Below are 115,343 nucleotides of genomic sequence, written 5' to 3' on the forward strand. Positions count from 1 at the left end.
CGCCGGGTCGGCGGCCCGAGGAGCTCTATCGGTTTTTGGATCAAGGGCCGGGTTTTTTCCGTCCAGAACCCGATGGGTGACTGGTGCAGCAGCAAAACCGCTGACACATAAGAACGGATACATCCCAGGCGAATCAAGAGTCCGGGCGGTTATGCAACTCCGGAGGGCAAGAAAACAGAGTTTCGTTGCCACAGGTAGAGTGTTTTTTCTTGACCTCCGCCTCTAATGGGTGACCCCAATTTTTCAGGGGCAATTAAATGGCTAAAGTTATGCTCAGATCCTATTCTCCTTCCAATGCTTTGTAGTTTCAGGGCTTGCCCTGCTTAGTATGATGATGGATTAAGCGCAGAAGCATCCCGCATGCCGGAAGATGTGCATTTCCTTCAACGCCCTCAGCAAAAAATACGCACTTGCATTTCTTTGGAGAAAGAACTAACGATTTGTGGGAATCAATTTTTTATGCCTCATTAGTTAAGAATTAGCCCTTAAGGGGTGCTGGTACAGGGTTGGGGCCAATGGACGCGAAACGATTATGCAACTGGTTGAAAAATTCAATGGGGGCTCCAGCACCTCCGGGGTGCCTGACCGTATATGCCGATCCACAATCACAGCGCTGGATTCGATGACAGTGGGAATTGTACAGGAGCATCGTTTTGCCTTTTATTACTGGGCTAAACATTCGATGGAGGATGCAGCCCAAACAATCCTCATTTCTTTGGATTCGCATGACGACTCGGGTGTTCCAAACGAAGTCAAACCAGAGGATCTTGATAGCCTAAATTTAAAAAATGACGTTGAGTTAGGACTTTTTGCCCGGCTTCGTCTTAGGAGTTTGAATGACGGTCACATTCTTCCCGCGCTGTACTTAAATTTTTTTTTCGGATGCTTTTATCCTGATGAATAATAGTGATAATACTGATGATTTTAAAAACTTAAATTTAAATGTGTCATTAAAGGATGGGGATGGTTTTGATCATGAAGTGAAATTTTTTCAGAATGCCGAAAGCCTGCTTAATGCTATTCCTACTGAGGCCCCAGTTTTCCTCGATATTGACCTTGATTTTTTTATTACCGAAGAAACGGTGAACCTTGGAGAGGACAAGGCAATACCAAAGGCAGATGAAGAGATTGAGTCAATGCTTGCCCGCAAAGGACCACTTATGGATAAACTGTGGGATAGAACGGTTGGCCTGACAATTGCCCTTGAGCCAACATACTGTGGCGGCTTCCATCGCTCTCTTCATATTTTAGAGATTGTAAATCAGCAGCTTTTTCATGGAGGTTTGTGGGCAGGCGCCTAAAAGGGATGATCTAAAGCATGTTTGCAAATAGGAGTGCTAATACGCAGTCGGATTCTCTTTATCATACGCCCATTTTGCCGGGTTGTTTATGATGTATTCTCTGGCAAGATTCAAAGACCGCTCGTTTCGGATTACGTGCTCATAATAATTCGGCTGCCAGATTGGGCCTGAGCGGTTGAAACGTTTGTTTATCTCTCGTGTGGAAAGGGATTTAAAGGCGCCAACCACCTCTCCCAGGGAGTACTCCTCTTTGGGATTAGTACATGTTTCAGACATTTTGCCGGATTTTTCCGCAGATGAGGTTTTTAAATTTTCCAGGGAAAGGCAAGCCTTCTCCTGGGGCAGGGCAAGCCCTGAACCTACATTGTTTTGGGAAGGGCATTGGGGCTGGGAGCGGGGATTGGATTTGGAATCCCTTTTACGGATATTGGGACTGCTGCCTGCTGACCTGGCTATTGTTCCGGGAAAAATCAAAATGCCGTGGACGTGATTGGGCATGATTATGAAGGCGTCCAGATTCAGACGGGAAAAACGTCCAGGCAGGTTGTTCCAAACATCCAAAACCAGTTGTCCCGCCTGGTTCAGAATCATGGACGTTTCCGTAATGCGTCCGAAAATGCTTTTCCTATCCTGTGCGCAAATCGTTACGAAATACGCCCCCGCACTTGAATAATCGTATCCTCTTAGACGCAACGGTCGAAAAGCCGGCTTGATATTCCTCTTAACCATGTTGCTTGTCCTCAAATGCATCAAATGGACAAATTTGTGTTCAAAACCTATTCTCCTTCCAATGCTGTGTAGCTTCAGGGCTTGCCCTGCTTAGTGAGGCGACGGACTTGCCTTAATGGCATCCAATGATCTGAAAAAGGCGCCGGCGCCCTTAACTCTCCCTCAAAATCACGAACAATTTTTGGGGGCCGTGCATGCCTTTGAAGGGGGTGGCCTGGATGTCGGCCGTCATGCTGGGGCCTGTGATGAATATGGTCTGGGACGGCGGGGCGCCGCCGTTGAACACCTCGCGGACCATATGTTCGTAGGTGGGCTTTAAACGATCCAGAGGCAGAACGGCGATATGGATGATCGGCGCCAGAGATAGGAGCCGGGGCATGTCCTCCGAAGCCAGCAGACAAAGGGTTCCTGTTTCCGAAAATCCGTAATCGGCGCCCGTAATTCCCGCCTGGACGGTTTCAAAGGCGGCTTTTTTGAAGTCATCCCGGGAGGAGTAGTCCTTATGGGTGGTTATTTCCACGCCCTTTCCCTTGCCCCATGCGGGCAGATCCAGGTCAGCCACGGCCTGGTCCGTGGAGGCCAGGGCCTGGGCGACGCCTTCCTCCTTCAGGACTCCGGCCAGGGCTTCCAGGGCCTGATCCTTATCCTTGACTCGATGGAGAACGCCGGTCTGGGCTTCCAGCAGGGTTTTGAACTTCTCCACCATTTGCTCCCGGTCCATATTTTCGTCGGGCATGAACACGGAGCAGGGCTGTCCGGGAGGATAATCCTGAGGCGCTTTTTTGAGCCGGTTCAAAATCTTATCGCGATTGCCTTCGAGCATGGCTTCCTCCCAGTCTATTTTTAATGCTTTTTGTATTCTTTGATCCACTGATTAAAGGTCGGCCTTCCCATGGGCGGCAGGTCGCGGGATGCGAACCAGCCTTCAGGCTTGCCGAACAGTTCCTTGACCATGCCGCCCTGCTTTTTCTGGTTCAAGGCGGTGCGGGCTCCACGAATCATGACGTTCCACACCTTGGGGCGGGAGGCGGCCAGGGCGAAGGCCCGATATCTGGCTTCCAGGGAGGACGGCGCGCCGGCGCCGTGGAATTGGGGATTTTTCTCCCGGTTTCTGGCCCGATGGGTCAACAGGATTTTGGGGTGCTCCACGCCGCCGGGGCATACGGACTGGCAGTGCTTGCACAAGGTGCAGGAGTGGTAAAGGTCCTTGGTTTTATCCAGGCCCAATAGCATGGGGGAGAGCACCTGGCCCATGGGGCCGGAATAAGCCCAGCCGTAGCTGTATCCCCCGACCTTGCGGTAGATGGGGCAGAAATTAAGGCACGCGCCGCAACGGATGCACTGGAGCGCCTGGCGGTAGGCGGGGTCTGCATAAACCTTGGAGCGCCCGTTATCCAGAATAATGATGTGCAACTCCTCGGGGCCGTCCGCCTCATCGGCCTTTTTCGGCCCCGTATCCATGGACACGTAGGCGGAAATCAACTGGCCGGTTGCGCTGCGCGGCAGGTTCCTGAGGACCATCAGGGCTTCTTCCATGGTGGGAAGCACCTTTTCCAAAGTCATGATGGAAACCTGGACCTTGGGCGAGGATTTGCACATGCGGATGTTGCCTTCGTTCTCCACATTGATGATGGTTCCTGTTTCCGCCACGGCCATATTCACGCCTGTGACGCCTATGTCCAGGAAATGGAACCGGTCCCGGAGGTATTTTCTGGCCGCCCTGCCCAATTCCACGGGATCTTCCGTAGGCGCCTCCATCACGCCTTTTTCCAGAAAAATGTCCCGGATTTCCGCCGTGGGCACGTTAAGGGCCGGACCGACAATATGGAAGGGTGGCCGCTCCAAAAGCTGGGCGATGAACTCCCCCAGGTCGGTTTCGTAGGCTGCGATCCCCACGTCTTCCAGGGCCTGGTTAAGGCCCGTCTCCTCCGTCACCATGGACTTGCCCTTGGCCGCATGCCTGGCGCCCAGTTTTTGGGCCAGATCCACAATATAGGCGTTGGCCTGGGCGCTGTCCTCGGCCCAGACCACCTTGGCGCCCGCCCTGACGGCCTGCTCTTCAAATTGCTCCAGCAGCTTGGGCAGCCTGGCCACCGCGTTGGCGCGGATATCCCGGCAGGCCTGGATGGCCGCCTGGGGATCTTCAAAGCTCTGGTACACGGCGTCACGCATGGCGCTTAGGATCACGGGGAAGAAATCCAGCACGGCGCGGGCGTTGGGTTCTTTCAATTGCTCACGGGCGATATCCATATATTCGTGGGTGCGGATCTTCATATAAGCGCCTCTCAGGAATCGGTGGGGCCGGCCAAAAGGTCGGCGATGTGCATGACTTTTCTACCGGGATGGTTGCGGGACACGTATCCGCTGATATTCAAAAGGCAGCCCGGCTCGCCCATGACCAGAACGTCGGCTCCGGAGTTGATGAAATTGGTCACTTTTTCCTGGACCATGGTTTCGGAAATCTCCGAGTATTTATGGGAGAATTCCCCGCCGAATCCGCAGCACACGTCGGCGTTTTGCATGGGGACCAGCTCGGCGCCTTTGACGGAGGCTATGAGCTTTTTAGGCTGTTCGGACACGCCCAAGCCCCGCAAAAGGCTGCACGACTCATGGTACGCCACCTTGCCGGAGAATGTTGCTCCGGTATCTTCAACCCCGAGGACGTCCACCAGGTATTGGGTGAACTCATAGGTCTTGGAAGCCATGTCCCGGGCCCGGGCCTTCCATTCCGGCTCGTCTTCAAACAGGGCCGGATACCGCTGGGTGATCATTTCCACGCAGGACCCGGAAGGCGAAACCACCACGGGGTCGTCTCCGAAAACCTCTAGAAAATGCTTGGCGACCTTGCGGGCTTCCGGCAGAAATCCGGCGTTGGACGCGGGCAGGCCGCAGCAGGTTTGCTCTTCGTGATAGACAAACGGGATGTCCAGCCTTTCCAGCAAGCGGACGACGGATTTGCCCGTCTTTGGCATGAACATATTCATGAGACAGGGGATGTGCAGGGAGATTGGCGTCATAGGCTGTTCCTTATTGAGTAAAGCGCCTAAAGGTCCGCTCCGGTTTGACCGGCGAGGCTTGGCTCCAGGGCGCCGGCTCTGAAAGCCTTTAGGTAGTTCATGCAAAAGCCGTCCTTGCCCACCAAGGTTTCGGCTGCGGCGATAGCGGCCATCATTTCTTTATCCAGAGGATTAATTATGGCGCCGTCCAGCCCTCGCCCTATCGCCAGTATCATGAAGGTCCTGTTGAGCAGTTTGCGAACAGGCAGCCCGTAGCTGATGTTGCTAAGTCCGCACATGGCATGGACCGAGGGAAAGAGGTTCAGGATATCCCCCATGGCCAGGAGAAATTGTTCTCCAAAGCCGGCGTCCGTGGCGACCGGCTGCACAAGGGGGTCCACATAGATATCGTCGGCGTTCATGCCGGCCTGCAACAATCCGCAAACCATCCTTTCTGCAATTTCTACGCGCTGTTCCCTGCTTTTGGGCATGCCTTGGTCAGAGGTGCACAAGGCCACCAGTTTGCATGGATTATTGGCCGCCAGGGGCAATAGCGAGTCCCAGCGCGTCTTTTCCAGACTGATGCTGTTCACCAGGGGCGCGCCCTGGTGCACCTCCATGGCCGCTTTAATGGCTTGGGGGTTGGGGCTGTCCAGGGCGCAGGGCAGGTTCGTCGCCTCCTGCACCACTTTCACAAGCCAGGAAAGGTATTTGGGCTCCTGTTCCGGGAAGACGCCTGCATTGACGTCGATATAGTGAGCGCCCGCTTTTTCCTGGGCTTTGGCAAGGTCCGCCACAAATTTTTCGTCCTGTTTTTCAATGGCGTTTTTTACGGCGGGCCGGCTGGCGTTTAACAATTCGCCTACGATAATCATAATGACCTCTATGGGGTTTTGTGTCAAGCCCGGCATGGCATGCCGGGCTTGGGTGCGTTTCAGTCCAGATCGAGCGGATAAACCCCGAACTCATGAATGGCCTTGACCATGGCCACATAGTTTTCGGGCTTGACCCCGGAATGAATGGAGTTGCTGGACATGCAGACGTATCCGCCGCCTTTGCCGGCTTTGCGGATGCAATCCTTTACTTCCCGAACCACCTCGTCCTGGGGGGCTTCGCAAAGGGTGTAAGCACAGCTGACATTGCCGCACAGGGTGACCTGGTCTCCGTATTTTTTCTTGATTTCCTCCAGGTCAAGCCCCGCCATGGGATCGATGGGATGAAGGCCGTCGATTCCCGTGGCGAGCATGTCGTCAATGATTGGCATGATATTGCCGTCGCTGTGCTTCAGCACCGGCAGTCCGTGGGCGTGACCCAATTCCACGGCGGCTTTTAAAGGAGGCAGCAGAAACTGCCTGGTCATGGCCGGGGAGACCATGGGGGCGGTGGTGGTTGCGAAGTCGCCTGTGATGAACAGGGCGTCCGCCCCCACTTCGATGCAGTTTTTCAGGTACCGGAGATTGTAATCCAGGATGATTTCCTGAACCTGTTGGATATAATCGGGATCCTGAATCATGGCCGTGAAGTAGGGAACGTCTCCAATCAGGCTTTCCCGGGCGATGTCGAACACGTCCGTGGCGTGGGCGATGCACGCCCGCTCGCCCTTCCAGCGCTTGACCCATGCTTGGAGCCAAAGATAGCGTTCCGGCCGGTCCGGGTCCGGCGGGGTGTATGCCTCCAGGTCCTGGGGGCCTGCCAGGGCCGGAGACATGGGGCTGGGCTGATTGGAGGTCAGGCGCTGGAGTCCTCCCCAGATATCGCGTACGATTCCTTTTTCCGGGTCCTGGAGTTCCCAGTTCCATCCGGTGAGTTTGTCGTATCCCACCACGCAGTCGATATCCAGAAGCTCGATAAAGTCCTCATAGGTCCCCCCTTCGGGCGCAATGGCCTGCCAAACAGCGGGGTTATGAAGTTCGCCATGGGGGACCCTGTCCGGCTCCTGGTGCTTCAGGGTGGTGAGCATTCTTTCCAAACCTGTCATAGTTTTCATGGATCGCCTCCTGTTATTGGCCCTGCATCAAGGCTTGGGCCTTGGTAACGGCGTCCCACGCATCAAATCCGATGGCGTCCGCGCCGATTTTGTTGCAGAATTCCTGGGTAAGGGGCGCCCCCCCGATCATGATTTTCGGGGCGGGGTCCAGGCCGGACTCTTTCAGGGCCTTCACGGCCTCCTCCATGGCTCCCATGGTCATGGTAAGGAGTCCGGACAGGCCGATGACATCATAGTGTTTTTCGGCGGCCATGGCGCAAAATGCCTGGGCTTCCACGTCCACTCCCGCGTCATCCACCTCCCATCCGTTAACCTTCAGAATCATGGACACGATGTTTTTTCCGATGTCATGGATATCGCCCCGGACGGTTCCTATGAGAAAGCTGCCTGTGCGTTTTGCGGCGTTGGGGGGGATATGGGGCTCCACCATGTCCACGGCTTCCTGGACTCCCTGGCCGGCCACCAGGAGTTCGGGAAGGAAATAGATTCCCTGGGCGAATTTTTCTCCCACATCCTGGATGCCGGCCACCAGGCCTTCCTGGATAATGCGGCCCGGCTCCGTGTTTTGCTCCAGGGCTTGTTTTGTCAGGGAAAGGACGTCGTCCGTCCGGCATTGGATGACGGCTTGTTTGAGTTCATTGAGGGTGTTCATGGGCGTCTCCTTTGTTGGTGTTGTCGCATATTATACCGACCGCTCGGTATAAGAATGCTTAAGACGTTTCCTCCTGTCAAGCGTTTTTTTGAGAGACGTCCCATGTTGTGTTCTCTTTTTCAATGCTATCAGGATATTATGGGGATCTTTCAAACGCCATGGAAAAAAGGCGTCGGTGGTGTCATGGTGTGAAAAGTGGTCAGGGCGTCCGGCGGAATCGGAAATAGGGGCCCAGCACCCGGCTCCAGGCGTTGCGGAGCCTCTGGTAATGGGCTTCGTCCCCGGACACGATGGATTGGATGGCCATGCCCCGGGACAGGTACAGGCTCAAATCCATGAGCAGGTCGGGAGGGATGCTGTCCGGCCCGGCGGATTCCAGCGTCTCCGCCGTCAATTCGCCCACCGTGTTGAAAAAATCCCGGGTCACGGGCTCTATCAGAGCGCGCAGTTGGGCGTCCGTGCGGGCGGCTACCGTGAATTCCAGCCAGACGTTGCGATGCCAGCCTTGATGAAAAGTGGCCCAGATAAAATCGAACATGGCGTGCAAAGGGTCGGGTTCTTTAGCCAGGCGGGGAGCGTTGGCCCGGGCCAGGCGAGCTGTGCCCTCATACATGGCGCGGGCTGCAGCGGCCACCAGGGCGGTCTTGTTTTTAAAGTGGTGGCGCCACGCGCCCCGGGACACGCCGGCATGGTCAAGAATACGGGATAGGGTGGCGCCGTGGTATCCATGTTCATGCAGGCAGTACAGCGTGGACAGGATCAATTGGCGGCGGGTTTTCTGGGATTTGTCCTCCTGGCCCCGGGAGCGGTTGAGGCCTCGCGCATCATGGATAAAGCTCAGGTCGTGAATGCGCCGCTTTATGCTGGGCATCACGTCATCCGAGACCGGGGCCTCTCCTCCGTTTTCATGGAGGGCCAGGGCTTCCTCCACGGCCGTCCGGGCCTCTTGGAGGGACGGGTCCCTGCCGGCCCTGCGCGACTCAAAGGCTTTCATAAGGTGGCTGACGGCCGAATCCGTGACTCCAAAGGCCCCGGCGATTTCCTGGCTGGTGAATCGCCCTCCCTGAAAAAGAAAGGCGATCAGGGCGTCCCGCAGATCCTTGGCGAAATTGCGTTTTCTGGTCCGGGAAAGCAGCGCCGCCCTGGAAATTCCGCCGTGGGCGCAAACCAGGGCTATGGCCTGATTGATTTGTTGCTGGACCGCGTCGCCGTTCGCTCCGGTTCCCGGGAGAGGGCATCGGCTGTCCTTGGCGCCGCCGGTTTGGTCCAGGAGGTTGCGCGCCCAGGACGGCGATCCGAGAAAGGCTCCATGCAGGCGCCGGTTCAAGGGGTTTTCTCCCTTTTGCGTGAAGCGGTTGAAGTCCGCCGTGTAAGGCTTGTTTTCAAGCAAATCCATAATGGGGGACGGGGTCAGATATCCCGGGTGCGGGGCCATGCCCGCATATGCCCGGAAACTGCTCCATTGATAGGCGGCCGGGTCTGTTCCGGTTAACGCCCGGGGAAGGTTGTGGATGTAGTGGCTCAGGTCAAGGAGGGTTTTAGGGTTTTCAATTAGACTTGCTTTGTACCGCCCTTTGAAAACAGCCCCTTTGCGGCGCCGCAACTCGTTGCATTTGCGTGCGAAGGCGGTGCTGAACCATTGAAAAGCGCGGCTCAGGTTGGGCTGCTCCGTTTTGATCAGTACGTGATACTCCCGGGGCATGATTGCGTAAGCGAAAATCTGCAGGGAGAATCGGTCGGCGGTGCGCGCCAGCAGATCCAAGAGGTTTTGGGGAGTCTGGTCTGGGGCGGCGAGGTCAACCGCGGACCGGGCGTGTACATAATAAAGCGCGTCTTTGTATTCAATGCGTGGTATTCGTCCCATGCTTTGAATTTAAAAGCAAAGCCGGGCAATGTCAAGGGCAAGCCTGCGTCTGGGGAAAAGCCGCGCCCATGGTATGTGCAAATTGAAGAATGCCGATGACCAAAACGGCGTCACACCAGATTGTTTTTAGCGGCCCAGACGGCCGCCTGGGTCCGGTCGTTCACGCCCAGTTTGTTGAAAACGTGAATCACGTGGCTTTTCACGGTGTGGGGGCTGATTTCCAGCATGTCCGAAATTTCCCCGTTGGTGAATCCCTCGGCCATCAAGCGAAGCACCTGGATTTCCCGGGTGGTGAGGGTCTCTCCAAAAGGGGCCTGGACCGGATCCTCCGCCTCAGCCGGTTCTGTGCCGCTCTGGGATGCATGGTCTTGGGGCGGGGTTTCGATTTCCACGGTGGAAACCACTTTTCCTTGCTGGTCAAAGACGGGATACACGACCGTGGAGGCAATGGGCTGGATCAGGTCCGGGCATTGGTCCGGGGTGGTCTTGTGCGTGCTGACTGCTGCGGCGAAAGCCATGCAGGTGGGATAGCCGCATTTTCGGCAATTGGTCCTGGGGAGAATTTTAAAGATGTCCAGCACCGGGATGTGTTTGTACATGCGATGGTTGGGAGTAATGGAATCCTTTCGGGCGTCCAGGTCGTTCAAAAAGTCCACCAACTTCCAAGCAGCGGCCACGGCCTCGTCACGGTCCCTGTACAGGCCCATCACCACCCTGTTGGGGTAAAGGGCGCAGCCTGACTCCCCTTTTTTGGGATACAAGGCGCAATCCGGCTTGTCCCAGTCTTCCTCCCCCCAATGAAAGAGGATGTAGTGGGGCCTTTCAAAATACAGGGCGTCCTCTTTAACCCTGTTGATGTAGGGGAAAAGCCCCGAAACGTCCTGATCCAGGTTAAACATGGCGTTCCAGGCGGACTGGCTCATGCGCCTGGAAGGCGGGAAGAGCTTGAAGTCGCTGAAACCCTGGATGAGCATGTGTTCTCTCCGTAATGCGATAAGGTCTGATGATCAATGCATGCAAACCATACATCCCTTTACGGTTCTTTTTCAAGACGGCGGGAAAAAAACGTTCTCTTTGTCTGTTAAGAAATCTGGAAAAGACCGGTTTAAAACCTGTTTTTTTACAGCGGTCATCCTTGGGGTTTTGCCGTTGCATCGGCGAGATTTTTCCCGCCCCCTTTGGTTTGGGGCGTTTTTTGCAGGGAAAATACGCAGGCGCTTATTCCTTTTGCCAACAAAAATTGTGCCGTATTCTAACCTGGTTATAACCAAAGGGAGATAAAGCCAGCCAAGCCGGCTAAAAGGAAAAAGCGCCATTTTTCCCGCACCGGTAATTTTTTTATTTGACAAAAAACAACAGATGACCCTATATATTCAGTTTCCCCTGCCTATCTGGGCGGGGGTTATCATTTTTACGAACAAGGAAAAACACTCATGAAGCCCGACATTCACAAAACGAGGAACATAGGAATTTCCGCGCACATCGACGCCGGAAAGACCACGCTCACCGAACGCATTCTTTTCTACTGCCAAAGGATTCACTCCATCCATGACGTGAAAGGCAAGGACGGGGTTGGCGCCACCATGGATTTTATGGAACTGGAAAAGGAGCGCGGCATCACCATCGCCAGCGCGGCCACGTACTGCACCTGGAAGAACCACGAAATCAACATCATCGACACCCCAGGCCACGTGGACTTTACCATTGAGGTGGAGCGCTCGCTTCGGGTTCTGGACGGCGGGATTCTGGTTCTGTGCTCTGTCGGCGGCGTGCAAAGCCAGTCCATCACCGTGGACCGGCAAATGGCCCGTTACAAGGTCCCTGCCGTAGCCTTCATCAATAAATGCGACCGCAGCGGCGCCGATCCCTTCCGGGTCATCAGGCAGTTGCGGGAAAAACTGAGCCACAACGCCATCGCCGTGCAGATCCCTATCGGTCTGGAAGCGAATTTTAACGGCGTGGTGGACCTGGTAACCATGAAGGCCCTTTACTTTGACGGCGATTCCGGCGAAAAAATCCGCGAAGAGGAAATCCCCGCCGACCTTATGGACATGGTGGAAGAACGCCGCGAGGAACTGATCGACGCAGCCAGCATGTATTCCGACGATCTTATGGAGCAGGCCCTGGAAGGCGAGGTGACTCCCGAGGTTCTGATGGAAGCCATTCGTCTGGGAACCCTGGAAAGAGGCATCACCCCTGTTTTCATGGGGTCCGCCTATAAGAACAAGGGCGTTCAGCCCCTTCTGGACGGCGTGACCAAATACCTGCCCAATCCCGCTGACGTCGCCAACACGGCCGTGGATCTGGAAAACAACGAAGAGCCCGTGGATCTGGTAACCGACTCCTCCAAGCCTTTGACGGCCCTGGCCTTCAAACTGGAAGACGGGCGTTACGGCCAGCTGACCTACATTCGGGTGTATCAGGGCTCCATCTCCAAGGGCGACACCATTGTGAACGCCCGCACCGGCAAAAAGGTCAAGGTGGGCCGCGTGGCCCGTATGCATGCGGACCAGATGGAAGACCTGGATAAGTTGGCGGCCGGGACCATCGGCGCCCTGTTCGGCGTGGACTGCGCGTCGGGCGACACGTTCTGCAGCCCGGACGTCACCTATTCCCTGACCAGCATGCACGTGCCTGAACCGGTCATCTCCCTGGCCATTGTGCCGGAGGACAACAAAGCCCAGATCAACATGTCCAAGGCTTTGAACCGCTTCACCAAGGAAGACCCCACCTTCCGCACCAAGGTGGACCCGGAAACCAGCGAAACCATTATTTCGGGCATGGGCGAACTGCACCTGGAAGTGTACGTGGAAAGAATGCGCAGGGAATACGGCGCGGCCGTCACCACGGGCAACCCCCAGGTGGCTTACCGCGAAACCATCACCCAGATGTCCGAATTCAACTACACCCATAAAAAGCAGACGGGCGGCTCGGGCCAGTACGGCCGGGTGGCCGGATACGTGGAGCCCGTCCAAGGCGAAGACTTTGTCTTTGAGAGCAAGATTGTGGGCGGCGCCATTCCCACCCAGTACATTCCCGCGGTGGAAAAAGGCTTCCAGTCCTGCATGGAAAAGGGCGCTCTGTTGGGCTTCCCCATCACCGGCGTAAAAATCGTCATCAACGACGGCCAGTCCCACTCCGTGGACTCTTCGGAAATGGCCTTTGCCGCCGCCGCCAGAGGCGCTTTCAGAGAGGTATACAATAAGTGCAAACCCGCCATCCTGGAGCCCATCATGAAGGTGGAAGTGGAAACGCCGCCTGAATTCCAGGGCGCGGTCATGGGTTTGCTGAATCAGCGCCGCGGCATTATCCTGGGCACCCAGGAGCAGGACACCCTGTGCTTTGTGGAAGCCGAGGTTCCCCTGGCGGAAATGTTCGGGTATTCCACGGTGCTTCGCTCCTCCACGCAAGGCAAGGCCCAGTTCACCATGGAATTCGCTTCCTACAGGAAAGCTCCTCAATCCGTGGCGGACGACCTGATTGAAAAGGCCGCCAAGGAAAAAAAGGATAAAGCCAAAGTAGCATGAGCCCTGATACAGAGCCTATACGCCTCGCACGGAAATTTTCGCGCGGGGCTGAACTCCAATCCGGCGCCGGCCGGGTCATATATTTGAGGGAAAGATCCCTTTCCATGCTCAAAAAGGAGATTGTCTTGAAAAATCCTTTGCGTTTGATTGGCGGAGAAGCCGGCCACATCCTGCCGAAAGGCGGTTTCGGGGCCGTGTTGGCAAGGGCCGGGGTGGGTAAAACCGCTGTGCTGGTGCAGATCGCCCTGGACAGCCTGCTGCGGGAAACCAATGTGCTGCACATCAGCCTGGATCAACCCGTCAGCAAGGTTTGCCTCTGGTACGAAGAAGTGTTCAACCACGTGGGCAAACACTATCAGTTGAACAACACGGTGGACCTTTGGGACGCCATTCTGCCCCACCGGTTCATCATGACCTTCAATACCGAAGGCTTTTCCATTCCCCGCCTGGAAGAACGGATCACCGACCTCACCGAACAGGGAATCTTTTACCCCCAGGTGGTGCTGGTGGACGGCCTGTCCTTTGATCAGGAAGTCCGGGAGCTTTTAAATGAAATGAAACTGGTGGCCAGGGAAAACGAACTCAAAGTCTGGTTCGCCGTGCGCATTCATCGCGAGGACATTTCCGAAGAAAAGCCCGTGCCCGACAACTTTATGAACGTGGCCGACCTTTTTGACGCCGCGCTTCAACTCTCGCCTCAGGGCCCCCAGGTCATGGTTAACCCCATCAAGACCCCGGGCGAACTGGACGAATCCATCAGCCTGTACCTGGATCCCGCCTCTCTGCTCATCAAGGACGGCCAGCCGGGCGAGTAATATCAGTTTGAATCAAATCAACCGGGCATTCCCTGCTTTATGGGTTTTGCCCGGTTTTTATTTTTTGGACGGCCGCCAGGGAAACCAGGCTCATCGCAGCCCCTGCAAAAAACGGAATCCGGTAGTCAATCATCCACATCAAGCCCCCCAATACCGGTATGACAACCGCAGCGATATGATTGATGGTGAAACCTACGGCCATGGTGGGGGCGATATCCTGGGGATCCCCGATTTTTTGAAAATACGTTCGTATGGCGATGGAGCAGTTGAAGAATATATGATCCAGGACGTATAAAACCCCCACAACCGCCTTGGACTGCGTGGTTGCGTAGGCAATAAAAACCAGAATCAGGCTGCCGTACTCCACGCTCAACACTTTCCGCTCCCCAAACCGGATAATGGCTTTGCCGATGAAAGGCGCCAAAAAATAGTTGATCAGGTTGTTGAGCATGAACAGGAGCGTGACCTCCTTAATGGCGTAGCCGAAATGCTGAACCATGAGGAATACGGCGAAAGCCATGAAAATCTGCCTCCTGGCCCCCGCCATGAAAGTCAAAAAATAATACAGCCCGTACTCCCGTTTCAGGATCATTTTTTTCTTCTGGAGCGGGACGTCCTTGTTGGTGGGGTTTTGCCCAAAGGCCCATAAACCCGCCATGAACGCGATCCCGCCGAAAACCAAATAAATTTCCCGGTATTCCAGAATATAGGCCAGACCGAAAATGGCGCCTCCCACAAAGATGTTGGCTCCGGAAGCCAGGCTGCGCAGCCGTCCAAATACGCGCGGACTGGTGGTCTGGTCGAAATATTGGAGGGTCAGCGACTGGTTGGTGGTTTCAAAATAATGAAAGCCGAAACTCATGATCAGGGTGGTTATAATCAGGCCTTGAAACGAGGGGAAAAAACCCGTCAGCGCAACCCCGCCGCCCAAGAACAAAATGGACAAGGCGGAAAGCCGATGCTCCTTGATAACCAGCATGACGAAAATGGCCAGCAGAGACAAAAATCCGGGAATCTCCCGAATGGACTGGATCGTCCCCACATGCTGCCCGTCCAGGCCCACGCGCTCCACGGCGAAGTTGTTGAACAGGGTCATCCAGGTCTGCAGGCTCAATGCCGAGGCGATGGTTAAGACCATGAGGAAGACGTACATTTTTTTTGAGGCGGCATGTTCCATGGTTTTCTCCCGGGTTGATATCACCCTAAAACTTCATACCACACAATGGGAGAGGTTCCCCTAACAAAAAAATAACAGAAAGATTTTCTGTGTATATGTTTCATGAAATCAACATATTGCTCCTGTATGGGAGGGAGCTTTATGGGGGCCGCGTCTAGACGGGCGTAATTACACGTTGACAAACATAGTTTTTTTTAATTATTAGACTATCTAAATATTTTTTATTTGTTAATCATTAGAGAATTTAATTTTTTTGAGAGGTATAAATAATTATGCATAGTGAAGAAGTATTGGAGCAGGCCCGGTTTATTTTTTCCAGCGTGGTCATGATGCGGGACCTCATGTTCCGGGCTCAAAGGAAGTCGGCCTGGTTCGCCAAGCGCAGCGGCCTGGAGAGCCTGACCTTGCCGCAGATGCATGCGGTTTTTGCGGTACAGGCGCGCGGGGAGGTGACGATCTCCCAGTTGGCGGAGGCGTTGGACGTCTCTCCGCCTTCGGTGTCGGTCATGGTGGATCGCCTTGTGGAGAAGGGGGTTTTGCAGCGGCGGCATTGTAAAGAGGATCGCAGGCGCGTCATGGTCTGCATGTCGCCGAAAATAGACGGCGCCATGAAGGAATTCGAAGATACGGGGTTATCCGTGTTTGCGGGCATTGTGGAAAAGATAGGTCCGGAAACCAGCCGGAAGTGGGTGGAGGTTTTTGAGGAAATCAGAAAATCGTTGGACGACGGGGATTTGGTCGGATGGGAAAAGATTTTTAAGACGCAAATGGAGCGCCGGGGGTCCAGGCGTTATGCCGGCGGACGCGCGAAATCCGGGGATGCGGACTCCTGACAGGTTTGATGGACGGGGGTCTTTGAGGGAATAATTTCAGACTGGCAGGTGGGAGACATGGAAAAACGAAGTGAGCCCAATCAGAAAGTTATGGTCGTTACCCGCGTGGTGCTGTGCATTTTGATTCTTGCAATCGGCGTGGGGGCGTTTTTATTTTTCAGCGCCATGAAAAAGCCGCCCAAAGAGGCTGAAAACCTGGAAAAAGCCATCAAGGTGGAGTTGCAGACAGCCCGGATGATAGACAAAAGCGTCTCCATTACGGGTACCGGGCCCGCTAAAGTGAAGGACATGGTGAAGATCGCCCCGGAAGTGGGGGGGAAGGTGGTCAGCGTGCATCCCGACCTGGAGTTGGGGCGGCGCATTCCAAAGGGAGAGATTTTGTTTGAAATCGATCCCGTCAATTACCAGGCTGCGTATGACGTGGCGGCCGCCACAGTGGATCAAACCCGGAAGACCATCGAGCGTTTGAAAAAGCAGCAGGCAATCGACACGGAACGCCTTGCCACTATCATCAGAAACCGGGATCTGGCCCGGGCCGAATACGAAAGGGTGCGTACGTTGTTTGAAAAGAACAAGGTGGGGACCCAGTCGGGCGTGGACAAGGCGGAAAGCGCCTACAACCAGGCGGTGGATCAGGCGGACCAGGTGGGTCTGGCCGTGGATTTGTACCCCATACAAATTCAGGAGACGTACAGCGCTCTGGAATCGGCTAAAGCCCGATTGAAAACCGCCAAAGCCGACCTGGAGCGCACCAGGGTCAGGGCGCCCTTTGACGGCAGGGTGGTTTCCAAAAATCTGGAGGCCGGACAGTTTATCCAGCCCGGCGCAGCGATTCTGACCCTGGCGGATGACTCGGTGCTTGAAATCCACGTGCCCATAGACAGCCGGGACGCCCGGGACTGGCTGCGGTTCAAAAAGCAGGAAGGCCCCAGGGACGCGGCCTGGTTTGGCGCCTTGGAACAGGTTCCCTGCGAAATCCGTTGGACCGAGGATAAGAACGGGCATTACTGGGAGGGCGTTTTGGACCGGGTGGTGGCTTTTGACAACAAAACCCGCACCCTGACCGTAAGCGTCAAGATTCCAGCGGAAAAGGCTCTATCCAAGGATGACGACCAGTTGCCCCTGGTGGAGGGCATGTTCTGCAGCGTGAGCATACCCGGAAAAATCATGCAAGGGGTGGTGGAGCTTCCCCGGTGGGCGGTCAGTTTTGAAAACACGGTGTATGTCGCCAATGACAAGCGTTTGAACACTGCGCCGGTCAAGGTCGTCCGGATTCAGGGGGAAAAGGCCTACGTCTCCGAAGGATTGCAGGAAGGGGATCAAGTGATTGTCACGCGTCTGATCGATCCGCTTGAAAACTCTCTGCTTGAGGTCATGAACGAGAACAAGGGGGATGCCGCGTCATGAGAAGCATAATGGAGGCTTTCGCCAGGAACCGGGTCTTCGCCAACGTGATCCTGCTCATTATTTTAATAGGCGGAATTGTCGCTGGATTCAAGATGATCAAGGAAACCTTTCCCGAGTTCTCCCTGGACATGATCACCGTTGAGGTGGTTTATCCCGGCGCTGACCCGGAAGAGGTGGAGGAAGGCATATGCCGCAAGATTGAAGAGGCGATCGACGGGGTGGAAGGCATCAAGCAATACACCACCTATTCCGTAGAGAATGCGGGCACGGCGCTCATTGAAGTGAAGGAGAACTGGGACGTCCAGGAAGTCCTGGATAAGGTGCGCAGCAAAGTGGACGCCATTTCAACCTTTCCGGGCGACGCGGAAAAGCCGGTCATCACGGACCTGCCGCTTAAGGATATCGTCTGCCTGTTGTATCTTTCCGGAGATTTGTCGGAAAGAGGCCTTAAGGAATGGGCCAATGACGTGGAGGATGAAATCAAGAACCTGCCCGGCATCTCCCAGGTGGGCGTCTTCGGGGCCAGGGAATACGAAATCAGCATAGAGATTTCGGAAGAGCGTTTGCAGGAATACGGGCTCAGCTTTGAGCAGGTGGCCGGCGCGGTGGCCCGCAGCAACCTGAATCTGGCCGGCGGCGCCATCCGCACTCAGGGCGAGGAAATCCGGGTGCGCACCCTGGGGCGGAAATACACGGGCAAGGAGCTTTCGGAAATCGTGGTCCTGGCCAGTGAGAACGGCGACATCATCACCCTGGACCGCATTGCAGCCATTCGGGACGGCTTTGCGGAAGACCCGGTGGAGGCGACCATAGACGGGGAACGGGCCGTTTTGGTGCATATTTTCAAAACTTCGGAGGAAGACTCCCTGGGCATCTCCAAAACCGTGCATAAATTCCTGGAGGAGAAACAAAAGGTTCTGCCTCCCGGCGCCAAGATCGGCCTCTTGTACGAAAGCACGGACATCCTGAAAGCCCGCATCAATCTGCTTTTGAAAAACGGATTGGTGGGGTTGATCCTCGTGTTGATTCTGCTGTTCTTGTTTTTAAACGCACGGCTTTCGTTCTGGGGAGGCATGGGCATCCCGGTTTCCATGGCCGGCGCCTTGATCATTTGCTGGAGCTTAGGCGCCACCATCAACATGATATCCCTTTTCGGGTTTATTTTGGTTTTGGGCATCGTGGTGGACGACGCCATTGTGGTGGGGGAATCCATTTATCAGCATCGCCAGAACGGCGAAGGCCCCTTGGAAGCGGCGGTCAATGGAGTCCTGGAAGTGGGCATGCCGGTCACGGCGGCTGTGATCACAACCGTGGTGGCTTTCATTCCCTTGATGTTTGTAGGGGGGATCATGGGCAAATTCATTGCGATTTTGCCCGTGGTGGTTATAGCCTGTTTGGCCATCAGCTTGTTTGAATGCCTTTTCCTCATGCCCGCGCATTTGTCGCATCTGCCGGACCCGAACGCGGAGGATAAAAGCCGTTTCGCCCCGATCAGGGGCTGGAACGCTTTTTTTAACGGTTTTTCCCGAGGCCTGGAAGGCTTTGTCAAGCGCGTTTACATGCCTGTTTTGGAAAAAGCTCTGACCTGGCGCTATGTTAGCTTATGCATCGCCATCGCCATCCTGATGCTTACCATGGGATTGGTTGCCGGCGGGCTTATCAAGTTCCAGGTCTTCCCCGATATCGACGGCTTTGTCATGACCGCCAACGTGGAACTGCCACAGGGAACGCCTCCCGCGGTGACGCAAGAGGCCGTGAAGCGAATAGACGACGCCCTGCTTCGGGTTGCGGAAAGAACGCCTACGCTTACCGGGGAGCCCATGATTAAAAGCCGCCTTTCCCTGGTGGGGCAGACTCTTGAGGATATTCCGGAAAACGGCCCGCATTTGGGGGGCGTGCAGGCGATCATGCTGGAGTCGGAATACCGGGGCGTGCATTCCAAGGACTTGATGGTGGAGTGGGAAAAGGAAATCGGCCTGATACCCGGCGTAAAGTCACTGACTTTTACAGGTTTGAGCGCCGGGCCTCCGGGGGCGCCTATTGAAATCTGGCTCCAGGGCAGAAACATGAACGAGATTATCGCCGCCTCCGAAGAACTCATGGACAAGCTGGCCACTTACGAAGGCGTCAACCAGATTCGTTCGGACTATGCCGCCGGGAAGAACGAAATGCGCCTGGAGCTCAAGCCTGAAGCCAGAACCCTGGGCCTGACGGTTAACGATCTGGCCCGGCAGGTGAACTCCGGGTACTACGGGTATGAAGCGGTCAGGCTTCAGCGGGGACGGGACGACGTGCGGGTCAAGGTGCGTTACACCCAGGACGAACGCAGCCGTTTGTCGGATTTTGAGGAAATGCACGTCCGCACTCCCGACGGCTCGGAAGTGCCTCTGTACTCCGTGGCCAACGTCAGTTTTTCTCCGGGATACTCCAGGATCACCCGGACGGACGGCTTGCGCAGAGTGGCTGTAAGCGCCGGCGTGGATTCCAATAAGGCAAACACCACCGAGATATTGGTGGATTTGAACCGGTCCTTTTTTTCCGGGTTGAAGGAAAAACATCCGGGATTGCTGGTGGCGGTCCAGGGCGAGCAGAAGAAAATGCGGGAGTCCTTTGGCAGCCTGATGATCGGCTTTCCCGCCGCGTTGCTGGGAATATTGGTCATCATCGCCATAATGTTCCGTTCGTACCTGCAGCCTTTGATTATTATGGTGACCGTGCCTTTCGGCATTATCGGAGGCGTTTTCGGGCATTTACTGCTGGGGTACGACCTGTCCATGATGAGCGCCTTCGGCGCCGTGGCCCTGGCAGGCGTGGTGGTGAATGACGCCATTGTGCTTATAGAAAGGATCAACGAAAACATTGCCGAAGGCATGGGATTCCGAGAAGCCATTATCCGGGGAGGGGGCCGGCGCTTCCGCGCCATATTCCTGACCACCTTGTCTACGGTGGGAGGTCTGACTCCCTTGTTGATGGAAACCGACCTCCAGGCCAGATTCCTGATTCCCATGGGAATTTCCCTGGCCGCCGGCGTGGCTTTCGCCACCTTGCTGACCTTGCTGCTGATTCCTTGCCTGCTCATGATCCTGAACGATTTTCGCAGGACCGTCCACTTCTTCTGGAGAGGGTACTGGCCCACGCGCAGGGAGGTGGAGCCGGCCATTAACAGGCCGGTTCAATCGTATGCTCTTAAAGAGGAATGCGCGCAGGACGAGGACGGGTTGGAAAGACCTTTTCCGCCGCCCTTGCCCCATGAAGAGGAACCCCCCCCGCTCACTTTGTAGGATGGAGAAAAAGTTATGTTTCGTTATGTGGTTGCCATTTTACTGATTTTATCCTGCCCGGCCTGGGCCGCCCAGGGAGATTTGGAACAAGCCCCGGCCTGCCCGGATTGGAAAAATGTGGAGGTGCTTGACCTGAATACGGCCAAGCAAATTGCACAGGCCAACAACCCAAGCCTGGAAGCGGCCGCCCAGAGGGTGAGCCAGGCCCGGGAAAGGGTCAAGCAGGCCACGTCGACCTATTGGCCCTGGCTGGATCTTTCCGGGTCCGTGGCCCATGTGGACATGGCTGAAAACGAGTATGATGCAAACCTGGCTCAGTTGAAGGTTTTCAACCCCAGGGCTGCTTTGGCCAACCCTGAAGACTATAATACGGCCAAGGCCGGCGTCAGCTGGCTGCTGTTCGACGGATTCAACCGCGAGTTCTCCCGCAAGGCGGCCAAGCATGGGGTCCAGGCCTTCACCCAATCCCAAGCGGACGTCAAACGGCAGCTTTTCAGCGCAGTGGCGGGAGCTTTTCATAACGCCCAATCCGCCAGGGAGGATATCGCCATTGCCAGGGCGGACCAGGATTTTAACCAGCGCCTGATGGAAGAAGCCAAGGTGCGCTACGACGTTGGGGCGGGCTCGTTGTCCGATGTGCTGAATTTTGAAATAGCCGTGCGAAGCGCCCAGACCCAGCTTATCAACAGCCAGAGAAGCTACGAGGTGGCTATGATCGGCTTGGCCGCCCTGTTGGGATTGGACGACCAGGAATTTGCGTCCAAGGCGTGCCTAGCCCGGTTGGAAAAAGAAACGCCCCACGACCTGACTCCTCCCATAGCGGCGGAGTATACTGATTTGGCGAAAAAGAACCGGCCTGACATCCTGCAGGCCGAGGCGGCCGCCGCCCAGGCAAAGGCTTCCGTGGGAGCGGCTAAAGGTAATTTTTATCCGACTCTCAGGCTTTCCGCATACTCCGAGGCCTCCCGGGCCAATGATGCGGGCTTTGAAGAGGAAGACGTGGAAAACAGCGTGGCCGCGAGTTTGAGCTATAACATTTTTTCCGGCGGATTGCACAAAGCAAAGCTGGCCGAGGCCAGGGCTGCAGAGCGTGAAGCCAAGGCGAGTCTCGCCCAGACGAAACTGGCGGTAATTCAGGACGTGAATGAAGCCGTGGCCGGCGTCAAAGCCGCCCAGGAGCAGGTCAAGCTCCAGGAGGAAACCGCGGGGCTGGTGCAGCGGAACCGGGATCTGGTGCAGGAGGAGTACAAAGCGGGCCAGACAAGCCTGGTCCGGCTTAACGAAGCCCAGAGGGATCTGATCCAGGTTCGCAGCAATTTATCCAGGGCCAGGGTGTATCTGCGTCAGGCCTGGCATGATTTGTACATGGCTGCGGCGTACATGCCGGAATAATATTGCATTGGTTACGCGGAAAAAGCAGGAGGCGGCCGCAGGCCTGTCAAAATATCAAAAATTACGACATCACTCTGTTTTGTTGGGTTTCGCCCCATGACATCAGTCCCTAAATGCGTTTGCCAAGACGGATCTTAATAGCTGCTCAATGCCCTGAATAAGGCTCTACCCAACCTACGTTTTATCTATAAAAATAGTAGGTTGGGTAGAGTTTGCAGGACTTGTTTTAACGAGCTTGTTTTTTACTCGATAGGACGACGCTTGAAGTCGAAACACTATCTACGAAACCCAACAAATTTAGGGGTTGCATGATTTCAATCCGGCGTGATTACTTAACCGGGCAGCCGGGGCCCACGATGGTAAACTTCCATCCGGTCAGGCTGGAAACCACAGACAGGTTGTTTTGCTTTTCCATGTCTTTTAAACAGGGCAAGGCTCCTGTTTGCAGGCAGGGAGGATTCGTCCGTTGATCCAGGCCGGAGCAAAGCGCCAAAACATCTGTTTTATCCGCGGCGACAATAACCATGGAGTCGGGGACGGGCATGGCGTTTTCCATGGCTGCAGCGAAATTCTCGGCGTAAATCGCAGCGCCCATGGCGCCGGTTACGGCGCTGTTGTTCGTCACGGGAGCGCCGACGATGAAGGATTTTTTGCCCGAGGTTTTTCCCACGACAATGCTTCCCACAACCTCATCGCCTTTCATCAAGCCGGGAAAATAAGCGCGGTCTGAGAGATTCTTGCCAGTAAGCCCCAGTTCTGCAGTATAGTAAGAACCGTCAGGGTTGATGTAAAAGACCAGCAATTGCGGGTTTTGCTCCTGAAAGGCTGAGATCAGGCCCTGCATTTTTTCCCAGTCGCCCGAACGCACCTGGGGGGTAAGGGCCAGGGTCCGGAGGTTTTGCAAAACCGCTTCCAGCCGCACGTCCGCCTGGGAAGCGTAGGCCGCCAGCATGCTTTCGGCCAGATATTTCATCTGGGCGATTTGAGCCGTCCTGGGACCATACGATCCCCTTAAGCATGGAGGGGCGTTGGGCTGTCGGGCGCCGATGCATGGGGCGGACTTAGGATTGGCAATGCATGGCGGCTCAGCTGCAGCCGGAGCCAGGGACGCACAAAAAAGAACCAGCGCAGCCAGGGCGATCAGGGTGCGTAGATTTGCTTGCAAGGTCATATTTTTCCTTTCAATCAAATTGGTTAGGTCAATTATCCATATTTGCTGAATAGTTGAGACATGCTGTTTGCTCCGCCAAGAATAGCAGCACGGGGCGAGTGGGTGCAAGCCCCTTGCTTGCGATTCTCTAACAAATTGATTGACTTTCCCCATAAAAAGGGTGAAGATTTTTATGACTTATTCTCAGGGCGGGGTGAAAGTCCCCACCGGCGGTATTCCAACAGAAATTGGAGAGCCCGCGAGCGCTCCCGAAGGATTCGGGAGGTCAAGCAGATCCGGTGAAAGGCCGGAGCCGACGGTGATAGTCCGGATGGAAGAGGATAAGGCAGTTTACAACCTGCTGCAGCCGGCGACTTTTCGCCGGTCCATGCTGTTTGCCTGAAAGCCTTTGGGAAACCGGGCCGTCTGTGATGTTCTGACGCGTCCGGACGATCATTAAGCCCATTTTCGGCTTTTGGGGAAACTGTCTATTCCCACGCCCTGATTCTGGTCAATCTAACAATTTTGCTTTAGGAGGGTTGCCATGAATCAGACTTTACTGGAACAATTCGGAAACGCCCGGGAACGGGTGGAAAAGGGCCTTCAGGCTTTGCGAGACGGGCAAGGCGTCCTTGTGGCGGACGATGAAAACCGCGAAAACGAGGGCGACCTGATTTTTTCCGCAGAGTCTTTAACGGAAGCCCAAATGGCGCTGTTGATTCGGGAGTGCAGCGGCATCGTCTGCCTGTGCATGCCGGACGAAAAAATCCGATCCCTGGAGCTCCCCATGATGGTGGAAGACAACTCCAGCCGCTACGGTACGGCCTTTACCGTGTCCATAGAGGCGGCCAAAGGCGTAACCACCGGGGTTTCCGCCAAGGATCGGGTCACTACGGTCAAGACGGCCGCCGCCGACGGGGCCAAGCCCGCGGATCTCAGCAAACCGGGCCATGTCTTTCCCTTGCGGGCAAAGCCGGGCGGAGTTTTGGAGAGGCGGGGCCATACCGAGGCCACCGTGGATATGATGCGTCTGGCCGGCCTGAAAAATCCCTGCGGCGTGTTGTGCGAGCTGACAAACCCTGACGGAACCATGGCCCGCCTGCCCCAGTTGGCGGATTTCGCTAAAAAGCACGGCATGGTTCTGCTGACGGTGGAAGACTTGGCGGCCTACCGGGAAAGCCAGGAAAACTAGTCCAACCGAAAAAAGGCCGGGCTCTTGTTTGTACGGGCCCGGCCTTGGTCAACCGTTTTTGGGGATGGGGCGATAGTGGCCGCACCGTTCCTATTTGTACAAAATTGTCGCCATGGGTCTTAAAACGTCTTTATCTTTGAGTTCTAATTACAGGATATCCTGCCTTTTTTTGATATTGGGCGCGTGTTGAAAAATTTGGGGTTGCGCTCCCATAGGATATCCTGCATAGTATGAAATAGATCACACCTTGTCCGGTGCACCACACTCCTTTAGGCCTTGTTAACCGTGGGTCGGCGCCGGCAACAAAACGGGGGGCGACGGGGCGCATAACGCATCCTGGCGCAGTACGTTTAAGAGGGCGTCCAATGTTAAAAAAAATTAGCGACCAAGAAAAGGTATGCGTCGACATACACGAGGGGTTTTATTATAACCGCACCTTATCCCTGCCGACGGTCATTCAGGAATATGAGAAAGTGGAGTCCATCTTAATTGAACTCCAGTACATGGCCTGCATCACCGTGCAGATCGAGCAGCTCAGCAAGGTGGAATACCTGTACGGCAGCAACTCGTATAACTATCTGCTCCTTCAACTTACCGACATACTCAAGGATATCAAGCGCAAGGAGTTCCGGGGACGGGACATCTTTGTGGTGGACCTGTATGACGCCGACACCTTTGTGATTTTTTTGTCGGCGCCCCGGGACGACCGGACCCAACTGGTATACCACCTGGAGGCCATTTCAGAGCGCATCCGCCGGGGGCTGGAAAAAGCGGTGTTCGACCTGCTGTATCCTTATCTGAAAGAGTTTGTGCGCCCCAACATCGGGTACGCTCTTGAGATTCAAAACCCCATGGTCAGCAACATGCGGCTGATCCGCCAACTGGTGCGCAACTCCAAGAAAATGGGCGAGTTCATCGCCGCCAAACGCGATTACCTGAGCCGGTACGGGCTGCAAAAAATCATCATCGAGCAGGATATCCGGACGGTTTTCCAGGCCATCGTGGATTTCAACACCCTGGAAGTGATCGGGTACGAGGCTTTATCCCGCGGTCCGGAAAATTCGGAATTCGCCAGCCCGACTTTGATGTTCCTTATGGCCTCGGAATGCGGCCTTTCCTTTGAACTGGACCGGCTTTGCCGGAGACGGGCTCTGGAACGCGTCCGCACCATGTGCACGGACAAGAAAATTTTCGTCAACACGCTCAGCATGACCATTCATGATCCGGAATTCCGCGGCCTGTATTTGAAGGAACTTTTGGAGGACCTGGAAATCAAGCCGGAGAACGTGGTTTTTGAAATCAGCGAAAAGCTGGCCATCGACAACTACGACCTGTTCCGGGACGCCATGCGGGACTATACGGACGTGGGCATTGTTCACGCCGGGGACGACATGGGCACGGGATACTCCGACCTGGAGCGCATCATGGAGTTGACGCCCGGGTATATGAAAGTGGACATCTCTTTTGTCAAGGACGTGCACAAGAGCTACTTAAAGCAGGAAATTGTCAAAGCCATGGTCAACCTGGGAAAAAGCATCGGCTCCCATGTGATCGTGGAGGGGGTGGAAACCAAGGAGGAGTACGAGAAATTAAAGGAGATAGGAGTTCCCTACGGCCAGGGATATCTTTTTGACGTGCCGTCCAGGGAGTTGAGCCCCGTGAATCTGGATTGGTGCTAAATCTGTTTTTCCAGCCAGGCTTTAATGCCTTCGTGAAGCAGGATGTAATATTGCTCGGATCCCCCCAGGCCCCGCCTGCCGAAAAAGTAATTCACCTCAAGAAATTGGGGCGTGGGGTCTGGTGAGTCCAGGTCGAAAATCAGGTCGAATCCCGCCAGGTTAATGCCGGTTTTCCTGCAAAGATCCCTTACCGCCTGCTCGCCTTTTTTCATGAGTTCCGGGTAGGACTTCTGGTCAACCCGGGCGCCGTGGGCCATGCTGACGCCGAATTCCGCATTTTTAGGGGCGACCCTCCAGTAAGTGACCAGCGTTTCGTTGATGGCCGCCACCCTCAGGCTTCGGCCTTTCGTCTCTATATGCTCCTGGAACAAAAAACCCTTTTGCCCGGTGTCCTGGCAGGCTTGCGCCTTGGCAAGGGCGAAAGCCACGTCATCGTGGTTCTGCAGCAGATAGACCGAACTGCCTTCTCCGCCCCAATTGAGCTTGAAGACGATGGGAAACCGCAGCGGCAAGGTGGGCTCCGCCTTGTGAATGTGCAGGAAGGCTTCCAGGCTGTCGTAGGCGAAGGTGCGGGGATGGGGAACGCCCGTTTCCTGGAACAGCCTGATCTGGCCGACTTTGCCGGGAAACCTGAACCGGGCGTGGTAATCGGGAAACACCCTGTCGCAGTTCTCTACAGCCATGGTGTATAAAGACTCTTTGCAACCCTGGGGGAGAATGACGATTTTAGCCCTTTTGATGGCGGCTTGATCCTCTTCATTGGGTTCGCGGCCGGCGCACAGGCGGTTCTCGTCTCCGACAATTATGGGATGAAAGGAGAGAATCATTCGTAGCCAAGCCTCCGCATGGCTTTCGCGTCCGTGCTCCAGTTTTTTTCCACCCTGACAAAGAGCTTGAGAAAAACCTTAACGCCCACCATCCGCTCAATTTCCTGACGCGCACTGGTTCCGATTTTTTTCAACATAGCGCCTTGTTTGCCTATGATAATGCCCTTCTGGGAATCCCTTTCCACATGGATGACGGCGGAGATCTTCACCATGGGCGGTTGTTCCTGCTCGGTGAAGGAGTCCAGGGTCACGGCCACGGAATAGGGGATTTCCTGGGAGGTCATGCGGAAGACTTTTTCCCGGATCATCTCGGCGGCCACAAACCGTTCCGGCATGTCGGTCAGGCTGTCCTCGGGAAAGAAAGGAGGCCCCTGAGGGAGCTGTGCCTCCAAAATTGCCATGAGTTCTTCAACCTGTTCGCCCGTCTCGGCGGAAACCGGAACAATGGCCTTGAAGTCCGCCAAAGGCTCCCACTTGGCGATTAACGGCAGCAGGGTTTCTTTTTTGATCAGGTCGATTTTATTCAGGACCAGGATCACCGGCATTTTCTGCTTGGCAAGGCCTTTTAAGGCCAGCCTTTCGGAATTGGGGTCGGGCTTGGAAGCGTCCACCACAAACATGATCAGGTCCACGTCGCCCATGCACTGCATGGCCACGTCCACCATATGCTTGTTAAGGGGCGACTTGGCGCTGTGAATGCCCGGCGTGTCCAGCATAACAAGCTGGGCGTTCTCCCGGTGCACAACGCCCAAAATCCGGTTGCGGGTGGTCTGGGGCTTGGATGAGGTGATGGAAACCTTTTCCCCCAGCATTTGATTCAATAGCGTGGACTTTCCCACGTTGGGAGCGCCGATCATGCCGATAAATCCGGATTTGAAATTTTCAAACATTGTCATCGTCTCCCTGCTTGAAGTCGTCTATTTCGCATAAATCCAGGATGGACTCCCACAACTCGTCTCTGCCCTGGCCGGTTTTGGCCGAAAAAACGTGGATCAAATCCAATGGAATTCCAAGGGCCTTTGCCATTTCCTTTTGTTGGACCAATTGCCGTTGACGGGAGAATTTATCCGCCTTGGTGGCCGCCAGGATTACGGGGATGTTGTTCATGTCGAACCAAGCCAGGTTTTCCCGCTCCTGCCCGCCGGGAATGCGCCGGAGGTCCAGAATCAACACCACGCCGTGCAAGGTCTTGCGGGTGGTGATGAACGTCTCGATCATCTGGCCCCATTTTTTGCGCATTTCCTTGGAAACCTTGGCGTATCCGTATCCGGGAAGGTCAACAAACACCAACGACTCGTTAACTTCGAAAAAATTCAAAAGCTGAGTCCGGCCCGGCGTGGAGCTGGTTTTGACCAGCTTTTTCCTCTTGAGCAAGCTATTGATAAGGGACGATTTACCCACATTGGAACGGCCGGCAAAGGCTATCTCCGGCAGTTCGGGAGGAGGGTAATTGCCAGGCTTGGTGGCGCTGGATATAAATTTTGCGCTTTTGATTATCATGGAAAATCAGCCGGGAAATTCGCCTTGCCCGGCGGCGGGCCGCCGGGCAAAGCGTTTTGCTAAAATTACAGGGTTAGGCTTACAGGCTGTTTATGTACTTTTCAAGGCGGTTCATGCCTTCTTCGATATTCTCCAAAGAGTTGGCATAGGAAAAGCGAATATACCCCTCCGCCTGTTGGCCGAAATCAATGCCCGGGGTGACGCCCACGTGGGCGTTCTCCAGGATGTCAAAGGCCATTTTATAGGAATCGGAGCCTAAATGCCTGGCGTTGGCCAGCACGTAAAAGGCGCCCGTGGGCTCCACGGTAATGCCTAGGCCGATTTCCCTGAGCCTGCGAATCATAAACCGGCGCCGTTGGTCGTATATTTCCCGCATGCGGGCCACGTCCGGACCGGCTTCCTTAAGCGCTGCAATGCCCGCCATCTGGGTCATGGCGTTGGCTGAGATGAAAAAGTTCTGCTGGAGCTTTTGCAGCGGCCTGATAAAGCGTTTGGGCGCGATCAGGTAGCCCAGCCGCCACCCTGTCATGGCATGGGCTTTGGAAAACCCGTTGAGCACAAAGGCTTCATCGGTAAACTCCAGGATGGACCGTTCCTTCCCCTCATACACCAAACCATGGTAGATTTCATCGGAAACCACCATTTTACCCAGATCGGCCACCTGCTGCATCCTTTCGGGGGAGAGCAAATTGCCTGTGGGATTGGAGGGCGAGTTGATCATGACCGCTTTGGTGCGGCCGGTCATATGCTTTTGAATTTCTTCGGCCCGATACTGGAAGCCTTCCTCTTCCGTCACCGCGACCTTGACGGGCTTGGCGCCGGCGAATTCAATGAAATTCGGGTAGCACGCGTAATGGGGGTCCGAAACGATCACCTCGTCCCCGGCCTCCAAAAGCGCTGCAAAGGTCATGAAGATTCCCGGAGACGTGCCGTTGGTCACCACAATGTGGTCCGGGTTCACCTCCACGCCGTATTCATTGTAATAATGCTCGGCGATGGCCTCCCGCAATTCAAGGATGCCCAGGCTGTGGGTGTAATGGGAGTGTCCGTCCCGAAGAGCTTTGATCCCGGCTTCCGTAATGCACTCGGGAGTATCGAAATCGGGCTCGCCCACTTCCAGATGGACTATGTTCACCCCTTGCCGTTCCATGGCCTTGGCCCGTTCCAGGACCTCCATGACGATAAAGGGGGTAATTTGATCAACCCGTTTGGAAACTGTCACTGCTATACCTCCGCCGAAGCCGCGGCCCGGCTTGAAAACAAATTAAAAGATCACCTTGTTCAGGGAGTATTCAACAATCCCTTCGGCGCCTTTTTCCAAAAGCTGGGGAATCAGGTCCCGGACGACGGACACGTCCACGACGATTTCCACGGACAGCCAGGCGCTTTTGTACAGGTGGGACACCGTGGGCGCGTTCAAAGAGGGCAGAATGGCGATGACGTCGTCGGCTTTTTCCTCGGCCACGTTCATCTTCAGGCCCACCAGGTTCTCCGCCACCAGGGCGCTCTTGAGCATCATGGCCAACTGGTTGATCTTTTTCCGTTTAAAAGGATCTTCCCAGGCTTTTTTGTTGGCGATGAGCTGGGTGTTGGTCTGCATCAGTTCCTTGATGATGCGCAGGCCGTGGGCGCGGATGGTGCTTTCGGTTTCGGTGACTTCCACGATGGCGTCGGCCAGGCCGGAAACCACCTTGGCTTCCGTGGCGCCCCAGGAGAATTCCACTTCCACGTCAATGCCGCGTTCTTCAAAATACCTTTTGGTGAAGCCCACCATTTCCGTGGCGATTTTTTTACCCTGCAGGTCTTCCAAGGTTTTAACCGGAGAGTCTCCGGCGACGGCCAGAACCCAGCGGGCCGGCCTGGAGCTGACCTTGGAGTAGACCAGGTCCGTCACCACGTGCACTTCGGACTGATTCTCGGCAATCCAGTCCTTGCCGGTAAGGCCGGCGTCCAGGGTTCCGTTTTCCACGTAGATGGACATTTCCTGAGCGCGGCAGATGGCGCAGTTGATTTCGGCGTCATTGATGTCAGGAAAATAGTTGCGGCTGTGGACGTTGATTTTCCAGCCGGAGCGTTTAAACAATTCGATGGTGGCGTTTTGCAGGCTGCCCTTGGGCACGCCCAGTTTCAGTGTATCCGTCATTTTTTTCAACCTCTGGCGGACTTTTTGTCCGCATGGATCCCTTTTGGGATCCGTTTTTGATGATTACTTTTTGTAGACTTCCTTGGGATCGAACACAGGTTCGCCCACGACTGTCAATTTGTCGCCTTCCACCAATTTATGAAAACAACTCCTATGACCGGTGTGGCAGGCAGCGCCGCCAATCTGCTCCACTTTCAGCAAAATGGTGTCGTCATCGCAGTCCACGCGAATCTCCTTGACCTTTTGCACGTTTCCCGATGTGAGTCCTTTTGTCCAGAGTTCCTGCCGGCTGCGGCTCCAATAAGTGGCCATGCCGGTTTCCAGGGTTTTTTCCCATGATTCCTTGTTCATGAAGGCGAGCATGAGAACCTCTCCGGTTTCCGCATCCTGACAGATTGCGGGAAGCAATCCGCCTGTCTTCTCGAAATCCAGTTCAATCATAATTTCCTCTTGTTGGCGGCTTGACGTCTTAAAGCGCCGAATGGCCCATTAAAACGCCGGATTACTTGATCCTGCTTTTGAAATCCTCAATGACGAGGCCTAAGCCCGTATCGAGATCGGTTGCGGGGGTCCACCCCATTAATTGTTCCGCCCGCGTGATATCGGGCCTTCTCCTGATTATCTCATTTTCCAGCATGGGTTGAAATACGATCTCGGACCGGGAGCCGGAAATTGCGATTATTTTTTTGGCCAGATCCAGGATCGTGACTTCAACGGGGCTCCCCAGATTGACCGGTTCAACGGCGTTTTCGGCTTCCATGAGCCGGATGAGCCCGTCCACCATGTCGTCCACATAGCAAAAGGTCCGGGTTTGGGCGCCGTCGCCGTTGATATATATGGGCTCGTTTTTGAGCGCTTTCACCACAAAGGTGCTTACGACCCTTCCGTCGTCCAGGGCGAGGCGCGGGCCGTAGGTATTGAAAATCCGGGCGATCCGCGTATCCACGCCCCTTTGGTTATGGTAGTCCATCACCAGGGTTTCGGCCACGCGTTTGCCTTCGTCGTGGCAGGCCCTCACGCCGATGGGATTGAGGTAGCCCCAATAGCTTTCCTTTTGCGGATGCTCCCGGGCCTCTCCGTAAACTTCGGCGGTGGAGGCCTGCAGCAGCCGGGCCTTGCAGCGGGCGGCGTTTTCCAGCATGTTGATGGTTCCCATCACGTTGGTCTTGACGGTTTTGACCGCGTTTTTTTGGAAAAACACGGGCGAAGAAGGACATGCAAGATTATAAATCCGGTCCACGTCCAGCAGGATGGGCTCCACCACATCATGGCGGATCAGCTCAAAATTTTTTTTGTCCAGCAGGCGCCGGACGTTATTTTTGGCGCCGGAAATGAAGCTGTCCACGCAGATTACTTCTGCGCCCTGTTCCACAAGCCGGTCACAAAGACGGCTACCTAAAAAACCGCCTCCCCCTGTCACCAATACTCGGATTTGCCTCATTCCGGCCTCACCATAAAATAACGAAGGTTGAACTGAGGTTTCCGCCGCCTGGCGAGCGCCGGGTTTGCATTCTCAATCCAACCTGATTTTTCAAAGGCCGAATTCGGTTCGGCCGTCCGTTTCCCGGGGATGTTTTCGCCGGGAGGAAAGGGAGAAGCCCCGAAAGGGAGCTCCTCCCCAAAAGACTACATCAAGCCGTTAGCGAACTTGAAGGACTTCAAAGTGTTGACCATGAGCATGGTGATGGTCATGGGGCCAACGCCGCCCGGCACGGGAGTGATGGAGCCGGCGATTTCCTTGGCGGCGTCAAAGTCCACGTCGCCGCGAAGCACGGCAACTTCCTTGCCGGTTTTTTCGCTGATTTTGGTTCCCACGCGGTTCACGCCCACGTCGATGACGCATGCGCCGGGTTTAATCCACTCGGGTTTGACCAGTCCGGGCACGCCGGCCGCCACGATCAGGATGTCAGCGCGTTTGCAATGAGCCGCCAGATCTTTGGTCCGGGTATGGACGATGGTGACGGTGGAGTTGGCGCCGGGGCCTTTTTGCACCATCATGTTTGCGATGGGCTTGCCAACGATATTGGAGCGGCCCACAACAACCACCTCTGCGCCGCTGGTTTCCACGCCGGCGCGCACGATCATTTCCTGAATGCCCGCCGGGGTGCAGGGAGCGAATTTCACTTCGTCGCCGCCGATCATCAAGCGGCCCACGTTCACGGGATGAAAGCCGTCCACGTCCTTGTCGGGGTCGATGGCGTTGAGGATTTTCTTGTCATCAATGTGCTTGGGCAGGGGAAGCTGCACCAGGATGCCGTTGATGGTGTCGTCATTATTGTACTTATCGATCAGGGCCAGGAGATCTTCTTCGGAGATGTCCGGGGACTGGTTGTCCTGAATCTCGGTGAAGCCAACCCTGTGGGCGGTTTTAATCTTGAGGGTTACGTAAGACACGGAAGCCGGATTTTCGCCGACCAGAATGGTCACCAAGCCGGGAACCTTTCCGGTTTTTTCCTTGAGTTCAGCAACTTCCTTGGTTACTTCTTCCAGGATTTCCTCCCTGATATCCGTTCCCTTAATGAGCTTTGCAGACATGTTTTTCTCCTTTCTAGAGGTTTTGCCTTGTTCGCCTGTATCCAGGTCCAGAATGCTATCCCCCTGATCCCGGGGGTTATGTCCTTTTTTTGCGCACGGTCTCCTGAGACGTCTACCCAGAATCCATTTGTATTGAACAATTTGTCCGGTTCGTCAACCATTATTCGGACTTAAAATGATTAGGAAAGGATGAATTCAGGCAAAAAGGCCCAAAAAGGAGGTGAAAAATCGAAAAATTCCGGGTTCAAACGGTGTTCTCCCCGCCGCCCTTGCTTATGGAAGGGCGGCGGCTAAGGCGAAACCGCTGTACAGCGTCTGTTACGCGCTTCGATCCAGCACTTGCCGGACCTTGGCCGCCAGAGCCTGTCCGGTAAAGGGTTTTTGGATAAAATCCATGCCATTTTCCAAAACGCCCTCATTGGCCATAATCTCGTCGTCATATCCGGACATGTAAAGGACCTTGACTTTCGAATCGCCGGACAACTGGTTAAAGAGATCCCTGCCGCTCATTTCGGGCATGACGACATCCGTCAGCAACAGGTTGATGGGATGGGCCTGATTTTTGATCATTTCCAAGGCCTCGGGGCCGTCTGCGGCGGCCAAAACATGGTATCCCCTTCTTTTTAAAACCAGACGGGCCAGATTGCGCACTTGCGGGTTGTCTTCCACAAGCAGAATGGTTTCCTGACCGGATCCGTCCGGTTGCTCGTGGACGGGGGAGGCCTCCTTTACGGCGGCGGCATCCTGAACGGGGAGAAAAACTTGAAATTCCGTACCGGCATTGAGCTCGCTGGAAAGGCTGATTTGCCCGTCGTGCTGCCTGACAATGCCATAGACTGTGGAAAGCCCCAGCCCGGTTCCTTTGTCCTTGGTTTTGGTGGTATAAAAAGGCTCAAAAACGTTTTGCAGGGTTTCCTGGTCCATTCCCGCTCCCGTGTCCTTGACGGAGAGAACGACATAACGCCCTTCCGGGAGAGCATTTCCTGCTATGGGCGTTTTCCCGTCGGATTCCGCGACCGAGGTCGTGATACGGAGCTTTCCGCCGCCTGGCATGGCGTCCTGGGCGTTGACCGCCAGGTTCATGATAACCTGTTCCAGGTGGCCTATGTCTCCCCTGATTGCGGGCAGCGAGGGCGCCAGCTCCATTTCAATGGCCACGTCCTCCCGGATAGTCCGCCGCAGCAGCTTTTCAAATCCGGACAGCACCTGGTTAAGGTCCAATAATCTGAACTCCAGAATTTGCTTTCGACTGAAAGCCAGGAGTTGGGCCACCAGTTCCTTGGCCTTTGCGCCTGCGCTGATAATTTCCTGGACGGAATCCCTGCGGTCGTCGTCCGGTCCAAAATCCTCCATGAGAATTTCGGCGAATCCCAGAATAGGCGTTAGCATGTTGTTCAGATCGTGAGCCACTCCGCCCGCCAGCCTGCCCACGGATTCCAGTTTTTGGGCCTGCTGGAACTGCTCCTGCAACTGTTTTTTTTCTTCTTGGGCGGTTTTGGATGCAGTGATGTCCTGAAAGGTTCCAAGCAATCGCACCACTCTGCCGTTCTCAACCACAGGCGAGCATTTGGTGTGGGTCCACAACTGCCGCCCCTTTGCCGTTGTGAAGCGAAGCTCCAGGTCATACGGCTCGCCGTTTTCCATGGCGTTACGGATTGCCGCGATCAATCGGGGACGATCCTCTTCATGAAAAAAGTTAATGGCTTCTTCTATGTTTGGTTTGTAAGCCTTGGGAATTTCGTGGATGTCGTAGGTCACGTCGGTCCAGCGAACGTTATTGGTTTTGGGGTCGATCTCCCAGCCTCCCACTTTCGCCACTTTTCCCGTTGCGCTCAAAAAGGCTTCGCTTTTCTTTAGGTCCTGCTCCGCCTCCCTGCGTTCCGTGACGTCCATGATATTGCCGAACACGCGGACAATCTTGTTTTCTTTGTACAGAGCCTGTCCGGTGGTCCTGACCCATATTTTCTGTCCTGTGGCCTTGACGAAAGGAACTTCAAAATCATAAGGGGCGCCTTTTTCCATGCATCGCCTGAAGGCGGACAGAATAATGTTCCTGTATTCAGGAGGGTAGCATTCCAGGCTTTTTTGGATGTGCTCCTGGGAATTGGCGGGATAGTCTCCTTCCTTGAACCCGTGGATGTTGTAGACCTCCCTGGTCCAATACATTTCCTCCTTTTCCATGTCCCATTCCCAACCGCCGATTTTTGAAAGGCGCTGGGTGTTATTCAAAAGAGCCTCGCTGCGCCGCAGGTCCTCCATGGCCCGGATGCGCGTTGTTACATCCGCCAGAGCCACCAGGACTTTGGGTTCGTTGTTCAATATTATTCGGGCCGTGGAAACGCTTAAATAGAGATCTCGCTTTTCTTCTTGATTGCTTACGGGGAGCATGGTCTCGATATTTCTCAGCGGTTCGCCGGTTTCCAGGGTGTGCAGGACCGATTCCTTGATTTTGCACTGATCGCAGAACGGGGCGTGGCCGCAACCGTTTTCGTTTTCCAGGGCGTGCAGGCACCGGAGTGCATCTCCACCGCGGAGTCCGATATACTTGGCGTCTTTATTATGGGCATAAGCGGAGGTCAGTTGGTTGAGCCTGAGGATTTTTCTGTCCTTATCCACCAGCATCATGAGCACAGGGGCGTTTTCATAAATGGCGGAGAGTTCGTTTTCCGTGTTTTTCCGGTCGATGGCGTATCGGATGGCCCTGATTATCTGGTCCGGTGAGATTTTGCCTTTGACAAGATAATCCTGGGCGCCTTCACGAATTGCCTGCAGCGCCGTCTCGTCGTCGTCTCTTCCTGTAAGAGCAATAATAGGAATGGACGGGCATTCCTTCACCATGCGGGATACTGTTTCCACCCCTTGGGAGTCCGGCAGGCCAAGGTCGAGCAGGACGACGTCAAACTTGGAGTTCTTGAGCTGAGTACACGCATCTTCGATGCTGGATGCAGACTCCACGCAAAAGTCATGCACGCCCATTTCCAAGTATTCCGTGACCAAATCCAGGTCGGCGGGATTGTCCTCCACCACCAAAACCCTAATTATTCCTTTTTTCAAAAACGGCATAGCCAAGCCCCCTTAATCCGGAGAAAACTGCACGATGGAGAACCAAAAGCATTTAATGCCTTTCACGATTTTGCCAAAGCCTTCCAGGTTCACGGGTTTGGTGATATAGGCGCTGGCTTGGAGATCATAGGATTTGACCACGTCTTCTTCCGCAGAAGAAGATGTTAGCACAATCACCGGGATGCGCTTGAGATCCTGGTCCGCTTTCATTTCCGCCAGAACCTCCCTGCCGTCCTTTTTCGGCAGGTTCAGGTCCAAGAGCACCATGTGGGGCTTCGGAGCGTCGGAATATTGGCCTCGCTTTTTGAGAAAATCCATGGCGGCCACGCCGTCGGGAACAGTGAATAACTCGTGGAGAATTTTAGACGCTTTCAGGTTTTCCCTGGTAAGGTCAACGTCCGCAGGATTGTCTTCCACCAAAAGAATTTTAACCTTGTTGTCCATGGATATGCTCCTTGTCCTGGCCTTTTTCAGGGATGGAAAAGAAGAAGCTGGCCCCTTTCCCTTCCTGGGATTCTATCCAAATGCGGCCCCCATGCCGCTCCACGATTTTTTTTACGATGGCCAGACCGATTCCGGTGCCCTCGTATTTGCCCCTTTCATGCAACCTCTGAAAAATTATAAAGATGCGATCGTGAAAGCTGGGATCTATGCCGATGCCGTTGTCATGGACCTGAAAGGTCCAGGCGGTTTCATTTTTTTCTGCCGAAATCCGGACGGCGGGAGGATCGTCCCCCCGGAACTTGAGGGCGTTTGCAATCAAATTCTGGAAAACCTGGCCCAATTGAATGGCGTCCGCCTGGACAACCGGCAGATCGTCAACGACAATCCCCGCTTTTGTCTCCGCTATGGTGCGTTTCAAGCTCTTCAGAACCTGCTGAACCACCTCATTGCAGTCGGTGGGTTCAAAGGGCGCCCCGCGGGTTCCAACCCTGGACAACTGCAATAGATCGTTGACCAAATGCTGCATCCTGGTGGCGCCTTCCACAATGTAGCCGATGTATTTATTCGCCTTTTCGTCCAATTGGCCTTCATAACGCTGGGCCAGCAGTTGCGTGTAAGAAGCCACCATGCGCAGCGGCTCCTGAAGGTCATGGGAGGCCACGTAGGCGAATTGCTCCAACTCCTGGTTGGAACGTTCCAGGTCCGCCATGGCGGCCTTGCGCCTGGCCGCTTCTTTGATTAACCGGTCTTTGGAAACCAAAGATTCCTTCAACTCCCTTCTCATTTGATCGAGGCTGCGGGCCAGGCTGCCGACTTCCCCTTTGGCTGAGGTGACGATTTCCGTTTCCAAATCGCCTGTGCCCATAACCCCCGCGCTTTGCGCCAGTTTCGCCAAAGGCCTTGTGATGGTCCTGGCGAAAATCAGGCCTAAAAAAGCGGAGGTAAAGGCTATGACCAGCCCGAAAAGCGCAATGGTCTTTCTTAGCCGGTATATTGGCGCATAGGCTTCGCTCTGATCCACTTCCGTAATGATGGCCAATTCCTTATCGGGGACCCAGCGATAGGCTCCTATAACAGGGATCCCCCGGTAATCTTTGTAAAAGGCGAAGCCCTCCGATTTTTCCAAGGCCAGGGCCACCCCTTCCGTATGGATGGTTTTTTTAAGGGCGTAGTCCTCGCCAAACAGGGGCTCCGTAATAAAAAAATTGAATTTGTTGACCAGGTATGTGTCTTCCGTTTTCAGCCGGCTGCTGCGTCTGCTAATGATCTTGGAGAGCGTTGAAATGTCCACCCTGGCGGCAAGGACTCCCATCAATTCTCCGCCCACGAGTTTTAAAGGCGCGCTGATGGTAATGGCCGGCTCCCTGATGGACATGCTGTAGTATACGTTTTGTATATATGTTCGGGATTTTCCTTCCTTAAAATACGGCTGATCCTTTTTTACTTTGCCTTCCTGGTTTTGGTCTGAGGACACGATAACGCTTCCCTTTTCCGGCTCCATAATGAACAGTTCGAAAAAACCGCCGTTTTTCAAATAGGGGGCAAAAAAATCCCTTTTAAGTTGATTTTTCTCCTCCAGTCCAAGCTGGTGCAGTTCGCCGTTTAGCAACATGTTTTCAGGGAAACGGCTTTTTACATAATGGGAGTTGGCGGCCAGTTCCAGGAACGCCGTCTTTTCCTGCAGCCATGCGTCCAGTTCGGCCTGCTTGAGGATGTTGGTGGAATAAAGGTGGTTAATAGCCTGGGTCTGTATGGTTTGGCGTCCGCTGATGTATGCGATGGCGCCTACAGTCAGCAAGGGAATGAGTGAAATGAAAAGAAAAAATATCGAGAGCCTTTTTGAAAGCGTCATGATTTATCGCTCCCATATACGGATTGCAGGAATTCCATGGAAAAGATGGATTTTACACCCAAAGGGGCCGGCAGTATCTTTTGTTCGTAAAGACGGTCGCACATGGCGCGCCAGACATCCTCCTTCATCCAGCCAATATGATGCTCGCCTGTATGGATCAAGGGGATTTGCGCCTCCATCATTCCGGTTTGAACCTCAATATCTTTGACTTTGGCGTATTGCATAACATCCTGGACGGCGGCTTCAGGATCTCCTATGGCCGTCCTCCAACCCTTTAGCGTAGCCCTTAGGACGCGCTGCACCAATTCCGGCTTTTCCCTGATCAAGGCGTCCGTCGTCACGAAAACGTCGGAATAGGACTGCACCCCAAAGTCGCCCGGCCAGATTATGTTGAATGCTATCCCTTTTCCTTTAAGTTTGATGGCTCCTCCGGTCAGATAGGCGGCGGTAACGTCCACATCGCCGTTTATGAAACCTTTGTAAGAAGGGTCGTACTCTATCATATGCATCTGGGAAGGTTCCAATCCGTACATTTTTATAAGAGAATTAAATTGCAGCTCAAAATCCCGGACGCTTCCGGCGGAGCCGGCGGCGGCGATTGTTTTGCCGGCAAAATCCTGGGGGCGAAGAATGCCTGAATCCTTCCCGGACAGATAGACCACGGCGCTGCGCCGGTAGATTGCGGCAATGGCTTTTAAAGGCGCGCCCTGGGAACGCTTGATGATGACGTCTTCCGGCGCAAAAACCCCAAATAGGGCTTGCCCGGAAATGACGGATTTCGCCAGATCCACGTCGTTGCCGCCCTCCAGAAATGACACGTCCAGATTTTCATCGGCGTAATATCCCTGCTCTTTGGCTACGTAAAACCCGGCGAATTGGGCCTGGTGCACCCACTTGAGTTGAATGGTGACTGGGTCCGGAGGCTGTTTTTCCTCCTGGGAGGTGCATGAGGCCATCGCCAGAAGGGCTGTCAAAATAATGGCTGTTTTTTTTAGGTTCATGCTAAGGGCTCCCTTCCTAAACGGAATTCATCTAAAAAGAAGAACATCATGGGATTGCGCCTTTGAGACGGGTTTTTGCATTCTCTCCTCAACTTTTTAATATTGCGGCTAAAATGCAGCCAAAACAGGCTGAGCAAATTTCCTCTTTCTTGCCGAAGGCAATTAGGATATGATGTCTCCGGAGCTTGGGAGAAGAGAGAAAGGGCTGAATTTGAGCTGCATTATTTGTGATTTTGATACTTATGCAAAGTCTGTGCCCGAGGCTCTGGATGAGTCCGGCCTGCCGGATTTGCTGCAAGGCGTGGAGAAAGTCCTCGTCAAGCCCAACCTGGTTAACGCCTCGCCCTTTCCCGTCACAACCAGACCCGAGTGCTGCGCGGCCGTTGTGGATTTCGTCCGGTCCTGCTCCAATGCTTCCATTGTGATTGCCGAGGGATGCGGCGAGCCTTCCATGGAGACGACGGACATCTTTCGCAGCCTTGGATACGAGGAGATTGCACTACAGCTTGATGTGGAGCTGGTGGACCTCAACTACGCCCCTTTAAGGCGGCTGGCCGATCCGGAATGCGCCGTATTTCCTGACATATTCCTGCCTGAAATGGCTTTCACCCACTTTATTATTTCCGTACCCGTGCTCAAGGCTCATTCCCTTGCCGGCATTACGTGCAGCCTGAAAAGTATGATGGGTTTTGCGCCGCCCCAGTATTATTCGGGCAGTCACGGCATATGGAGAAAAGCCGTATTTCATGAGAATATGCATCAGTCCATCAAGGATTTGAACAAATACCGAACCCCGGATTTCACCCTGGTGGACGCCAGCGTGGGGCTTGCGGACTACCACCTTGGCGGGGCGGCCTGCAACCCGCCCGTATGCAGATTGGTCGCTGGCGCCGACGCCCTTGCCGTGGACCGGGAATGCGCCGCGCTGCTGGGTTTGGACTGGAAAACCATAGATCATTTGGCATAAAGCATCAGGCTTTGGCGGACTCCATCAGCGCCTTTGGCAAGGCGGCTGAATAAACCTTTCTAACAAAACCCTAATCAAAATTTTGTATGTAGGCGAGAGGCTGGTTTTCGTTTAATCCCTAACCCCCGGAGATGAAACCCCTAATGCAAAAAACCTATGTACTGGACACCAACGTTTTACTCCACAATCCTGAATCCCTTTTTGCTTTCGAAGACAATCACATTGTAATTCCTTTCGCTGTCATCGAAGAACTGGACAATCAGAAAAGACGGCAGGATGAAGTGGGCAGGCACGCGCGCATTGCATCGCGCAGACTGGACGCTTTGCGTCAGAACGGCAATTTGGCGGAAGGCGTAGCCTTGCCGGGAGGCGGCATTTTGCGCGTGGAGTTGAACCACCACTCCACGCACGACTATCCGCCGGGGCTTTCGCTGGATAAGTACGACAACCGCATCCTGGCCGTGGCTTACAACCTGTCCAAGGAAAGCGAAGGGCCGGTGATCACGGTCACCAAGGACCTGAACCTGCGGATCAAGGCGGACGTTTTGGGCATGAAAGCCCAGAACTTCACCAACGATATGGTCAATTACAGCAACCTGTATCAGGGGGTCCGGGAAATTCATGCCACGGCCGAGGACATCGAACAATTCTACCGCGCCCAGAGTCTTGCCTGGGAGGCGGAGCCTCCTCTCATGCCCCATGAATTCGTCATATTGAAAAACCCCGCCAACCCCTCACAATCGGCCATCGCCAAATATGCGGACGGCTACCTGGTTCCGCTTAATTTCAGCGACACGATCAACTGGGGAGTCAAGGCCAGGAATAAGGAGCAGAAATTCGCGCTGGAGCTCTTGCTGGACGACTCCATCCGGGTGGTGACCCTGGTGGGAACGGCCGGAACCGGAAAGACCCTGCTGGCTTTGGCCGTGGGGCTGGAAAAGGTGGTGGAGCAAAACGAGTATTCCCGATTTTTGATTACCCGCCCGGTCACCCCCGTGGGCGAGGACCTGGGGTATTTGCCGGGATCCAAGGAGGAAAAGCTCAAGCCGTGGATGCAGGCGGTTTACGACAACCTGGAATACCTGTTCCAAAAAGCGGACGAGCCCCGGGATGTGCTTGAAGAGCTCGTGGCAAGGGGAGTCCTTGACATGGACACCCTGACCTATTTGCGGGGGCGCAGCATTCCCAGGCAATTCATCCTGTGCGACGAGGCCCAGAACATTACGCCCAAAATGATCAAAACCCTGGTGACCCGGGTGGGCGAGGGAAGCAAGATCGTTTTCACCGGAGATCCGGAACAGATCGACCATCCCTACCTGGACCAGAACTCCAACGGCCTGACCTACCTGGTGGAGCGGATTAAGGAGCAGGAGGTGGCCGGCCACGTTACGCTCGTCAGGGGAGAGCGCTCCGCCGTGGCCGAAATGGGGGCGAAACTGCTGTAATTCATTTTTTTGAAACGGGGTTTCTCTTGTGCTTTGGCATATAGCCGGGTTTGCAACGTAGAGCAAATTTCAAGGAGATGAATATGATTAAGAAAGCATTAATCAGTCCGAGTGGACGATATCGCTGGAGTCTGGAAAGAATATGGGATGAAAGCGGTCCGATTATAAATTTTGTCGGCCTGAACCCCTCAACGGCTGACGATAAAAATGACGACCAGACCATTAAATTATGTATCCGTTTTGCTAAAGGCTGGGGTTACGGCGGATTAATCATGACCAATCTGTTTGCCTGGAGATCTAGAAATCCAAGGGCCATGGAGCAAGCAGAATATCCTGTGGGCGAATTCAATGATGAACATATTCTTGGTGCAGCTCATCGAAGTGCGGGCGTCGTGGCTTGCTGGGGCGCCCGCGGGAATTTTCAGGGCCGCGACAAGAAAGTTCTTGCACTTCTGGTTAAAAGAAAAAATGTTATGTGTTTAGGCTTAACCAAGTATGGGCAGCCAAGGCATCTGATCGGGCTTAGGAAAGACACAGAACTGTGTGTCTTTGAAAAATGTCGAGGGGATGTTTGATCATGCAACGTCGGGTCGCTGCGCACGGACTCCTAATGTTTTGATTTCAGATTTGGTTTCTGGTATCAGTTCCGCTTTAACAAAAAATGCTTCGCACACTGGCAGGATACTGCTCTGCCGGCGCCACCCAAAAGCAGAGGAGCTCGCAAGGCTTCCGAATGAGATCCTTGGCCTGGGAGGATTTTTTCCGGGAGTGCGCTTGCCATCCGGGCGAACGGCCCAAGCGCTTCCTTCTTTCGAGTATCCCATGATCCAAAGGTTTTTGATTAAACTTTTTGCAAAAAGTTTACCGCCGGAGGCCTGCTTTTAGTAGAATACTAAGCCGCCTGATCCGAGCGCAGGACGACTTTGAGGATTTCACCCGGGCGCCACAGGCGCATCCTGGGGCCCCAGGTCCCCGTGCCCCGGGACACGATCACGGCCATGCCGCCCACCTGATACCGGCCGGTGAACAAGGGGTACTCCCTTTTCACCAAAAAGCCGAAGGGCCAGATCTGGCCGCCGTGGGTGTGGCCGGAAAGCATGAGGTCCGCCCCGGCTTTGGCGGCGGTCTGCGCCCCGTCCGGCCGATGGGACAGGAAGATGACTGCGGCATTCTCGGGAATTCCCTCAAGGGCTTTTTGCACATTGGGAAACCGGGTGCGTTTGACATATCCGGGAAAATCGTCCACTCCGGCCAGGACCAACCCCGGCCGCACCTCCCGCCAGTGGTCCATGAGCACGTTCATGCCGGCCGCCATCAAAAAGTTGGCGCCTGTTCCCGCGTTGCCGTGGCTCTCGTGGTTGCCTGTCACGCCCCAGACTCCCAGGGGCGCCTTCAGCATTTGCAAGGCCGGGATGACTCCCCATTCATGATCTCCATGCCCCTCTATGATGTCGCCCACCGCGAATATGATGTCCGGCTCCAGGGCGTGAATTTGTTCGACCCGTTTTTCCATCCATTTTTTTCCCACAAGGGCGCCCAAATGCGTGTCCGTAATGACTGCCGCGGTCAAACCGTCTGCCTCGGCCGGGAGCCCGGGCATCACAACCTCATGCTCCGAAATCACCGGAGGCCGCATTCCCTGGAACATGGCCGCCGCCGATAAAATGCATGCGCAGATAAGGGCGGCGGTTCTCAGGCCGGGGACGAACCGTTTGAGCCATAGGCCGAATCCGGTCAAAACATCCACGATGCCAAAGCAAAGCCAAAGCAGAAGCATCACGCCCATCCACTCGGCGCCGAAAAACTCCAGGGGATAGGCCCAGGCGCCCGCGCCCATACGATCCAATGCGTGCCCGCCCAGGAAGGCGCCCCAGGCGGCGAACATCAGACAATAGACATACTGCCTCGGAATGCGCTTGGAAACAAAGGGAATGGAGCTGATTCTCCAGAATACGTAAAAATGAAAAGCGGTCCAAATAGTAAGCAGCTTGACGAAAAACACCCGGCCCTCCAAATATCGGAAAAATAAGGGCGCGAACGCCTCTATTTTTTTGCGTAGCCGCATTTAAAGCAAGATCGTTAACCGTTTTACAAACAAACGGAGGGTAGTGTACCCCGGAACGCTTTACAGGTCCAGACCAATCGCCTTTATTGCAGCCCGAATTTGGGCGGTTTTACAAAATTCCCCTGGCTCTTAACAACGGAATGGGGTCGATCAGGTGCCTGGTGAACCAGTCTTTTTTGCCGGCGTCGCCCAGGGCGATGGCCAGCAACTCCGAAAAATGCATGACCGGGATTTTCTTTTTGGAGGTCACGCGCATTTCCAGGTTCAAATGGCACATGGAGCAGGCCGTGACAATGCAATCCGCCTTGCTTTGCACGGCGTCCACCATGATTTCGTCTATCAGAGGGGTGACCACTTCGGGCCTTACCACGGAAAGGAAGGTGCCGCAGCAGCGGGCGCCATAGCCCCACGGTTTTTCCTCGGCGCCTAACGCAATCAGCGCTTTTTCCATGAGCCCCCGGTGCGCCTTGTAATGCTGCATATCCGGCGGCTGGGCCAGCATGCACCCGTAATAGGTCACAAAGCTGAGGCCGTTCAATGTTCTTAAATGGGGGTGTTTTTCCAGGCCCACGTGTTCCAGAAGATCAAAATAGTGAATGATCTCCAGGGTGGGATCAAAAGGGCGGCCCCATTTGTGCTCGTACCGGACCCGGGCGTCGTAGCTTTGGCACAGGCGATGATGGGCCTGCCGCAGCCTGAGCAGGCAGCTTGGACACGCCACCAGCATGGGCTTGCCTTTGGGAACCAGGGAAAAGTTTCTGGAAGCCAGGTCCACCGCGAGATCGTGGTTCAGGCTGTGGGCTGAGGAGCTGCCGCAGCAGTTCCAGTCTTTAAGCTCTACAAGTTTATAGCCCAGGCTCTGACACATGGCGTTCAAGGACTGGTTGTTTTCCTTGGCCGTGGTAGCCATGGAGCAGCCGGGAAAATACGGGATTCGTTTGGGGATTTTATTTGCCATAAGATTTGCCGTTTCCGTTTCCATTTGGGAACAGGCTGCGCACCTGCACCAGGTTTTTCACTCGGGAGGGAAGCATGTCCAGTTTGCGCTTGACGAACATCTTCAGGCCTACGTCCACGTCTGAAAACAGATCCAGGTTCTTCACCTTGTAACGGATCATGACGTCCAGCTTATGGGTCCTTCCGTATTTTTTAATGGAATCCAGAATGGCGTTGTGAAAGATCAATGCTTCGGGCTGGGCCGGCATGACGCCTTGCTCCAAGGCGATTTGCCTGAGAGCGTCCATGACCGCAGCCATATCCACCCGTTGCGGGCAGATGGTGGAGCATGTATTGCAGCCTACGCAGGTCCAGATGGTTGTGCTGTTTAAAACGGTTTTTTCCTGGCCCAGCAGCACAAGGCGCAAAATCGCGGGAGGCGAATAGTCCATGGCTTGCACAAAAGGGCAAGTATTATAGCAGGCCCGGCATTGGAAGCACATCCGCGAGTCCGTGTGGGCCAGCCTGTTTACCTTGTCGGCAAAGCTTTTATCCAGCTTTTTAAGTTTTAGGGCAGGTTTCGGCATGTTTGAAGTATCCACAAGATTTCAGCATGAGTCCTTTCATAAAACCCCCCACAGGTTTCAATCAGTCTACAAATAATTCCGTACTCAGGTAACGCTCTCCGGTGCTGGGAAGAATTGCTACGATCAACTTGCCTTTGTTCTCCGGCTTTTTCGCCGCTTCCATGGCGGCCCATACCGCTGCGCCGGATGATATGCCGCACAAAATCCCTTCTTTGGCGGCAAGCAGGCGCGAAGTTGAAAACGCCTGCTCGTTGGTGACGGCCGCAACCTCGTCAATAATGGATCTGTCCAGGATTTCAGGCACGAACCCGGCGCCAATCCCCTGGATCTTATGGGGGCCTTTGGCGCCGCCTGACAACACGGGGGAATCCGCCGGCTCCACCGCAATGGACCGGAACTCCTTGTTGCGCTCCTTGATAGCCTGGCTGATTCCGGTGATGGTTCCGCCCGTACCCACGCCCGCAACCAGGATGCCGGCCTTTCCGTAGGTGTCCCGCCAGATTTCCTGAGCCGTGGTCTCCCGGTGGATCGCCGGGTTGGCCGGATTGGCGAATTGGTTGGGCATAAAGGCGTTGGGTGAGGACTTGACGATTTCCTCCGCCTTTTTGATAGCCCCGGCCATGCCTTCGGCTCCGGGAGTAAGCACCAGTTCCGCGCCAAGGTGCTTTAGGAGCTTGCGGCGCTCCATGCTCATGGAGTCGGGCATGGTCAGACATAGCGTATAGCCTTTGGCCGCGCATACAAAGGCCAGGGCAATGCCCGTGTTGCCGCTGGTGGGCTCCACGATCAAGGTTTCAGGGGTTATTTGACCGCTTTTTTCGCCGGCCCGGATCATGGCCTGGCCAATGCGGTCTTTGACGCTGCCCAGGGGATTGAAAAATTCCAGCTTGGCCAGAATCGTCGCTTCAAGCCCCTGGGTTATTGCGTTTAGCTTTACCAGAGGAGTTCCGCCTATGGCGCTGGCAATATTATTTAAAACAGGCATGACGCCTCCTTTATTAACGATAGCTGAGCGTGGGCGGCTCCATAATCACCCGGGTTCCGGGCGGAATGGACTCCGTCAGCCACACGTTGCCGCCGACGACCGACCCTTTGCCGATCACGGTGTCTCCGCCCAATATGGTGGCCCCGGAGTATATGATCACATCGTCCTCGATGGTCGGGTGGCGTTTTTTGTTCCGCAAGGCCTCCCCGGCGTTTTTGGGCAGGGACAATGCCCCCAGGGTCACGCCCTGGTAAATGCGAACGTTTTCGCCGATCTCCGTGGTTTCCCCGATAACCACGCCGGTTCCGTGGTCTATGACGAAACGGCCGCCTATGGTCGCGCCGGGATGAATGTCGATCCCGGTGAGGCCGTGGGCGAACTCCGTCATGGTTCTGGGCATGAGCGGAATGCCCATTTCGTATAGCTTGTGCGCTATCCGGTACACGAATATGGCGTACAGCCCCGGATAGCTGAAAATAATCTCGTCGTGGCTTTGGGCCGCCGGGTCCCCGTCATAGGCGGCCTGGACGTCGGTCTCCAGGACGTCCCGGATTTCGGGCAGGGCGTCCAGGAGAGCCAGGGCGGCTTCAAAGCCGCGATCCCCGCAATCGCTGCATTCCTGATCGTAGCGCATGCAGTCGTGGCGGATGCTGTTTGAAATCTGCTGGGAAAGCATTTCAAACAGCACGGTCACTGTCCTGCCCAGGACAAAGCTCAGGTTAACCGGGTCCAGGCGCTCTTTGCTGAAGTAGCCGGGAAACACCACCTCCCGCAGCTTGTCGATGATCTCCTCAAGGTTCTCCGTGGACGGAATGGGATCGTAATCCACATGGGAGATGCACGAGTCCTTGCGGCAGTTATCCAGGATTTTGTCCACCACGCCCGGCAGCTTTTTCCGGTACCTGGCGGTCAATTCCTCGCCGACCCGGCACGTATGCTGGTCTTTTCGATCGTCTTTCATAACAACGCCTCCGTTATTGGGGCCTGTCGGCCCAGAACGGGGACATATCCCTCAACCGCTGAATTACCGGCGGCAGCTTTTCAACCACAAAGTCGATTTCCTCCTGAGTATTGTATATGCTCAGGGAAAACCGGATGGAGCCGTGGGCGCAGGTAAAAGGAACCCCCATGGCTCTCAGCACATGGGACGGCTCCAGGGAGCCGGAGGTACAGGCCGAGCCGGAGGAGGCGCAAATGCCCAGTTCGTTCATCATCAGCAAAATGGCTTCGCCTTCCACGTACTCAAAACTGATGTTCGTGGTGTTGGGCAGGCGGCTGTCCGGATTGCCGTTGATCCTGGCGTTGGGGATTCTTTCCAGCAGGCCTTTTTCCAGGCGATCGCGCAAGGCCGCCACCTGGAGGTTTTCCTTGGCCATGTTCTTGGCCGCCAACTCCGCAGCCTTGCCCAGGCCGATGATGGAGGCCGTGTTTTCCGTGCCTGCACGGCGGCCTTTTTCCTGATGCCCGCCGACCAGCAGGGGCGAAAACTTGGTTCCCTTGCGGATGTACAGCGCGCCCACGCCTTTGGGGCCATGGAGCTTGTGGCCGGAAATGGACAGCATGTCCACCGACGAATTGGCCATATCGATGGGGATTTTGCCCACCGCCTGCACCGCGTCCGTATGAAAAACAATGCCGCGCTTCTTCACCTGGGCTGCGATTTCCTCAATGGGGAATATGGTCCCGGTTTCGTTATTGGCCCACATGATGCTTACGATGGCCGTATCATCGTCCAGGCTGCCGTACAGGAATTCCAGGTCCAGGTCGCCCTTGGAATCCACCGGGACGAAGGTGGTCCTGTAGCCCTTTGTCCCAAGGTGCTCCACCAGGCTTTTGATCGCCGGATGCTCCACCTTGGTGGTGACGATGTGCTTCTTCTCCGGGTAGGCGTTCAGGGCCGCCATAACGGCCGTGCTGTCGCTTTCCGTCCCGCAACTGGTGAACAGGATCTCGCCGGGATCGGCGCCGATCAACTTAGCTACCTTGGCCCTGGCTTCCCGGATTTTTTCCGCCACCTGCCCTCCAAAGGAATGCATGCTGGAGGGGTTTCCGTACAACTCGGAAAAATAAGGCAGCATTTCCTGCAATACTTCGGGCGCCGTCATGGTCGTGGCGTTGTTATCCAGGTAAATGGTATCCATAATTAAACCTCCTCCACAACAAGGGTGTCAACCACCAGTTCACGCAACTTGGCTTCCACATGATCTTTCAGGGTCGCCTGGGAAGCCTGGCAACTGGAGCAACGCCCCTGGAGCCTGACAAGGACTTTATCCCCGTCCACGTCCACCAGCTCGATGTCTCCGCCGTCCTGCTTCAGGGTGGGGCGGACCTCCCGCTCCAGGGTCTCCTGAATAAGCTGGATCTTGCGGATATTGGTCAGCGGCGCCGGTTTGGGCTTGACGTCTCCCTTGTAGGAGTCCAGGATTTCCTGGATGTCGGCGTGGCACTTCTGACAGCCGCCTCCCGCCTTCACGTAATTGGTGACCTCCTCGATGGAGGACAGGTTATGCTCTTTCACCACACGGTGGATTTCCTTGTCGGTCACGCCGAAACAATCGCACACAATCTGGCCGTCCGCCTTTTTGGCTTCCTGGCCCCGGAAATTGGAAATGGCTTTTTCCAATGCATCGCGGCCCATGACCGAACAGTGCATTTTTTCCCGGGGCAGCCCGCCCAGGGCTTCGGCAATGTCCTCGTTGCTCACCTTTTCCGCCTCTTCCAGGGTCATGCCTTTGAGCATTTCCGTGAGTACGGAAGAGGAGGCAATGGCGCTGGCGCATCCGAAGGTCTGGAATTTCACGTCTTCGATTTTATTGTCAGGCCCCAGCTTGAAGCTGAGCTTGAGTGCGTCCCCGCATGCCAGGGAGCCCACTTCTCCGATGCCGTCCGCGTTTTCCACAACGCCCACATTCCGGGGGTTGAGGAAATGGTCTTTAACTTTTCCTGTGTATTCCCACATAGACACCTCCCGCCGCCATAAAAACGGCCCCAAGCATATATTAATAATTTTAAAGCTGTTCTTGCATTATAGCATTCCGCTTCTTATCTTGAAAAGTACCACATTGTGGTATATACTTCAAGCGGATAAAATATGGTGCACGCTTAGGGAGCCTGTCAAGGATAAACTTATATAGGGAAGTTTAAATTAATGCAAGCCGGGATTCCAAATTATGGATAATGAACAATTTATATTGTTGCGAAAAGCCCTGAAAAAAACCCAAGCGGCTCTGGCGGACCTGCTGGGCGTGTCGGTGAAGGCCGTGCACAGTTATGAGCAGGGCTGGAGGAAGATCCCGGCCCATGTGGAAAGGCAGATGTATTTTTTAATTTCCCGCAAGGAAAAAAAAGGAAGAAAGAAGGCGTGTTGGGCCGTAAACGACTGTCCGCCCAAGGTAAAGAGAAGCTGCCCGGCCTGGGAGTTCAAGTCCGGGGATATGTGCTGGATGATTCATGGCACGCAATGCCAGGGGCATTCCTGCCACGACTCCAGGGACGTGATGGGCCGGTGCCGGGAATGCGGAGTGATCAAGGCCTTGTCGCCCGCATTTTACGATAAAGGAGCGGGAGAAGGAGAACCAAGCGAATGAAGATTGTATCCATTGCGTACAGCAAGAAAAAGGGAACCCGCAAGACCTGCGTGCAGGAAGCCGTCTTGGTCAAGGAGCACGGACTGGAAAATGACGCCCATGCAGGCCCCTGGCATCGGCAGGTGAGCTTTTTGTCGGCCGAGGCCATTGACTGGGCCAAGGACAAGGGCCTGGACGTGGGGTTTGGAGATTTCGCCGAGAACATTTCCACTACCGGCATAGACTGGAAAAATGCGCCTGTGGGCTCCAGGTTTAAGCTGGGTAAGGAGGCCGTGGTGGAAATCACCCAGATCGGCAAGGAATGCCACAAAAAGTGCGCCATTTATTATCAGGCAGGAGACTGCATCATGCCCCGGGAAGGCGTGTTCGCCCGCGTGTTGAACGGGGGAAGCATATCCGTGGGAGACGGCATTGAAGAATTGCCTGGGGGCGATTAGTCGCCTGATCCAACTTTCAAAGCCCGCAATAGCCCTTTGGGCTTTATGGATTTAAGCCTTTAATTTTATAAGATAAATTTGTTCCTTGATGAGATCATGCCTTTTAGGGGCTGGGTCATCAGGGCGGCCCAACAATAAGCCTGACGTCTATTTGCAGAACGCCTTCCGATGAATTTGACAACCTATTTATTACTATGTAGTATACAGGAATCGTGGCGATAAAATCTGTTGGTTTAGGCGCCGGAGTCTGTCAATAGGCAATATTGGCGCCCTGGCGCGCTTGGGCGCCGCCAGGCGTGCATAGAACGAATCGGCCCTAACCCCGTGTTATGCTATTGGCTCAATATGGTCTGCTCACCCTAACCCAAGGAGACGCCATGAGCCTTACTCAAGAAAACATTCTGGATATTATACTGGGCCGGATTCCTTGGCCCGCCTCAGAGGCTGATTTCATGGGGATTCCCGGTCTGGATGGAGTGTATCAGGATGGCGTAGAGCCTTCCGCCGGACTCCGCACAGACCTTCCCCTTGGCCTTTCCGCCGCCGAACTCATAGCCGCTATGAATAATAATGAGTTCCAGGACTTTAAGAACCAAGTGGCCAGGGGCGAACGCAAAGTGCTGGATCCGCCCAAGCCCTTTTGGGATGCTGAAACAAAGGATGCGGCAATTCACGCCCTTGGCCTGGATGAGGAAGGGCTGTGGTGGACGGATGACGCAAAGAATCTTGTGTATCATCCGGAGGGAATTTTGGAAGGGCTTGGGCAAGTGATCACCTCGATTCCCGGGGGCTTTTTCGGCGGCATGGAAGCCATTACCAGGGCCATAAATTGTGTGGCGCTGTCCAACGAAGTGGATCTGGAGAACTTTCATGAATACATAACCGAGGGCTTTGAAGAGAAAGCCCATGAATGGGATTTCCTGGTTTATGAACCAAGGACTAAGGGCGCAAACCTTGTTGGCCTGGCCCTTAGCGCTCCCGCTGTCATGCTTTCAGATGCGGGAAGAAGCCTGGCAAGCCTGGAAGCCTTTGAAAACTCGCCTAATATACGGGGCGGTCTCCGTTTGCTGGGGGATTTCGGCGGTGCGGTCACTTTGGCCAAACTATACAAGAATAGCGTCAGCAAGAAAACGCCTCCTTCCCTTGCTGCGCAAGAACACCTTGAGTTGGTCAAACAATTCCAGGAAGCCGGCAATCAGGTTCCATCCTTGGGCTTGAAGGATAAAGTGAAGCGGGCGTTTAGTTCCGATAGAAAGTATCCTGAGCGTGAACTATTGGACCTGCACAAAAAAACATTGGAGCCTTCCCCTTCTCTTTTGGACATCCTGTCTCCCGAAGAAATTGCGGAACACTGGAATCGCATGAGTTCCCTGGAAAAGCATATCCTTTCAAACTCCAAGATCATGATGGTCAATGGTCGGCCCGTGGCTTTTTTAAAAGGCACCAAGATTGATCCGTTGGTGAAAAAGAAGGATGGACCTTTAAACTACCGAGCGCTAAAAGAGGGATACGCGCCTGAATCCTCAGACGGCCAAATCCTCCAACTGCATCACGGAGGACAAATGGACGACGGAATTATTTTCCCTCTTTATGAGAAGCCGCATTCTATTATTCCAAAGCGCAAAGGCAGAGCTGAGATCAACAGAAGCGCCTTTGGCAAATACCGATCTGATTTCTGGCAAAAGGGAGGAGAATTCTATGGCCCTTAAATCGCGCAGGGTGCAAACCGTGGAAAAGGAGTTGGGGGTGGTTTTGCATCCTCAATACGCTTCATTTTTGGACCAATACGGCGTTTATCGAACACCTGAAGTGACGGTATACGGCTATCTTGAAACATTTGGTAATACTATCATGCTGCCTTCTGTCATTGGCGCAACTGCACAGAGAAGGGCTGTTTATCACCTTGGTCCTAACCACCTGCTCATAGCTCATACGGAAGACAGCGACTACGTGGCGGTTTTGGACAACGATACCGGAGAGGTTTTCGAGACGGACATCAACGGGGAGCGCACGGTGGTTGCGCCTTCCTTTGACGAATGGTTCGCCATGGTCCGGAAGCGCGGCTATATTTGAGTGTATGTTTGAATTTTCAGGCGGCGCTACTGCTCGTTTGAGAATAGCTGAAACTCTCCGGTGGAGTAGATGCTGTCGCCGGAGAAGATGCGGAAGGCGTAGCCTTTGTCCTGGGGCCACAGGCCGGCCTGGATCGCTTCCACGCCCCGGGGGATTTCCCGGGAAAACTGGACGACCATGCTTTGGATGTTGCCGCCCTGGGGAAAGGCTGAGGCGATGAGGGCTTCCAGGTAGTCGAAATATACGGCGTTGTTCACGTGGCCCAGGGGATCGTAATCGGACGGCCGTGTCGCGATGGTGCAGACGTGTTCGGGGACGGCTTTCTGGTCGGGCTTCCAATCGTCGATGCTCAGGTCCCAGTCAATGCCGGGCTCCTGGGTGTAGGTTTCGCTGGCGTGTTTTGGGGGGCGAACGATTTTCTTCCGGGCCAGGTCGATGAACAGCCAGAAGCTCTTGGCCGAGACCAGAGCCTCGCCGCCGCACAGGATTTCAAAATCGCGATAAGCCCGAAAGGCCTTTTGTCCGGTGTGCCAGGTGACCACTTTCAGCCTGTCGCCCAGAGTGGGAGGCCGGTGGATTTGCACGCCGATCCGGTGCAGAACCCAGGCGTTTCCTGAATTGATCAAATCCTTGGCGCCGAACCCCACCTGCTCCGAATGGATGGCCGCAACCTCTTGCAGATAGTTCACCAAGGCCCGGGGCCGCAGGGAAAAATCCGCCTTAAGCTCAAAAAACCGCGTTTGCTTTTCCAGTTCAACTTTCATGGGAATTCCATTCCCTGATGATGCCGCCGGCCGCGGCCTTGCCTTGTTCGTATCCTTCCAGGAGAATATTTTTGTCTTTGCCCAAACGGCCGGGCTTGAAATTTTCCGGCGGGCAGATTTCCTGAAACCAAACGCCAGTGGGAGGCTTTCGGATCAAATCTATGGATTCGTTGTAGCGCCGCACTCTATGGGACGCCGCCTGAGCCAGGGCCGGAAAGTTTTTCAATTGGCTCGACAAAATTTTTTGCGAGAATTTTTCGTTTTTAAAATAGCTTTTCGGCCTGGATCGGATGACCATAATTTGTTTTGCGCCCATTTTCAAGGCCTGCCTGACTGGTATGGGATCGGCAACGCCCCCGTCCACGCAGGCCCGGTTGTCGATCCGGGGAAATCCGCGATATAAAATGGGCAAAGCGCTGGAGGCTTTCAGGGCTTCTTCCAGGTCGTCCATGCCGGGCCTTTTGTAGACTGCGCGCCCGGTGTTAACGTCCGTGAGGCAGATGATGAATTCCCTGCCGGAAGCCATGATGGTTTTCAGGTCCAGGCGGACTTCCTGGATGGTAATATCCCACAGCCAGTCCAGGTCCATGAGATGGCCGCCTTTGAGGAAGCGAAAGAAGCTGATGAATTGGGGGCGCAACGAGTAGTCCGTAAAGACTTTGAGGTTGCGTCCGGGCATTTCCGCCAGGAAGGCCGCCAAATTGGCCGCCCCGGCGGAAACTCCCAAACACAGGTCAAAAGGATTAAACCCCTCTGCAAGGAAGCCGTCCAACACACCAGCAGCGAAGACTCCCCGCATGGCTCCCCCTTCGACGATCAAGGCTCGGGGAAATGGCCGATCTTTCCCAATGTGGTTCTTTGAATAATCTGTGGCCATTTCCCCTCTTACAATAGGAGCCTTGACGGCGCCTTTTTCGGGCCGGCAACCGGATGACACCGGCCGAAAGGCTATATATAAAATCACCCGCCGAAGCAGTCTTCCGGAATCTCAATGGCTGCGCCGTTTCCTTGGTTCATGGCGTCCATCTTGCCCAAGGCGACGGGCAGCACATTGTAAATAAAGAACTCCGCAGTTTTAATTACGCCGGAGTAATAGACTTCGTCCTTGCTCTTGGCTTTTTCCTGGGCCTTTACAGCTATATTGGAACGCCATAAGAGCATCCATGCCATGATTACGTCGCCGGTGGCCTCCATAAACGGAAAAGCGGAAGCGAATGACGTTTTAATCAGGGGGGTGGCAAGGTTTTGGGACAAGGCCTGGGCGGTCTCTCCTAAACGCGCCAAGGCGTTTGCGAGACGGTCCGCCATGGCGGAGAGCTCCGGAACTTCCTTTGCGGCGGTGATGCAGCTATTTACTTCGTCTGCGAATGCTTTAAACAGGGCGCCTCCGCGCATTTGCAGCTTCCGGCCCAGAAGGTCCATGGCCTGGATGCCGTCGGTGCCCTCGTAGATGGAGGTGATCTTGCAATCGCGTAAAAGCTGTTCGATGGGATATTCTTTGGTGTAGCCGTATCCGCCGTAAATCTGCATGGCGTTGACGCACACGTCAAAGCTCCTCTGGGCGGAATAGCCCTTGACCAGGGGGATGAAAAAGTCAATGAGGTCCTGACGGTTTTGCGCCCGGCCGGAGTCGGGTTCGGCTTTCATCCAATCGAACAGGGACGCGGTGTAATAGATAAAGGAGCGCATCCCGTCCACGTGGGCTTTCATCCAGGTAAGCATGCGGCGGATGTCGGGATGATTGACAATAGTAACGCTGGGGCTGTTTTTGCCGGCGGTCAGGTCTTTGCCCTGGATTCTTTCCTTGGCGTAATTGCAGGCGTACAAATAGGCGGAAGAGGCGTAGGTAAAGGCCTGGAAGCCCACGTTCAGGCGGGCGTCGTTCATCATGTGGAACATGATTTTCATGCCTTCGCATTCCTGGCCCAAAAGCAGGCCGCGGCATTTGCCGGCGCCGCCCAGGGTCAGGCTGCACGTGGCGCTGCCGTGGATGCCCATTTTTTCTTCCACGCCGGTGCAGACCACGTCGTTGAAATCGCCCATGGAGCCGTCTTCGTTCACCCAGTATTTAGGCACTATGAAAATGGAGATGCCCTTGGTTCCTTCGGGCGCTCCCTCCACCCTGGCCAGGACCGGATGCACGATGTTTTCGGTCAGCTGATGCTCGCCGTTGGTGATGAAAATCTTGGCGCCGGAAATGGAATACGTGCCGTCTTCATTCTTCACCGCCGTGGTGGTCAGCGCGCCCACGTCGGATCCCGCCTCGGGTTCGGTCAAAAGCATGGTGCCGCCCCATTGGGCGGTGTACAGCTTTTCCAGGAACAGGTCTTTTTGCTCCTGGGAGCCGAAAGCCTCGATCATCTTGCCCGTGCCGTGACCCATGGTGGCGTAGTTTACCAGACAGTAGTTGCCTCCCCACAGATACTCGCGGGTGGGGAAGTTGATGAGATACGGCGTGCCCTGGCCGCCCAGGCCCGGGTCTTCGTTCATGGCGGTCCAGTCGCCTTCCCGGATCAGGTCAAAGGCTTTTTTAAAGGACTCCGGAACCAGAACCTCTCCGTTGTCAAAGGTCACGCCGATTTTATCGCCGTCCGCGTTGGTGGGCAGGATTTCCTTGATGGCCAGGTTCCTGGCCTCGGTAATCATCATGTCGAACAGTTTCCTGTTCATGCCTTTGTAGACGGGCGTTTTGGTGAGCTGCTCCATGTCAAGCTGCTCATAAAGGACAAAGTCTATATCTCTTCTGTCTGCAAGTACCTGCGCCATTTGGTTGCTCCTTTTCGGGGGCGTAAGCAGTATGCCGTATTTATTGTGTTGCGGCGCCCGCTTTTAATGAAAGTGGGGGGGATATTCCATTAAAAGCAGGCCGCAATCGTTATATGGTAAAACCCGGCGGCCAAGCCGCCGGATGGGGTGCCGCTATTTGCCTTTAAACTCGGCCTTGCGTTTTTCCAGGAACGCGGCCATGCCTTCCTTCTGGTCTTCGGTGCCGAACAGCATGCAGAACAGGTCCTGCTCAATGTGAAGACCGTCCTTCAGGGAGACGTTCAGGCCTTTGCGCATGGCGGTTTTGGCCGCGCGCAGGGCCACGGACGACTTGCTCATGAGCTTGCCGGCCAGCTTTTTGACTTCGTCCATCAGCTGGTCCTGGGGCACGACTCTGTTAAGAATGCCGTAACGTTCGGCCTTTTCCGCTTTCACCATGCCGCCGGTCATGACCATTTCAGCCGCCAGGCTGTAGTTGATCAAGCGGGGAAGCCTTTGGGTGCCGCCGCCGCCCGGAATGATGCCCAGGTTGATTTCGGGCAGACCCACAACCGCGGTTTCGGAGGCGATCCGGAAATCGCAGCAAAGGGCCAGTTCCAGACCGCCGCCCAGAGCGTAGCCGGAAATGGCTGCGATGGTGGGCTTGGGAATGTCGGCCAGACTTTCCTGAATTCTGAAAGAGCCGTCCGTGAGCTTGAATGCGTCGGAAATCATTCCTTTGGACATGTGCTCGATGTCGGCGCCCGCCGCAAAAACCTTGTCGGAGCCGGTGAGGACGACCACGCGAACGTCGTCGTCCGCGGCTGCCGCCGCCACGGCCTGTCCGATTTCGTCGAACACCACGTGGTTCAGGGCGTTCAGTTTGTCGGGGCGGTTCAGGCGGATCCAGGCGATGCCGTCTTCCGTGCTGTACAAGACATATTTAAGGTCCATGATATTCCCCTTGATGGCCTAAATTATTTCTTGGAGTAGTCGTACCAACCCTTGCCGGTTTTCTGTCCGTATTCGCCCTTGGTGTAGTGGGAGACCAATTGGGGCCTGGGCAGGTCCGCGGGATCGCCGCTGACCCGGAAGGCTTCCATGCCCATGGTGTAGGCCAGGTCGATGCCGGTGAGGTCCATGAGGGTGAAGGGGCCCATGGGATGGCCGGCGCCGTAAACGCATGCTTTGTCGATGTCTTCCACGGAGGCCACGCCCATTTCGAGCATCCACTGGGCTTCCTCGTAAATCCTCAGGAAGATCCGGTTCAAAAGGAAGCCGTTCACTTCCTTCTTCACATGCACGGCCACCTTATCCAGCTTTGTGCACAGCTCCATGGAGATCTGGCAGGTTTCGTCGGAAACGTGGGGGCCTTGAACCACTTCCACCAGCTTCATGACCAGGGCGGGGTTGAAGAAATGGAGGTTCAACACCTTTTCCGGCCTGGAGGTGGCGTCCGCAATGCGGGAGCTGACGATGGCCGAGGAGTTGGTGGCCAGGATGGCGTGGGCCGGGGCCATTTTGTCCAGGTCGGCGAAAATCTTGCGTTTGAGGGCCAAAACTTCCACGGCCGCTTCGATCACGTAGTCGGCTTCCTTGGCGGCGTCGGCCATGTCGCTGGTAAAGCGCAGGCGGGCGCGGGCGGCTTTGGCGTCGTCTTCGCTCATTTTGCCTTTGGCGACGCGGCCGGGGAGGTAAGAGTCGGCGAAGGCTTCGGCCTTTTTCAATTGTTCTTCACTGATGTCAAAGCAGGTGGTGTTGTAGCCTTTAATGGCGCATTGCAGGGAAATCTGGTGTCCCATGTTGCCGGCGCCGATAATGCAAATATTTTTTATGTCATCGATATTCATTTCATTTCCTCCATTATTTAAAAAACTTTCCTGATTATGGGAGAGCCGCCCGCGTCCTTCACGCCCTTTGACCGAAGGAGAGTTGAAGAACGCGGAGCGGCAGGCATGGCGCCTTAAGGCATGGCGGCCTTAAGCTGGTTATTTATTTTTGCAGGTTCTCAATCAGGGTTGCGACGCCCAGACCGCCGCCGCAGCAGGATGAGAAGAAGCCGTAACGTCCGCCCCTGCGGATGAGTTCACGCATGCAGAACATGCCGATGCGGGCGCCGGAAGCTCCGTTGGGATGGCCGTATGCGATGGCGCCGCCCATGGGGTTCCATTTTTCCATGTCGATGGTTTCGCCCATTTGCTTCTCGATTTCCTTGATGACGGCCAGGTTCTGGACGGCGAATGCTTCGTTGCATTCCATGACGTCCATATCGGAGATTTTAAGCCCGGTGCGTTTCAGCATGTTGACGACTGCATAGGCCGGGCCGATGCCCATGATTCTGGGATCCACACCGTAGTCGGCGCCGGCGACCCAACGAGCCATGGGGGTGTAGCCCAGTTCTTCAGCCTTTTCAGCGGACATCATGAGCACGAAGGCGGCGCCGTCGTTGCGGCCGGAAGCGTTGCCGGCGGTGACCGTACCATCCTTGGTGAAAGCGGGGCGCAGTTTGGCCAGGCCTTCCAGGGTGGTGTCAAAACGGGGATGTTCGTCTTTTTCAAAGGCGAATTCCGGAGTCTTGCGGGTGGCCGGAATCGTGACGGGCACGATTTCGCCATCGAAGTAGCCCTTGTCCCAAGCCATTTTGGAGCGCATCTGGCTGTTGTAAGCGAATTCGTCCGAGGCTTCCCTGGGAACGTCGTACATTTTCTGCAGGTTCTCAGCGGTGATGCCCATGCCAATGCACTCTTCTTCCACAGGAGAAAGCATCTGGGGGAGCGGCATAGGCGGAATCAGTTTGTAAGGCGGCACGGACATGGAGAACTTGACCGGAATCTGGCTGTAGGCTTCGGAGCCCCCGGCGATGATGATGTCAGCCTGGTTGCACTTGATTTTCCATGCAGAGTGGTTGATGCTGTCGATGGCGGAGCCGCACTGCATTTCCACATAAGATGCGGAGGTTTCGTAGCCCAGTCCGGCGTAAAGGGCGGACCACCGGGCGGGGTTCATTGCCTTGGAGTCGTGGGCGGCGCAACCCATCATGACCGTGTCAACATGGGCTTTTTCCTTGATTTTGGTCTTGTCCACCAGGCCTTTGATGCAAATGCCGGCCAGCTCGGCGGCGGTAAAATCACGAATGGTTCCGCCCATGCGTCCAAAAGCGGTGCGAACAGCGTCCACAAATACGACTTCTCTTTCAGCCATTTTAAATCTCCCTTCAGGTAATCCGGTTAATTGTCTCAAGGTTCCTTGTGATGAATTCCATAAGCGATTCCCGGCTGATGCAGCCGAGTATCCTGTCCATTTCCTCACCCTTATTGAAAAACAGAAAGGTAGGCGTTCCTTTCACGCTGAACGTCTCGCAAAAACAGCCCATGAGCTCCTTTGAAATCACAAATGCGCCCAGCATATTTTCAAACTGCTCAACCGCTTCCTCCACAATCGCCATCTGCTCATGGTAAATTTCGTTTTTGAGCATGCAGGCCATGAGGAGAGGCCGGCGATCATCCAGTATGACCGACTTCAACTCGTCCGGATTATGGATCGTGATAGGCCCTTGTCCGGACGGGTTGGAACTGCTTGTTTTATCGAAAGTATTGTTCAAGACCCGCTCCTGTTCTCCGGTGGTGTAATATCAAACAGCGTGCCAAGTCGGATTGTTTGGGCGGACATGGGGTGTATAGATAGGGATGTTAGGGATTTACACAGTTGTGAAGAAAGATGCCCGGCCGGAAAAAACGGGGCGAAAAGCGGGACATGTTACATAAGTGTGGCGGGGCAAAAGTGTGACATGTCACACTTCTTCCGCCGGAGACGCGATCCCGTACCTCTCCATCTTCCGGTAAATGGTCTTCCGGCTCACGCCCAACAGCCGGGCCGCCTTGGCCTTGTTCCAGCCGGTTCGTTTGAGGGCGTCGAGGATTTCATTGGGCTCGTCGGCCGCGGGCTGCTTTTTAAGGCGGGGGCCGGCCAGGGAGTAAGCCTCGGCGATTTCGCCGGGGATGTGCTCCAGGGAGATCATTTTATCCCGGCAAAGCACGGTCGCCCGCTCGATGCTGTGCTCCAGCTCCCTGACGTTGCCTGGCCAGTGGTAATTCATGAAGGCGTTCATGACCTTGTCGGACACGCCGGGGATGGAGACCTTGAATTTTTTTTCAAACCGGGCCGTGAAATGGTCCGCCAACAGGGGGATGTCCTCCCTGCGCTCTCGCAAGGGGGGAAGTTTAATTTCCATGACGTTCAGGCGGTAGTACAAATCCTCCCGGAATTCCCCCAGGCGGACTTTTTCCTTCAGGTCCTGGTTGGTGCAGGCGATGACCCGGACGTCCACCTTGATGGGCTGGACGTCGCCCACCCGTTCGAATTCCCGTTCCTGGAGCACGCGCAGGAGCTTCAACTGGATGCGGGGGGAGATGTCGCCGATTTCGTCCAGGAGCAGGGTGCCGGTATGGGCCGCCTGGAATCGCCCCTGGTAATCCCTTATGGCGCCCGTGAAAGCGCCTTTCACGTGGCCGAAAAGCTCGCTTTCCAACAGGTTTTCCGCCAGGGCCGAGCAGTTGACCGAGACGAAGGGCTTGAAGGCCCGGCTGCCCGTATGGTGGAGGGCCTTGGCCACCAGTTCCTTGCCAGTGCCGCTTTCCCCGGTGATGAGCACGGTGGTTTCAAAGTCGGCCAGGTTTTCCAAAAGCTGGTACACGGCCTGCATTTTATGGCTGGCCCCGATGATGTTGTGGAACTGGTTGCGCTCCTGCAACTCCCGCTCCAGGTCCACCAGGCGGGTGATGTCCCGGATGACCAGCACGGCGCCAAGGAATTCGCCGTCCTGGCTTTCCAGGGGGGCGCTGGACAGGCTGACCTTCTGCTGGGGCCGTTGCTTATGGTTGCATTCCACCTGGAATTCCCGGATGGCGGTTTTCCGTTTGAGGGTTTCGGCCAGAACGTCCCGGCAGGCCTGGCAGCATTCCGTAGGGCACATGGCGAAGGGGTTGTCCTTTATATCATTGGTTGCTATGCCGCAAATATTTTCCGCGGCTTTATTGGCGTCGATGACCTTGAGGTCCTGATCCACGGTGACGATGGCGTCCTTGACGCTGCGGAAAATGGCCTCCAGCCGGGTTTTATGCCTGGCCAGCTCCATTTCAGCCTTGCGGCGGTCCGTCACGTCGCGCATGATGCAGCGGTAGCCGTCGGGCTCGCCCTCCTTGTTTCGACGGAGGGTGATGGAAATTTCCACAACGCTTTTGGAGCCGTCTTTGCGGGTGATTTCATAATTAAAGGCTTTTTTGGGCTGGCCGGTGAGGTAGACCTCGTTAAAGACGCGAAAGACCTGTTGCGCATTTTCCTTGTCCAGGTAGCTCTTGTATCCCATACCCTTCATTTCACGGGGGGGATAGCCAACGATCCGGCAAAGGGCGGGGTTGAAATACTGGGTGTATCCGGCGAGGTCGCATTCCACGTAGCCGTCTTCAATCTCCAGGAACACGGTCAAAAGAGCGTCCCGCTCCTGGGTGACTTTTTCCAGCAGTTCCAGCGGGTCTTGCGGTTCTTTTTCCTTGGCCATGGTTTGTCGCCTTTTAGTTAATTTTGCGCTTCTTCCTTTTCTGTGTTTTTCGACTGATGCAGGTGGATCATGATAGCGGACAGCGCCGCCGGGGTGATGCCCTCCATGCGGGAGGCCTGCCCGAGAGACACGGGCTTGAGCGCGCCCAGCTTGGCTTTCAGTTCATTGGACAGGCCGTGGACCGCCTGGAAGTCAAAGCCTTCGGGAATGCGCACTTTTTCCATCTCCCGGAACTTTTCTATCTCGCGCAATTGCTTGGCGATGTATCCTTCGTACTTGATCGCTATTTCCACCTGGCGGGAGACCCTGGGGTTGACCGGCTCCGGGGAGGGCGCCAGATTCTCCACGGCGTCGTAGCCCAACTGCACCCGTTTCATCAACCTGTCCAGAGGCGCCGCTTCCTTCAGGGGCGCGGTTTCCTTCGACTCCAGGTATTGATTCACTTCGGGCAACGGCTTGATGATCGTATTCCTGACCCGGTCCAACTCCGCCTGGATCTGTTTTTTTCTTTCCTGCAAATCCTTATGCGCGTCATCGTCGATCAGACCCAGGTCGTGGCCGTATTCCATCAGGCGCAGGTCCGTATTATCCTCCCTCAGCATAAGCCGGTATTCGGCCCGGGAGGTGAACATGCGGTACGGTTCGGAGGTCCCCCGGGTGACAAGGTCGTCCACCATGACGGCCATGTACGCCTCGGACCGGTCCGGCAGAAAGGGCGGCCTGCCCTGGATTTTACAGGCGGCGTTGATTCCCGCCCACATGCCCTGGGCGGCGGCCTCCTCGTAACCTGATGTTCCGTTGAGCTGTCCGGCGGCGTAAAGGCCCTTCACCAGTTTTGTTTCCAGGGTGGGCTTCAAGCCCGTGGGATGGAGAAAATCGTATTCAATGGCATAGGCGGGCCGCATGATCTCCACCTGCTCCATGCCCGGTATAGAGCGGTACAGTTTGATCTGCACCTCCAAAGGCATGCTGTTGCCCAGGCCGGAAACGTATATCTCCCGGGTGTGTACGCCCTCGTGCTCCAGGATGATCTGGTGGCTTTCCCGCTCGGGAAATTTGACGATTTTGTCCTCAAAGGAGGGGCAATACCTGGCCGAAACCCCTTTGACGATTCCTCCGTACAAAGCCGAGCAGCTCAGGTTATCCCGGATGATCCGGTGGGTGCGTTCGTTGGTGCGGCCCATAAAGCTGGACATGGGCGTTAAGGGGCTGGCTTTCGAAAACAAGGAAAAGGGCCGGGGGGGGGCCTCGCCCGCCTGCTCTTCAAAGCAGGAAAAGTCGATGCTGTCCTTGGCCACTCGGGCGGGAGTGCCGGTCTTCATGCGGCCCATGGCGAATCCCAATTCCAAAAGATGGGAGGCCAGGCTGTACGAGGCGAATTCTCCGGCCCGGCCGGCTTTCATGGACTTGTGGCCTATATGGATGACGCCGGACAGGAAGGTGCCGGTGGCCAGGATGACGGCCTCGGCCTGGTATTCGTATCCAAAATGATCCACCACGCCCGCGACCCGGTTTCCGTCCAAAACCAATCGGTCGATTTTCGCCTGCTTGAGGTCCAGGTTGGGCTGGTCTTCCACGCACTGCTTCATCATCTGATGATACATGTGCTTGTCGTTTTGGGTGCGCGTGCTTTGCACCGCCGGGCCTTTCCGGGTGTTCAGGGTGCGGTAGCTGATGGCGGTTTGGTCGGTCACCCGGGCCATGGATCCGCCTAAAGCGTCCACTTCCTTGACCAGTTGGCCCTTGCCGGCGCCGCCTATGGACGGGCTGCATGGCATGCCCGCCACCGAATCCAGGTGGATGGTCGTCAGCAGCGTCTTGCATCCCATGCGGGCGGCTGCCAGGGCGGCCTCGCATCCTGCGTGGCCCGCCCCGATTACTATGATGTCATACCGTTTACACATATTGCTTGACCGTGTATAAGCCTAATGGCGTTACAAAATTTTAATTATACCATGCAGACGGCCATGAACGAAAAACCTTATAAGGATCTTGCCGGCTTCCTCCGGTCCCATTTTGGATGCAGGGTGCAGAAAATCACCCTGGACGCCGGGCTTTCGTGCCCCAATCGGGACGGAACCCTGGGCCGGGGAGGATGCATATACTGCAATGAAAGAGGATCGGGCACCGGCGCCGCTCTTCAAGGCCTATCCATAACCCAACAGCTTGAACGCGGCAAGGAAACTTTGGGAAGGCGCTATAAGGCCAAGAAGTTTCTGGCCTATTTCCAGGCCCATACCAACACCTACGCCCCGGTGGAGAGGCTGCAGGCGTTGTATCGCGAGGCCCTGGCGGTTCCCGGCGTGGTTGGGTTGTGCATCGGAACCCGGCCTGACTGCGTGGACGAAAAAATCCTGGCGCTTTTGGAGGACCTGGCCGCGGAAGCCATGATTTGGGCCGAGTACGGGCTGCAATCCCGCCACGACAAGACCCTCGACCTCATCAACCGGGGGCACGATGCGGCCTGCTTTGAAAAAACCGTCGTGGCCACCGCCGGACGAAACATCCTGACCTGCGCCCACGTGATCCTGGGCCTGCCCGGAGAAAACCGGGAGGACATGCTGGAGACGGCCCGGTACATCGCCGCATTGCCCGTTGACGGGGTGAAGATTCACCTGATGTACGTGGTAAGGGGGACGGCTTTGCACAGGATTTACGAGCAAGGCCGGTATCAATGCATGGAGCAGGAAGACTACGTGGAAACCGTGCACCGGTTTCTGGAGCTTCTGCCGCCTGATATGGTCATCCAGCGGCTTACCGGCGACCCGCACCGGGACGAACTCGTCGCCCCGGAATGGTCGTTGAGAAAGGGCGAAACCATCACCCTGATTCATGAGTCCATGGCCCGGGAGAACTCCCGGCAGGGACGGTTTTACTCTCCGTCCTGATCCTTGAACCGTTGGGCCACGGGATATCTTCTGCCCTCGCCGAAGGCCTTGGAGGTCAGCTTAAGCCCGGGCGCCGCCTGCCTGCGTTTGTATTCGTTGCGCACCACCCGCCGGACGATATCCCGCACAATCTTTTCATCATAGCCCATGGCGATGATTTCTTCAGGATCTTTCAAATCCTCTATGTAGGCGTGCAGAATCGGGTCCAGGATCTCGTAGGGAGGCAAGTCGTCCTGGTCCGTCTGGTCCGGCCTAAGCTCGGCGGACGGCGCTTTGGAGAGGATGCTTTCCGGGATGATTTCCCGGTCCTTGTTAAAATAACGGGAGACCTCGTAAACCAGCTCCTTGGGCAGGTCGGAGATGACGGACAAGCCGCCGTTCATGTCTCCGTACAAGGTGCAGTAGCCTACGGCCACTTCGGACTTATTGCCCGTGGAAAGGACCATGGCGCCGGTTTTATTGGAAAAGGCCATGAGGATGGAGCCTCGGGTTCGGGCCTGGATATTTTGTTCGGTAACGCCAAAATCCTCCTTGTTGCAAAAGCTGAGGCTGCTCAGGAAGGTCTCGAAAACAGGCGTGATAGGAATGATCTCGTAAGGGCAGCCCAGGTTGTCGGCCAGTTCTCTGGCGTCCGTAAAATTCTGTTGGGAGGTGTATTCCGAAGGCATGAAAATGCTGTAGGCGTTTTCCGGCCCCAGAGCCTCGGCTGCTACGGCCAGGGTCAGGGCGGAGTCTATGCCGCCGGACAGGCCCACCACCACCTTGGAAAAACCGCATTTGCGTACATAGTCGCCCACCCCGGTGACCAAAGCCTTGGCCAGGGATTCGGCTTCGCTTTCGCAAACCGGGTGAATGTCTCCCTTGCCGGTTTCCGTGTCAAAGGTCACCAGGTCTTCTTCAAACTCTCCGGCCAGGGCCGCCAAATCGCCGCCCGGCGTATGCACGGTGCTGGCGCCGTCGAATATCAGATGATCGTTTCCGCCCACCTGATTGACGTACACGCAGGAAAGGCGGTGCTTTTTGGCGAGGTGGCTCATGATATTGCCGCGAACGGCCCGTTTTCCGGCATGGAAAGGGGATGCCGCGATATTGATGATCAAGGCCGCTTTTTTGTCAGCCAGGGTTTGAACCGGGTCCCAGTCGTAAAGCTGCTCGGGAAAAAGATCCTTGTCGTTCCATGCGTCTTCGCAAATGGTCAGGCCGATATTCATGCCTTTGTACATAAAAGGTTCGGCCTTGGCGCCGGGAGCGAAATACCGGGACTCGTCAAACACGTCATAAGTGGGCAGCAGCCTTTTGTGGACCACCTCCAGAATATTGCCGTCCTCAAAAAGCATGGCGGCGTTGGCGATGGGCTTGCCCGGAGCGCCGCCCACCCGGTCAACAAACCCAAGTATGACGCCGATGCCTTTAATCTCGGCCACCAGGCTTTGGACCGTGTTTTGGCACGCCCGGATAAAACTTTTTCTTTCCAGCAGATCCCTGGGGGGATAGCCGCACACGGACAGTTCGGGAAATATAACAAGGTCGCAGGAGAGGTCTTTCGCCTTTTGAGCGAAATCCTGAATTTTACTCCTGGCGCCTTTAAAGTCGCCGACAATGGGATTAATTTGAGCCAATGCTATTTTCATTGAAAAGCCTCCGTTCAAACACGGTATAGATATTTTGCGAGGCATTTTCAAGACCCATGCTATGGGTTGAACCGAAAAAGCCTTGACCTTAGTCTGTACAGCGCCATAATAACGAAAAATTCCTTCCTTAGTATAGCATTTCCATGGAGAGGCCTTGAACAAAAAATCGGGATTTCAAAACATCGCTGCTTTTTGCCTTTCAGCCATCCCCTGGCTGGCGTTTTTGGGGGCGATCACGCAAAACACGGCGGACCCGGACCTTTTCGGTTACCTGGCCTTCGGCCGCCTGTTTTTTGAGTCCCATGGCTTTCCCTATGAAGACGTTTTTTCCTATTATCCGGTCAAAAGCCCGTGGGTTTACCACGAATGGCTGACCGGAGTATTTTTTTACAAGCTATATACGGGATTAGGCGCCTGGGCGATTCAGTCCTTGAAGTACGCCCTGGCCCTGGGCTTCCTGGGTTTGGCCTGGAAAACCGCCAGGTTGAGCAAGGCGGACGGCAAAGCCGTCGCAGCCGCTGCTATGACGGGCGTTTGGGTGCTGGCCCAGGGTTGGAGTCCGGTTAGGGCTCAGGCGTTCACTTATTTTTTCTTTGCACTGACTTTATACGCGCTGGAGAGGGCGCGCCTGCACGGCGCGGTGAAAATGCTATGGGCGGCGCCGGTTTTATTCCTGTTCTGGTGCAATCTCCACGGCGGCTTTCCGGCCGGGCTGGGAGTATTGGCCATCTATGCGTGCTGGTTTTGGGCCGGCGGCATAAAAAGAGAGGCGGCCGCCTGCACAGCGGCGTTGGCCGGATCGGTTTTGGCGACTTTGGCTAATCCTTACGGAGTTGACTATTGGGCATATCTGGCCAAGTCCCTTTTTATGGACCGACCCTTTATCGTGGAATGGTGGCCGCTCCCCAAAACTTTGGTTCACGGTTTTTATCTGCCGGCGAGCGTCTTTACGCTGATTTTGTTTTTATGCGCCGCTGTTATGCTTCCCAAAATGTTCAAGGATCGCAATCCCGGAGCCGTGCTTTTGCCGGTATTGGCGGGGCTCGCCTTTTTGCATCATCGCCACGGGATTTTTTTCGTCCTGGGGTTTATCGCCCTTGCGCCCGGATATTTGTCCATTAGAAAGCCCAAAAAAATATGGGGATGGGCGGCGGCGGCCCTGGCCGCCTTTTGCCTGGCGGGGAATATGCTGCTGGCCGGATATCAGAGTTTGTATTTATTTTCAGGCTCTCCCTTGGCATTGAACGCCCCCTCTTATGAGCAAGCTCCGGCGAATGCGCCTTATTATCCCTCGGGCGCCGCAGACTATTTGCTTGCCTGCGGCATGCAAGGCAATGTACTGACCGATTTTCATTGGGGGGAGTACCTGATTTGGCGGCTGCATCCAAATTTTCGGGTTGGTGTGGACGGGCGCTACGAAACCGTGTTCCCGGAGGGAATTGTTAACGAACATTTCTTGTGCTTTGAAAATCCTCGGGTGAGAGCCAAGGACTTTTTCGCCTATCTGGAAAAATATCCTACGGATACGATCATAACAACCGCCCAAAGCGCGGCCCATATCCTGTTGGCGCAAAACAAGGGCTGGCGCCTGATGTATCAGGACCCTGGAAGCGCGCTGTTTGTGCGGGACAAATAAAAAAAAATCTGCTGATAGTTTAGTCCTTGGCCAAGTGGCGGATCAGCACCCGGTAGTCGTCTCCGGCAATGTCTATGAATTTGACTCCTACCCGGTAGTCTCCGGTTTCGTCGTCTTTGTCGTTGCGGACGACCTCCACCTTGCATGAAATGGGATTGGAAGCCCTGGATATGGTGACCCCGGTCTGATTGTCGTCTGCTTCGGAATTGGTAATGCGAAAAGCCATGCTTAACTTGGCGCCGACATCATACGGGGAGGGAGAGGAGAAGCTGAGGCCGCTCACGCTGATGTCTTTGCCTTCGGCTTCATGCTCCAGTTTTTCGGAAACCGGAAAGATCCTCCCGTTAATATCCACTGAAATTGTTTTGGAAAAACGGGGAAACTTTCTCCTGTCGCCGTTAAAATCGTTCATTATCAGCTCCGTAGGGAGGCCCGGTGCAGACTTCCTCCCGTTTCAGGTGGTTTGCCATGCATAGCATTTGCAAACAGGATTCATTGAATTGGTATCCCCATAAATATACTATAAAGGACGCCTTGGATACAAGAGATACCATGGCATATTTCAGGTCATGGGCCAAACTTTCGTTTACAGTCTTGACTTTGCTTGGAAGTCAGTATAATTATAGCTAAAATAAACAAGTCTGCTCCCGGTGTTTTTGAGGGAATTTGCGTCTGAATTGGAAAGCAAGCGGGAGAGTAAACACGGTTCACCCTTTCCAGGACAAGACTATGAAGAAACCGAGAACGCAAGAGGAAATCGATCTGGTCAAAAGACAGATTCTGGATGAGGCTCTTGATATCATTACAGAAAGCGGATTCTCGTCGCTGACCATGCGGGCTATCGCCTCCGGCATAGGGATGACTGCCCCCAACATCTACAATTATTTCGTCGGCAAGGACGAAATATACATCACCTTGGTCATCCAGGGTTTTCAAACCATGTACCAGCAATTGGTGGATGCGGCGGCCTCCCATGACGACCTTAAGGAAAAGGGCCGGGCGTTCATTCAGACTTATTTGAAGTTCGGCATGGAAAACGCCAGCCACTACGACATCATGTTCACCCAGCCTACGCCCAAGTACGACGATTACGTGGGCACCCCGTTCCAGGACCTTTCGGAAGTGGAGTTAAAAATCTCCATGGACATTGCGTCGTTGGCCGAAAAGCTCATTAAAGAGGCCGGGGGGCCGGATATGGAGCAGGAAACAGTGTCCGACAAACTATTGGCTTTCTGGAGCATGCTGCACGGCATGGTCAGCCTGCACAATTCCAATGTGGCCTCCTACGTGGTCAAGGACGTGCGGGCAACCTGCGACAGAATCACGGAAGACATGCTGAACCTGTTTTTTCCCAACCTTTAGGTCCATGCCAGATGAAGCCGGGCTATTTGACAAAATTCGCCGCCTGCCTGCTCTCCGTTCTGTTGCTTTGGCTTCCTGCATACGGCATGGGCCCCAAGCCCAGAGTGGATGACATGCAAACCGGGACCGGGGAGGACTTTACCGATCCCGCCACGGGCATGGAATTCATTTGGGTTCCGGGCGGCCCTTTTTTTATGGGCTGCGGAGACTGGGCCGGAGATTGCGACCTGGACGAGGAGCCCGCCCATGAGGTCCAGCTTCAGGGTTTTTGGATATCCAAAACCGAAGTCACCCAGGGGCAATGGAAAAAAATCATGGGCTTCAATCCCTCCCATTTTGACCTGGGGGACGATTATCCCGTAGAAAACGTCTCCTGGACCAACGCCAAGGAGTTCGTCCGCAGGCTTACCGTCGCCAATGACATGAAATATTGGTTTGACATACCCTCGGAAGCCCAATGGGAATACGTCTGCCGCAGCGGAGGCCAAGCCGAGCAGTTTGCAGGAACCGCAGACCCTTTGGAGGCGGCCTGGTTTTTGGAAAACAGCCAGGGAACGACCCATCCCGTGGCCTCGAAAAAGCCCAACGGCCTGGGAGTCTACGACATGTCCGGCAACGTGTGGGAATGGTGCCGGGATCAATATGACGTAAAAGCGTACGCCAAGCACGAACCCAACGACCCGGTTTTTCGCGGGGAAGAGCCGTATCACGTCATTCGCGGAGGGGCCTTTAATTTTAACGCTTTCAATGTCCGGTGCGGAGTCCGAAACGACAGCGCGCCCGGAGATCCCTACTACGATATAGGATTTCGTTTGGTTCGAACGTATTGATTATTTGGAGTATTGATTAATTTGCGGCCCCTTTCGGGACCTCTCGATTTTGCGGAAATCCAGAGAACATGAGAATGTTTTTAATGCCGCTTGTTGCGGCAGCCATACTATTTTCTCCATCCACAGGCCTTGCAAATTGCGAAGAGGCCCGCATCATGGCCGCCCGGGCGCACGCCTATTTTGAAATGCAACCCCAAAACAGCCTGGAATTGCTTGAAAAAGCCCATCAGCTATGCCCTGGGGACTACGCCATATATTATAATCTGGGCCTGGCCCTGTACCTGACGAACAAGCCCGGGGAGTCTTACAAAGTATGGGCGGAACTGGCGAAGCGTCACGCCGACTCCAAATTGCTCGTCAACCTGGGCTGGCTCGCTTTGGAATTGGGCCGCCCGGAAGAAGCCGAAGAGTGGCGAAAAAAATCCGAGGAGCACAACGCCTCCGATCCCAACGCCGTAGCCCTGCATGTGGAAATCCTGTTCGCCCTGAACAGGCCCAAGGAGGCTTTGGACATCGCCGCCCTGAACAAGGGCCGGGTCCCGTTCAACATCTCCCGGGATCATCTGGAAAAGGTCACCGCCGGCATTCGCCAGACTTATGAAAACGGCGATAAATCCGAGGCCGCAGACCAGTTGAGGGACGCCATCAGGGAATATCCGGAAATTAAAAAGCTCCAGTCGGCCCGCGACCTCATGCGCATTTTGTTTTTCGACCGTAAGGTGGAAATGTCCGGGGAGGAAAAATAAAACCATGAAAAATTATTTGGTTATTTGCCTCCTGGTTTTATTTTCCCTCCTGCCTATGGCCGCCCCGGCTTCGGAAGTGGGAATCGACGTGGAATGGGAGCCCATCGCAGGAAGCGACTCGTCGTCCTTTTTGCCTCCCAATCCGGGGCAAACCGGCCAAACCTGGATCGAACCGGCCACCGGCATGGAGTTCGTGTGGATTCCCGGTGGATGCTACACCCAGGGAACCCCCACCACGGAGCGGGGCCGGTATCACGACGAAGGTCCGCAGCGGAAAGTCTGCGTGGACGGGTTCTGGATGGGCAGGACCGAAGTGACCAACCTCCAGTTCCGGCATTACAAAATCACCCACGACAGCATGGCCTTTAAAGGCCACTCCCTGAACGCAGACCAGCAGCCCGTGGTTTACGTAAGCTGGCGGGACGCCATGGCCTTTTGCAACTGGCTGACCGAGCAAAGCGGATTCAGGCACTCCTACACCCTGCCCACCGAAGGCCAGTGGGAATACGCCTGCCGGGCCGGGACGACCACGTCCCGATACTGGGGAAACAGCCCTATCAACGCCTGCAACTTCGCCAATATGTCCGATAAAACCGCCCGGGAGGAATGGAAAACCTGGACCCCCAACAAATGCGACGACGGCTACGCCGTGTCCGCGCCCGCGGCGACCTTTCAGCCCAACGCCTTCGGCCTGTACGATATGCTGGGCAACACCTGGGAATGGTGCCGCGACTGGAAGGGAAAGTATCCCGAAAAGGACGAAACCAACCCCACCGGCCCGTCTTCCTCTGAGCTTGGCAAGATCGTCCGCGGCGGATCCTGGGACAACGCCGCCAACGGCATCCGCTGCGGCAACCGCAGCTACGCCACCATCGGATTTGAACGATATAACAACGGATTTCGGGTAATCAGAATTCGGTAATCTGTTTCACTTGCGGGCGTCCTACTTGTTCATGCAGCATTTTTTATATTTTTTGCCGCTGCCGCAAGGGCATTTGGCGTTGCGTCCGATTTTTAGCGCACCCCGTTTTACGGTTTCAGTACTCTCCCGCCGGATATGTTTTTCTTCCTCTTTTTTCATCCTGGCTTGAGCCTCACGGGTTGCTTCAATTGTCGGGACGGACTTTATGTCGCCAAAAATTGCTTTGCGCCTTTCCTCCCGGGCTATCTGGTCTTCCTCAATCAGGACCATCTCCTCGGAGATGTCCGCGCCATGGAGCGTGGCCAGGGTTTCCAGGGACTCTTCCACCCCTATCATGTGTCCTTCTTTTATAAATTCTTTCAGGATGTCTATTCCCCGGCGGTCTCCGATTCCCTCCAGGGTCAGGGCGAAGAACTCATGATCCCTGTCGCCTCTCCGGGCGTTTTCCCAAACCTGGATGGCTGCGTCAAAGGCTTCGGCGTAGGGCAGGTATCTGAGAAAACCTATCATGGAGAAGGTGTCTCCGGCCGTTCCGTTCTTTACATGTTCCAGGATGATTTCATGGGCTGCCTCCTCCATCCTTTCCATGGCGTTGGAGGCGTTGCTGTATATCCAGGCGAGGCTGTCAACGGTTTTTATAATTCGAATTAAATGGGGGACGAATCTTTTATCCCCGATTTGCCCCATGAGTTTTGTTGTTAGAATATCCCCCCAGGATCCCAAATCTTCGGACAGGCCGTCGATTAATCCCTGGACCGGAGCCGCTTTTCTGATTCGCTCGAGGATGGATTCCGGAAAATGATTTTCCGCCGCCTGGAGGGCGGCCAATAAAGTGGAAAGCTCCGCGTCCGGCTCAAGGGCTTCCATCAGGAATCCCCTGTACCGGACAGACATATAGCATGCCAATGCAGCGGAAACGACTTGTTCCATGCCGTCATCTCCCGCCATGGAAGCCGTTTCCCAGCAAATTTCCTTTGTGGCGAAAAAGTCCAGGAATGCCAAGGCCATTTTGTCTTTTTCAAAAAGATCCTGATGGTGCTCCTTGCAGGACTTTTCAGGATACCTAGCTCTGAACATGGCCTGGGCTTTGAATAAAAGCAGGGAGACGGCGTCCTGGTCCCTTTCTGCACGGAGCAGCGGCCACACCTCTTCCAACTCTTCGACCACACCCTCCATGCACCGTGAGTCAGAGGCAATGGAGGTGACAAGGTCCACAGGCGAGGTGAGAATGAATTTTTCCCGGTCGCTGACGAACCACTCGTAAAAATAATCTCCCTCCACGGACTCCAGCAGATCTTTAAAGGGAAGAATATCCGGCTGAGACTCATTGAACGCCTCCAACAGGCGGTTTAGCACCCTGCGGACCTCATTGGGGCGGTGGTGTTTGAGCAATGCTCCGGCAATATCGGAGTTGGCCTCTTTGTGCATGCTTTCGCTAAACAGGCTGGATAAAATTTGATGCGAATCTTCGTTTCGAACAGTTCCCAGGAAATGGAGGTATCCCAGAAATTCCATTAGGTTCTGAGAATGGGGAACGGCCTTAATGACTTCTTCCGTAAATTGTCCGTATCCCAGTTTTCCCAAGACCTCCGCGGCTTTTCCTTTTTTTCGGCCCTCATTGAAAGCCCGGATAAGGTCCGGAATTGCATCCTCGGCTTTGTGCCTGGCCAGGTAGTCGGCGGCCTTGCTGGCAAGAAATCCTTCCGTTTCCTTTAGCAAGCCGGAGACTTCTTTGGTGTATGTTCGATAATATTGCTTGTCCAGAGCGTCAAAAGCCCATTCGCGCACCAGGAGGTTAGGGTGTTGAAGGCGATCCACATAATCATTATAGGTCCAGAGCTTTTCCAAAATCGTTTTGCCTCCTTGCTAAAGCGCAAAAAAATGCCGTCACTCCAATCCTTCGAATAGATAGCAGCGTGCGTCCCTGTCTTGCAGGCAGTTGGTGGGGCATTGCCGGCACAGGGCGAAGTGTTCGTTCCATGCCATTTTCATAATTTTGAGAACTTTTCTTTTTGTTTTCGGACCAAGAGGCGGGAGATGGTTATCCAGGATGGCTTCATGAATTTCCAGGGACTTGGCGTCTCCGTCCGCGTATCTGCAAATTGCGTCCTTAAGTTCCAGGGCCGCATAAACGCTGAAGACTGCTGTTCTCAGCTTATGAACCTTGTGGCGCGACTTTTTCAGGGGTTTGACCAAGTCGTCGTAAAAAGCCATGGCAAGCTCATAACACAGCCAATTCAGTTTTGTTTTCTCGGATTCATCGGAATAAAACAAGGATCGGTCTATCATGTCCATAGCCGGCATAATACGGATTCCCTTAAAGCATTTAGGTTGCGGGCTTTCGCCCCGTCATGAAAAGTTGATGTTCGCCTCTTTTCACTATTCTCATATCAGACCATGCGCAGTTTGCCAATTTTCAACATGGCGGAATACAGGCTTTTCCATTCTGAGAATAGATGGTTTGTACCAACTATCCGTTGATTGGGCAAGAATTCGCCGGGATTGGGCGGCAGATCGAGATTTGCAGGAGGAGGGGGATGTGCTATACTTGATTCCAGGATGAAGTAGGTGGCGCAATGCATTGATCTACAAGGGTTTTCGTCCTAATAAAGCATCCCAGCTTATTATGTGCGGTATACAATTGGGAATTAAGCTCTTGAAAAAGATAAAAAAATGGCGGAAGTGCATGGGAATCGAACCCACCCGGGACGTTGTTAGCGCCCCACACCGGATTTGAAGTCCGGGAGCCCCACCAGTGAGCTGCGCACTTCCGCGAAGCACTCTTGGTACACTATGCACCCTCGGATTGTCAATGACTACTCGACGGTTTTCCATGATTCGCAATTAATAGAAAGGTTTTTTCAATGATACAAATAGACAGGCTTTCCGATTTCTTCTCCACTGTCGTGCAGATAGACTCGGTTTCCCGGGAGGAAGCCCAGGTGGCGGCCTATCTCACCAAGGAATTCGAGAAGTTGGGCGCGTCAGTGGTCATGGACAACGCAGGGGAGGCCGTGAACGGAAACTGCGGCAATCTCATCGTCCGGTTTCCCGGAACCGTGGAGGCGCCGCCTTTGCTTTTGAGCGCCCATATGGACACGGTGGAGCCGGGCCGGGGCATCGTCCCTGTCTTGGAAAACGGAGTTTTCACCAGCCAGGGCGACACCATTCTGGGTTCGGACGACAAAAGCGCCGTCGCTATATTGCTGGAGATCTGCACCGTTTTGGTTGAAAACAGTCTTCCCCACGGCCCCTTGGAGCTGGTCATCACCGTGTGCGAGGAAATCGGGCTGTTGGGCGCCAAGAACTTCGACATCACCCAAATTTCCGCCAAGTACGGCTACGCTTTGGACGCCCGAGACCCGGACGGCATCGTCACCCGGGCGCCCTACGCCAACCGCATTGAATTCAAGGTCCACGGCATAGACGCCCACGCGGGCGCCAAGCCGGAAGACGGGATCAACGCCATTTTGCTGGCCAGTCGGGCCATTGCAGGGCTGGAGCTGGGCCGCATCGACGAGGAAACCACGTGCAACCTGGGCCTTATCAAGGGCGGCGTGGCCACCAACATCGTCCCCGGACTGGTGGAGATCTGCGGCGAAGCCCGGTCTCACAACCCGGACAAGCTGAAAGCCGTCACGGAAAAAATGACATCCGCCTTTGAGCAGGTCATCAAGGAGGAGCGCGCCAAGATGGCCGATCCCGGCGACCGCCCCTTTGTGGAGTATGAGGTTTTTGAGGATTTTGCGGGCATCAACATCCCGGACGACCACCCGGTGGTGGTCATGGCTAAAAGGGCGGGCGAGAACCTGGGCCGGGAAGTGTCCACCCGGATGTCCGGCGGAGGCGCGGACGGCAACGTGTTTTGCTCCCAAGGCGTCATGACCGGCGTCATGGGCACGGGCATGAACGACGTGCATTCCACCCGGGAGTCCGTGGCCGTGGCCGACATGGTCAAGTGCGCTGAGCTGCTTCTGGAAATCATCAAGATCCATGCGGAAGAGCGCTAAAGATGACCGAAAAAAAACTCATAGCCTATTTTGACTGTTTTTCCGGCGTCAGCGGGGATATGACCCTTGGCGCCCTCATGCATCTCGGCGTTCCCAGGGAGTGGCTGGAAGAGCAGCTTCGGGCCATCCCGCTGGAGGAGTTCCGCCTGGAGCTGGAAGATAAGACAACCCACGGCATTTCGGGCAAGCACGCCAAGGTGATCGTGGAGCACGAGCCCCACGCCCGGCATTTTGCAACGATCCGGGACATCATCACCCTGTCGGATTTAAGCCCCTGGGTAAAGGAAAAAGGCCTGGCGATATTCAGCCGCCTGGCCCACGCAGAAGCCCAGGTGCACGGGCAGGCCGTGGATCACGTCCATTTTCACGAAGTGGGCGGAACCGACGCCATCGCCGACATCATCGGCAGCCTGCTGGCTTTGGAGTACCTGGGCGTTTCCGAGGTGCAGTCATCCCCTCTGCCCCACGGGACCGGATTCGTCCGGTGCGCCCACGGCATGCTGCCCATCCCCGCGCCGGCCACGGTTCTGCTGCTCAAGGACTGCCCCACCTACGGCACCGACGTTCCGTGCGAACTGGTCACGCCCACGGGCGCGGCCATCGTATCCACCATGGCGGCCAGGTTCGGCCCCCAGCCGCGCATGACCATCCAGGGCGTGGGATACGGCATGGGAACCCGGGTGCTGGAAAACCGGCCCAACGGCCTGCGCGTCATCCTGGGCAAGCCCGAATTGCTGCTGCAGACCGATACGGTGCTGACCGTGGAAACCAATATCGACGACATGAACCCGGAGATTTACGGGTACGTGCAGAAGAAGCTGTTTGAGCAAGGCGCTCTGGACGTGGGCTGGATTCCCATGTTCATGAAGAAAAACCGCCCCGCCACTTTGGTGCGGGTTTTGTGCCCCATACACGCTAAGGACGAGATCGCCCGCACCCTGCTCATGGAGACGACGGCCACGGGAGTCCGTTTTTTTGAGACGGCCCGGGATAAGCTGCCCCGGGAAGAAATCCTTTTGGACACTCAGTTCGGACAAATCCGCGCCAAACGCATCACGTGCCCGGACGGGTCCGTGCGCATCACGCCCGAATACGACGCCTGCGAAAAAATAGCGAGGGAGCAGGGCGTCCCCCTGGTGCGGGTCTATGAAATAATCGGAAAGGAATCCGAGTAAATTTCCAACCCAAAAGGGGCGGGAAACATTTAAGTTAAGGAGTGAATGACGTGGATACCGATTTGCTGTGCCTGGCGTCCAGGAATCTTGCGGAAAACGGCTGGCAAGCCGGGCGTTTTTTTCACAGAAAGGATTTGGCGTCCCCGGAAAACGGGCAAAGCGGTTGGATATTTATTGAGGACCAGGAAGACGAGGAATGGCTCTCGGACCCGGATAATTACATCGCCGTTCCCTTGTCCAAAATAATCCTCAATAATCCAGGCATCAGGGCGTATCTGGACAAGTCCGGGGATCGGGAGTTCCAGGTTAATCCCAGGACAGGCGATGTTCAAGAATTGGAAAGGTTAAAGAAATTCTCCTATACAGCCGCCAGCCGTCCGGGCAGGCTGGTTTTCAATCCCATTGCCTTAATGAATGTGTATCCCAAGTCGTATTTGTTTTTTGGGATTTGGTGCTTTTTTCTTTTCGCGGCCGTCATGGGCGTCTGGCCGGCCTGGATATTCTCCGCCGCAGGCGCTGCGGGGGCAGGATTTATCTGGCGCAGGCTTCATTTGTATTTTAAGTACGGCGACGCCAACCCGGGCGTCATTATCGCCGTCAACCCGGTTCTTATGGCTGTAGCCACGGATCTGCAAAAGAGGAGCGGCCGATACCCTGTTGTAGCCGTGCGCGAAGTTAAAATTCGAAAAATAGACAAAATCAAGGTAGAGCCAGGAATGCGCCTTGCCACGGTGTCCCTGTATACCAACGGCGACGAAGCCGCGCCCTATTGGACGGACTTCGACCCCTTTCCCGCGCAATACGCAACGCTAAGCTCCCCAAAAATCGCAGCCCTTTTCGAACGGTTTTCCCAACAGGATTGGGATGATTTGGAGGAGGCTGTCGCCCAGATTCCCAAACCCTGTACGGAAGGGCTTTATCCCCTTGATGTAGAGAATTCCGATTGGAAGGATTACAAGGATTTCTGGGATCAACAAAGCAGGGAAAGCTGAGGCCGCGGCTCCCTGTTGAGGCGTCGCTGATGAGTGCTTTGAGTAAAAGGGAAAAAATTCGCTTGCAATCATCTGTAATGATGGTTAATATGTAATTGTAATTCCTCCCCGTCCGACCTGCGCCGCGCTATATGCACGGATTAACGCCCGGACGGGGTTATTTTTTTGCAAGGAGAAAATCTCCATGCCTGCTGAGCCGGATCTCAAAAGGACGGTAGCCTTTTTTGACGGCCAGAACCTCTTCAATGCCGCTAAAAGTGCTTTCGGCTATCATTTTCCCAATTACGACGTGAAAGCCTTGGCAAAGGCCGTTTGCTTGCAGCACGGCCTTCAGTTGATCCAAACCCGTTTCTATACAGGCGTTCCCAGTGTTACGTATGACCCGGCGAAAAACAAATTTTGGTCAAAAAAGTTTCTTTCCATGCGCAGGCAAAAGATAAGGGTTTTTTCTCGCCCTGTTCGCTATTTACATAAGAGCATCAAGAGTACGGACGGGCAGGAACAAAAAGTGCTGGTTGGCGATGAAAAGGGCATTGATGTCCGCATAGCTATTGATATTATCAGTTTAGCCTTTGATCAAATTTATGATGTGGCTTTGGTTTTTAGCCAGGGTCAAGATTTGTCGGAGGCGGCCGATGAAATTCGGAAGATCGCAAAAGTGCAGGCTCGATGGATCAAAATCGCCTCGGCGTTTCCTATTAATCAGGCAAACAAGAAGAATAGGGGAATCAATAAAACTGATTGGCTTCCTTTTGATAAGGCCGTTTATGATGCATGCATTGATCCCAAGGATTATCGGCAGTAGACGGCAATTCGTGTTATCTGCATTTGATTCTCACTTTACCAATCGACAATATCTGTTGCGTCTTTGGAATGAATAATTGACAAGGACTGGATTTTATGCGATTTTAAATTTGTCCGATCGTTTAATTTTTCCGCACGCACACACTGCAATTCTTGGGGGATACGCCTTAATCACAGAAAAATAGGGGGGTGAAGTTATGGCAAGATCCGGCTGGATATTTCCGGTAATCGAGAAAACCTTTCCAAGAAGTATGCGCTGGATGGGGCTCACCAAAGTTCCGATTTTAAAACGCCTGATTGAATACATGTTTTTTGAAGGGGACCACCTGATCGTCTTGCCCCGGAATGAGGTGGTGGAAGTAAACCGGGATGTGGATGATCCCGGCCAGATGGCCTTGCCCACCGAGTTGGTGGACCAGTTGATAGACAGCATGGAATACCACTTTGTGATGGACTTTTGCCTGTGCCGGATTTCCATGCCTTGCGAGGACTACCCCAGGGACCTTGGCTGCATCTTTATGGGGGAGGCCGCCCGGGGCATCAATCCCAAGTGGGGCCGTTCCGTTTCCAAGGACGAGGCCAAGGAGCACATCCGTAAATGCCAGGAAGCCGGCTTGATTCACGCCGTGGGTAAGAGCAAACTGGACACCGTCTGGCTGGGAATAGGGCCGGGGGAGAAACTCCTGACCATCTGCAACTGTTGCCCGTGCTGCTGCATCACCCGAGTCATTCCCCATACGCATGAGGTATTTCAGGAAAAATTGGTTCGGGCGCCCGGCGTGGAGGTCATGGTCAATCAGGAGGAATGCGTGGGCTGCGGAACCTGTGTGAGCAAGGCCTGCATCCTGGAAGCCATCAGCCTGGTGGACGGCAAGGCGGTGATCAACCAAGCCAATTGCCGGGGCTGCGGCCGGTGCGCGGAGGCCTGCCCCACGAAGGCCATCACCCTGACCATAGACGGGAGCCTTTTTGTGCGGGAGTCAGTCCGTCAGATAGGGGCGGTGGTTTCGTTTGAATCCGAACAGGCGGCAGCCTCCGGCTGATATATTTATCGGAAATCCTTGGACTCCCAGTCCACTTTGCCGGGGTTGGGGCTTCCCGCCTTTTCGGCGGACATGGAGAACTGCGGACCGTAGCTGGTCAAGGGATTAGTCAATGAGTTCGGCTCATTGTCATCTTTATCGCCGCCTTTTCCCTTTTTCTTGTCGTCCTGGCCGTTCATCTCCTCCATGGCTGTTTTGATTTTCTCTTCCAGCTCGGGATTGCCCTTTGCCAGGCTTTGGGCCTTTCTCAGATGAAAATCGGCGTTTTTCATGTCCCGCCGTTTCATGTGATAGATCCCCAGGTAATAATGGGCCCGATCCAATACGTTCATCCTGCCGTAAACCTGGCCCAGATAGTAGTATAGTTCGGAGTTTCTATTGCTAAGCTCACGGGCTTTTTCCAGGGAGGCTGCTGCGTCCTGGAGCGCGCCGGATTCCATGTGCACCCTGCCAAGCAGGAAGTAGGCTTCCGGGACTTCCGGGGCGGCGGTTATGGCGTTGGTAAGCGAGGCCTTGGCTTCCGTAAATAATCCCGCCTCAAACTGGGCTTTGCCCAATTCCCTTAAAATGTCGGCGTCAAAAGGCGACAGGGCCAGGGCTTTTTTTAATTCCTCCACAGCCTGGGAGCGCTGGTTGACCCGGGCCAGCAGGGTTCCGTAGCCGTAATGCAGCAGCGGCAAATTGGGGCTTTTTTCCACCGACCGGGCCATCTTTTGCAAGGTCAGGCTTGGATCTCCGTATAATGCAGCCAGCCGAATGCGCATTTTATTGTAGGCATACTCATCCAGATTCCGTTTGACGGTTTGGGCCTGGGGATTGGATTGCAGCCAGGTGTTGAGGTTGACGAAACGGTCCTCCACGGCGGGGTGCGTGGTCAGGTAGCCCGGCACCTGATCCTTGCCGAACCAGGTTTTGGAGCGCATGACTTTCATGGCTTCCACAAGCCCCTGGCCGCTGTATCCGGCGTTGAGCAAATACTGTATGCCGATTTCGTCGGCCTGGGCTTCGTCAGCCCGGCTGTACGCCAGCATGGCGCTGGATCCGCTCGCGGATGAAAGCACGGCGCCAGCGGGGAACCCGGCCACAAGGCTGGCGATCATGCCCACGGCCGTAGCCGCGGAAATCTTTTTGTTTTTATCGATTTTCTCTGAAATATGGCGGCAGGTCACGTGGGCGATTTCGTGCGCCATGATGCCGGCAAGCTGATCTTCGCTGTCCAGGGCTGCAATCAGGCCGGAGTTGATCACCACAAATCCGCCGGGGCCGGCGAATGCGTTGTACACGTCTTCGTTCGCCACAAAGAACTTGAATTCAAACGGCTGGGCCGGAACCGCTTCCAGGAGGTTTCGCCCTATTTTGCGAACCGGCTCTACAATAACCGGGTCTTCAATGAAATCCATATTCTGCTCAAGGTACTTCATATACTTGTCGCCCAGTTCCTTTTCCTCGGACACCGTGAGAGCGAGGCCGGGGGCGGCCAAGGGGCCGAGCACTAAAAATATGACGAGCAGGTAAAACGCATTTTTGAGGGATGGCATAGCGTCCTTCCAGGGGCGGCTTTTAGATATATTGGAATCTCTAATAATTTCCTCCAATTTCTTCCATACTTTAATCATCATACAGCTCATTGTCGAGGATTTTGTTCCCCGGCGCCTTTGGAGGGGCAATGGGCCTTGATCTAACCCGGCAGTTGGGGCATAGTGAAACAACTTAATCCTTTCACCACATTTCAGGGGGGAGTATGAGCGATTACATTCTTGCCATTGATCAGGGTACGACGGGCTCCACGGTTTTGCTTCTTGATAAAGACCTTAATCTGGTTTCCCGGGGGTATAGGGAATTCCGCCAGATTTATCCCAAGCCGGGCTGGGTGGAGCACGATCCGGGGGACATCTGGAATTCCGTAACCGGCGCCATCGCCGACGCCCTCAAGGAATGGGGCATGGAAAACCCGCCCATCAAGGCTATCGGCATTACCAATCAGCGCGAAACCTCCATCATTTGGGACCGCAAGAGCGGCAGGCCCATGCACAACGCCATTGTCTGGCAATGCCGCAGGACCGCCGATATCTGCCAAAAGTTGAAAGACGCGGGCCATGAGGACCTGTTCCGGCAAAAAACCGGCCTGGTGCTGGACCCGTATTTTTCCGGCACCAAATACAAGTGGATTCTGGATCAGGTGACCGGATTGCGAGAGTCGGCCATGGCGGGCAAGATAGCCGCCGGAACCGTGGACTCCTACCTGGTGTATCGTTTGACGGGCAGCCAAAGCCATGTGACCGACGTTTCCAATGCCTCCAGAACGCTTCTCATGGACATTCATAAAGGGGACTGGGATCCGGAGCTTTGCTCCATCCTGGACGTGCCTCAATCCATCCTGCCTAAGATAGTCGGTTCAGCCGAGGTGTATGGTTACACCAAAGGCGTGCCCGGCCTTGCCGACGGCATTCCGGTCAGCGGCATGGCGGGCGATCAGCAGGCGGCTTTGTTCGGTCAGGCCTGCTTCACCCCCGGCGAGGCGAAATGCACCTACGGCACCGGGGCTTTCATGCTCATGAATACGGGCGATAAACCGGCCATTGGATCGGGCGGCCTGTTGGGCACCATCGCCTGGAATTTGGACGGAACCATGCAATACGCTTCGGAAGGCTCGGCGTTTATTGCGGGCGCCGCCGTGCAATGGCTGCGCGACAGCCTGGGCTTTATTGAAAGCGCACCCCAGGTGGAGGCTTTGGCCGCCAGCGTGCCGGATTCGGAAGGCGTGATTGTGGTTCCCGCCTTTGTCGGCCTGGGCGCCCCCCATTGGCGGCCCGAAGCCAGGGGCATTATGACCGGCCTCACCCGCGGCACCACCCGCGCCCATATCGCCCGCGCCACCTTGGAGGGCATCGCCCTGCAGAACGTGGATATTTTGAAGCTCATGGAAAAGGAAAGCGGCCGGGATATCAAGGCCCTCAAAGTGGACGGCGGCGCCTGCGCCAATAACCTGCTCATGCAAATGCAGGCCGACTTTCTGGGCTGCACCATAGTGCGGCCCAAGCTGGTGGAAACCACCGCTTTGGGAGCGGCCTTTCTGGCCGGTCTGGGCGCCGGGCTTTTCTCCGGCGTGGACGACATCCGCGCTTCCTGGCAGGAGGACCGGGTTTTTGAGCCGAAAATGAAAGACGCCGAACGGGAGGAAATTCTGGCTCGTTGGAGGGAAGCGGTCAGCAAAGCCTGATTCGAATAGATTGATCTAAATCAAGTCCAAGGGAGGGCGGGAAATGAAAGCAGTGATCGTGGTTTTTTCCCAGACCGGCAACACCTTAAAACTGGCCGAGCGCATCCAAGAAGGCATTGCCGCCGAGTGGAGCGAATGCGAGCTGGTCGCCCTGGAAAAGGCGGACGGCATGGATTTTGCCAGTTATGACCTTGTAGGCTTGGGGTGCCCCTCGTTTTATTGCAAAGAGCCTTTTAACGTAACGGATTTTATCGAGGCCCTGCCCCGGCTTGACGGCAAGAACTGGTTTGTGTTCGCTTCCCATGGCTGCGAAATGGGGCCGGTTTTGGTTTCCATGGCGGAGAAACTGGCCGAAAAGGGCGTGACGGTCATCGGCTCCACCCATGTTTACGGGGACGCCTTTTTGCCCTTTTATCCCCATCCCACATACACCACCGGCCACCCGCTGGAAAAAGACCTGGATCAGGCCTGCGAATTCGGCAAAACAATGGCGAAAAACAGCGTCGCCATCGCCAGCGGGCAAAAGGAACTCATCGACCCTCCGACTTTGGAGCATATCCCGGACTGGGCTCAAAAAGACCGGGTGAACCTCAGCCGGGAAATCATGCCCAAGATCATGCCCAAGTTCACCATCAATCAGGACGAGTGCATCCAATGCGGGTTGTGCGAGGACCAATGCCCGGTGGACGGCATCGATATTTCCGCGGATCCTCCCAAAATCCAGGAGCCGTGCATCTACTGCTTCATGTGCGCCAAGTCCTGCCCGGAATGCGCCATCGAGGCGGATTGGTCGGGTCTGGTCAAAATGGCGCCCGGCAATTACGCCCGGTATCTTGTCTCGTTAAAAGCAGCCGAAGCCCGGGGGGATTTTCAATTTATGGTGGATCCCGACTCGATCAATTTTGACGACCCCATGCACGTGCAGCAGGCCAGAAAAAAGAATTCCTAAGCCTGAAATCATGTCGGGTTTGAAGTCCAAATACGTTCTCGGTGATCAAACGCCTTGCCGCCGGATTTCGTAACCTGGCCTACGACTTGGCTCCGTGATAGGCGTAGGCGATTGAAACCGAGCGGTGATTTCAATAAGACACTGGGTCCCCGTTTCCGGGAGTACGTCATGCGGATTGCATAACTACCGCAATCAGCCCGCCGCATCCCTTCACGGGGATGACCAGCAGCTTGGGCAATTTGGGGCTTTTCAAGAGGTGCAATCATGCCCTCTTGAAATTTCAATCGTCTTTTTACTTTGGATTCACCGTATAAGACCGTCATCCCCGCAAGGGCGATCCGCTTTTCAGGATCGACCGCAAGCGGGGACCCAGCGTTGGTTAAATATGGCGGCCGAAAACGCATTTGTTGATGTTTAAGCAAATTGGTCTGCTCAGGCGATTCTAAAATCAAAAAAGGGGAGCCTTTCGGCTCCCCTTTTTGATTCATCTCGCTCCCATGCTCCAGCGTGGGAGTGTATTTTTAAAAGGCCGTGGGACGGCCTCCTTTTACTTCTTACGCCGCTTTGGCGATTTTGACGGCGCACACCTTGAATTCCGGGATTTTGGCCACAGGGTCCAAGGCCGCGTTGGTGAGCTTGTTGGCCGCCGCTTCCGCATAATGGAAGGGCAGGAACACGGTGCCGGGGCCGGTCATGTCGATGACCCGGGCCACAGCCGTGATTTCGCCGCGGCGGGAGGCGATGTGAACCTTGTCGCCGTCCTTGATTCCGTAAGACGCGGCGTCTTCCGGAGACACTTCCACAAAACACTCGGGCGCGGCCGCGTTGAGCCCCTCGGATTTCATGGTCATGGTGCCGGTGTGGTAGTGGTAGATCACGCGGCCCGTGGTGAGGTACAGGGGATATTCTTCGTCCGGCTGCTCCGCGGGCGGAATAAAGTCGATGCCGTGGAAAAGCCCCTTGCCTCTGGTAAACTGCCCTTTGTGCAGGATGGGCGTGCCCGGATGGTCGGGCGCGGGGCAGGGCCAGTGCAGGCCGTCCTTGTCAATGCGTTTGTACGAAAGTCCGCCGTAGGAAGGCGTCACCCGGGCGATTTCGTCGAAAATCTGCTCCGGGTTGTCGTACTTCATTTCGTATCCCATGCGGGAGGCGATTTCGCAGGTGATTTCCCAATCCTGTTTGCAGTCGCCGGGGGCGTCCACGGCCTTCCGGACCCGCTGAACCTTTCTTTCCGTATTGGAGAAGGTGCCGTCTTTTTCGGCAAAGCAGGCCGAAGGCAGGACCACGTCGGCTTTGGCCGCGGTTTCGGTCATGAAGATGTCCTGGACGACCAGGAATTCCAAGTGCTCCAGGCATTTTTCGGCGTGGTTAAGATCCGGGTCGGAGACCAGGGGGTTTTCGCCGATGATGTACAGGGACTTGAATACGCCGTCATGAGCCATGGGCAGCATGACGGTCACGGGCAGGCCCAGGTTGCCGGACATGCCGCTAACGCCCCATTCCTTTTCCAGACGGGCTTTGACGTCCGGATTGGTCACGGGCTGGTAAGCCGGGAACACATTGGGCAGGCCGCCCATATCGCAGGCGCCCTGGACGTTGTTCTGGCCGCGGAGAGGATTGACTCCCCCGCCCTGGATGCCCAGGTTTCCGGTGAGCATGGAAAGGTTGGCCAGGGACTTTACGTTGTCCGTGCCGCAAATATGCTGGGTGATGCCCATGGCGTAGCAGATGCTGGCGGACTTGGCCTTGGCGAAAATCCGGGCGGTTTCCTCAATGTCCTTGGCGGGAATGCCCGTAATCTCCTCAGTGTATTGAGGCGTGAATTTTTCCACCGCGGCTTTCAGGTCTTCAAAACCTTCGGTCCGGTTCGCCACGTAATCCTTATCGTAGAGATTTTCCTTGATGATCACGTGCATAAGCCCGTTGATCCAGGCCACGTCGGTTCCCAGGTTCTGTCTGAGCCACTTGTGGGCCAGTTTGGTGATGGGAATCTGACGCGGGTCAACCACGATAATTTTGGCGTTATTTCTCTTAACCGCCCTCTTGGCGTAAGTGGACAACACGGGATGGTTCTCCGTGGTGTTGGAGCCGGTGATGAGAATCACCTCGGCTTTTTCCACATCGCCGATGGGGTTTGTCATAGCTCCGCTTCCGAATGCTGCGGCCAGACCGGCCACTGTGGAGCTGTGTCAAAGACGGGCGCAGTGGTCCACGTTGTTTGTCTTGAGGACCGCCCGCGCAAATTTTTGGGCCAGATAGTTTTCTTCGTTGCTGATGCGCGCCGAAGTCAAAACGCCCATGACGTCTCCGCCGTGCTTCTCCCTGATCTCGGAAAACCTTTTGGCCGCCAAATCCAGGGCTTCGTCCCAGGAGGCTTCGCGGAACTTGCCGTTTTCCTTGATCAAAGGAGAGGTGATGCGGTCGGGGTGGCCCACAAAATGATATCCGAACCGGCCCTTGACGCACAGGCTGCCGTAATTGGGGGCGGCGTCCACGCCTTCCACCTTGACGATTTTATTATCGCGCACATGCAGTTCGAGCTGGCAGCCGACGCCGCAATAGCTGCACGTGGTGCGGACTTTTTTGTCCACTTCCCAGGGGCGCAGGCTGTAATGCACGTCCTTTTCCACCAGAGCGCCCACCGGGCACGCCTGGACGCATTCGCCGCAGTACACGCAGAATTCGTTGGCCAGGGGATAGGAGGCGTCCTTGTCGTTGCGGTTCCAATCGATGGCCAGGTTGACTTGCACCTCGTTGCAGGCCGCTTCGCAGCGTCCGCACTTGATGCAGCGGGAGTAGTCCCTCACAAAGAAGGGGTTGGCCAAATCCTTGGGGTATTCCTTGTCCGAAGGAATGTTCTGGCCCTGCACCTGGTATTTGAAAGCCAGGTCCTGCAGCCGGCAGTCTCCCCAGACCGGGCAGAGATCCGTGGTTTCGTCGGATTTCTGGGCGCCCAATTGAAAATCAGTCCAAGCTGCGTCGCTGGTTCCGCACACCGCGCAATTATGATTGCCGGTGTCGAGCATGTTTTGGATCGCCTCTTTACGGGCTTTGATGACCGTAGGAGACTCGGTGCGGACGTTCATCCATACGTCTGCCGGGGTTTCACAGGCGCGAAGCATTTGCACGCCTTTTTCCCCGCCGGCGACTTCCACCACGCAAACTCCGCAGCCGCCGTTGGACGTCGCCCTTTTGAGATAGCACAGGGTGGGGATGTCCAGGCTGTTAGCCTGCGCAACGTCCAGGATGGTTTGCCCCTCGCGAAAAGGAAAGCTCCTGCCGTTGATAGTGATATTGCCTTTTGATTTCATAACACCTCGGTGATGCAAAAAAAAGGGGCGGCCTGCCGTGCGCCGCCGGCCCCATTAACATTTAAATCCTACTCCAGGGGGACTGAAACCACACCCCGTAAATTGCAGCATCATTGATATATTATATCTATAGGCGTTGTCAATTGGGATGCGTTTAATCAATTTTGACATAACGGAAAAAGTAATGAGAATTCCGTTCTTGCCTTCCTGGCCCTGTCGTGGTATCGCCAATACCGGTGAAAAGTCCGCCGGGGAGGGACTGGCTGGACGTTTTCATGGGTTGGCCGCAAAAGCGGTGAAGTCAATATTCAATAACCCGTAAGGGTAAGCATACAACAGGAGAAAATACCGGTGTTAACAGCGTTTTTAGTCTTGGGAGTCCTGGGGTTGATTATTGGAGTCGGACTGGCTGCTGCTTCCAAAATCTTTTATGTCTATGTGGACCCGCTGGTTCTTGCGATTGACGACGTTCTTCCCGGCGCCAACTGCGGCGGCTGCGGCATGCCGGGATGTTCGGCCAACGCCGAGGCCATCGTCGCAGGCAAAGCGTCTCCCGCCAGTTGCGTAGCTGGAGGCGAGGACTTGGCGGCGGCCATCGCCGCCATCATGGGCGTTTCCGTGGCTGCCACGGAGCCGGACATCGCCAAGCCCGGCTGCTATTACGGCGTGAAGGACGCGGCGACCAAATTTACGTACGAGGGCATTCAGGACTGCCGGGCTGCGGCCATGATCAACGGCGGCATGAAAGAATGCACCGTGGGGTGTCTTGGCTTGGGAAGCTGCGTCAAGGCCTGTCCTTTCGGCGCTTTGGAAATGGGCGAAGACGGCCTGCCGAGAGTCATTGCCGAGAAATGCACCGGCTGCGGCACTTGCGAAAGAACCTGCCCCAAAGGCATTATCAACATGTCCTCGGTCACCCGCCGCATTATCAAGGAATACACCACCAATGACTGCACCACGCCGTGCCAGCGCGCATGTCCCGCAGGCATCAACATTCGCGGCTATGTGGGCGCCATTGCGGAAGAAAAATTTGAGGATGCGGTTCTGATCATCAAGGAGCGCAACCCCTTCCCGGCGGTCATTGGAAGAATCTGCCCCCATCCCTGCGAGACGGAATGCCGCAGGAATCTGGTGGACGAGTCCGTGGCCATCAACTACTGCAAACGTTTTGCAGCCGACTTTGAGATGAAGTCCGGCAAACGCCTTCTGCCCTACAAAGCTCCCGAGACCGGCAAGCGCGTCGCTGTGGCCGGCGGCGGCATCCAGGGCCTGACGGCGGCTTTCTTCCTGGCTCGTTTGGGCCACGCTCCCACGGTGCTGGAAGCCACCGACACTCTGGGCGGCCTCCTGCGTACGGCCATTCCGGAAAACCGTTTGTCCCAAAAGGTTTTTGACTGGGAGATCCAGGGCATCCTGGATATGGGCGTGGACGCCCAGATGAATACCGCCTTGGGCCGCGACGCCTCCGTGGCCGAATTGCTGGCCGAAGGGTACGACGCCGTTCTGGCCGCCCCCGGCGGTTGGGACGGAAGGCTGAGCAGGCCTGAGGACAAGGAGCCCAAACAGGTGCTGCCCAACACCAACCTGTTGATCGACGTGGCCAAAGACGCGGGCTCCGTAACCTGGGGCGACAGCGCAATCTTTGTGGGCGGCGGCGCAGCCGTGGTGGATATTGCAGCCCAGACCAAGGCCAAGGAAAAGACCCTGGTGCTCAGAGGCGCCGCAGACGACGCCTTGATCGCCAAAGCCAAGGAAAAAGGCGTGAAGCTGGTTCAGAATTCCGCTGTCACCCGACTGTTCGGTCAGGATGCGGAGTTGAAGCAGGTGGAGATCATGGATCTCACTTCCAGCGAAAAACAGGTCGTATCCTGCAGCAACCTGATTCTCGGCTCCGGCCGCGCTCCTGAAATGGTGTTCATCCGCAAGCCTGCGGAATCCGACGGAACCGAACCGCCGGCCGTTCCCGCTGACGGACCTGTGAAATGGATCGGTGCGCCTCCTTACAAAAAGCCCAAGGACGACTTCACCCCCGGCCTGCTTGCTCCGGCCGATCCGGTCAGCGATTACTCCGCGGCCGTGGAAGCCATTGGCGCCGGACGCCGGGCCGCGGCATCGGTCCACATGGTCATGAACGGCGAAGACGCCTTCCTGCCCGAGAATGTGGTTACGCCTTCGGTCTACGTCCAGGATGTTTTCATGCTGGACGCCGTGCCGCCTATTCCCAGGGAGATCATGCCCTTGCAGAAGACGGGAACGGAAGACGCTCCGGAGCTGGAAAAAGGCTACCCCAAAGAGCAGGCGGTGGCCGAGGCCTCCCGCTGCCTCCAGTGCGGCCTTATCTGCTACCAGAAAGGCAAAAGGGCGGCGTAAGCATTTATAAATGAACATCAAACCGGGAGGCGGCCTCAAAGCCCCTCCCGGTTTTTTTTTCGCCCGGACTTTCGCCCCGCCCCCAACCTCCTTGCAATAATTCTCAAAAGGGTTATATTTATTTGTGTACGGTTTGCTTAAAACCGGAGCTATCAACCCGGGCTGCTCCCGCGAAACGGAAGGTGTAAAATGGCGGACGATATCGGCGTTGTAGTCGGCGTGTACGGAAAAAAAGTCAGGGTGAAATCCCACAGAAATGAATGCTGCGACCATTGCGAAGCCCGGGACGGTTGCCGGGTGATGGGCGGCGGCAAGGATATGTTTTTTGAGGTGGAAAACAGCCTTAACGCCCAAATGGGCGATCAGGTCAAGGTCCGGGTTTCGGACAAAGCCTTTTTAAAAGCCATCTTTCTGGTGTACGTCATTCCCATGATCGCTTTTATCGGCGGCGCCTTTTGGGGCAACAGCCTGGGCGAGCCCCTGGGCATGGATCCTTCCGCCACGGCGGCCCTGGCCGCCTTTGGATTGATGGGCGCAGTCTTTGCTGTGGTGCGCGTGATCGGCAATAGGCTTGGCCAAAAAGCCGGCTACAAACCCAGGATGGTCTGCATTACCGCCAAGGCTGGAGACGTCCAGGAATTCGCCCCTGCTTCCTGCCCCAGTGAATAACGCATTACTCGCAAAAATCGATTATCCAATAAAGAAAGGCCTTCTCATTTTTTGGGAAGGCCTTAATATTTCTTACGATTCCTTCTTTGCTCTCACAGCCCGCCCTGCGCGTGGATGAGGGGAAAAATCAAGATCACACCCCTTGAAACCATGCTTTGTTGGGTTTCGCAGCAGCGATGCAAACCTCACAATGCCTTTAGGCAAGACTCATTTTCTTCGATTTAATTGGCTATTTCCGTGCTCTACCCAACCTACGTCTCATCATGGCGCGACGTAGGTTGGGTAGAGCTTTCGGAATATTTCCCACAAAGGCTGCCCATTTTTCGCCGGTAAGAATCCAACGCCGGATGCATATGTGCGAAACCCAACATATGGATTTCCACTCCAAAAGAATACTTCCACCCTTGCAGATCGTCACCACCGCAAAGATGATCCGCTCTACAGGGTTGAGTGCAAGCTGGAATAAAGGTTAACCTTCCTCGTAGCGAAAGATGTTTCCCTCGAAATTGCGGACCAGGACGGCGTTTTTCTCCCGGCCCACGATGCTTTCGGGCAGGGGGGCTTTGCCGCCGCCTCCGGGAAGGTCCACCACGTAATGGGGGATGGCCGTGCCGGGAATGCCTCCCCTCAAGGCCTGCATGAGTTGAACGCCCCGGCTTATGGGAACGTGAAAATGGGCCGCGCCTTTCACCCGGTCCAATTGATGCAGATAATACGGCCTGACGCGAATCCTCAGCAATTCCTCCATCAACTCCCGCAATACCGCCTCGCCGTCGTTCACTCCCTTTAACAGCACGGTCTGGCAGCCTAAAGGGATCCCCTGATTGGCCAGGATGCGGCATGCCTCCTCCGATTCCGGCGTTATCTCTCTGGGGTGGTTAAACTGGATGTTCATGTACAGGGGGTGAAACTTTGCCAAACCTTTGGCCAGCTCCGGCGTAATTCTTTGGGGCAGAACGCCGGGAACCCGGGAATGTATGCGCAAAGTGCGGATGTGGTTGATGGAGCGAAGCCGGCCCAGCAGGTCCAGGAGCTTTTCGTCCTCCATCACCAGGGGATCGCCGCCGGAAAGCACCACTTCCCGGATTTCCTTGTTGGACCGGATATAGTCCACGCCCAGGGCGAGGGCTTCGGCCGTGACCGGTTTTACGCCGCCCACTTTGCGTTTTCTCAGGCAATGGCGGCAGTATACGGCGCAGCGGTTTTCCACTTGAAACAATACGTGATGGGGATAGCGATGGATCAGGCCCGGAACGGGAGACTGGTCTTCTTCGCACAAGGGGTCGGGGGACAGGCCCGCGTCGGAAAGTTCCTCAACACTGGGTATGACCTGCCGGGCGATGGGATCGTTTTGCTCGCGAATCAGGGACAGGAAGTGCCTGGTGATCCGCATGGGATAGGTTTCCGCGGCCTTTCCCAGGGCCTGAAGGTCCACGGGGAGGACTCGGGACAACCCGTCCGGGGCGGCCACGCATTCCGCCATGGCCTGGCGCCAGGGAGGAAGGGAGGACGTGACGGAGCTATCTTTCATAACAAAAGAACTACGCCTGCTTGAGCAGGTGCTCCAGGGCCGGCAGCATTTCAGGGTGTTTGAACGTAAAGCCCGCGTCCAGCAGGCGTTGGGGAATCACCCTTTGCCCATGGAGCAGGGTGTCGCCGAACTCGCCCATGATCAGCTTGAGCATAAAGCCGGGAACCGGTATGAAAGCGGGGCGTCTCAACGCCTTGCCCAGGGCTTTTGCCATGCCTTTGTTGGTGACCGGATTGGGCGCGGTAAAGTTAAAAACGCCTTCCAGTTCCTTGTTTTCCAGGAGGAACACAAAAGCGGAGGTCAGGTCGTTTGCGTGAATCCAAGAAAACCATTGTTTGCCGCTTCCCAAAGGCCCCCCAAGGCCGAATTTGAAGGGCGGGATCATTTGCTCCAGGGCGCCGCCGTGGGCCTGCATAACCACCCCGAAACGGGTGATCAGACGGCGCACCTTTTTGGCTTCGGCCTTGGCGGCCTCCGCCTCCCAGTCCTGGCAGACCAGGCTTAGAAAGTCGTCTCCGGGGGGAGAGTCTTCGGTCAGTTCTTCGTCTCCGGTAAAGCCGTAATATCCTGCGGCCGAGGTGTTGATGAATGTGAATGAAGGATTTTCCGGCAAGGCTTCCACCACCCGGCGGGTGGTGAGGATGCGGGAATCCAGGATGTCCTGCTTGTATTGCGGGTTCCACCGGCGGAAGATGGTCACGCCGGCGAGATTGACCACCGCATCGTGGTCGTGCAGGGCCTGCTGCCACGATCCCGGCTCTTGGGCGTCTGCGCTTACGTAATGATATTTGTCGTGTTCTATTCGGCCTTTTCCCCGGCCTCTGGCCATGGCGGTCACATAGTGGCCTTTTTCCAGCAGCTTCCTGGACAAAAGAGTCCCCACAAAGCCGGTGCCGCCGACTATGAATACTTTCATATATCACCCTTGTTTGAGTGGCCCGCATGAATGCGGTTTGGGCGGCCATTGCCGGAGAACCCGGCGTCAATCCGCCTCTCATCCCTGAGGTTTCATACAACAATACACTTTGTTTGCCAACCAGGTAAAGGGCGGGAGGATCAGGCCCCATCATGTTGTGGCTTTGGGCGGGATTTGGAGAGAGGGGGCGGCACATGTGCAGCCCCCTGGGATAACATGCGTTATTTCACCAGCATACGCATATCCAAAGGCATAACGCCTTTTTCAAATACGCGCACCGGGTTGAGGTCAAGCTCCTGGATTTCGGGAAATCCGGCCATCAGGCAGGAGATTTGGCGCACAAGATCGACAAAGGCGCCGACGTCCGCCGGCGCCTGGCCGCGAGCCCCTTGCAGCAGTTTGTGGACTTTCAATCCGGCGAGAGCCTCCCGAACGGCGCTTCTGCGGGCCGGACAGGGGATGGTTGCTAGGTCTTTGAAGATTTCCATGTAGATTCCGCCCATGCCGAAGACGATGACCGGGCCGAACACCTCGTCCCTTTTTGCGCCGATGAACAGGTCGTGTCCTTTGGGCGCCATTTCGGCGATGCGCACACCGTCGAACCGGGCTTCCGGTGCGTGGGACTTCAGGTTGCTTCTGATGGACTCGAAGGCCTTTTTGGCTTGTTCCAAATCCTGAACGCCTACCTTCACTCCGCCCACGTCGGATTTGTGCAAGGCGTCGGGGCTGACCACCTTCATGACCACCGGAAAGGGAACGCCGTTCAAGGCCTTGTCCAATTCATCCACCGAGGCGGCCAGGGCGGATTTAGGCGCGGGGACGCCGCAGGCCTGGAGCAGTTCCATGGATTCCTCGCCCAAGGGCCCCTTATGGGCCTCCAGCCATTCCCGGGCTTCAGGAAGGCCGGCCAGATCCTCAACCCCCTGGCAGTCCTTCATTTGCTTTTGGCGCGTGTGATATTTCATTTGAAAGGACATGGCCCGGACCAGCTCCTCGGGGCTGTTGAAGATAGGCACGTTGATGGCCTGCTTAAACGGCGAAAGATTGGGGGTGACCAGCGCCGCGCCCAAAGGTTTGCCGGAGGAAAGAATGGCCCCCCAGGACTCCTTGGACAGGTCGGTGCGGAGCATCATCTTGAAGACGCTGTCTCCGGAAGGCATGTCCGGCGTGAAGCTTACGTACATGGCGCCGTCCACCTGGTCGGAATGCATGACCTCGCAGATGACGTGGGCCACGAATTGGGGATCGTAGATGTCTCCCAGGTCCAGGGGGTTGGAGAATTTGATGACGCCTGCATTGGAGAAATTGCGCAAACTTTCGTAAAACGCCTCACCGGGGTCCGCGAACTGAAAGCCGGATTCTTCACACAGGTCGGCCATCATGACGGAAAGGCCTCCGGCCGGGCTCATGACCACCACCCGGGGGCCTTTCATGGGCGGCAGCTTAAAGGCTTTGGCCACGGCCATGAAATCGTGGAAGTGCCTGATGCGGATAATGCCGGAATCCTTGCATACGGCGTCGAGGATGTGGTCGTCGCTGCTCACGGAGGCTGTGTGGCTCATGGCCGCCTTTTTGCCGGATTCGGTGGTGTTGGATTTGAAAACCACCACGGGCTTGTTGATTTTGGAGGCCAGCTCCGCAAGCTCCCGGCCCCGGGTAATGCTTTCCAAATACATGAAAATGATTTCCGTGTCCGGGTCCTGCCCGAAGTACTCCAGAAAATCCACTTCATCCAGGTCCAGCTTGTTGCCGACGCTGGCGAATTTCGCCATGCCCAAATTTTCGGCCTTAAAATGAGTCATAATCATAAGCCCCACGCCGCCGCTTTGACTTACCACGGAAATATTTCCCAAAGGCGGCTTGACCACCGGGGCGAAAGGCAGGCAAAGGCCGTTTTTGACGTTGGCCAGGGTCAGGCCGTTGGGCCCCACAAATCGAATGCCGTATTTCCGGGCTGCATCCAGGGTTTGCTGGGCCAGATCGTCTCCATGGCCTCCGAATTCCGAAAAGCCGCCGCTGGGGATGGCCATGCGCTTTACGCCCATTTTGCCGCAGCGCTCCACCATGTCCGGCACCAGCTTGGCCGGGATCAGGCTGTACACGATGTCCGGGATGATCGGCAATTCCTCGATTTCACGAAACATTTTGACGCCGTCCACATAGGCGTCGTTATTCCGGCCGTTGACTCCGAATATTTGCCCCCGATAGCCCCAGCGGAGCATGTTTTCCAGGCTGAGCCGGGGGATGTTGGATTTATTGGAGGATAATCCCACCATGGCGATGGACTGGGGGTTGAACATTTTTTCCATGCGAAAGACTCCTTGCAAAAACCGGCCTGGGCTGGTCCGTCCGGGCGTTTTGCCGCCGGCCCCGGCGATTGTAAAAAAATGAGCGGCAGTCGGTGTATAACCAAAGAAGCATCAGAGGGCAAGTCCATAAAAAAGGCCTATTATGCATACTCTATTATATTGGATAGTTGCCGGAATGAATTTTCCACTATGATTTAATTACTTTTTGAGGCGAATTCATTTTCCGCCGTTCCCAACCGTGGGCTGCTTCACATTATATTAAATGATAATAGTTGGTTATGTCAAATTTTAGGCTTGACAAAATTCTGGAAGCCGGTATCCTGTAAATCCATCAAATCCATGCAAAGGTCCGTTGCCTTACAAAGATGTTCTTGCGAAAGGGGTTCCGCCCATGCTGCGAATAATGAGCGCTTTCTCTATGGCTTTGTTGCTGGCTCTTGCTGCTCCTGCGCTCTGTTATGCAGGGGCTCCCAGCGACTTTGTGATTAACGAAATCCATGGGGACCCCGCAGGGGACGCCAACGGCGACGGGCTTATAAACAACGGAGACCGGTTCATTGAATTGGTTAACGTAAGTTCCGAGGCCGTGGACGTCTCCGGCTGGACGCTCTCCGCGGCGGCGGGAATTCTCCATGTCTTTCCCGAGGACACAGCCGTTCCGCCCGGATACCCCGTTGTGGTCTTTGAAGGGGACGTTCCCGCGGGCCTGGATGATTGCGCCGTGTTTCAAACCGCCAGTTCCGGGGCCGTGTCCATTGCTCCCGGAATGGACATAATAAATCTTAGCGACGGCTCCAGCACCAGCTCGACTTATGGGGTGATTGGGATCGACAACGGGCAATCCCTTAACAGGAATCCCGACCTGGATGCCCAAGATGTTTATTATTTGCACACCAACATTGATGGATCGAACGGCAAGCTGTTTTCCCCGGGCGTTCGGGTGAACGGCTTCCCCTTTGCCGCCGACTGCATCTGCCCCGTATCCTGCGATATGGACGGCGACGGCGTTCTGGGCGTGAGCGACGCCTTGTACATCATTCAAACCGCAGCCGGCGGCAGGCCGGATCCGGGCTATTACCACTGGGGCGTCGGCGCATGGTCCCCCTGCTCGGAAACGTGCGGAGGGGGTGCTTACACCCGCGAGGTGGTCTGCCTGGACGGAAACGGCGCCCAAGCGCCCGACGGGTTCTGTCCCGATCCCAAACCCGAATCCACCGGCGCATGCAACACCCACTCCTGCGATTATTCCTGGAGCGCCGGAGAATGGTCCGAATGCTCCAGCCTTTGCGGGGGCGGGACTTCCACCCGGGCGGTGGTCTGCCTGGACGGGTCGGGAAAGGTTGCCGCCGATTCATTCTGCACTGGCGCCAAACCCCAGGCCAGCCAGAGCTGCAACGAATTCGCCTGCACCTATGTATGGGCCGTCGGTCCGTGGTCGGATTGCTCCGCCAATTGCGGGGGCGGGACCTCCACGCGAACCGTCTCCTGTCAGGACGAAGGCGGAAACATTGCGGCCGACGGGTTTTGCGCGGGAGTCAAGCCGGCCGTGGTGCAAACCTGCAACGGAGATCCATGCTCCTATGGCTGGCATATAGGAGCATGGGAGAACTGCTCCGCATCCTGCGGCGGGGGGGCGCAAACACGCAACGTGGACTGCCGGGATCAGGACGGCAATGTTGTGGATGACGGTTATTGTACGGAAATCAAGCCTTCCTCCAGTCAGGCGTGCAATGAGGACCCTTGCGTATATTCATGGACGGTCAGCGCCTGGGGGGATTGCTCGGACGCCTGCGGCGGCGGAATGCAAACCCGCAGCGTAACATGTCAGGATCAAGCGGGGAACATCGCCGCCGACGGCCTTTGCACGGGCGTTAAGCCTTCCGCGACTCAGGCTTGCAACACGGACGCCTGCGTGTACAATTGGGCGCTCGGCGCCTGGGACGATTGTTCCGTGGACTGCGGAAGCGGGTTTCAAAGCCGCAGCGTGACATGTCAGGATCAGGCGGGAAACATAGTGAGCGACGGCTACTGCTCGGAAGTCAAGCCGTCCACAACCAATCCTTGCAGCGTAACCCCCTGTGAATACAACTGGTCGGTGGGCTCCTGGAGCGAGTGCTCCACGCCTTGCGGAGGCGGGTTGCAGATTCGCAGCGTCACCTGCCGGGACCAGTTCGGCAATGCAGTGAACCCGGAAAATTGCATAAACGTACAGCCTGCAGCCACTCAGACCTGCAACACCCAGGCTTGCGAGTAAATGGTCAGAACAGGTTGAAACGAGTCCGCAAGCGGCGGGAGAGTTCGCGAACCACGCCGAAAGCCTTTTCCACGGTGACCTCGCCGTCCGGGTTGATCAGACAGCAGACATACTAAATTTCTCCTGAAAATTCAACTTATTATGATTTGGGAAAATGATTTGGCTTTAATCAAAGTCCTGCAATCCTAATCGCCGATTCCCGATTCTCCGGAATGATTTAGACATCCAGCCCATGAGCGTTTTTATGTGTCGGACATCGACCCAAACTTCCCTTGGCGCCCTGCCGCCATACCTGAACGTAGTTCCTTTTGGATCAAACTCATTGAAAACCAGGACTATATCGCTGAACCATTTTGGTAAGGTTGCATCAAATTCTGACTTTAGTATTTCAATAAACTCTTTTTGTAGCTCTACTAAGTCATGTGTCTTCTTCCACTTGCCGATAGTCGCCTTGAGATATAATTCCGTTGCATGCCTGTAATTGAAGAGTATCGGGTTTACAAGCTCAAAGGCTTCATCATTGTCAATGGCTGCGTCAACGAGAATGTCCCCAGCATTTTTATAAGAATCAGCAATTTCAAAGATATCGCCATACTCAGACATACCATCGAATAATGCGCCATGCAGCCAGTCTTCATTTAGTCCTTCCGGGCGCTCAATGAATAAAGGCGTCAATCCCGTAATGAAATTATCATAGATATCTTCATAATGCCCGTTGGTATTCAAGCCGATTTTTATTGCTTCAATATCCGCTTCATCTTCCCAATAATAAAAGACGTAGGCAAAGACTCGAAGGTCTTCTGCGGAAAACTTTCGTGGGGTTCCTTTCGGGGGATTTGCTGCGGGCTCAAGATAATCAGAAAAAATGTAAGCCCATTTCTTGATTCGGTCACGGTCAGTCCTAAAATACTTGGCAGCCTCGGAAACACTGAATTTCATCTCATAGTTGGGCATTTATACTCTACTCCATAGTTTCTGGATCATGACTGCACAACTCAACAACTGTTCTCAAAGTTTTCGGGCATTCCAGCCCCGCCTTTCCCGGTGCTTCCCAGCCCGCTCATTAAGCTGCCAGGCCAAGGGCCTCCTCTGATTTGGCTTTCATATTATGTAAGTAAAATGATAAAAAGTGCGGCGAGTGTCAAGTAAATGCCATTGCTTCAAACTTCATTTTTCTTGACATATGAGACTGTGAACCATTATAGTATATGTAAGTGAAAACTACCCCCGTGGTTTCGACCTGGGGCGCGGGGCTGCTTCGGCGGCCCCTGCTTTTTTTAGGGAGCCAAAGCAAATGCGGACATCCGTGTACATTGACGGCTTCAACCTCTATTATCGCGCTCTGAAGAACACCTCCTACAAGTGGCTGGACCTGAAGCAGCTCGCGGCCAATTTGCTTCAGCCAAAACACGTAATTACCGAAATAAAATACTTCACGGCCATTGTCTCCGGTATTTTTGACGCCCGCCAACCCATCCGGCAAAAGACTTACATCCGGGCTTTGGAAAGCTACATCCCTGAGGTTTCCGTCCACTATGGTCATTTTCTGAGTCACACGGCGTCTTTACCCAGATCTCCTTTAACCCAGCCTCCCAGCTTCGCCAATGTCATTAAAACCGAGGAAAAAGGATCCGACGTCAATTTGGCCGTGCATCTTCTTAACGATGCGTGGCTGGATAAATACGATTGCGCTATAGTCATTTCGAACGACAGCGACCTGGCTGAACCCTTGCGTCTAATTCGTGAGCAAAATGGCAAATTGCTCGGTCTCTTATCCCCTCTTGTCCAGGGACATCCCTCCCAAGAACTGTAGAAACACGCCCATTTTGTCAAACGCATCCGCAAAGGCGTCTTGAAAGTCTCTCAACTGCCATCAATGATACCCGGGACCAATATAACCAAGCCGCCTTCCTGGTGAATTATCCCCGCAATACCCCAAAGAACGGACAGTGTAAGGTGTAATATCTGTTCAGGTAACAGGGCAGCCCTATTTGCGAAGTGACTTGTTCTGGGAGGCGTCAATCCAGCTGAAATCGCTCCCGCAGCCTTTGGGAAAGCTCCCGCACCACGCCGAAAGCCTTTTCCACGGTGACCTCGCCGTCCGGGTTGATCAGGCAGCAGGTGGCCGGGGAAATAAGGCTTTGGGCGAAAAGCATGTCCCGGTCCACGCCCCGGGAAGCCAGTTCATCCCACAGGCTCACCAGATACTCCTCCAGGGTGGAAATGCCCTCTTTTTCAAAAGGCTCCACATTGGTGGGAACGATTCCCCAGACCAGGGTATTGCCCTTTTCCAAGAATTCCTTGATGGCTTTATGGTACGAGGTGAACACGTTCCCGTTGGAATAGACGTCCAGGGACAGGATGTCCATGTCCAGGCCCAAGAGAAAATCCCAGGAAGGATTTCCGCATAAATGAACGCCCCGGGGCCGGTCGATCATGGCGAAAAACTGGTCCAGGTCCTTCTTGGCTTTCATGTCGTCGTATCCGGAAAGGGCGGAGAACACGAACTGCAGGCCCGGTTCGTCCACAAACATGAAGGCGTTGGGGTTCAAGGCCTGCAGCCGGGTGAGCTGCACGTTCACCCTTTTAGCCATGAACTCCATCATAAAAGGCCGCACCATATCGTCGAAGATAATGGGCCGGTCGTTTTCGTCCTTCACGTTAAAACCGAAGCTCACCGGGCCTTCCAATTGCCCGCGCACGGCCTTTTTTTGAGACAGATCCATCTCCAGAAAACGATGGTAAACCGCGGAGTATTGGGGGCTTACGTCAAAATACGCAGGCTCCTCAAAATGAGCCATGGCTTCTTCCAACTCCAGGGCGAATTTTTCGGAGGAAAAGCTCAGCAACTGGTTTTCCATGTCCAGGACAATGCCCGGAAAATGCTCCGAAGCCTGGACGTACATGTCCTCGTAATACGAAAGCCTGGGCAGTTGAGGCCAAAACGGGACGTCCAGGGACCACGCAAGGTCCAGGGCCCTGTTTGCGTCCGTATGGGGCATGACGGCCATGGCCGTGGTGCGAAGATTTCCGGGTATGGGCATGTTCATCCTCCTGAATGTTGAGCGTCATGGCAATGGCATCGGCATTCGTGGTCCTGACAGGCGCGAACTTCCACGTTAACATGGGCCGCGTTGGGCAAATCCGCAAGTCTTGCCTGATACTCCTCGGGCTGGCGCCCCTCTCCGGTAACCACCGTGGCCAGGATGGACACCTCCTTGGAACCCAGCCTCCATACGTGCAGGTCGGCTATGCGGCTTTCGCCGTCCGACTCAATCAGTTCCACCGCCTGCTTGCGGATTTCCGGGTCAATCTCGCCGTCCAGCAGGATTAACCCTGTGTCCTTGAGCAATCCGTAGGCCCACCTGCTTATAAGCAATCCTCCCACAATTCCCATGACCGGGTCCAGAAAAGACCAGCCAAGGTATCTGCCGGCCAAAAGAGCGGCCAGGGCGAACACGGAGGTCAGAGTGTCGGCGATTACGTGTAAATAGGCGGCCTTGTAGTTTTGGTCCTGATGGCTGTGATCGTGACCATGGTCGTGGTCATGATCGTGGTGATGGTGGGAATGGCCGTGGTCGTGTCCGTGTTCTCCGGAGTTGTGCAAAATAAACACGCTGGCGCCGTTGACGGTCAGGCCGACGATGGTCACCAGAATGGCCTCGTCAAAGGCGATGGACACCGGGTTGAAAAGACGGTGGATGGACTCGTAAATCATCCACAGGGCCGTTGTCCCTAAAAACAGGGCGCTGGTGTATCCCCCCAGAATTCCGAATTTGCCCGTTCCAAAGGAAAACCTGCTGGATTCCATGTGCTTCCTGGCCAGCAAATATGCGGCGTAGCTGATGCCCAGGGCGAATGCATGGGTTCCCATGTGCCAGCCGTCGGCCAAGAGGGCCATGGACCCGGTGAGGTATCCTGCGGTTATCTCGACAATCATGGTGGATGCGGTGAGCAAGACCACCATGAGGGTGCGCTTTTCGTTCTTGCCGTCAGACTCGCCGAAGTGGTGGTCATGGGCGATTTTGTTTACGGTCTTTGAATGCAACTTCCTATACTCCCGGCTAACGTATTTTTTGTAAGTGATCCACGAGTTCGTCAATCACGGCCTGGTCGTTTTCCATGGCCGCCTGGGCGATGCAGCCCCGGAGGTGGTCCCCCAATACCTGGGTCCATACCCCCTTGAGCGCCCCGGAAGCCGAGGCGATCTGCCGCAAAACCTCGATGCAGTCCCGGTTTTGCTCCACCATCTTGGCGAGGCCCCGGATTTGTCCCTCGATTCTCGCCAGCCTTTTGATCAATCTTTCCTTGTCCTGGTCCGTGCCGCACAAGCTCATGGCTTTCCCCCGGTTAGAGTTCTTTTGTAGGATATAGGGGTATACCCTATACGTCAAGCGAAGAATCAGACAGGATGGAAAGGCCTTTCTGTTTTAGCTTGACGCATAGTACATATGTACTATATCCTGACTCAAAAACAGACTCCTTGCCGGCGGCTCATTGGCTTTCGTTCGCCCCGGCGCGGGGCCTTTAGCGTCTGCAACCGGAGAAAAAGCGTGTTCGCTCATTTGCATGTCCATAGCGGGTTTTCGTTCATGTACGGAACCTTTTTGCCCGAAGCCCTGGCCGCAAAAGCCAAGGAGGCGGGGTTCAACGCCGCAGCCCTTACGGATAAAAACGGGGTTTACGGGGCCGTGCGTTTTTGCGCGGCGGCGGAAAAGCTCGGCGTGCATGCGGTGATCGGGACGCAGTTGACCATCGAAGGGCGGGACGACCTGGTGCTGCTGGCGCGTTCGCCCCTGGGATACAATAATTTATGCCGGCTTATCACATTGGCCCATGAGTACGGTCCGCGGGACCAGCCCGCCTGTCCGGAGAAATTTCTGGCGCTGCACAGCCGGGATATCGTTTGCCTGACCGGAGGCAGGGACGGGAGGTTTTGCAAGCTGGTGGAAGGAGCGGAAGGCACGCAGTACCGCCGGGCCTGCGGCTGGGTCTGGCGTTTGCAGGAAATTTTCGGCAGGGAAAACGTATTCGTTGAGATTCAAAACGCGGGAACGCCTTACGACGCCCGCATCATGCACATCATGGCCCGGGTTGCGGAAAAGGCGGGCGCCCCATTGGCTGCGACCAACGACGTGGTTTGCCTGGAGCCCGCCGACCTGCCCGTGCATCAGGCCCTGGTGGACATCCAGAACCAGGTGCATCATCGCGCCTGTCAGGCCAGGGAAAGCAGGGAGTATTATCTGAAAAGTCAGGAGGACATGGCTAAATTGATTCCCTATCCCCAGGCCCTGGAAAACACGGGGATCATAGCCCATGAGTGCCGGGCCATGCTTCCCCTGGGTAAAAGCAGCCCGCCTGTGTTTCCGGTTCCGCCGGGCATGTCCCAGGACCAGGCCCTGGCCAAGCTCTGCTACCGGAGCCTGGCGAGGCGCTTCAATCCCCTGGACCTGAAGGTCCTCCGGCGCCTGGAAAAGGAGTTGGGGCATATCCGCAGGCGGGATTTGTCCGGGTATTTTCTGCTGGTCAAGGAGATCCATTCATTCGCCAAAACGCGGCGCATCCGGGGCACGGTGCGGGGCAGCGCGGCCGGGTCTTTGGTGCTGCATTTGCTTTTGGGCGGGGTGAATCCTTTGGAGCATCGCCTGTTGTTTGAACGATTTTTGAACAACGGCAGGCTGGACATGCCGGATGTGGATATGGATTTCGATTCCCTGCGGCGGGACGAGATTTTTGAATACCTCATGGAAAAATATCCCAATCAGGCCGCCATGGTGGCCACGGTTTCCACTTTTCGGGCCAGGGGGGCGCTGCGCAGCCTGGGCCGGGCCTTGGGATACTCCTACGAAAAAATCGACCGCCTCACCCAGTTCGTGCCCCATTTTTTACGTTCCCATGACATCCGTAAGGCCATTGAGCGCATGCCGGAACTGGAGGGCAGCCCCTTGCTTCAGGAAGACGAACTCCTGTGGCTGGCGGAGAAGATTTCCGGCCTGCCCCACAACCTTTCCGTGCACCTGGGCGGGATGGTGCTTACGCCCGGCGAGATTTTCAACTGGAGCCCCTTGCAGACCTCCCGGAAAGGCATTCCCGTGGTCCAGTTCGACAAGGACGACGTGGAGGCCCTGGGCCTGGTCAAGCTGGACATCCTGGGGCTGCGCATGCATTCCGCCCTCCAGGCCGGGGTGGAGTTGCTGGAGGAAAAAGGCGTTCGCCTTTGCCTGGACGAGGTTCCCCTGGACGATCCGGCCACGTTCCGTATGCTCCGCACCACTGATTCGGTGGGTGTGTTCCAGGTGGAGTCCCCGGGCCAGCGCCAGCTTTTGGGGCGGCTTCAGCCCAGGCATTTTGAGGATATCATTGCGGAAATCTCCCTGTTCCGGCCCGGCCCCATGTCCGGCGCCATGGTGGAGCCTTACGTGCTTCGCCGCAACAACAAGGAGCCCGTGACCTATCCCCACCCGGATTTGAAACCCATCCTGGAAAGCACCTTCGGGGTGGTGTTGTTCCAGGAGCAGATTCTGGAGATCGCCCATGACATCGCCGGGATGCCTTACGGCGAGGGGGACCGGATGCGGCGATCCCTCAGCAAGAAGGCGCCCCGGGCGGTGTTTCGGGAAATGGAGGAGGCCTTTGTAAAAGGATGCCTGAAAAAAGGATACGACAATCCCACGGCCCAGGCTTTTTTCGACCTCGTGGCCAGCTTTATGGGATACGGGTTCTGCAAGGCCCATGCGGCGTCTTTTGCGCACATTACGTACCAAAGCGCGTACTTGAAAACCCATTATCCCCTGGCTTTTTATTTTGGAATCCTGAACGCCGAGCACGTGGGCTCCTATCCCCATAGCGTGATTCTGAACGAGGCCAGGCGCATGGGAATCTCCGTGCTTCAGCCCCATGTGAACAAAAGCGGCGTGCAGTATCAGGAGGAAAACGGCGGCATCCGCATCCCCTTGATTCGCATCAAGAACATCGGGCCGAAATATTGCGAAAAGATTATTCTGGAGCGGGAGAATGGCTTGTTTTTAAGCGCGGACGACTTTACCAAACGGGTTTCTTTGCCCGCCAAGGCCCGTTTCAGCCTGGAAAAGGCGGGCGCCCTGAAAGGCCTGGACGGCGCCTGGAACGCGCCGCCCCCCGTGTTCCGGGATCCCGTGGTCACCTCCCCCGGCCTTTCGCCCCACGCGGCGAGGTAAATTTCCTTATAAAAACAGCCCCCTGACTTGACCCTGTCCCACCTGTCTTGCCAGAATGCGGAAATTGTTGGATTTATATCTTGCCCTGCCCGCGACAATAGCGGGATGAATTCTCATCCGCGACGCCATGTCCAGGACGTTTTGAGTGGAAGGGGTTTGACTGACCGGGTGCTCCCGCCAAGCGCTGGACGGTAAAAGAGCTTCCTCCGCCCATTCGTCAGCCTCTCTTTCTTTTTTGTCTGCATCATCGTTTAAAGGAAGGCGAAGAGACAGATCATCAACAAAAATGGAGTCCCCCTTGTCCAAATGCCGCCCTATATGGGCCAATTCATGAAACAGGCAAAACCAGAAATTATCAAGCCTGTCATAGCGCAACGTCATTCCGATTACAGGCTTTTTTTGAGGAGTCATGATTGCGGCTCCGTCAATGTACATGCGGCTTAGCTGATTCTCAAAAATAACCTGTACGCCATATTGCGCTAAAAATTCCACAGCAGCTTTAGGGCCGCTTGGTACGGAGCTGAATTTGACCAAGTGCCTTAAAAAATCCAAGTCAATGCTTCCAGGCTTGTACTCGTTTTGTAGAGGAGCTTCTTTTGCGAGGCTCATGATTCGTAAACACCATGCCGCCACAGAATAGGGATCGCGGCGGGCGTTTTGCCGGGGGCTGTCAGTCGCACGAAAAACAGGCTCTGGGATGGCTGACATTCCTCCCGCCCTCCCTATAAAGGAACGCATAATTTCTTCTGCGTGATCTGCAAGCGTTTTTCCCCGGCCTTCAATCCACCCTTGTTTTGCCATTTCCCTTAGTGGAAACTTTTGCCAATCCAGGCCTATCCGGTCATGGGGAAAAACGGCGTCAGGGTCTTGTAAAAGCACCTCTGCAGGTATTCCCAAATTTTTATGCAAAGCGCGCATCATTCTCAAGGTGGGCCGCATTTTACCGGAAAGCACTTCGGAGACTTTCGCCCTGGAGCCAATATACGGAATCAAATCCTTCTGCTCCAATTCCAGCCTATCCATTTCAAAACGGATGGCATCCGGGATGCTGGGCAGGCCAATAGGCTCCGCCATGTCTTCATAGTCCGACACCAGGATGCCCAAAACTTCCAGTTCATCCGCTTCCGGGCTGCCGGAAGGGGCGTCGATAATTTCGTCTATCCTGGCCAGGGCGGCTTCATAATCATTTTCGTTTCTAATTGGCTTAATCATGGCTGATTACCTTCCATCACGCTTATATTGTTTCGGCGTCAATAGCATCGTACTCCTGATGGGTTCCTACGAATCTTATAAAAACCTGTTTCGTTTCGTAACTGATTTTAACGACGAGCCGATATTTGTTCCCTTTTATGTTGAATACCACCCTGCCGTTCTTAAGGATGCTCGCTGACCCGTATTCCGCCTTTATGTCCTGCGGGGAGTCCCATTGAGATTGCCTTGTCCTGGCAAACCATGCCTCCAATGGGCCTTGGGCGTCTTCATGCCCCGGCTCTTCCCAAAATTCCCGTAATGTTTTTCGGGCGATGATTCTGGTTTTTGGCATTTCCAGGCTTGCCTCCAAGGCGGATAAAAAGTGCTCCTAAAGTTTTGGCGGTTAAATGCTCCCGGAATTCTTAAATATTATTATTACCTAAAATAGGAATATTGTCAATGTTTCAAGAAAACCTCCCGCCTCTCGCCCCACGCGGCGCAATGATTCGGTTTGAGTATTGCGAACAAGCCGATACAAAAACAGGCCATATAAAAACTATATGGCCTGCTGAATTGAATATTATATTTGTAACTGCTTTATTGCAGTTGGTCCCTGACGGGGACGCCCTGGCTTTTCAGGTGCTCCTTGATTTCCGGAATGGTGTAGGTTCCGTAGTGGACCATGGAGGCGATGAGGGCCGCGTCGGCCTTGCCCTCTTTGAGCACGTCGGCCAGATGCTGGGGGATGCCGCCGCCGCCCGAAGCGATGACCGGGATGTTCACGTTTTCCGAGATGAGCGCGGTCAGTTCCAGTTCGTAGCCTTCCTTGGTGCCGTCGGCGTCAATGGAGTTGAGGCAGATTTCCCCGGCGCCCAGGCGCTCGCCTTCCTGGGCCCACCACAGGGCGTCGATGCCCATGTAGGTGCGGCCGCCGTTGATGACGATTTCGTAGCCGGAGGGGATTTTTTCGGACTTTTCCACCTTTTTCACGTCCATGCCAAGGACCACGCACTGGTTTCCGAACGCTTCGGCGCCTTCGGTGATGATCTTGGGATTTTTGACTGCGGCGGAGTTGACGGAGATTTTTTCCGCGCCGGCCAAAAGCACGTCGCGCATGTCCTCCACCGAGGAAATGCCGCCGCCCACGGAAAAGGGGATGAAAATGGTTTCGGCCACGCGGCGCACCACGTCGATCATGATGCCCCGCTTTTCATGGGACGCGGTGATATCGTAGAAGACCAGTTCGTCGCACCCGGCTTCATAATAGATACGGGCCATATCCACGGGGTCCCCGATATCCACATTGCCTTTGAACTTGATTCCTTTGGTGGTCTTTCCGTCCCGGACATCCAGGCATACGATAACGCGTTTGCTTAACATGGCTTTCCCCTGTTTCTTAAAATGATTAGAGCCGCAGTGCGGCCCTTGCTTGCCTTATGGCACAACACGCCGTGCATGTAAAGAGCTTGAAAAGCCTCCGGTTATGGTATGCACAAGGGGCTTAAATCAAGGCTCCATTATTCGCGTAATTTGCTTCTTCGCTTTCCTATCGTTTGGTCCGTATTCAGCCGCCATTCAAAAACGACACTGGGTCCCCGTTTCCGGGATAGCGTCATGATGATTGCAAAACCACCGCAATCATCCCGCCGCCTCCCTCCACGGGGATGACGGACAGTGACGGGTTCAGTGCCAAAAGGCCTTGAATGCGCCTTCCTATCTTTGCAAAAGGGCGACAAGCGCCCTATGTTCTTTCGCTAACCCTAAAAGTCGTCATCCCGGCAAGGGCGATCCGCTTTTTCGGATCGCCCGCAAGCCGGGACCCAGTGTTTTTTTGGCCTGAACCTGGAATATGAACTTGCCTGTAGGCAAATCCCTTGCGTCTTCCCATACCGCCCTTGCCGACTATGCGCCCCCATGGTATCGTTCAAAACGAAACGCAAGGGCCTGTTTGGCGCCATTCTTTTTAGGATGAAAAACGCCGGAGCCTTTGCCTTGCCGCCAATAGCCATTTTGCAGGGGGGCGCCCGTGGCTATCTTGTTCGACATCCAGCGTTTTTGCATCCACGACGGTCCAGGGGTGAGGACCACCTTGTTTTTCAAGGGCTGTCCCTTGCGCTGCCAGTGGTGCCAGAATCCCGAATCCCAAAATCCAAAACCGGAGATCGCCTTTTACCAGGAAAAATGCGTGGGCTGCTTTGAATGCCTGGAGGCGTGCCCTCATGAAGCCATTGTAAGCCTGCCGGACCGGCGCATAGACAGGGGCAAGTGCGACGCTTGCGGCCTGTGCGCCGAGGTTTGCACCCAGGACGCCCTACGCCTGGTAGGCAAGGATTGGGACGCGGAATCTCTGGTGGAGGAGATTGCCGCAGACCGGGATTTTTTTCTGGATTCGGGCGGAGGCCTCACCCTTTCCGGCGGCGAGCCTCTCCTGCAAGGGGATTTTTTGCTGGAATTTCTTTCCCTGGCCAAGTCTGAGGGGATTCACACAAACCTGGAGACTTGCGGCATGGCCGGGTACGAGGTCCTGAGCAGCCTGACGTCCCTATTGGATTTGGTGTACTTTGACCTCAAACTCATGGACTCCCAGGAACACGCCAAATACACCGGCGCGTCCAACGCCCGCATTCTAAGCAACTTTTCCCTGTTGGCCGGGGAGTTTCCCGCCGTTCAAGCCCGCATGCCGGTCATTCCCGGCGTGAACGATTCGGCGGAAAATATCTTTCAAACAGCCGCCTTTTTACGGCATAATAACAAAAACAGCATCCACTTGCTCCCTTATCACAACCTGGGGCAGTCCAAGCTCACCCGCCTGGACGCCGGAGCCGAGCCGTTTTACATCCGGGACATCCCGGAGGATTATTTGATCCGGGCCAGGGAGGCCTTTGAAAAGGAGGACGTCCATGCCATTGTCTACGAATGAAAAGCAAGCCCGCTCCGTCTCGCCCAGGCTGTCCCTGGTCAAAAAGAAAGACCGCGTGACCCGCCTGAAAGAGGCCGTCCAGGCCGCAACGCCGGGAATTTGCACGGAGCGCGCCTTGTTGTGGACCGAATATTTCAAGGACAAGGCCAACCGGACTAAACACGTTTACGTGCAAATGGCCGAGGCCCTGGCCCACTCCCAGAACAACCGTTCCATCGCCATTCATCCCGGCGAGCTGATTGTGGGCAATTACACTTCCCGCAGGGTAGGGGGGCTGATGTTCCCGGAACTGCACGGGCTGGTGGTCATGCAAGACCTGTTCAAGTTTCCCACTAGAGAGACCAATCCCTTGGAAATCTCCCGCCTGAATCAGGTCCGCCTGCTGTCCATCGCGCCGTTCTGGGCTACCCGGATGCTGGCCGTGAAGACCTGCGACTCCTGGCTGGACGCCTTTTCGTTGGTCCTGAACCAGCTTATGGGGAATTATTACATCATCAACGAGGCCGCCGGAATTTCCCATATCGCCCCGGATTACGAAACCCTCTGCCGCCTGGGAACGGACGGCATCAAGGCCCAGGCTTCCAAGCTCCAGAAGCAGAGCCTCATGGACGCGGACAAGTGGTATTTTTACGAAAGCGTGAAGATAGCCGCCGAGGGCTTGGCCGCGTTTGGCGAGCGTTACGCCCAATTGGCCGCCGAAATGGGGGAAAACGAATTGGACGAAGGTCGCGCGGCGGAGTTGAAAGCCGTCGCCGAGGTTTGTTCACGGGTTCCGAGAAAAGGCGCCAAGACCTTCCGCGAAGCCCTGCAATGCTGTTTTTTCGCTCAGATCGCCATCAATAACGAAAGCCTGGACAACTCCGTCTGTCCCGGCAGGATGGACCATTATTTGTATCCCTATTACGAAAAGGACCTCAAAACCGGGCTACTGACCCGGGAGGAGGCCAAGGAGCTTGTGGGCGCCTTTTCCGTGAAAATGTCCGAGATCGTGCCGGTTTTCTCCAAATACATCACCAGGACCCATGGGGGCTTTTTTAACGGCCAGATCGTAAACGTGGGGGGAACCGACAAAAACGGCGAGGACTCCACCAACGAACTGACCATGATTTTTCTGGAAGTCATGGACGAGTTGCGCATGCGCCAGCCCAATTACACGGCCCGGGTTCATAAAAACTCCCCCAAAGAATACCTGGACAAGGTTTACGGCATTCTGTCCAAAGGCGCCAATTCTCCGTCCATATACAATGACGAGGTGATTGTTCCGGTCCTGAAGCAAAACGGAGTGAAAATAGGCGACGCCCGCAATTACACCCCCGTGGGATGCGTGGAGCCTGTCGCCCAGGGGGTATCTTTTTCCTCCACGGACGCGGCCTTGTTCAATACGGCCATCATCCTGGAACTGGCCCTGAATCAGGGACGGCGCTTGGGCAGATTCGCTCAGATAGGCGCCAAAACCAAGCCAGCCTCCCAAATGACATGCATCGAAGACGTGCAGGAAGCCTTTGAAATCCAGATGTTCCACGGCATAAACCGCCTGCTTAAGGACTTGCAGGCCATTGAAATCGCCAACGCGGAGCATCATCCCACGCCGCTTTCCAGCATGCTCCTGGACGGGTGCCTGGAAAACGGGGCCTGCTCCACCCGGGGCGGAACGCGCTACAATTTTTCCGGCATTCAATGCGTGGGGCTGGTGGACGTCGGCGATTCCCTGGCCGCCATAAAGCAGGCTGTGTTTGAGGATAAAAAGCTCAGCATGGAAGAGCTGGTCGGCCATTTGAAAAACAATCTTTCAGACGACCGCTGGCGGCATTATTTGTTGAATATGCCCAAGTTCGGCAACGACGATCCCTTTGCCGACATCTGGACCGCCTACGCCCTGGACGTTTTTAAGGCAGCCTTGGACGGAAAGACAAGCACCCGGGGCGGCAAGTACACGGTGGGCGTTTATTCCGTCACCCTGCACGAGTATTGGGGCACGGTGGTATCGGCCCTGCCCAACGGCCGCAGAAATGGCGAAAGCCTGTCCAACGGCATGTCGCCCTCCAACGGCCAGGATCGCAAAGGCCCCACGGCCGTGTTGAACTCCATGAATCGGATTGACTATTCAAAGACGGACAACGGCGTCAATTTCAACATCAAGTTCGATGCAAACACCGTGGGTAGCCCGGCCGGCTGCATTGCCATGAAAAGCATCTTTTCCACCTATTTCAAACGCGGAGGAATGCAGGCCCAGATTAACGTGCTGGACCCCAAGGTTTTGATCGAAGCCAGGGACAACCCCGAGGCTTACCCGCATTTGTTGGTTCGTGTGTCCGGGTATTCGGCCTATTTCAACGATCTCACCCCAGCCATGAAAGAGGAGATGATCCGCAGGACAAGTATGGGGTTGTGATTTCGTAACTTCGCGGCATAGACTTTATTAATCAGGAAAAGATAATCTCCCGTTCCATGGCGTTGATGTTGGTCAGCAGCTCCAGCACGCCCAGGGGCTTGTCGCCCGGCAGGTAGGCGATGATGGTTCGGTGGAAAATGGGCGTGCCGTCGGGCAGTTGCAGGTGCTCAGAAGCGTAATGGTCGCAAAACCAGGGCCGGGTTACCTGCCGAATCCGGGCCACGTCAACGTCCATGGCCGCGGACGCAAGGGGCGCTTTCCGCCATTGATCCAACGGGACCTGGTTGTATCGCCATATCGGGACGAACATCCTCGCCAGGTCAATACGGCTTTTATCCTGGCTGGAGATGAGCAGAAAGTGGTTCTCGTAAATTTTTCCGTCCTGCAAAATTTCGTCCCGACAGTCGAAATGGGCCGTCACCCGGTTGGGGGGATCGACGAATCCGTCCGATAAGAATCGGATGGACCCAAGCTCCAGCCTTTGCCTGAAGTCGTCCAAGGACGAAGTGGGAACCCAAAGGGCTTTTTGCGGGCTTTCCCGCACCACCGTTCCCACCCGGGGCTTTTTTATAATCAGGGACTCCATCTCCAAAAGCTCCAGGGCCCGGCGTATCATGCCATGGCTCACACCGGTCTGCTCCGCCAGTTCGTTAATGGTGGGGACGGGCGAGCCCGGCGGACGATCTCCGGAAATAATTTCTTGTTTTAATTGGAGATAAATTTGAAAATAAAGGGGGATGTTTCCCTTTTTAAAAGCCATAAAGGTTTCCTTTGCCGGAAAATTTGATTTTTTTTAATTGACAAACAACCTGGAATTTAGCAACTTTAATTTGATTTTGTCAATTTTATATCAAATTGAAATTTTTGGAGGGGATTGTCAATGAAAAAAATGAAAGCAGCCTGCCTGACCAAAATACCCAAGGAAATTGAAGTGCGGGAAATCCCGGTCCCGGAAATCGGGGAAAATGAGTTCCTGGTCAAGATGCACGCTTGCTCCCTTTGCTATACGGACGTCAAGGCGTGCGTGCACGGCAAGCATTTTTATATTGAGCTTTACGGCCTTCCCTGGACTCCCGGGCATGAAATGGCCGGAGAAATCGCGGCGGTGGGCGATCAGGTGACTGGCTATTCCGTGGGGCAGCGGGTGGCCGTGGCGCCTTTCAATCCGTGTTTGGAATGTCCGCCCTGCAAGCTGGGGGCCTACCGGTTTTGCCACAAGGCGCCGGGCAGTTTTGTGCAGCCGGGGGGATTTGCGGAATATTTCAAGGTTCCGGGGGAGGGCGCCCATTTGCGCACGCTGGTCCTGCCCGATTCCATGTCCTACGAGGAAGCCGCCCTGGTGGAGCCTGTGGCGTCCTGCCTGCATGCGGTTCGCAAGGCTGGAGTTCCGCAAGGATCGACGGCGGCCGTCATTGGCGCCGGCCCCATGGGCCTGATTTTGATGCAGCTTGCCAAGGCCGAGGGCGCGGCCAAGGTGTTTATGGTGGACGTGGACGACCAGCGGTTGGAGCAGGCTTTGGAGTTCGACGCGGACGAGGTGATCAACTCGGCCAGGGAAAACGCCAACCAGGCCATCCGCTTGAAAACCGGCTTTATGGGCGCCGACGTGGTTTTCGAAGCTGTGGGAAACGCCCAGACCTATTTGCTGGCTTTGGAAATGGCCCGGGGCGGCGGCGCGGTGAGTTTGTTCGGCGGCTTGCCCGGCGGGTCTACTGTGGAGATTCCATCGGAGCTTTTGCATTATCATGAGTTGACCATCACGGGTACGTCCTCGTTCTCACCGGACGACTACAAAAACGCCCTGGAGTTGATCGAGGCGGGAAAAATCGACGTCAAACGTTTGATCAGCCACCGGTTTGACAGCCTGGACGGCGTGTTGGAAGCCATCAATCTTAGTTTGGACAAACAGGGATTGAAAAAAGTGGTGCTGCTGTAAACAGGGAGAGAATTTATGAAATTCGAGGACTTGACGCCATTGGCCGTGGGCCGGGTTTCCGACGTGTACGTGACGCAGGATAACCTTGTTTTCAAACTGCTGCACGACTCTGTACCGGATTGGAAGGTGGAGGAAGAGTTTAAACGCTGCCGGATTGTAGACAAGGCCGGGGTTCCTTCTCCCAAGGCTTTGGAAATGCTGGACATGAAAGGCCGTAAAGGCATTCTCTTTGAGTGGGCGGGCAAGCAGGATCTCCTGAAAGCCAAGTTGGGCAATCCTTTGAATTTGTGGTCAGGGGCCAAGTTCATGGCCTCCGTGCATGCGGATTTTTTGCGCCGCGAGGCGCCCGGTCTGCCGGATATCAAGGCGGAGGCCTGGCGCATGGCCCACGAGGAGCTTCCCCAGGGGACCATCAAGCCGGAGCAGTTTGACTTGTTCCGCCGCTACCTGGACGGCCTGCCTGACGGCAACGCCATTTGCCACATGGATTTTCATCCCTCCAACATCATGCTTACGGACGACGGCGGGTACTCCGTCATCGATTGGGCCGAGGCGGTAAAGGGCTCTCCCGAGGCGGACGCGGCCATGACTTCCTTTATGCTCGCCAATGCGGAAACCGCGCCGGGCAACAGCTTTTTGATGGAAATCATCATTTCCATATTCCGCAAGGGTTTTGAAAAGCAGTACAGAAAGCACATTCAGTCCATGATGGGCTTTTCCGCGGACGGCTTCGAAAAATGGACCCTTTTGCTTGGCGTGTTCCGTATGGCCATGTGGAAGCTGGACAGCGAAAGGGAGTTTTTGACCAGCCTGATTCGGGAAAACCTGGAGAAATTGGCCTAATATGGAATCCAACAACGATTATTGAGAGACGCTCATGTTAGTTACCTTGTCCGAAATATTGGCGCCTGCACAAAACGAAAAATATGCGGTGATCGCGCCGGATTTTTTAAGCATCGGCATGCTAAAGCATTATCTGCGTGCGGCTGAAAAATACGGCGCCCCGATTATCGCCAGTTATCCACCCTTGCCCATCGACCGGTTCCGCCGTTATGACAGGTGGATAGGCAAGATCAGGACTCTTTGCCGGGAATCCAAGGTTCCGGTGTGCCTCCACCTGGATCACGGCAAGAACGTCCAAATCTGCTTGCGGGCCGTCGCCGCCGGTTTTACCAGCGTGATGATTGACGCCAGCGCCTTTGATCTCGACCTGAATCTGAAAATGACTCGGCGGACGGCGCAGGCGGCCCGCCAGGCGGGAGTTTCCGTGGAGGCGGAAATCGGCCACGTGGGCGCCAACAAAGACAGCATGGAAGGCAAGGCCCAGGAAAGCAACCTGACCGATCCGGAACAGGCCGCTTTTTTCGCCCGGGAAACCGGCGTGGACGCCCTGGCTGTGTCCATCGGCACGCTCCACGGGACCTACAAAGGGGAGCCTCACATTGATTTTGGCCGCCTGGAGGCCATTAAAGAGGCTGTGGACGTTCCTCTGGTGCTTCACGGAGGCTCGGGGACCGGCGAGGACAACCTCCGTCGCTGCGTTGCCGGAGGGATTTGTAAAATCAACGTGTTTACGGAGCTTATTAAGGCCTACTTGCCGGCGACCAAAGCGGGATTCAATCCCTTGGTGAAAGGAAACCCCGGTTTTCATCAATACAATGCGGTGGACAAAATCCTGGAATTCTATTTTACAATCTCCGGCAGCATGGGCGTTGCGTCCGCCTAATCACATATTTCAGGGAAAGCAAAAACAAGCAAAGGAGCAGCCATGTTACTTGAAAAAGAGCGGGAACAAGTGGTTGTGTACTGCCAAAGGATGATTTCCACAGGCCTGACCGTAGGAACGAGCGGAAACATAAGCATTTATAACCGGGAGCAAGGACTGATGGCCATCAGCCCCAGTTCCATGGACTACATGATCATGGAGCCGGTGGACGTGGTGGTTCAGGATTTGGACGGCAATGTTGTGGACAGCCCCCGGCGTCCCTCCTCCGAGTCCGATCTGCATCTGATCTGCTATAAAAACAGGGAGGACATCAACGCGGTGGTGCACACCCATTCCCCCAACACAACCACCCTGGCGATTCTGGGCTGGGAGCTTCCGGCGGTCCATTACAACGTGGCCTACAGCGGCGGCTCCACCATTCCCGTGGCGCCGTATCGCCTGTTCGGGACTATGGAGCTTGCGGAAGCGGCTTTGAAAACCCTGGAAGGCCGTTACGGATGCCTGCTGGCCAATCACGGCGCTCTGGCCGCCGGATCCGGCATCAGCCACGCTTACGCCCTTGCTGAGCAAATGGAGTTTTGCGCCGAGGTGTATCTGAAAGCCAAAGCCGCGGGCGAGCCCAATGTTTTGAGTGAAGAGCAGATTATTGAAGTCATCGGCAAGTTCATTGCCTATTCCAGCCAGGAAAAATAGCAACCTGAAGCGCGGACGGACGAATCATGCAGTACACAAGAGAAGACATAGTCAAAAAAATCAACGCGGAAGATTGGGACCTGATCATCATCGGAGGCGGCGTCACCGGCGCCGGCATCCTGCGGGAAGCGGTCCGGCGAAACCTGAAAGCCCTGTTGGTGGAGCAGCGCGATTTCGCCTGGGGCGCCTCCAGCCGGTCCGGCCAGTTGGTGCACGGCGGCCTGCG

General features: G+C 55.2%; 99 protein-coding genes, 1 tRNA gene and 1 riboswitch (1 of these 101 running past the window's edge). Of the genes, 42 read left to right on the top strand and 58 right to left on the bottom strand.

Features of this window, described 5'->3' with window-relative positions:
• The first annotated feature begins 532 nt into the window (after positions 1-532).
• Together BUE18_RS27285 and BUE18_RS27290 are read left to right on the top strand one after the other, a co-directional pair.
• The gene (locus BUE18_RS27285) at positions 533-904 is read left to right on the top strand and encodes a hypothetical protein (RefSeq protein ID WP_083610921.1); all 372 of its coding nucleotides are present in this window, start codon (positions 533-535) and stop codon (positions 902-904) included.
• A complete protein-coding gene (locus tag BUE18_RS27290; RefSeq protein ID WP_083610922.1) occupies positions 897-1,301 on the top strand; it encodes a hypothetical protein in 405 nt (134 codons plus the stop codon). Before BUE18_RS27285 ends, BUE18_RS27290 begins: the two co-directional genes overlap by 8 nt.
• Before the next feature lie 36 nt (positions 1,302-1,337).
• Here the strand turns inward: BUE18_RS27290 and BUE18_RS10180 are convergent, their stop codons facing one another.
• From BUE18_RS10180 to BUE18_RS28275, 9 genes are all read right to left on the bottom strand, one after another.
• Positions 1,338-1,892, bottom strand: a complete 555-nt coding sequence (locus tag BUE18_RS10180; RefSeq protein ID WP_083610923.1) for a transposase — start codon at positions 1,890-1,892, stop codon at positions 1,338-1,340.
• Positions 1,893-2,181: 289 nt separating this feature from the next.
• Positions 2,182-2,853 carry a LutC/YkgG family protein gene (locus BUE18_RS10185; protein ID WP_073475399.1) on the bottom strand — a complete coding sequence of 224 codons (672 nt, stop codon included), beginning with the start codon at positions 2,851-2,853 and terminating at the stop codon, positions 2,182-2,184.
• Positions 2,854-2,873: 20 nt separating this feature from the next.
• Positions 2,874-4,304, bottom strand: a complete 1,431-nt coding sequence (locus BUE18_RS10190; RefSeq protein WP_073475401.1) for a lactate utilization protein B — start codon at positions 4,302-4,304, stop codon at positions 2,874-2,876.
• Positions 4,305-4,315: 11 nt separating this feature from the next.
• Positions 4,316-5,047 carry a (Fe-S)-binding protein gene (locus tag BUE18_RS10195; RefSeq protein WP_073475402.1) on the bottom strand — a complete coding sequence of 244 codons (732 nt, stop codon included), beginning with the start codon at positions 5,045-5,047 and terminating at the stop codon, positions 4,316-4,318.
• A gap of 26 nt (positions 5,048-5,073) precedes the next feature.
• Complete coding sequence (locus tag BUE18_RS10200; RefSeq protein ID WP_073475404.1) at positions 5,074-5,901, bottom strand: dihydropteroate synthase; 828 nt, start codon at positions 5,899-5,901, stop codon at positions 5,074-5,076.
• Positions 5,902-5,960: 59 nt separating this feature from the next.
• The gene (locus BUE18_RS10205) at positions 5,961-7,013 is read right to left on the bottom strand and encodes a uroporphyrinogen decarboxylase family protein (protein ID WP_073475405.1); all 1,053 of its coding nucleotides are present in this window, start codon (positions 7,011-7,013) and stop codon (positions 5,961-5,963) included.
• A gap of 13 nt (positions 7,014-7,026) precedes the next feature.
• Positions 7,027-7,665: a cobalamin B12-binding domain-containing protein gene (locus BUE18_RS10210; RefSeq protein WP_073475407.1), complete on the bottom strand. Its 639-nt coding sequence runs from the start codon at positions 7,663-7,665 to the stop codon at positions 7,027-7,029.
• Positions 7,666-7,864: 199 nt separating this feature from the next.
• Positions 7,865-9,529, bottom strand: coding sequence for a TetR/AcrR family transcriptional regulator (locus BUE18_RS10215; protein WP_073475409.1), 1,665 nt, complete (start codon positions 9,527-9,529; stop codon positions 7,865-7,867).
• 110 nt (positions 9,530-9,639) lie between these two features.
• On the bottom strand, positions 9,640-10,503 hold the full coding sequence (locus BUE18_RS28275; protein ID WP_073475411.1) for a LuxR C-terminal-related transcriptional regulator: 864 nt from the start codon (positions 10,501-10,503) through the stop codon (positions 9,640-9,642).
• 459 nt (positions 10,504-10,962) lie between these two features.
• Between BUE18_RS28275 and fusA the strand changes: the two genes are divergently transcribed.
• The gene (gene fusA, locus BUE18_RS10230) at positions 10,963-13,056 is read left to right on the top strand and encodes an elongation factor G (protein WP_073475414.1); all 2,094 of its coding nucleotides are present in this window, start codon (positions 10,963-10,965) and stop codon (positions 13,054-13,056) included.
• A 125-nt stretch (positions 13,057-13,181) separates the two neighbouring features.
• Positions 13,182-13,871, top strand: a complete 690-nt coding sequence (locus tag BUE18_RS10235) for an AAA family ATPase (protein ID WP_244549304.1) — start codon at positions 13,182-13,184, stop codon at positions 13,869-13,871.
• 37 nt (positions 13,872-13,908) lie between these two features.
• Here the strand turns inward: BUE18_RS10235 and BUE18_RS10240 are convergent, their stop codons facing one another.
• Entirely contained in the window at positions 13,909-15,048 is a 1,140-nt protein-coding gene (locus BUE18_RS10240) for an MFS transporter (RefSeq protein ID WP_073475416.1), read from the bottom strand.
• Positions 15,049-15,320: 272 nt separating this feature from the next.
• On the opposite strand from BUE18_RS10240, the gene BUE18_RS10245 reads away from it, so the two are divergent.
• Genes BUE18_RS10245 through BUE18_RS10260 form a run of 4 tightly spaced genes read left to right on the top strand, consistent with a single transcriptional unit; the run spans position 15,321 to position 21,961 of the window.
• Positions 15,321-15,881, top strand: coding sequence for a MarR family winged helix-turn-helix transcriptional regulator (locus BUE18_RS10245; protein WP_083610924.1), 561 nt, complete (start codon positions 15,321-15,323; stop codon positions 15,879-15,881).
• Between the two features lie 57 nt (positions 15,882-15,938).
• Entirely contained in the window at positions 15,939-17,288 is a 1,350-nt protein-coding gene (locus BUE18_RS10250) for an efflux RND transporter periplasmic adaptor subunit (RefSeq protein ID WP_073475420.1), read from the top strand.
• Entirely contained in the window at positions 17,285-20,569 is a 3,285-nt protein-coding gene (locus BUE18_RS10255) for an efflux RND transporter permease subunit (protein WP_073475422.1), read from the top strand. Before BUE18_RS10250 ends, BUE18_RS10255 begins: the two co-directional genes overlap by 4 nt.
• Before the next feature lie 15 nt (positions 20,570-20,584).
• Positions 20,585-21,961, top strand: coding sequence for a TolC family protein (locus tag BUE18_RS10260; RefSeq protein WP_073475423.1), 1,377 nt, complete (start codon positions 20,585-20,587; stop codon positions 21,959-21,961).
• Between the two features lie 328 nt (positions 21,962-22,289).
• On the opposite strand, the gene BUE18_RS10265 is transcribed toward BUE18_RS10260, so the two are convergent.
• Positions 22,290-23,132 (bottom strand): PDC sensor domain-containing protein, encoded by an 843-nt coding sequence (locus tag BUE18_RS10265; protein WP_139264678.1) that lies wholly within the window; start codon positions 23,130-23,132, stop codon positions 22,290-22,292.
• 175 nt (positions 23,133-23,307) lie between these two features.
• Positions 23,308-23,458, top strand: a riboswitch (FMN riboswitch).
• Positions 23,459-23,655: 197 nt separating this feature from the next.
• Between BUE18_RS10265 and ribB the strand changes: the two genes are divergently transcribed.
• Positions 23,656-24,303: a 3,4-dihydroxy-2-butanone-4-phosphate synthase gene (gene ribB, locus BUE18_RS10270; protein WP_073475425.1), complete on the top strand. Its 648-nt coding sequence runs from the start codon at positions 23,656-23,658 to the stop codon at positions 24,301-24,303.
• A 365-nt stretch (positions 24,304-24,668) separates the two neighbouring features.
• Positions 24,669-25,982, top strand: a complete 1,314-nt coding sequence (locus tag BUE18_RS10275) for an EAL domain-containing protein (protein ID WP_073475426.1) — start codon at positions 24,669-24,671, stop codon at positions 25,980-25,982.
• Here BUE18_RS10275 and BUE18_RS10280 read toward each other — a convergent pair.
• The 12 genes from BUE18_RS10280 to BUE18_RS10335 form a co-directional block, all read right to left on the bottom strand.
• Positions 25,979-26,809, bottom strand: coding sequence for an ATP-grasp domain-containing protein (locus BUE18_RS10280; protein WP_073475428.1), 831 nt, complete (start codon positions 26,807-26,809; stop codon positions 25,979-25,981). The two genes, BUE18_RS10275 and BUE18_RS10280, sit on opposite strands and share 4 nt — an antisense overlap.
• Complete coding sequence (gene era, locus BUE18_RS10285; protein ID WP_073475429.1) at positions 26,806-27,699, bottom strand: GTPase Era; 894 nt, start codon at positions 27,697-27,699, stop codon at positions 26,806-26,808. Before era ends, BUE18_RS10280 begins: the two co-directional genes overlap by 4 nt.
• Positions 27,692-28,309, bottom strand: a complete 618-nt coding sequence (gene yihA / locus BUE18_RS10290) for a ribosome biogenesis GTP-binding protein YihA/YsxC (protein ID WP_073475431.1) — start codon at positions 28,307-28,309, stop codon at positions 27,692-27,694. The genes era and yihA overlap by 8 nt, the downstream gene beginning before the upstream one ends.
• Positions 28,310-28,388: 79 nt before the next feature.
• Positions 28,389-29,531, bottom strand: coding sequence for a pyridoxal phosphate-dependent aminotransferase (locus BUE18_RS10295; protein ID WP_083610925.1), 1,143 nt, complete (start codon positions 29,529-29,531; stop codon positions 28,389-28,391).
• 42 nt (positions 29,532-29,573) lie between these two features.
• Positions 29,574-30,452 (bottom strand): ATP phosphoribosyltransferase, encoded by an 879-nt coding sequence (gene hisG / locus BUE18_RS10300; RefSeq protein WP_073475433.1) that lies wholly within the window; start codon positions 30,450-30,452, stop codon positions 29,574-29,576.
• Between the two features lie 63 nt (positions 30,453-30,515).
• The gene (gene hisI, locus BUE18_RS10305) at positions 30,516-30,935 is read right to left on the bottom strand and encodes a phosphoribosyl-AMP cyclohydrolase (RefSeq protein ID WP_280173694.1); all 420 of its coding nucleotides are present in this window, start codon (positions 30,933-30,935) and stop codon (positions 30,516-30,518) included.
• Between the two features lie 19 nt (positions 30,936-30,954).
• Entirely contained in the window at positions 30,955-31,893 is a 939-nt protein-coding gene (locus BUE18_RS10310; protein ID WP_139264679.1) for a UDP-glucuronic acid decarboxylase family protein, read from the bottom strand.
• A gap of 185 nt (positions 31,894-32,078) precedes the next feature.
• The gene (gene folD, locus BUE18_RS10315) at positions 32,079-32,987 is read right to left on the bottom strand and encodes a bifunctional methylenetetrahydrofolate dehydrogenase/methenyltetrahydrofolate cyclohydrolase FolD (RefSeq protein ID WP_073475437.1); all 909 of its coding nucleotides are present in this window, start codon (positions 32,985-32,987) and stop codon (positions 32,079-32,081) included.
• A gap of 318 nt (positions 32,988-33,305) precedes the next feature.
• Positions 33,306-36,050, bottom strand: a complete 2,745-nt coding sequence (locus BUE18_RS10320) for a response regulator (protein WP_073475439.1) — start codon at positions 36,048-36,050, stop codon at positions 33,306-33,308.
• Between the two features lie 12 nt (positions 36,051-36,062).
• Positions 36,063-36,494, bottom strand: coding sequence for a response regulator (locus tag BUE18_RS10325; protein ID WP_073475440.1), 432 nt, complete (start codon positions 36,492-36,494; stop codon positions 36,063-36,065).
• Positions 36,478-38,346, bottom strand: a complete 1,869-nt coding sequence (locus BUE18_RS10330; protein WP_073475442.1) for a sensor histidine kinase — start codon at positions 38,344-38,346, stop codon at positions 36,478-36,480. Before BUE18_RS10330 ends, BUE18_RS10325 begins: the two co-directional genes overlap by 17 nt.
• Positions 38,343-39,347, bottom strand: a complete 1,005-nt coding sequence (locus BUE18_RS10335; RefSeq protein WP_073475444.1) for an ABC transporter substrate-binding protein — start codon at positions 39,345-39,347, stop codon at positions 38,343-38,345. Before BUE18_RS10335 ends, BUE18_RS10330 begins: the two co-directional genes overlap by 4 nt.
• Before the next feature lie 211 nt (positions 39,348-39,558).
• Between BUE18_RS10335 and BUE18_RS10340 the strand changes: the two genes are divergently transcribed.
• The 3 genes from BUE18_RS10340 (at position 39,559) to BUE18_RS10350 (ending at position 42,334) form a co-directional block, all read left to right on the top strand.
• Positions 39,559-40,314 (top strand): DUF362 domain-containing protein, encoded by a 756-nt coding sequence (locus BUE18_RS10340; protein ID WP_244549305.1) that lies wholly within the window; start codon positions 39,559-39,561, stop codon positions 40,312-40,314.
• Between the two features lie 143 nt (positions 40,315-40,457).
• Positions 40,458-41,759, top strand: coding sequence for a PhoH family protein (locus tag BUE18_RS10345; protein ID WP_073475447.1), 1,302 nt, complete (start codon positions 40,458-40,460; stop codon positions 41,757-41,759).
• A gap of 83 nt (positions 41,760-41,842) precedes the next feature.
• Positions 41,843-42,334 carry a DUF1643 domain-containing protein gene (locus BUE18_RS10350; RefSeq protein WP_073475449.1) on the top strand — a complete coding sequence of 164 codons (492 nt, stop codon included), beginning with the start codon at positions 41,843-41,845 and terminating at the stop codon, positions 42,332-42,334.
• Between the two features lie 317 nt (positions 42,335-42,651).
• Here the strand turns inward: BUE18_RS10350 and BUE18_RS10355 are convergent, their stop codons facing one another.
• The 7 genes from BUE18_RS10355 to nifU form a co-directional block, all read right to left on the bottom strand.
• Complete coding sequence (locus BUE18_RS10355) at positions 42,652-43,761, bottom strand: metallophosphoesterase (protein WP_073475451.1); 1,110 nt, start codon at positions 43,759-43,761, stop codon at positions 42,652-42,654.
• A gap of 172 nt (positions 43,762-43,933) precedes the next feature.
• Positions 43,934-44,782, bottom strand: coding sequence for a heterodisulfide reductase-related iron-sulfur binding cluster (locus BUE18_RS10360; protein ID WP_073475453.1), 849 nt, complete (start codon positions 44,780-44,782; stop codon positions 43,934-43,936).
• Positions 44,772-45,347: a 4Fe-4S dicluster domain-containing protein gene (locus tag BUE18_RS10365; RefSeq protein ID WP_073475454.1), complete on the bottom strand. Its 576-nt coding sequence runs from the start codon at positions 45,345-45,347 to the stop codon at positions 44,772-44,774. The genes BUE18_RS10360 and BUE18_RS10365 overlap by 11 nt, the downstream gene beginning before the upstream one ends.
• A gap of 61 nt (positions 45,348-45,408) precedes the next feature.
• Positions 45,409-46,332, bottom strand: coding sequence for a cysteine synthase A (gene cysK / locus BUE18_RS10370; RefSeq protein WP_073475456.1), 924 nt, complete (start codon positions 46,330-46,332; stop codon positions 45,409-45,411).
• Between the two features lie 13 nt (positions 46,333-46,345).
• Complete coding sequence (epsC, locus tag BUE18_RS10375) at positions 46,346-47,293, bottom strand: serine O-acetyltransferase EpsC (RefSeq protein ID WP_073475458.1); 948 nt, start codon at positions 47,291-47,293, stop codon at positions 46,346-46,348.
• A 13-nt stretch (positions 47,294-47,306) separates the two neighbouring features.
• Entirely contained in the window at positions 47,307-48,473 is a 1,167-nt protein-coding gene (gene nifS / locus BUE18_RS10380; protein WP_073475460.1) for a cysteine desulfurase NifS, read from the bottom strand.
• A gap of 2 nt (positions 48,474-48,475) precedes the next feature.
• The gene (gene nifU / locus BUE18_RS10385; protein ID WP_073475461.1) at positions 48,476-49,291 is read right to left on the bottom strand and encodes a Fe-S cluster assembly protein NifU; all 816 of its coding nucleotides are present in this window, start codon (positions 49,289-49,291) and stop codon (positions 48,476-48,478) included.
• 211 nt (positions 49,292-49,502) lie between these two features.
• On the opposite strand from nifU, the gene BUE18_RS10390 reads away from it, so the two are divergent.
• The 4 genes from BUE18_RS10390 (at position 49,503) to BUE18_RS10405 (ending at position 52,429) form a co-directional block, all read left to right on the top strand.
• Positions 49,503-49,919 carry a helix-turn-helix domain-containing protein gene (locus BUE18_RS10390; protein ID WP_073475463.1) on the top strand — a complete coding sequence of 139 codons (417 nt, stop codon included), beginning with the start codon at positions 49,503-49,505 and terminating at the stop codon, positions 49,917-49,919.
• Positions 49,916-50,356, top strand: coding sequence for an MOSC domain-containing protein (locus tag BUE18_RS10395; RefSeq protein ID WP_073475465.1), 441 nt, complete (start codon positions 49,916-49,918; stop codon positions 50,354-50,356). The genes BUE18_RS10390 and BUE18_RS10395 overlap by 4 nt, the downstream gene beginning before the upstream one ends.
• A gap of 377 nt (positions 50,357-50,733) precedes the next feature.
• Complete coding sequence (locus tag BUE18_RS10400; protein ID WP_073475467.1) at positions 50,734-52,065, top strand: HNH/ENDO VII family nuclease; 1,332 nt, start codon at positions 50,734-50,736, stop codon at positions 52,063-52,065.
• On the top strand, positions 52,055-52,429 hold the full coding sequence (locus BUE18_RS10405; protein ID WP_073475468.1) for an SMI1/KNR4 family protein: 375 nt from the start codon (positions 52,055-52,057) through the stop codon (positions 52,427-52,429). Before BUE18_RS10400 ends, BUE18_RS10405 begins: the two co-directional genes overlap by 11 nt.
• A 26-nt stretch (positions 52,430-52,455) precedes the next feature.
• On the opposite strand, the gene BUE18_RS10410 is transcribed toward BUE18_RS10405, so the two are convergent.
• From BUE18_RS10410 to mnmG, 9 genes are all read right to left on the bottom strand, one after another.
• Complete coding sequence (locus tag BUE18_RS10410; protein ID WP_073475470.1) at positions 52,456-53,193, bottom strand: acyl-[acyl-carrier-protein] thioesterase; 738 nt, start codon at positions 53,191-53,193, stop codon at positions 52,456-52,458.
• Positions 53,183-54,070 carry a patatin-like phospholipase family protein gene (locus tag BUE18_RS10415; protein ID WP_073475590.1) on the bottom strand — a complete coding sequence of 296 codons (888 nt, stop codon included), beginning with the start codon at positions 54,068-54,070 and terminating at the stop codon, positions 53,183-53,185. Before BUE18_RS10415 ends, BUE18_RS10410 begins: the two co-directional genes overlap by 11 nt.
• A gap of 83 nt (positions 54,071-54,153) precedes the next feature.
• The gene (locus BUE18_RS10420) at positions 54,154-55,959 is read right to left on the bottom strand and encodes an acyl-CoA dehydrogenase (RefSeq protein ID WP_073475472.1); all 1,806 of its coding nucleotides are present in this window, start codon (positions 55,957-55,959) and stop codon (positions 54,154-54,156) included.
• A gap of 153 nt (positions 55,960-56,112) precedes the next feature.
• The gene (locus BUE18_RS10425; protein ID WP_073475474.1) at positions 56,113-56,892 is read right to left on the bottom strand and encodes an enoyl-CoA hydratase/isomerase family protein; all 780 of its coding nucleotides are present in this window, start codon (positions 56,890-56,892) and stop codon (positions 56,113-56,115) included.
• Between the two features lie 23 nt (positions 56,893-56,915).
• On the bottom strand, positions 56,916-57,788 hold the full coding sequence (locus BUE18_RS10430) for a 3-hydroxyacyl-CoA dehydrogenase family protein (protein ID WP_073475476.1): 873 nt from the start codon (positions 57,786-57,788) through the stop codon (positions 56,916-56,918).
• A gap of 142 nt (positions 57,789-57,930) precedes the next feature.
• On the bottom strand, positions 57,931-59,139 hold the full coding sequence (locus tag BUE18_RS10435; RefSeq protein WP_073475478.1) for a thiolase family protein: 1,209 nt from the start codon (positions 59,137-59,139) through the stop codon (positions 57,931-57,933).
• 13 nt (positions 59,140-59,152) lie between these two features.
• The gene (locus tag BUE18_RS10440; RefSeq protein WP_073475479.1) at positions 59,153-59,539 is read right to left on the bottom strand and encodes a thioredoxin family protein; all 387 of its coding nucleotides are present in this window, start codon (positions 59,537-59,539) and stop codon (positions 59,153-59,155) included.
• Positions 59,540-59,728: 189 nt separating this feature from the next.
• On the bottom strand, positions 59,729-61,495 hold the full coding sequence (locus BUE18_RS10445) for a sigma 54-interacting transcriptional regulator (protein ID WP_073475481.1): 1,767 nt from the start codon (positions 61,493-61,495) through the stop codon (positions 59,729-59,731).
• A gap of 17 nt (positions 61,496-61,512) precedes the next feature.
• Positions 61,513-63,399 carry a tRNA uridine-5-carboxymethylaminomethyl(34) synthesis enzyme MnmG gene (gene mnmG, locus BUE18_RS10450; protein WP_073475482.1) on the bottom strand — a complete coding sequence of 629 codons (1,887 nt, stop codon included), beginning with the start codon at positions 63,397-63,399 and terminating at the stop codon, positions 61,513-61,515.
• A 63-nt stretch (positions 63,400-63,462) separates the two neighbouring features.
• Between mnmG and mnmL the strand changes: the two genes are divergently transcribed.
• Positions 63,463-64,383, top strand: coding sequence for a tRNA modification radical SAM protein MnmL/YtqA (mnmL, locus tag BUE18_RS10455; protein ID WP_244549307.1), 921 nt, complete (start codon positions 63,463-63,465; stop codon positions 64,381-64,383).
• On the opposite strand, the gene BUE18_RS10460 is transcribed toward mnmL, so the two are convergent.
• Entirely contained in the window at positions 64,368-66,014 is a 1,647-nt protein-coding gene (locus BUE18_RS10460; protein WP_073475486.1) for an NAD+ synthase, read from the bottom strand. The genes mnmL and BUE18_RS10460 overlap by 16 nt on opposite strands.
• Before the next feature lie 154 nt (positions 66,015-66,168).
• On the opposite strand from BUE18_RS10460, the gene BUE18_RS10465 reads away from it, so the two are divergent.
• The gene (locus BUE18_RS10465) at positions 66,169-67,650 is read left to right on the top strand and encodes a hypothetical protein (protein ID WP_073475488.1); all 1,482 of its coding nucleotides are present in this window, start codon (positions 66,169-66,171) and stop codon (positions 67,648-67,650) included.
• 19 nt (positions 67,651-67,669) lie between these two features.
• On the opposite strand, the gene BUE18_RS10470 is transcribed toward BUE18_RS10465, so the two are convergent.
• Entirely contained in the window at positions 67,670-68,062 is a 393-nt protein-coding gene (locus BUE18_RS10470) for a PilZ domain-containing protein (RefSeq protein WP_073475489.1), read from the bottom strand.
• Positions 68,063-68,379: 317 nt separating this feature from the next.
• On the opposite strand from BUE18_RS10470, the gene BUE18_RS10475 reads away from it, so the two are divergent.
• The 4 genes from BUE18_RS10475 (at position 68,380) to BUE18_RS10490 (ending at position 71,510) form a co-directional block, all read left to right on the top strand.
• A complete protein-coding gene (locus BUE18_RS10475; RefSeq protein ID WP_073475491.1) occupies positions 68,380-69,012 on the top strand; it encodes a TetR/AcrR family transcriptional regulator in 633 nt (210 codons plus the stop codon).
• A 26-nt stretch (positions 69,013-69,038) separates the two neighbouring features.
• Complete coding sequence (locus tag BUE18_RS10480) at positions 69,039-69,842, top strand: formylglycine-generating enzyme family protein (protein ID WP_170868324.1); 804 nt, start codon at positions 69,039-69,041, stop codon at positions 69,840-69,842.
• A gap of 83 nt (positions 69,843-69,925) precedes the next feature.
• Positions 69,926-70,588: a tetratricopeptide repeat protein gene (locus tag BUE18_RS10485; RefSeq protein ID WP_170868325.1), complete on the top strand. Its 663-nt coding sequence runs from the start codon at positions 69,926-69,928 to the stop codon at positions 70,586-70,588.
• A gap of 4 nt (positions 70,589-70,592) precedes the next feature.
• Positions 70,593-71,510 carry a formylglycine-generating enzyme family protein gene (locus BUE18_RS10490; RefSeq protein ID WP_073475495.1) on the top strand — a complete coding sequence of 306 codons (918 nt, stop codon included), beginning with the start codon at positions 70,593-70,595 and terminating at the stop codon, positions 71,508-71,510.
• Between the two features lie 21 nt (positions 71,511-71,531).
• Here the strand turns inward: BUE18_RS10490 and BUE18_RS28445 are convergent, their stop codons facing one another.
• The 3 genes from BUE18_RS28445 to BUE18_RS10505 all read right to left on the bottom strand — a co-directional run bounded on the left by BUE18_RS28445 (position 71,532) and on the right by BUE18_RS10505 (position 74,282).
• Positions 71,532-73,358, bottom strand: coding sequence for an SEC-C metal-binding domain-containing protein (locus BUE18_RS28445; RefSeq protein ID WP_073475496.1), 1,827 nt, complete (start codon positions 73,356-73,358; stop codon positions 71,532-71,534).
• 39 nt (positions 73,359-73,397) lie between these two features.
• Positions 73,398-73,814: a hypothetical protein gene (locus tag BUE18_RS10500; protein ID WP_073475498.1), complete on the bottom strand. Its 417-nt coding sequence runs from the start codon at positions 73,812-73,814 to the stop codon at positions 73,398-73,400.
• Between the two features lie 370 nt (positions 73,815-74,184).
• Positions 74,185-74,282: transfer RNA gene (locus BUE18_RS10505), tRNA-Sec, on the bottom strand.
• A 92-nt stretch (positions 74,283-74,374) separates the two neighbouring features.
• Here BUE18_RS10505 and BUE18_RS10510 point away from each other — a divergent pair.
• The 5 genes from BUE18_RS10510 (at position 74,375) to BUE18_RS10530 (ending at position 79,534) form a co-directional block, all read left to right on the top strand.
• A complete protein-coding gene (locus BUE18_RS10510; RefSeq protein ID WP_073475499.1) occupies positions 74,375-75,520 on the top strand; it encodes a M20/M25/M40 family metallo-hydrolase in 1,146 nt (381 codons plus the stop codon).
• A gap of 2 nt (positions 75,521-75,522) precedes the next feature.
• Positions 75,523-76,695 (top strand): nickel pincer cofactor biosynthesis protein LarC, encoded by a 1,173-nt coding sequence (gene larC / locus BUE18_RS10515; protein ID WP_073475501.1) that lies wholly within the window; start codon positions 75,523-75,525, stop codon positions 76,693-76,695.
• A 50-nt stretch (positions 76,696-76,745) separates the two neighbouring features.
• On the top strand, positions 76,746-77,687 hold the full coding sequence (locus tag BUE18_RS10520; RefSeq protein ID WP_073475503.1) for a DUF3239 domain-containing protein: 942 nt from the start codon (positions 76,746-76,748) through the stop codon (positions 77,685-77,687).
• Positions 77,688-77,871: 184 nt separating this feature from the next.
• Positions 77,872-78,492 (top strand): NYN domain-containing protein, encoded by a 621-nt coding sequence (locus BUE18_RS10525; RefSeq protein ID WP_073475504.1) that lies wholly within the window; start codon positions 77,872-77,874, stop codon positions 78,490-78,492.
• Between the two features lie 196 nt (positions 78,493-78,688).
• The gene (locus tag BUE18_RS10530; protein WP_073475506.1) at positions 78,689-79,534 is read left to right on the top strand and encodes a 4Fe-4S binding protein; all 846 of its coding nucleotides are present in this window, start codon (positions 78,689-78,691) and stop codon (positions 79,532-79,534) included.
• Positions 79,535-79,539: 5 nt separating this feature from the next.
• Here BUE18_RS10530 and BUE18_RS10535 read toward each other — a convergent pair whose 3' ends face one another.
• Positions 79,540-81,072, bottom strand: coding sequence for a M48 family metallopeptidase (locus tag BUE18_RS10535; RefSeq protein ID WP_170868326.1), 1,533 nt, complete (start codon positions 81,070-81,072; stop codon positions 79,540-79,542).
• Positions 81,073-81,275: 203 nt separating this feature from the next.
• On the opposite strand from BUE18_RS10535, the gene glpK reads away from it, so the two are divergent.
• Both glpK and BUE18_RS10545 read left to right on the top strand, forming a co-directional pair.
• Positions 81,276-82,754 (top strand): glycerol kinase GlpK, encoded by a 1,479-nt coding sequence (glpK, locus tag BUE18_RS10540; protein ID WP_073475510.1) that lies wholly within the window; start codon positions 81,276-81,278, stop codon positions 82,752-82,754.
• Between the two features lie 43 nt (positions 82,755-82,797).
• Positions 82,798-83,703 carry an EFR1 family ferrodoxin gene (locus BUE18_RS10545; RefSeq protein WP_073475511.1) on the top strand — a complete coding sequence of 302 codons (906 nt, stop codon included), beginning with the start codon at positions 82,798-82,800 and terminating at the stop codon, positions 83,701-83,703.
• An 8-nt stretch (positions 83,704-83,711) separates the two neighbouring features.
• Here the strand turns inward: BUE18_RS10545 and BUE18_RS10550 are convergent, their stop codons facing one another.
• Positions 83,712-84,191, bottom strand: a complete 480-nt coding sequence (locus tag BUE18_RS10550) for a hypothetical protein (protein ID WP_073475513.1) — start codon at positions 84,189-84,191, stop codon at positions 83,712-83,714.
• Positions 84,192-84,257: 66 nt separating this feature from the next.
• Complete coding sequence (fdhF, locus tag BUE18_RS10555) at positions 84,258-87,014, bottom strand: formate dehydrogenase subunit alpha (protein WP_083610934.1); 2,757 nt, start codon at positions 87,012-87,014, stop codon at positions 84,258-84,260.
• A 351-nt stretch (positions 87,015-87,365) separates the two neighbouring features.
• Between fdhF and BUE18_RS10560 the strand changes: the two genes are divergently transcribed.
• The gene (locus tag BUE18_RS10560) at positions 87,366-89,384 is read left to right on the top strand and encodes an RnfABCDGE type electron transport complex subunit B (protein WP_073475515.1); all 2,019 of its coding nucleotides are present in this window, start codon (positions 87,366-87,368) and stop codon (positions 89,382-89,384) included.
• A 189-nt stretch (positions 89,385-89,573) separates the two neighbouring features.
• Positions 89,574-90,053, top strand: a complete 480-nt coding sequence (locus BUE18_RS10565) for a SoxR reducing system RseC family protein (protein ID WP_073475517.1) — start codon at positions 89,574-89,576, stop codon at positions 90,051-90,053.
• Positions 90,054-90,522: 469 nt separating this feature from the next.
• On the opposite strand, the gene BUE18_RS10570 is transcribed toward BUE18_RS10565, so the two are convergent.
• The 3 genes from BUE18_RS10570 to BUE18_RS10580 all read right to left on the bottom strand — a co-directional run bounded on the left by BUE18_RS10570 (position 90,523) and on the right by BUE18_RS10580 (position 94,809).
• Positions 90,523-91,584 (bottom strand): KamA family radical SAM protein, encoded by a 1,062-nt coding sequence (locus BUE18_RS10570; protein WP_073475518.1) that lies wholly within the window; start codon positions 91,582-91,584, stop codon positions 90,523-90,525.
• Positions 91,585-91,594: 10 nt separating this feature from the next.
• Positions 91,595-92,500, bottom strand: coding sequence for a TIGR01777 family oxidoreductase (locus BUE18_RS10575; protein WP_073475520.1), 906 nt, complete (start codon positions 92,498-92,500; stop codon positions 91,595-91,597).
• Between the two features lie 221 nt (positions 92,501-92,721).
• Positions 92,722-94,809: an acetate--CoA ligase family protein gene (locus BUE18_RS10580; RefSeq protein WP_073475521.1), complete on the bottom strand. Its 2,088-nt coding sequence runs from the start codon at positions 94,807-94,809 to the stop codon at positions 92,722-92,724.
• Between the two features lie 391 nt (positions 94,810-95,200).
• On the opposite strand from BUE18_RS10580, the gene BUE18_RS10585 reads away from it, so the two are divergent.
• Positions 95,201-97,063: a thrombospondin type-1 domain-containing protein gene (locus BUE18_RS10585; protein ID WP_073475523.1), complete on the top strand. Its 1,863-nt coding sequence runs from the start codon at positions 95,201-95,203 to the stop codon at positions 97,061-97,063.
• Positions 97,064-97,228: 165 nt separating this feature from the next.
• Here BUE18_RS10585 and BUE18_RS10590 read toward each other — a convergent pair whose 3' ends face one another.
• The gene (locus tag BUE18_RS10590; protein ID WP_073475525.1) at positions 97,229-98,017 is read right to left on the bottom strand and encodes a hypothetical protein; all 789 of its coding nucleotides are present in this window, start codon (positions 98,015-98,017) and stop codon (positions 97,229-97,231) included.
• A gap of 340 nt (positions 98,018-98,357) precedes the next feature.
• On the opposite strand from BUE18_RS10590, the gene BUE18_RS10595 reads away from it, so the two are divergent.
• Positions 98,358-98,876 (top strand): NYN domain-containing protein, encoded by a 519-nt coding sequence (locus BUE18_RS10595; protein WP_211482798.1) that lies wholly within the window; start codon positions 98,358-98,360, stop codon positions 98,874-98,876.
• A 205-nt stretch (positions 98,877-99,081) separates the two neighbouring features.
• Here BUE18_RS10595 and BUE18_RS10600 read toward each other — a convergent pair whose 3' ends face one another.
• From BUE18_RS10600 to BUE18_RS10610, 3 genes are read right to left on the bottom strand one after another with little or no spacing between them, the layout of a single operon-like run.
• Entirely contained in the window at positions 99,082-100,107 is a 1,026-nt protein-coding gene (locus BUE18_RS10600) for a uroporphyrinogen decarboxylase/cobalamine-independent methonine synthase family protein (RefSeq protein ID WP_073475526.1), read from the bottom strand.
• A 2-nt stretch (positions 100,108-100,109) separates the two neighbouring features.
• Positions 100,110-101,111, bottom strand: a complete 1,002-nt coding sequence (dmeF, locus tag BUE18_RS10605; RefSeq protein WP_073475528.1) for a CDF family Co(II)/Ni(II) efflux transporter DmeF — start codon at positions 101,109-101,111, stop codon at positions 100,110-100,112.
• Between the two features lie 16 nt (positions 101,112-101,127).
• Positions 101,128-101,400: a metal-sensitive transcriptional regulator gene (locus tag BUE18_RS10610; RefSeq protein ID WP_073475530.1), complete on the bottom strand. Its 273-nt coding sequence runs from the start codon at positions 101,398-101,400 to the stop codon at positions 101,128-101,130.
• Between the two features lie 216 nt (positions 101,401-101,616).
• On the opposite strand from BUE18_RS10610, the gene BUE18_RS10615 reads away from it, so the two are divergent.
• Positions 101,617-104,259, top strand: coding sequence for a DNA polymerase III subunit alpha (locus BUE18_RS10615; protein ID WP_170868327.1), 2,643 nt, complete (start codon positions 101,617-101,619; stop codon positions 104,257-104,259).
• 6 nt (positions 104,260-104,265) lie between these two features.
• Here BUE18_RS10615 and BUE18_RS10620 read toward each other — a convergent pair whose 3' ends face one another.
• The 3 genes from BUE18_RS10620 to hisF form a co-directional block, all read right to left on the bottom strand.
• A complete protein-coding gene (locus tag BUE18_RS10620; RefSeq protein WP_139264681.1) occupies positions 104,266-105,282 on the bottom strand; it encodes a transcriptional regulator in 1,017 nt (338 codons plus the stop codon).
• A 211-nt stretch (positions 105,283-105,493) separates the two neighbouring features.
• Positions 105,494-105,802, bottom strand: a complete 309-nt coding sequence (locus tag BUE18_RS10625; RefSeq protein WP_073475535.1) for a type II toxin-antitoxin system HigB family toxin — start codon at positions 105,800-105,802, stop codon at positions 105,494-105,496.
• A 245-nt stretch (positions 105,803-106,047) separates the two neighbouring features.
• The gene (hisF, locus tag BUE18_RS10630) at positions 106,048-106,830 is read right to left on the bottom strand and encodes an imidazole glycerol phosphate synthase subunit HisF (RefSeq protein WP_073475536.1); all 783 of its coding nucleotides are present in this window, start codon (positions 106,828-106,830) and stop codon (positions 106,048-106,050) included.
• A gap of 646 nt (positions 106,831-107,476) precedes the next feature.
• Between hisF and BUE18_RS10635 the strand changes: the two genes are divergently transcribed.
• Together BUE18_RS10635 and BUE18_RS10640 are read left to right on the top strand one after the other, a co-directional pair.
• Positions 107,477-108,370, top strand: coding sequence for a glycyl-radical enzyme activating protein (locus BUE18_RS10635; protein WP_073475538.1), 894 nt, complete (start codon positions 107,477-107,479; stop codon positions 108,368-108,370).
• Positions 108,351-110,762, top strand: coding sequence for a pyruvate formate lyase family protein (locus BUE18_RS10640; protein WP_073475540.1), 2,412 nt, complete (start codon positions 108,351-108,353; stop codon positions 110,760-110,762). Before BUE18_RS10635 ends, BUE18_RS10640 begins: the two co-directional genes overlap by 20 nt.
• Before the next feature lie 31 nt (positions 110,763-110,793).
• Here the strand turns inward: BUE18_RS10640 and BUE18_RS10645 are convergent, their stop codons facing one another.
• Positions 110,794-111,522, bottom strand: coding sequence for a GntR family transcriptional regulator (locus tag BUE18_RS10645; RefSeq protein WP_073475542.1), 729 nt, complete (start codon positions 111,520-111,522; stop codon positions 110,794-110,796).
• A gap of 120 nt (positions 111,523-111,642) precedes the next feature.
• Here BUE18_RS10645 and BUE18_RS10650 point away from each other — a divergent pair, with 120 nt between their 5' ends.
• The 5 genes in view from BUE18_RS10650 to BUE18_RS10670 are tightly spaced (at most 42 nt apart) and all read left to right on the top strand, a layout consistent with a single transcriptional unit that may run on beyond the window.
• Positions 111,643-112,698 carry a zinc-dependent dehydrogenase gene (locus BUE18_RS10650; RefSeq protein ID WP_073475544.1) on the top strand — a complete coding sequence of 352 codons (1,056 nt, stop codon included), beginning with the start codon at positions 111,643-111,645 and terminating at the stop codon, positions 112,696-112,698.
• Positions 112,699-112,713: 15 nt separating this feature from the next.
• Positions 112,714-113,541: an aminoglycoside phosphotransferase family protein gene (locus tag BUE18_RS10655; RefSeq protein WP_073475545.1), complete on the top strand. Its 828-nt coding sequence runs from the start codon at positions 112,714-112,716 to the stop codon at positions 113,539-113,541.
• A gap of 34 nt (positions 113,542-113,575) precedes the next feature.
• Complete coding sequence (locus tag BUE18_RS10660; protein WP_073475547.1) at positions 113,576-114,424, top strand: class II fructose-bisphosphate aldolase; 849 nt, start codon at positions 113,576-113,578, stop codon at positions 114,422-114,424.
• A 42-nt stretch (positions 114,425-114,466) separates the two neighbouring features.
• Positions 114,467-115,117, top strand: coding sequence for an L-fuculose-phosphate aldolase (locus BUE18_RS10665; protein WP_073475549.1), 651 nt, complete (start codon positions 114,467-114,469; stop codon positions 115,115-115,117).
• A gap of 26 nt (positions 115,118-115,143) precedes the next feature.
• On the top strand, positions 115,144-115,343 hold the 5' end (the start) of the coding sequence (locus BUE18_RS10670) for a glycerol-3-phosphate dehydrogenase/oxidase (protein ID WP_073475550.1). The gene runs 1,378 nt beyond the window's last position; only the first 200 of its 1,578 coding nucleotides appear in the window; its start codon is at positions 115,144-115,146; the stop codon falls past the right edge of the window.

The sequence above is a fragment of the Desulfatibacillum alkenivorans DSM 16219 genome, from assembly GCF_900142135.1.
In the GTDB taxonomy this organism is placed as follows: Bacteria; Desulfobacterota; Desulfobacteria; order Desulfobacterales; family Desulfatibacillaceae; genus Desulfatibacillum; species Desulfatibacillum alkenivorans.

What these genes read in the sequence shown, in the direction of transcription:
- BUE18_RS27285 (WP_083610921.1), top strand. Translation starts at nt 533, where the DNA reads ATGCAACTGGTTGAAAAATTCAATGGGGGCTCCAGCACCTCCGGGGTG.
- BUE18_RS27290 (WP_083610922.1), top strand. Translation starts at nt 897, where the DNA reads ATGAATAATAGTGATAATACTGATGATTTTAAAAACTTAAATTTAAAT.
- BUE18_RS10180 (WP_083610923.1), bottom strand. Translation starts at nt 1,892, where the DNA reads ATGATTCTGAACCAGGCGGGACAACTGGTTTTGGATGTTTGGAACAAC.
- BUE18_RS10185 (WP_073475399.1), bottom strand. Translation starts at nt 2,853, where the DNA reads ATGCTCGAAGGCAATCGCGATAAGATTTTGAACCGGCTCAAAAAAGCG.
- BUE18_RS10190 (WP_073475401.1), bottom strand. Translation starts at nt 4,304, where the DNA reads ATGAAGATCCGCACCCACGAATATATGGATATCGCCCGTGAGCAATTG.
- BUE18_RS10195 (WP_073475402.1), bottom strand. Translation starts at nt 5,047, where the DNA reads ATGACGCCAATCTCCCTGCACATCCCCTGTCTCATGAATATGTTCATG.
- BUE18_RS10200 (WP_073475404.1), bottom strand. Translation starts at nt 5,901, where the DNA reads ATGATTATCGTAGGCGAATTGTTAAACGCCAGCCGGCCCGCCGTAAAA.
- BUE18_RS10205 (WP_073475405.1), bottom strand. Translation starts at nt 7,013, where the DNA reads ATGAAAACTATGACAGGTTTGGAAAGAATGCTCACCACCCTGAAGCAC.
- BUE18_RS10210 (WP_073475407.1), bottom strand. Translation starts at nt 7,665, where the DNA reads ATGAACACCCTCAATGAACTCAAACAAGCCGTCATCCAATGCCGGACG.
- BUE18_RS10215 (WP_073475409.1), bottom strand. Translation starts at nt 9,529, where the DNA reads ATGGGACGAATACCACGCATTGAATACAAAGACGCGCTTTATTATGTA.
- BUE18_RS28275 (WP_073475411.1), bottom strand. Translation starts at nt 10,503, where the DNA reads ATGCTCATCCAGGGTTTCAGCGACTTCAAGCTCTTCCCGCCTTCCAGG.
- fusA (WP_073475414.1), top strand. Translation starts at nt 10,963, where the DNA reads ATGAAGCCCGACATTCACAAAACGAGGAACATAGGAATTTCCGCGCAC.
- BUE18_RS10240 (WP_073475416.1), bottom strand. Translation starts at nt 15,048, where the DNA reads ATGGAACATGCCGCCTCAAAAAAAATGTACGTCTTCCTCATGGTCTTA.
- BUE18_RS10245 (WP_083610924.1), top strand. Translation starts at nt 15,321, where the DNA reads ATGCATAGTGAAGAAGTATTGGAGCAGGCCCGGTTTATTTTTTCCAGC.
- BUE18_RS10250 (WP_073475420.1), top strand. Translation starts at nt 15,939, where the DNA reads ATGGAAAAACGAAGTGAGCCCAATCAGAAAGTTATGGTCGTTACCCGC.
- BUE18_RS10255 (WP_073475422.1), top strand. Translation starts at nt 17,285, where the DNA reads ATGAGAAGCATAATGGAGGCTTTCGCCAGGAACCGGGTCTTCGCCAAC.
- BUE18_RS10260 (WP_073475423.1), top strand. Translation starts at nt 20,585, where the DNA reads ATGTTTCGTTATGTGGTTGCCATTTTACTGATTTTATCCTGCCCGGCC.
- BUE18_RS10265 (WP_139264678.1), bottom strand. Translation starts at nt 23,132, where the DNA reads ATGACCTTGCAAGCAAATCTACGCACCCTGATCGCCCTGGCTGCGCTG.
- ribB (WP_073475425.1), top strand. Translation starts at nt 23,656, where the DNA reads ATGAATCAGACTTTACTGGAACAATTCGGAAACGCCCGGGAACGGGTG.
- BUE18_RS10275 (WP_073475426.1), top strand. Translation starts at nt 24,669, where the DNA reads ATGTTAAAAAAAATTAGCGACCAAGAAAAGGTATGCGTCGACATACAC.
- BUE18_RS10280 (WP_073475428.1), bottom strand. Translation starts at nt 26,809, where the DNA reads ATGATTCTCTCCTTTCATCCCATAATTGTCGGAGACGAGAACCGCCTG.
- era (WP_073475429.1), bottom strand. Translation starts at nt 27,699, where the DNA reads ATGTTTGAAAATTTCAAATCCGGATTTATCGGCATGATCGGCGCTCCC.
- yihA (WP_073475431.1), bottom strand. Translation starts at nt 28,309, where the DNA reads ATGATAATCAAAAGCGCAAAATTTATATCCAGCGCCACCAAGCCTGGC.
- hisG (WP_073475433.1), bottom strand. Translation starts at nt 30,452, where the DNA reads ATGACGGATACACTGAAACTGGGCGTGCCCAAGGGCAGCCTGCAAAAC.
- BUE18_RS10310 (WP_139264679.1), bottom strand. Translation starts at nt 31,893, where the DNA reads ATGAGGCAAATCCGAGTATTGGTGACAGGGGGAGGCGGTTTTTTAGGT.
- folD (WP_073475437.1), bottom strand. Translation starts at nt 32,987, where the DNA reads ATGTCTGCAAAGCTCATTAAGGGAACGGATATCAGGGAGGAAATCCTG.
- BUE18_RS10320 (WP_073475439.1), bottom strand. Translation starts at nt 36,050, where the DNA reads ATGCCGTTTTTGAAAAAAGGAATAATTAGGGTTTTGGTGGTGGAGGAC.
- BUE18_RS10325 (WP_073475440.1), bottom strand. Translation starts at nt 36,494, where the DNA reads ATGGACAACAAGGTTAAAATTCTTTTGGTGGAAGACAATCCTGCGGAC.
- BUE18_RS10330 (WP_073475442.1), bottom strand. Translation starts at nt 38,346, where the DNA reads ATGACGCTTTCAAAAAGGCTCTCGATATTTTTTCTTTTCATTTCACTC.
- BUE18_RS10335 (WP_073475444.1), bottom strand. Translation starts at nt 39,347, where the DNA reads ATGAACCTAAAAAAAACAGCCATTATTTTGACAGCCCTTCTGGCGATG.
- BUE18_RS10345 (WP_073475447.1), top strand. Translation starts at nt 40,458, where the DNA reads ATGCAAAAAACCTATGTACTGGACACCAACGTTTTACTCCACAATCCT.
- BUE18_RS10350 (WP_073475449.1), top strand. Translation starts at nt 41,843, where the DNA reads ATGATTAAGAAAGCATTAATCAGTCCGAGTGGACGATATCGCTGGAGT.
- BUE18_RS10360 (WP_073475453.1), bottom strand. Translation starts at nt 44,782, where the DNA reads ATGGCAAATAAAATCCCCAAACGAATCCCGTATTTTCCCGGCTGCTCC.
- BUE18_RS10365 (WP_073475454.1), bottom strand. Translation starts at nt 45,347, where the DNA reads ATGCCGAAACCTGCCCTAAAACTTAAAAAGCTGGATAAAAGCTTTGCC.
- cysK (WP_073475456.1), bottom strand. Translation starts at nt 46,332, where the DNA reads ATGCCTGTTTTAAATAATATTGCCAGCGCCATAGGCGGAACTCCTCTG.
- epsC (WP_073475458.1), bottom strand. Translation starts at nt 47,293, where the DNA reads ATGAAAGACGATCGAAAAGACCAGCATACGTGCCGGGTCGGCGAGGAA.
- nifS (WP_073475460.1), bottom strand. Translation starts at nt 48,473, where the DNA reads ATGGATACCATTTACCTGGATAACAACGCCACGACCATGACGGCGCCC.
- nifU (WP_073475461.1), bottom strand. Translation starts at nt 49,291, where the DNA reads ATGTGGGAATACACAGGAAAAGTTAAAGACCATTTCCTCAACCCCCGG.
- BUE18_RS10390 (WP_073475463.1), top strand. Translation starts at nt 49,503, where the DNA reads ATGGATAATGAACAATTTATATTGTTGCGAAAAGCCCTGAAAAAAACC.
- BUE18_RS10395 (WP_073475465.1), top strand. Translation starts at nt 49,916, where the DNA reads ATGAAGATTGTATCCATTGCGTACAGCAAGAAAAAGGGAACCCGCAAG.
- BUE18_RS10400 (WP_073475467.1), top strand. Translation starts at nt 50,734, where the DNA reads ATGAGCCTTACTCAAGAAAACATTCTGGATATTATACTGGGCCGGATT.
- BUE18_RS10405 (WP_073475468.1), top strand. Translation starts at nt 52,055, where the DNA reads ATGGCCCTTAAATCGCGCAGGGTGCAAACCGTGGAAAAGGAGTTGGGG.
- BUE18_RS10410 (WP_073475470.1), bottom strand. Translation starts at nt 53,193, where the DNA reads ATGAAAGTTGAACTGGAAAAGCAAACGCGGTTTTTTGAGCTTAAGGCG.
- BUE18_RS10415 (WP_073475590.1), bottom strand. Translation starts at nt 54,070, where the DNA reads ATGGCCACAGATTATTCAAAGAACCACATTGGGAAAGATCGGCCATTT.
- BUE18_RS10420 (WP_073475472.1), bottom strand. Translation starts at nt 55,959, where the DNA reads ATGGCGCAGGTACTTGCAGACAGAAGAGATATAGACTTTGTCCTTTAT.
- BUE18_RS10425 (WP_073475474.1), bottom strand. Translation starts at nt 56,892, where the DNA reads ATGGACCTTAAATATGTCTTGTACAGCACGGAAGACGGCATCGCCTGG.
- BUE18_RS10430 (WP_073475476.1), bottom strand. Translation starts at nt 57,788, where the DNA reads ATGAATATCGATGACATAAAAAATATTTGCATTATCGGCGCCGGCAAC.
- BUE18_RS10435 (WP_073475478.1), bottom strand. Translation starts at nt 59,139, where the DNA reads ATGGCTGAAAGAGAAGTCGTATTTGTGGACGCTGTTCGCACCGCTTTT.
- BUE18_RS10445 (WP_073475481.1), bottom strand. Translation starts at nt 61,495, where the DNA reads ATGGCCAAGGAAAAAGAACCGCAAGACCCGCTGGAACTGCTGGAAAAA.
- mnmG (WP_073475482.1), bottom strand. Translation starts at nt 63,399, where the DNA reads ATGTGTAAACGGTATGACATCATAGTAATCGGGGCGGGCCACGCAGGA.
- mnmL (WP_244549307.1), top strand. Translation starts at nt 63,463, where the DNA reads ATGAACGAAAAACCTTATAAGGATCTTGCCGGCTTCCTCCGGTCCCAT.
- BUE18_RS10460 (WP_073475486.1), bottom strand. Translation starts at nt 66,014, where the DNA reads ATGAAAATAGCATTGGCTCAAATTAATCCCATTGTCGGCGACTTTAAA.
- BUE18_RS10470 (WP_073475489.1), bottom strand. Translation starts at nt 68,062, where the DNA reads ATGAACGATTTTAACGGCGACAGGAGAAAGTTTCCCCGTTTTTCCAAA.
- BUE18_RS10475 (WP_073475491.1), top strand. Translation starts at nt 68,380, where the DNA reads ATGAAGAAACCGAGAACGCAAGAGGAAATCGATCTGGTCAAAAGACAG.
- BUE18_RS10485 (WP_170868325.1), top strand. Translation starts at nt 69,926, where the DNA reads ATGCCGCTTGTTGCGGCAGCCATACTATTTTCTCCATCCACAGGCCTT.
- BUE18_RS10490 (WP_073475495.1), top strand. Translation starts at nt 70,593, where the DNA reads ATGAAAAATTATTTGGTTATTTGCCTCCTGGTTTTATTTTCCCTCCTG.
- BUE18_RS10500 (WP_073475498.1), bottom strand. Translation starts at nt 73,814, where the DNA reads ATGCCGGCTATGGACATGATAGACCGATCCTTGTTTTATTCCGATGAA.
- BUE18_RS10510 (WP_073475499.1), top strand. Translation starts at nt 74,375, where the DNA reads ATGATACAAATAGACAGGCTTTCCGATTTCTTCTCCACTGTCGTGCAG.
- larC (WP_073475501.1), top strand. Translation starts at nt 75,523, where the DNA reads ATGACCGAAAAAAAACTCATAGCCTATTTTGACTGTTTTTCCGGCGTC.
- BUE18_RS10525 (WP_073475504.1), top strand. Translation starts at nt 77,872, where the DNA reads ATGCCTGCTGAGCCGGATCTCAAAAGGACGGTAGCCTTTTTTGACGGC.
- BUE18_RS10530 (WP_073475506.1), top strand. Translation starts at nt 78,689, where the DNA reads ATGGCAAGATCCGGCTGGATATTTCCGGTAATCGAGAAAACCTTTCCA.
- BUE18_RS10535 (WP_170868326.1), bottom strand. Translation starts at nt 81,072, where the DNA reads ATGCCATCCCTCAAAAATGCGTTTTACCTGCTCGTCATATTTTTAGTG.
- glpK (WP_073475510.1), top strand. Translation starts at nt 81,276, where the DNA reads ATGAGCGATTACATTCTTGCCATTGATCAGGGTACGACGGGCTCCACG.
- BUE18_RS10545 (WP_073475511.1), top strand. Translation starts at nt 82,798, where the DNA reads ATGAAAGCAGTGATCGTGGTTTTTTCCCAGACCGGCAACACCTTAAAA.
- BUE18_RS10550 (WP_073475513.1), bottom strand. Translation starts at nt 84,191, where the DNA reads ATGAATCAAAAAGGGGAGCCGAAAGGCTCCCCTTTTTTGATTTTAGAA.
- BUE18_RS10565 (WP_073475517.1), top strand. Translation starts at nt 89,574, where the DNA reads ATGGCGGACGATATCGGCGTTGTAGTCGGCGTGTACGGAAAAAAAGTC.
- BUE18_RS10570 (WP_073475518.1), bottom strand. Translation starts at nt 91,584, where the DNA reads ATGAAAGATAGCTCCGTCACGTCCTCCCTTCCTCCCTGGCGCCAGGCC.
- BUE18_RS10575 (WP_073475520.1), bottom strand. Translation starts at nt 92,500, where the DNA reads ATGAAAGTATTCATAGTCGGCGGCACCGGCTTTGTGGGGACTCTTTTG.
- BUE18_RS10580 (WP_073475521.1), bottom strand. Translation starts at nt 94,809, where the DNA reads ATGGAAAAAATGTTCAACCCCCAGTCCATCGCCATGGTGGGATTATCC.
- BUE18_RS10585 (WP_073475523.1), top strand. Translation starts at nt 95,201, where the DNA reads ATGCTGCGAATAATGAGCGCTTTCTCTATGGCTTTGTTGCTGGCTCTT.
- BUE18_RS10590 (WP_073475525.1), bottom strand. Translation starts at nt 98,017, where the DNA reads ATGCCCAACTATGAGATGAAATTCAGTGTTTCCGAGGCTGCCAAGTAT.
- BUE18_RS10595 (WP_211482798.1), top strand. Translation starts at nt 98,358, where the DNA reads ATGCGGACATCCGTGTACATTGACGGCTTCAACCTCTATTATCGCGCT.
- BUE18_RS10600 (WP_073475526.1), bottom strand. Translation starts at nt 100,107, where the DNA reads ATGCCCATACCCGGAAATCTTCGCACCACGGCCATGGCCGTCATGCCC.
- BUE18_RS10610 (WP_073475530.1), bottom strand. Translation starts at nt 101,400, where the DNA reads ATGAGCTTGTGCGGCACGGACCAGGACAAGGAAAGATTGATCAAAAGG.
- BUE18_RS10620 (WP_139264681.1), bottom strand. Translation starts at nt 105,282, where the DNA reads ATGGATAGGCTGGAATTGGAGCAGAAGGATTTGATTCCGTATATTGGC.
- BUE18_RS10625 (WP_073475535.1), bottom strand. Translation starts at nt 105,802, where the DNA reads ATGCCAAAAACCAGAATCATCGCCCGAAAAACATTACGGGAATTTTGG.
- hisF (WP_073475536.1), bottom strand. Translation starts at nt 106,830, where the DNA reads ATGTTAAGCAAACGCGTTATCGTATGCCTGGATGTCCGGGACGGAAAG.
- BUE18_RS10640 (WP_073475540.1), top strand. Translation starts at nt 108,351, where the DNA reads ATGCCATTGTCTACGAATGAAAAGCAAGCCCGCTCCGTCTCGCCCAGG.
- BUE18_RS10645 (WP_073475542.1), bottom strand. Translation starts at nt 111,522, where the DNA reads ATGGCTTTTAAAAAGGGAAACATCCCCCTTTATTTTCAAATTTATCTC.
- BUE18_RS10650 (WP_073475544.1), top strand. Translation starts at nt 111,643, where the DNA reads ATGAAAAAAATGAAAGCAGCCTGCCTGACCAAAATACCCAAGGAAATT.
- BUE18_RS10655 (WP_073475545.1), top strand. Translation starts at nt 112,714, where the DNA reads ATGAAATTCGAGGACTTGACGCCATTGGCCGTGGGCCGGGTTTCCGAC.
- BUE18_RS10660 (WP_073475547.1), top strand. Translation starts at nt 113,576, where the DNA reads ATGTTAGTTACCTTGTCCGAAATATTGGCGCCTGCACAAAACGAAAAA.
- BUE18_RS10665 (WP_073475549.1), top strand. Translation starts at nt 114,467, where the DNA reads ATGTTACTTGAAAAAGAGCGGGAACAAGTGGTTGTGTACTGCCAAAGG.